Annotated in this window: 99 protein-coding genes and 5 pseudogenes (1 of these 104 cut by a window edge); 55 read left to right on the forward strand and 49 right to left on the reverse strand. The window is 67.1% G+C overall.

What is annotated here, in order from left to right:
* Positions 1 to 912 (reverse strand): annotated as a pseudogene (locus tag C492_RS14700) (ISH3 family transposase); the annotation flags it as partial.
* Positions 913 to 986: 74 nt separating this feature from the next.
* Between C492_RS14700 and C492_RS14705 the strand changes: the two are divergent.
* Positions 987 to 1,532 (forward strand): annotated as a pseudogene (locus tag C492_RS14705) (sugar transferase); the annotation flags it as partial.
* A gap of 12 nt (positions 1,533 to 1,544) precedes the next feature.
* The gene (locus C492_RS14710) at positions 1,545 to 2,390 is read left to right on the forward strand and encodes a glycosyltransferase (RefSeq protein WP_008424960.1); all 846 of its coding nucleotides are present in this window, start codon (positions 1,545 to 1,547) and stop codon (positions 2,388 to 2,390) included.
* Between the two features lie 15 nt (positions 2,391 to 2,405).
* On the opposite strand, the gene C492_RS14715 is transcribed toward C492_RS14710, so the two are convergent.
* The 3 genes from C492_RS14715 to C492_RS14725 all read right to left on the reverse strand — a co-directional run bounded on the left by C492_RS14715 (position 2,406) and on the right by C492_RS14725 (position 5,732).
* Positions 2,406 to 2,621 carry a hypothetical protein gene (locus tag C492_RS14715; RefSeq protein ID WP_008424962.1) on the reverse strand — a complete coding sequence of 72 codons (216 nt, stop codon included), beginning with the start codon at positions 2,619 to 2,621 and terminating at the stop codon, positions 2,406 to 2,408.
* Between the two features lie 306 nt (positions 2,622 to 2,927).
* Positions 2,928 to 4,349: a flippase gene (locus C492_RS14720; RefSeq protein WP_008424963.1), complete on the reverse strand. Its 1,422-nt coding sequence runs from the start codon at positions 4,347 to 4,349 to the stop codon at positions 2,928 to 2,930.
* A 114-nt stretch (positions 4,350 to 4,463) separates the two neighbouring features.
* The gene (locus C492_RS14725) at positions 4,464 to 5,732 is read right to left on the reverse strand and encodes a polysaccharide deacetylase family protein (RefSeq protein ID WP_008424965.1); all 1,269 of its coding nucleotides are present in this window, start codon (positions 5,730 to 5,732) and stop codon (positions 4,464 to 4,466) included.
* Positions 5,733 to 5,974: 242 nt separating this feature from the next.
* On the opposite strand from C492_RS14725, the gene C492_RS25400 reads away from it, so the two are divergent.
* A complete protein-coding gene (locus tag C492_RS25400) occupies positions 5,975 to 6,175 on the forward strand; it encodes a DUF7835 family putative zinc beta-ribbon protein (RefSeq protein WP_083898863.1) in 201 nt (66 codons plus the stop codon).
* Positions 6,176 to 6,235: 60 nt separating this feature from the next.
* Here C492_RS25400 and C492_RS14730 read toward each other — a convergent pair whose 3' ends face one another.
* The 3 genes from C492_RS14730 to C492_RS14740 all read right to left on the reverse strand — a co-directional run bounded on the left by C492_RS14730 (position 6,236) and on the right by C492_RS14740 (position 10,384).
* Positions 6,236 to 7,552 (reverse strand): acyl-CoA thioester hydrolase/BAAT C-terminal domain-containing protein, encoded by a 1,317-nt coding sequence (locus C492_RS14730; protein ID WP_008424967.1) that lies wholly within the window; start codon positions 7,550 to 7,552, stop codon positions 6,236 to 6,238.
* Between the two features lie 199 nt (positions 7,553 to 7,751).
* On the reverse strand, positions 7,752 to 9,188 hold the full coding sequence (locus C492_RS14735) for an O-antigen ligase family protein (protein ID WP_049893115.1): 1,437 nt from the start codon (positions 9,186 to 9,188) through the stop codon (positions 7,752 to 7,754).
* Positions 9,189 to 9,412: 224 nt separating this feature from the next.
* Positions 9,413 to 10,384 (reverse strand): outer membrane protein assembly factor BamB family protein, encoded by a 972-nt coding sequence (locus C492_RS14740; protein WP_239643448.1) that lies wholly within the window; start codon positions 10,382 to 10,384, stop codon positions 9,413 to 9,415.
* Positions 10,385 to 11,043: 659 nt separating this feature from the next.
* Here C492_RS14740 and C492_RS14745 point away from each other — a divergent pair.
* The 5 genes and pseudogenes from C492_RS14745 to aglM all read left to right on the forward strand — a co-directional run bounded on the left by C492_RS14745 (position 11,044) and on the right by aglM (position 16,512).
* Positions 11,044 to 12,021 carry a TackOD1 domain-containing metal-binding protein gene (locus C492_RS14745; RefSeq protein WP_049893100.1) on the forward strand — a complete coding sequence of 326 codons (978 nt, stop codon included), beginning with the start codon at positions 11,044 to 11,046 and terminating at the stop codon, positions 12,019 to 12,021.
* Positions 12,022 to 12,897: 876 nt separating this feature from the next.
* The gene (locus C492_RS14750) at positions 12,898 to 13,215 is read left to right on the forward strand and encodes a helix-turn-helix transcriptional regulator (protein WP_008424974.1); all 318 of its coding nucleotides are present in this window, start codon (positions 12,898 to 12,900) and stop codon (positions 13,213 to 13,215) included.
* The gene (locus tag C492_RS14755; protein ID WP_008424976.1) at positions 13,212 to 13,547 is read left to right on the forward strand and encodes a hypothetical protein; all 336 of its coding nucleotides are present in this window, start codon (positions 13,212 to 13,214) and stop codon (positions 13,545 to 13,547) included. The genes C492_RS14750 and C492_RS14755 overlap by 4 nt, the downstream gene beginning before the upstream one ends.
* 918 nt (positions 13,548 to 14,465) lie before the next feature.
* A pseudogene (locus tag C492_RS23125) lies at positions 14,466 to 14,807 on the forward strand (cell division control protein Cdc6); the annotation flags it as partial.
* 418 nt (positions 14,808 to 15,225) lie between these two features.
* Positions 15,226 to 16,512 carry a UDP-glucose 6-dehydrogenase AglM gene (gene aglM / locus C492_RS14760; RefSeq protein WP_008424980.1) on the forward strand — a complete coding sequence of 429 codons (1,287 nt, stop codon included), beginning with the start codon at positions 15,226 to 15,228 and terminating at the stop codon, positions 16,510 to 16,512.
* 526 nt (positions 16,513 to 17,038) lie between these two features.
* On the opposite strand, the gene C492_RS23840 is transcribed toward aglM, so the two are convergent.
* The 6 genes and pseudogenes from C492_RS23840 to C492_RS26085 form a co-directional block, all read right to left on the reverse strand.
* Positions 17,039 to 17,221 (reverse strand): hypothetical protein, encoded by a 183-nt coding sequence (locus tag C492_RS23840; protein WP_152424924.1) that lies wholly within the window; start codon positions 17,219 to 17,221, stop codon positions 17,039 to 17,041.
* A 691-nt stretch (positions 17,222 to 17,912) separates the two neighbouring features.
* A complete protein-coding gene (locus C492_RS14765; RefSeq protein WP_008424983.1) occupies positions 17,913 to 18,320 on the reverse strand; it encodes a ribbon-helix-helix domain-containing protein in 408 nt (135 codons plus the stop codon).
* A 152-nt stretch (positions 18,321 to 18,472) separates the two neighbouring features.
* Positions 18,473 to 18,775, reverse strand: a complete 303-nt coding sequence (locus C492_RS14770) for a HalOD1 output domain-containing protein (protein WP_008424985.1) — start codon at positions 18,773 to 18,775, stop codon at positions 18,473 to 18,475.
* A 6-nt stretch (positions 18,776 to 18,781) separates the two neighbouring features.
* Positions 18,782 to 19,075, reverse strand: a complete 294-nt coding sequence (locus C492_RS14775; RefSeq protein WP_008424987.1) for a hypothetical protein — start codon at positions 19,073 to 19,075, stop codon at positions 18,782 to 18,784.
* A 326-nt stretch (positions 19,076 to 19,401) separates the two neighbouring features.
* On the reverse strand, positions 19,402 to 19,872 hold the full coding sequence (locus C492_RS24260) for an endonuclease/exonuclease/phosphatase family protein (protein ID WP_160166999.1): 471 nt from the start codon (positions 19,870 to 19,872) through the stop codon (positions 19,402 to 19,404).
* A gap of 110 nt (positions 19,873 to 19,982) precedes the next feature.
* Positions 19,983 to 20,264: pseudogene (locus C492_RS26085) on the reverse strand (DUF7282 domain-containing protein); the annotation flags it as partial.
* 333 nt (positions 20,265 to 20,597) lie between these two features.
* Here C492_RS26085 and C492_RS14790 point away from each other — a divergent pair.
* A complete protein-coding gene (locus C492_RS14790) occupies positions 20,598 to 20,834 on the forward strand; it encodes a helix-turn-helix domain-containing protein (protein ID WP_008424993.1) in 237 nt (78 codons plus the stop codon).
* A gap of 54 nt (positions 20,835 to 20,888) precedes the next feature.
* Entirely contained in the window at positions 20,889 to 21,689 is an 801-nt protein-coding gene (locus tag C492_RS14795; protein WP_008424995.1) for a beta-ketoacyl-ACP reductase, read from the forward strand.
* A gap of 32 nt (positions 21,690 to 21,721) precedes the next feature.
* Here the strand turns inward: C492_RS14795 and C492_RS14800 are convergent, their stop codons facing one another.
* Positions 21,722 to 22,042, reverse strand: coding sequence for a DUF7344 domain-containing protein (locus tag C492_RS14800; protein WP_008424997.1), 321 nt, complete (start codon positions 22,040 to 22,042; stop codon positions 21,722 to 21,724).
* Between the two features lie 527 nt (positions 22,043 to 22,569).
* Here C492_RS14800 and C492_RS14805 point away from each other — a divergent pair.
* Positions 22,570 to 23,223 carry a bifunctional 4-hydroxy-2-oxoglutarate aldolase/2-dehydro-3-deoxy-phosphogluconate aldolase gene (locus tag C492_RS14805; RefSeq protein WP_008425000.1) on the forward strand — a complete coding sequence of 218 codons (654 nt, stop codon included), beginning with the start codon at positions 22,570 to 22,572 and terminating at the stop codon, positions 23,221 to 23,223.
* A gap of 364 nt (positions 23,224 to 23,587) precedes the next feature.
* Here C492_RS14805 and dgoD read toward each other — a convergent pair whose 3' ends face one another.
* Entirely contained in the window at positions 23,588 to 24,742 is a 1,155-nt protein-coding gene (gene dgoD / locus C492_RS14810; RefSeq protein WP_008425002.1) for a galactonate dehydratase, read from the reverse strand.
* 324 nt (positions 24,743 to 25,066) lie between these two features.
* Between dgoD and C492_RS14815 the strand changes: the two genes are divergently transcribed.
* From C492_RS14815 to C492_RS14840, 6 genes are all read left to right on the forward strand, one after another.
* Entirely contained in the window at positions 25,067 to 25,831 is a 765-nt protein-coding gene (locus C492_RS14815; RefSeq protein ID WP_008425004.1) for an IclR family transcriptional regulator, read from the forward strand.
* A 262-nt stretch (positions 25,832 to 26,093) separates the two neighbouring features.
* Positions 26,094 to 30,863: a beta-galactosidase small subunit-related protein gene (locus C492_RS14820; RefSeq protein ID WP_008425006.1), complete on the forward strand. Its 4,770-nt coding sequence runs from the start codon at positions 26,094 to 26,096 to the stop codon at positions 30,861 to 30,863.
* Positions 30,864 to 31,319: 456 nt separating this feature from the next.
* On the forward strand, positions 31,320 to 32,594 hold the full coding sequence (locus C492_RS14825) for an ABC transporter substrate-binding protein (RefSeq protein WP_049893101.1): 1,275 nt from the start codon (positions 31,320 to 31,322) through the stop codon (positions 32,592 to 32,594).
* Positions 32,595 to 32,606: 12 nt separating this feature from the next.
* The gene (locus tag C492_RS14830) at positions 32,607 to 33,578 is read left to right on the forward strand and encodes a carbohydrate ABC transporter permease (RefSeq protein WP_049893102.1); all 972 of its coding nucleotides are present in this window, start codon (positions 32,607 to 32,609) and stop codon (positions 33,576 to 33,578) included.
* Positions 33,575 to 34,486, forward strand: a complete 912-nt coding sequence (locus C492_RS14835; protein ID WP_008425011.1) for a carbohydrate ABC transporter permease — start codon at positions 33,575 to 33,577, stop codon at positions 34,484 to 34,486. The genes C492_RS14830 and C492_RS14835 overlap by 4 nt, the downstream gene beginning before the upstream one ends.
* A gap of 40 nt (positions 34,487 to 34,526) precedes the next feature.
* Positions 34,527 to 35,693, forward strand: coding sequence for an ABC transporter ATP-binding protein (locus tag C492_RS14840; protein WP_008425013.1), 1,167 nt, complete (start codon positions 34,527 to 34,529; stop codon positions 35,691 to 35,693).
* Positions 35,694 to 35,749: 56 nt separating this feature from the next.
* Here C492_RS14840 and C492_RS14845 read toward each other — a convergent pair whose 3' ends face one another.
* The gene (locus C492_RS14845) at positions 35,750 to 36,460 is read right to left on the reverse strand and encodes a DUF4013 domain-containing protein (RefSeq protein ID WP_008425015.1); all 711 of its coding nucleotides are present in this window, start codon (positions 36,458 to 36,460) and stop codon (positions 35,750 to 35,752) included.
* Between the two features lie 1,233 nt (positions 36,461 to 37,693).
* On the opposite strand from C492_RS14845, the gene C492_RS25005 reads away from it, so the two are divergent.
* Positions 37,694 to 37,939, forward strand: coding sequence for a hypothetical protein (locus C492_RS25005; protein WP_008425019.1), 246 nt, complete (start codon positions 37,694 to 37,696; stop codon positions 37,937 to 37,939).
* A gap of 41 nt (positions 37,940 to 37,980) precedes the next feature.
* On the opposite strand, the pseudogene C492_RS25955 reads toward C492_RS25005, so the two are convergent.
* Positions 37,981 to 38,139, reverse strand: a pseudogene (locus C492_RS25955) (glycosyltransferase family A protein); the annotation flags it as partial.
* A 363-nt stretch (positions 38,140 to 38,502) separates the two neighbouring features.
* On the opposite strand from C492_RS25955, the gene C492_RS14860 reads away from it, so the two are divergent.
* The 4 genes from C492_RS14860 (at position 38,503) to C492_RS14875 (ending at position 41,303) form a co-directional block, all read left to right on the forward strand.
* Entirely contained in the window at positions 38,503 to 39,177 is a 675-nt protein-coding gene (locus C492_RS14860) for a hypothetical protein (protein ID WP_008425021.1), read from the forward strand.
* A gap of 152 nt (positions 39,178 to 39,329) precedes the next feature.
* Entirely contained in the window at positions 39,330 to 40,265 is a 936-nt protein-coding gene (locus C492_RS14865; protein ID WP_049893117.1) for an NAD-dependent epimerase/dehydratase family protein, read from the forward strand.
* Positions 40,266 to 40,316: 51 nt separating this feature from the next.
* Complete coding sequence (locus C492_RS23845; protein WP_008425025.1) at positions 40,317 to 40,847, forward strand: N-acetylneuraminate synthase family protein; 531 nt, start codon at positions 40,317 to 40,319, stop codon at positions 40,845 to 40,847.
* 108 nt (positions 40,848 to 40,955) lie between these two features.
* Complete coding sequence (locus C492_RS14875) at positions 40,956 to 41,303, forward strand: DUF7853 family protein (protein WP_008425027.1); 348 nt, start codon at positions 40,956 to 40,958, stop codon at positions 41,301 to 41,303.
* Between the two features lie 60 nt (positions 41,304 to 41,363).
* On the opposite strand, the gene C492_RS14880 is transcribed toward C492_RS14875, so the two are convergent.
* Together C492_RS14880 and C492_RS14885 are read right to left on the reverse strand one after the other, a co-directional pair.
* Positions 41,364 to 42,257, reverse strand: coding sequence for a carboxypeptidase-like regulatory domain-containing protein (locus C492_RS14880; protein WP_008425029.1), 894 nt, complete (start codon positions 42,255 to 42,257; stop codon positions 41,364 to 41,366).
* Between the two features lie 96 nt (positions 42,258 to 42,353).
* Positions 42,354 to 42,536, reverse strand: coding sequence for an HVO_0649 family zinc finger protein (locus C492_RS14885; RefSeq protein WP_008425031.1), 183 nt, complete (start codon positions 42,534 to 42,536; stop codon positions 42,354 to 42,356).
* Positions 42,537 to 42,729: 193 nt separating this feature from the next.
* Here C492_RS14885 and C492_RS14890 point away from each other — a divergent pair, with 193 nt between their 5' ends.
* Positions 42,730 to 43,626 (forward strand): hypothetical protein, encoded by an 897-nt coding sequence (locus tag C492_RS14890; protein WP_008425033.1) that lies wholly within the window; start codon positions 42,730 to 42,732, stop codon positions 43,624 to 43,626.
* A gap of 67 nt (positions 43,627 to 43,693) precedes the next feature.
* On the opposite strand, the gene C492_RS14895 is transcribed toward C492_RS14890, so the two are convergent.
* Positions 43,694 to 44,212: a DUF7342 family protein gene (locus C492_RS14895; RefSeq protein WP_049893106.1), complete on the reverse strand. Its 519-nt coding sequence runs from the start codon at positions 44,210 to 44,212 to the stop codon at positions 43,694 to 43,696.
* A 298-nt stretch (positions 44,213 to 44,510) separates the two neighbouring features.
* Between C492_RS14895 and C492_RS24705 the strand changes: the two genes are divergently transcribed.
* The 5 genes from C492_RS24705 (at position 44,511) to C492_RS14915 (ending at position 47,512) form a co-directional block, all read left to right on the forward strand.
* A complete protein-coding gene (locus C492_RS24705) occupies positions 44,511 to 44,663 on the forward strand; it encodes a hypothetical protein (protein WP_008425037.1) in 153 nt (50 codons plus the stop codon).
* On the forward strand, positions 44,651 to 45,958 hold the full coding sequence (locus C492_RS14900) for an MFS transporter (protein WP_008425039.1): 1,308 nt from the start codon (positions 44,651 to 44,653) through the stop codon (positions 45,956 to 45,958). The genes C492_RS24705 and C492_RS14900 overlap by 13 nt, the downstream gene beginning before the upstream one ends.
* Before the next feature lie 87 nt (positions 45,959 to 46,045).
* Positions 46,046 to 46,237: a hypothetical protein gene (locus tag C492_RS14905; RefSeq protein ID WP_008425041.1), complete on the forward strand. Its 192-nt coding sequence runs from the start codon at positions 46,046 to 46,048 to the stop codon at positions 46,235 to 46,237.
* 252 nt (positions 46,238 to 46,489) lie between these two features.
* The gene (locus tag C492_RS14910; RefSeq protein ID WP_008425043.1) at positions 46,490 to 46,846 is read left to right on the forward strand and encodes a DUF7344 domain-containing protein; all 357 of its coding nucleotides are present in this window, start codon (positions 46,490 to 46,492) and stop codon (positions 46,844 to 46,846) included.
* A gap of 222 nt (positions 46,847 to 47,068) precedes the next feature.
* A complete protein-coding gene (locus C492_RS14915; protein ID WP_008425045.1) occupies positions 47,069 to 47,512 on the forward strand; it encodes a hypothetical protein in 444 nt (147 codons plus the stop codon).
* Between the two features lie 584 nt (positions 47,513 to 48,096).
* Here the strand turns inward: C492_RS14915 and C492_RS14920 are convergent.
* The 9 genes from C492_RS14920 to C492_RS14960 all read right to left on the reverse strand — a co-directional run bounded on the left by C492_RS14920 (position 48,097) and on the right by C492_RS14960 (position 60,320).
* Positions 48,097 to 49,686: a BCCT family transporter gene (locus tag C492_RS14920; RefSeq protein ID WP_008425047.1), complete on the reverse strand. Its 1,590-nt coding sequence runs from the start codon at positions 49,684 to 49,686 to the stop codon at positions 48,097 to 48,099.
* Positions 49,687 to 49,863: 177 nt separating this feature from the next.
* The gene (locus C492_RS14925; RefSeq protein ID WP_008425049.1) at positions 49,864 to 51,375 is read right to left on the reverse strand and encodes an aldehyde dehydrogenase family protein; all 1,512 of its coding nucleotides are present in this window, start codon (positions 51,373 to 51,375) and stop codon (positions 49,864 to 49,866) included.
* A gap of 98 nt (positions 51,376 to 51,473) precedes the next feature.
* Positions 51,474 to 52,757, reverse strand: coding sequence for an iron-containing alcohol dehydrogenase (locus C492_RS14930; protein ID WP_008425051.1), 1,284 nt, complete (start codon positions 52,755 to 52,757; stop codon positions 51,474 to 51,476).
* A gap of 112 nt (positions 52,758 to 52,869) precedes the next feature.
* Positions 52,870 to 53,670 carry an IclR family transcriptional regulator gene (locus C492_RS14935; RefSeq protein ID WP_008425053.1) on the reverse strand — a complete coding sequence of 267 codons (801 nt, stop codon included), beginning with the start codon at positions 53,668 to 53,670 and terminating at the stop codon, positions 52,870 to 52,872.
* A 344-nt stretch (positions 53,671 to 54,014) separates the two neighbouring features.
* The gene (locus C492_RS14940) at positions 54,015 to 56,006 is read right to left on the reverse strand and encodes a serine hydrolase domain-containing protein (protein WP_008425055.1); all 1,992 of its coding nucleotides are present in this window, start codon (positions 56,004 to 56,006) and stop codon (positions 54,015 to 54,017) included.
* A gap of 347 nt (positions 56,007 to 56,353) precedes the next feature.
* Positions 56,354 to 57,364 (reverse strand): aromatic ring-hydroxylating oxygenase subunit alpha, encoded by a 1,011-nt coding sequence (locus C492_RS14945; protein ID WP_008425057.1) that lies wholly within the window; start codon positions 57,362 to 57,364, stop codon positions 56,354 to 56,356.
* A gap of 222 nt (positions 57,365 to 57,586) precedes the next feature.
* Positions 57,587 to 57,964: a hypothetical protein gene (locus C492_RS14950; protein WP_008425060.1), complete on the reverse strand. Its 378-nt coding sequence runs from the start codon at positions 57,962 to 57,964 to the stop codon at positions 57,587 to 57,589.
* Between the two features lie 2 nt (positions 57,965 to 57,966).
* Positions 57,967 to 59,058: an aromatic ring-hydroxylating oxygenase subunit alpha gene (locus C492_RS14955; protein WP_008425062.1), complete on the reverse strand. Its 1,092-nt coding sequence runs from the start codon at positions 59,056 to 59,058 to the stop codon at positions 57,967 to 57,969.
* A gap of 176 nt (positions 59,059 to 59,234) precedes the next feature.
* Complete coding sequence (locus C492_RS14960; protein WP_049893108.1) at positions 59,235 to 60,320, reverse strand: hypothetical protein; 1,086 nt, start codon at positions 60,318 to 60,320, stop codon at positions 59,235 to 59,237.
* Between the two features lie 252 nt (positions 60,321 to 60,572).
* Between C492_RS14960 and C492_RS14965 the strand changes: the two genes are divergently transcribed.
* The 5 genes from C492_RS14965 (at position 60,573) to C492_RS14985 (ending at position 70,944) form a co-directional block, all read left to right on the forward strand.
* A complete protein-coding gene (locus C492_RS14965) occupies positions 60,573 to 63,140 on the forward strand; it encodes a GcvT family protein (protein ID WP_008425066.1) in 2,568 nt (855 codons plus the stop codon).
* A gap of 569 nt (positions 63,141 to 63,709) precedes the next feature.
* The gene (locus C492_RS14970) at positions 63,710 to 66,259 is read left to right on the forward strand and encodes a GcvT family protein (RefSeq protein ID WP_008425068.1); all 2,550 of its coding nucleotides are present in this window, start codon (positions 63,710 to 63,712) and stop codon (positions 66,257 to 66,259) included.
* Positions 66,260 to 66,276: 17 nt separating this feature from the next.
* Entirely contained in the window at positions 66,277 to 67,521 is a 1,245-nt protein-coding gene (ilvA, locus tag C492_RS14975) for a threonine ammonia-lyase (RefSeq protein WP_008425070.1), read from the forward strand.
* 188 nt (positions 67,522 to 67,709) lie between these two features.
* Entirely contained in the window at positions 67,710 to 69,356 is a 1,647-nt protein-coding gene (locus tag C492_RS14980) for a BCCT family transporter (protein ID WP_008425072.1), read from the forward strand.
* A 307-nt stretch (positions 69,357 to 69,663) separates the two neighbouring features.
* Positions 69,664 to 70,944, forward strand: a complete 1,281-nt coding sequence (locus C492_RS14985) for an RNA-guided endonuclease InsQ/TnpB family protein (protein ID WP_008425074.1) — start codon at positions 69,664 to 69,666, stop codon at positions 70,942 to 70,944.
* Positions 70,945 to 70,994: 50 nt separating this feature from the next.
* Here C492_RS14985 and C492_RS14990 read toward each other — a convergent pair whose 3' ends face one another.
* The 3 genes from C492_RS14990 to C492_RS15000 all read right to left on the reverse strand — a co-directional run bounded on the left by C492_RS14990 (position 70,995) and on the right by C492_RS15000 (position 74,445).
* Positions 70,995 to 72,245 carry a serine hydroxymethyltransferase gene (locus C492_RS14990; RefSeq protein ID WP_008425077.1) on the reverse strand — a complete coding sequence of 417 codons (1,251 nt, stop codon included), beginning with the start codon at positions 72,243 to 72,245 and terminating at the stop codon, positions 70,995 to 70,997.
* Between the two features lie 168 nt (positions 72,246 to 72,413).
* Complete coding sequence (locus tag C492_RS14995) at positions 72,414 to 73,391, reverse strand: formyltetrahydrofolate deformylase (protein ID WP_008425079.1); 978 nt, start codon at positions 73,389 to 73,391, stop codon at positions 72,414 to 72,416.
* Between the two features lie 457 nt (positions 73,392 to 73,848).
* Complete coding sequence (locus C492_RS15000) at positions 73,849 to 74,445, reverse strand: hypothetical protein (protein ID WP_008425081.1); 597 nt, start codon at positions 74,443 to 74,445, stop codon at positions 73,849 to 73,851.
* Between the two features lie 333 nt (positions 74,446 to 74,778).
* Here C492_RS15000 and C492_RS15005 point away from each other — a divergent pair, with 333 nt between their 5' ends.
* From C492_RS15005 to C492_RS15015, 3 genes are read left to right on the forward strand one after another with little or no spacing between them, the layout of a single operon-like run.
* Complete coding sequence (locus C492_RS15005; RefSeq protein ID WP_008425084.1) at positions 74,779 to 76,245, forward strand: sugar transferase; 1,467 nt, start codon at positions 74,779 to 74,781, stop codon at positions 76,243 to 76,245.
* Positions 76,246 to 76,256: 11 nt separating this feature from the next.
* Positions 76,257 to 77,177, forward strand: a complete 921-nt coding sequence (locus C492_RS15010) for an NAD-dependent epimerase/dehydratase family protein (protein ID WP_008425086.1) — start codon at positions 76,257 to 76,259, stop codon at positions 77,175 to 77,177.
* Between the two features lie 41 nt (positions 77,178 to 77,218).
* A complete protein-coding gene (locus C492_RS15015; RefSeq protein ID WP_049893120.1) occupies positions 77,219 to 78,301 on the forward strand; it encodes a glycosyltransferase family 4 protein in 1,083 nt (360 codons plus the stop codon).
* Positions 78,302 to 78,326: 25 nt separating this feature from the next.
* On the opposite strand, the gene C492_RS15020 is transcribed toward C492_RS15015, so the two are convergent.
* From C492_RS15020 to C492_RS15030, 3 genes are read right to left on the reverse strand one after another with little or no spacing between them, the layout of a single operon-like run.
* The gene (locus tag C492_RS15020; RefSeq protein ID WP_008425090.1) at positions 78,327 to 79,040 is read right to left on the reverse strand and encodes an AAA family ATPase; all 714 of its coding nucleotides are present in this window, start codon (positions 79,038 to 79,040) and stop codon (positions 78,327 to 78,329) included.
* A gap of 53 nt (positions 79,041 to 79,093) precedes the next feature.
* Entirely contained in the window at positions 79,094 to 80,188 is a 1,095-nt protein-coding gene (locus C492_RS15025; protein ID WP_008425093.1) for a glycosyltransferase, read from the reverse strand.
* A 28-nt stretch (positions 80,189 to 80,216) separates the two neighbouring features.
* Positions 80,217 to 81,191 (reverse strand): glycosyltransferase family 2 protein, encoded by a 975-nt coding sequence (locus C492_RS15030; RefSeq protein ID WP_008425096.1) that lies wholly within the window; start codon positions 81,189 to 81,191, stop codon positions 80,217 to 80,219.
* Between the two features lie 212 nt (positions 81,192 to 81,403).
* Here C492_RS15030 and C492_RS15035 point away from each other — a divergent pair, with 212 nt between their 5' ends.
* Positions 81,404 to 82,081: a hypothetical protein gene (locus C492_RS15035; RefSeq protein WP_008425099.1), complete on the forward strand. Its 678-nt coding sequence runs from the start codon at positions 81,404 to 81,406 to the stop codon at positions 82,079 to 82,081.
* 41 nt (positions 82,082 to 82,122) lie between these two features.
* Here the strand turns inward: C492_RS15035 and C492_RS15040 are convergent, their stop codons facing one another.
* Both C492_RS15040 and C492_RS15045 read right to left on the reverse strand, forming a co-directional pair.
* A complete protein-coding gene (locus C492_RS15040; RefSeq protein WP_008425101.1) occupies positions 82,123 to 83,586 on the reverse strand; it encodes a flippase in 1,464 nt (487 codons plus the stop codon).
* A 116-nt stretch (positions 83,587 to 83,702) separates the two neighbouring features.
* Positions 83,703 to 84,701, reverse strand: a complete 999-nt coding sequence (locus C492_RS15045) for an SDR family oxidoreductase (protein ID WP_008425103.1) — start codon at positions 84,699 to 84,701, stop codon at positions 83,703 to 83,705.
* 220 nt (positions 84,702 to 84,921) lie between these two features.
* Here C492_RS15045 and C492_RS15050 point away from each other — a divergent pair, with 220 nt between their 5' ends.
* Positions 84,922 to 86,349 carry an O-antigen ligase family protein gene (locus C492_RS15050; protein ID WP_008425105.1) on the forward strand — a complete coding sequence of 476 codons (1,428 nt, stop codon included), beginning with the start codon at positions 84,922 to 84,924 and terminating at the stop codon, positions 86,347 to 86,349.
* Positions 86,350 to 86,469: 120 nt separating this feature from the next.
* Here C492_RS15050 and aglF read toward each other — a convergent pair whose 3' ends face one another.
* On the reverse strand, positions 86,470 to 87,207 hold the full coding sequence (aglF, locus tag C492_RS15055; RefSeq protein ID WP_008425106.1) for a UTP--glucose-1-phosphate uridylyltransferase AglF: 738 nt from the start codon (positions 87,205 to 87,207) through the stop codon (positions 86,470 to 86,472).
* Between the two features lie 261 nt (positions 87,208 to 87,468).
* Between aglF and C492_RS15060 the strand changes: the two genes are divergently transcribed.
* Positions 87,469 to 88,911, forward strand: coding sequence for an O-antigen ligase family protein (locus C492_RS15060; RefSeq protein ID WP_049893110.1), 1,443 nt, complete (start codon positions 87,469 to 87,471; stop codon positions 88,909 to 88,911).
* A gap of 168 nt (positions 88,912 to 89,079) precedes the next feature.
* Here C492_RS15060 and C492_RS15065 read toward each other — a convergent pair whose 3' ends face one another.
* Genes C492_RS15065 through C492_RS15075 form a run of 4 tightly spaced genes read right to left on the reverse strand, consistent with a single transcriptional unit; the run spans position 89,080 to position 92,151 of the window.
* On the reverse strand, positions 89,080 to 89,982 hold the full coding sequence (locus C492_RS15065) for a glycosyltransferase family 2 protein (protein ID WP_008425110.1): 903 nt from the start codon (positions 89,980 to 89,982) through the stop codon (positions 89,080 to 89,082).
* A complete protein-coding gene (locus C492_RS25405) occupies positions 89,979 to 90,521 on the reverse strand; it encodes a glycosyltransferase (RefSeq protein WP_239643449.1) in 543 nt (180 codons plus the stop codon). The genes C492_RS15065 and C492_RS25405 overlap by 4 nt, the downstream gene beginning before the upstream one ends.
* Positions 90,522 to 90,526: 5 nt before the next feature.
* Positions 90,527 to 91,141 (reverse strand): glycosyltransferase, encoded by a 615-nt coding sequence (locus tag C492_RS25410; RefSeq protein WP_008425113.1) that lies wholly within the window; start codon positions 91,139 to 91,141, stop codon positions 90,527 to 90,529.
* Complete coding sequence (locus C492_RS15075) at positions 91,138 to 92,151, reverse strand: glycosyltransferase (protein WP_008425115.1); 1,014 nt, start codon at positions 92,149 to 92,151, stop codon at positions 91,138 to 91,140. The genes C492_RS25410 and C492_RS15075 overlap by 4 nt, the downstream gene beginning before the upstream one ends.
* A 763-nt stretch (positions 92,152 to 92,914) precedes the next feature.
* Here C492_RS15075 and trxA point away from each other — a divergent pair.
* The 6 genes from trxA to C492_RS15105 all read left to right on the forward strand — a co-directional run bounded on the left by trxA (position 92,915) and on the right by C492_RS15105 (position 98,595).
* Positions 92,915 to 93,274, forward strand: a complete 360-nt coding sequence (gene trxA / locus C492_RS15080; RefSeq protein WP_008425117.1) for a thioredoxin — start codon at positions 92,915 to 92,917, stop codon at positions 93,272 to 93,274.
* Complete coding sequence (locus C492_RS15085) at positions 93,271 to 94,323, forward strand: NAD(P)/FAD-dependent oxidoreductase (protein WP_008425120.1); 1,053 nt, start codon at positions 93,271 to 93,273, stop codon at positions 94,321 to 94,323. Before trxA ends, C492_RS15085 begins: the two co-directional genes overlap by 4 nt.
* Positions 94,324 to 94,513: 190 nt before the next feature.
* Positions 94,514 to 95,218, forward strand: a complete 705-nt coding sequence (locus C492_RS15090) for a sugar phosphate nucleotidyltransferase (RefSeq protein WP_008425122.1) — start codon at positions 94,514 to 94,516, stop codon at positions 95,216 to 95,218.
* Positions 95,219 to 95,536: 318 nt separating this feature from the next.
* A complete protein-coding gene (locus tag C492_RS15095) occupies positions 95,537 to 96,562 on the forward strand; it encodes a Bug family tripartite tricarboxylate transporter substrate binding protein (protein WP_008425123.1) in 1,026 nt (341 codons plus the stop codon).
* A gap of 3 nt (positions 96,563 to 96,565) precedes the next feature.
* Positions 96,566 to 97,099, forward strand: coding sequence for a tripartite tricarboxylate transporter TctB family protein (locus C492_RS15100; RefSeq protein ID WP_008425126.1), 534 nt, complete (start codon positions 96,566 to 96,568; stop codon positions 97,097 to 97,099).
* Positions 97,078 to 98,595, forward strand: a complete 1,518-nt coding sequence (locus C492_RS15105) for a tripartite tricarboxylate transporter permease (RefSeq protein WP_239643450.1) — start codon at positions 97,078 to 97,080, stop codon at positions 98,593 to 98,595. The genes C492_RS15100 and C492_RS15105 overlap by 22 nt, the downstream gene beginning before the upstream one ends.
* Before the next feature lie 14 nt (positions 98,596 to 98,609).
* Here the strand turns inward: C492_RS15105 and C492_RS15110 are convergent, their stop codons facing one another.
* Entirely contained in the window at positions 98,610 to 98,969 is a 360-nt protein-coding gene (locus tag C492_RS15110; protein WP_008425130.1) for a hypothetical protein, read from the reverse strand.
* A 25-nt stretch (positions 98,970 to 98,994) separates the two neighbouring features.
* A complete protein-coding gene (locus tag C492_RS15115; protein ID WP_008425131.1) occupies positions 98,995 to 99,711 on the reverse strand; it encodes a phosphoadenosine phosphosulfate reductase family protein in 717 nt (238 codons plus the stop codon).
* A gap of 301 nt (positions 99,712 to 100,012) precedes the next feature.
* Between C492_RS15115 and C492_RS15120 the strand changes: the two genes are divergently transcribed.
* Positions 100,013 to 101,152 carry a sugar-transfer associated ATP-grasp domain-containing protein gene (locus tag C492_RS15120; RefSeq protein ID WP_008425133.1) on the forward strand — a complete coding sequence of 380 codons (1,140 nt, stop codon included), beginning with the start codon at positions 100,013 to 100,015 and terminating at the stop codon, positions 101,150 to 101,152.
* Between the two features lie 27 nt (positions 101,153 to 101,179).
* Here C492_RS15120 and C492_RS15125 read toward each other — a convergent pair whose 3' ends face one another.
* On the reverse strand, positions 101,180 to 101,593 hold the full coding sequence (locus tag C492_RS15125) for a hypothetical protein (protein WP_008425135.1): 414 nt from the start codon (positions 101,591 to 101,593) through the stop codon (positions 101,180 to 101,182).
* 235 nt (positions 101,594 to 101,828) lie between these two features.
* Positions 101,829 to 102,599 carry a sensor domain-containing protein gene (locus C492_RS15130; RefSeq protein WP_008425137.1) on the reverse strand — a complete coding sequence of 257 codons (771 nt, stop codon included), beginning with the start codon at positions 102,597 to 102,599 and terminating at the stop codon, positions 101,829 to 101,831.
* Positions 102,600 to 102,864: 265 nt separating this feature from the next.
* Between C492_RS15130 and C492_RS15135 the strand changes: the two genes are divergently transcribed.
* From C492_RS15135 to C492_RS15150, 4 genes are all read left to right on the forward strand, one after another.
* Positions 102,865 to 103,206 carry a helix-turn-helix domain-containing protein gene (locus C492_RS15135; protein ID WP_049893114.1) on the forward strand — a complete coding sequence of 114 codons (342 nt, stop codon included), beginning with the start codon at positions 102,865 to 102,867 and terminating at the stop codon, positions 103,204 to 103,206.
* Positions 103,203 to 103,592: a hypothetical protein gene (locus C492_RS15140; RefSeq protein ID WP_008425142.1), complete on the forward strand. Its 390-nt coding sequence runs from the start codon at positions 103,203 to 103,205 to the stop codon at positions 103,590 to 103,592. Before C492_RS15135 ends, C492_RS15140 begins: the two co-directional genes overlap by 4 nt.
* On the forward strand, positions 103,579 to 103,863 hold the full coding sequence (locus C492_RS15145) for a DUF7521 family protein (protein WP_008425145.1): 285 nt from the start codon (positions 103,579 to 103,581) through the stop codon (positions 103,861 to 103,863). The genes C492_RS15140 and C492_RS15145 overlap by 14 nt, the downstream gene beginning before the upstream one ends.
* An 80-nt stretch (positions 103,864 to 103,943) precedes the next feature.
* Positions 103,944 to 104,639 carry a sensor domain-containing protein gene (locus C492_RS15150; protein WP_008425147.1) on the forward strand — a complete coding sequence of 232 codons (696 nt, stop codon included), beginning with the start codon at positions 103,944 to 103,946 and terminating at the stop codon, positions 104,637 to 104,639.
* Positions 104,640 to 104,801: 162 nt separating this feature from the next.
* Here the strand turns inward: C492_RS15150 and C492_RS15155 are convergent, their stop codons facing one another.
* Positions 104,802 to 105,644 carry a DUF4097 family beta strand repeat-containing protein gene (locus C492_RS15155; protein WP_008425149.1) on the reverse strand — a complete coding sequence of 281 codons (843 nt, stop codon included), beginning with the start codon at positions 105,642 to 105,644 and terminating at the stop codon, positions 104,802 to 104,804.
* 574 nt (positions 105,645 to 106,218) lie between these two features.
* Between C492_RS15155 and C492_RS15160 the strand changes: the two genes are divergently transcribed.
* The 3 genes from C492_RS15160 (at position 106,219) to C492_RS15170 (ending at position 110,285) form a co-directional block, all read left to right on the forward strand.
* On the forward strand, positions 106,219 to 106,473 hold the full coding sequence (locus tag C492_RS15160; RefSeq protein ID WP_008425151.1) for a PRC-barrel domain-containing protein: 255 nt from the start codon (positions 106,219 to 106,221) through the stop codon (positions 106,471 to 106,473).
* A 985-nt stretch (positions 106,474 to 107,458) separates the two neighbouring features.
* Positions 107,459 to 108,805 carry an orc1/cdc6 family replication initiation protein gene (locus tag C492_RS15165; protein WP_008425152.1) on the forward strand — a complete coding sequence of 449 codons (1,347 nt, stop codon included), beginning with the start codon at positions 107,459 to 107,461 and terminating at the stop codon, positions 108,803 to 108,805.
* 283 nt (positions 108,806 to 109,088) lie between these two features.
* On the forward strand, positions 109,089 to 110,285 hold the full coding sequence (locus C492_RS15170; protein WP_008425154.1) for an MFS transporter: 1,197 nt from the start codon (positions 109,089 to 109,091) through the stop codon (positions 110,283 to 110,285).
* A 74-nt stretch (positions 110,286 to 110,359) separates the two neighbouring features.
* On the opposite strand, the gene C492_RS15175 is transcribed toward C492_RS15170, so the two are convergent.
* Complete coding sequence (locus tag C492_RS15175; protein WP_008425156.1) at positions 110,360 to 111,646, reverse strand: polysaccharide deacetylase family protein; 1,287 nt, start codon at positions 111,644 to 111,646, stop codon at positions 110,360 to 110,362.
* Between the two features lie 366 nt (positions 111,647 to 112,012).
* Between C492_RS15175 and C492_RS15180 the strand changes: the two genes are divergently transcribed.
* Complete coding sequence (locus C492_RS15180; RefSeq protein WP_008425157.1) at positions 112,013 to 112,723, forward strand: CatB-related O-acetyltransferase; 711 nt, start codon at positions 112,013 to 112,015, stop codon at positions 112,721 to 112,723.
* Positions 112,724 to 112,749: 26 nt separating this feature from the next.
* Here C492_RS15180 and C492_RS25615 read toward each other — a convergent pair whose 3' ends face one another.
* Positions 112,750 to 112,875, reverse strand: a complete 126-nt coding sequence (locus C492_RS25615) for a hypothetical protein (protein WP_275040349.1) — start codon at positions 112,873 to 112,875, stop codon at positions 112,750 to 112,752.
* 237 nt (positions 112,876 to 113,112) lie between these two features.
* Between C492_RS25615 and C492_RS15185 the strand changes: the two genes are divergently transcribed.
* Positions 113,113 to 113,812: the 5' portion of a hypothetical protein gene (locus C492_RS15185; RefSeq protein ID WP_008425159.1), read on the forward strand. The gene runs 341 nt beyond the window's last position; the window shows 700 of its 1,041 coding nt (coding positions 1–700); the start codon lies at positions 113,113 to 113,115; its stop codon lies off the right edge, out of view.

Here is a 113,812-nt window from a genome sequence, read left to right on the forward strand (position 1 = left end):
GATCGGCCAGATCGCACGCCACATAGCCTCGAACGACCTCGCCGCTTTTCCCGCGATCTCCGGCGTGATAGGAGACAGCGACCGCGAGCGGGAATTCCAGTTCCCGCTCGCGGCCTTTGTACATCCGATAGGTGGTCATGTACGAGCAGTGCGTATCCAGCTTCTTCTTCATGCGCTTGCCCTTCTTTTGGACGGGAACGACAGTCGCAGCAACCTCCCGTGAGCGGCGCAGAATACGTTCGTTGTAGAAGCCGCGATCAGCCAACAGAAGCTCTATCTCGAAGGGATAGGCCTCGACGCGGTCGAGGACGCGCTCGACCGCGTCGGCCTCTTTCTCATCACTACGGACGTACGTCATCGCCAACGTCACTGGCTTTCCGTTCGAGACGAGATACGCCGTGCAGTACCGGTGGCACGTCGTTGTTCCGTCTTTGGCGTGCATGCGGCAGAGTTCACCTTCTTCATCGGCGTACGTTCCATGGTAGGGGTTATCGACGAAGTCAATGGAGACGATCCTCGACCGATCAGGGTCGAGGATCGTCATCGCTAACTCCCAGAGAAGGCGGTTAGCAACCCGCTCAAGCCACTCTCGGTTGAGCGTATGTAGCCAGTCCATGACAGTATCATCACAGGCAGCGTTGTCGTNTTAGCAACCCGCTCAAGCCACTCTCGGTTGAGCGTATGTAGCCAGTCCATGACAGTATCATCACAGGCAGCGTTGTCGTTGTCCTTGCACGTCTCCCAGATGGAGGTCTGATTGACTGCTGCAAGAATGACGACCGCCCAGATATCGCCGGGATCGAGGGGCGAGCCCTCGATCCCTGGCAAAGGGAGCTGGCAAATGACGTCTTCCGCTAGATCTTTTACGTCCGAGTCCGAAAGAACACCGTCTGGTTGAGGGGTTTTGAACACATTCACTTAACCAGACATCTTCTACATCAGATCAACGCTTTAGCTCCAGCTTTCATACCGGTTGGGAAGTACCGATTATTGCAGTTGCAATCAAACTCGACTCGCCCGGTCCGATTCTGTACGGACAGACCCGACGCGCACGGTTGGGCGGCACGTTCCCAGTGTGGAAGTTTCGGTCGATGCTTCCGGAAAGCGAGGATGCCAATCCGGGGTGCTCTCAGGACCGGATTACCAGCGTTGGACGAATCCTGCGAAAAACGCATCTGGATGAGATCCCGCAGCTGTTATCGATCCTCACCGGAGAGATGAGTGTTGTCGGTCCCCGTCCGGTGTGGACCGAGGAAGAGGAGCTGCTGCAGGACGAAATCGAGTCGTGGTCGAAACGATGGGCTGTCACACCCGGTCTGACGGGGCTGGCCCAGGTTCGAAACGTGGATAGTACGAACGGACAAGCAAAACTCGAGTCCGACCTCGAGTACATCCGCAGGCAATCGATCGGGTTTGACCTCTATCTCGTCGCCGTTCAGCTCTGGCAGGTGATGACGGATTGTTACGAGATGGTCGCCGAACAGGATTCCAAAAACGATTCGAGTCCGCAAGCGAACGAGCAAACCGACTAACGACGCCCATCTATGACCGAGACTACCAGCGGCGAACAATCCAGTAGCGACGTTTCGATGCTTCTCGCCGTGTACGCCGGTGACGAACCAGCGGATGTCGATACCGCGCTCGAGAGTGTGTTCTGGCAAACACACCAACCCACAGAGGTGGTTCTCGTCCAGGACGGGCCGGTTGGGGAGGAACTAACCACCGTCATCGAGGACTGGACCCAGGAGTATCCGGAGATCATCCGAACCGTCGAACTGGCTGAGAACCAAGGCCTCGGTCGTGCACTCCAGGCTGGCATCAAACACTGTTCGTGCGAGTTGGTCGCTCGAATGGATGCGGACGATATTTCTGTCCCGACGCGCCTCGAGAAACAGGTCGCATTTATGAATGCCCATCCGGATGTCGACGTGGTTGGCGGTCATATTGCCGAGTTCAGTGATGATCCGGAACAGATCGAGGCAGTCCGAACCGTCCCAACGGATCCTGAGACCGCAGCCGAGAGCGCACCGTACCGCTGCCCGCTCAACCATCCGACGGTGATGTACCGAAAGAGCACGATTCTGGCCGCTGGTGGGTACGGTGATCGCCGGTCGATGCAGGATCACGAACTCTGGATTCGGCTTCTCGATCACGGATACACACTCACGAACCTGGACGACGTGCTGGTAAAGGCGCGAGCCGGGGCTGACCTCTATGACAGACGCGGGGGGATCGACTACGCCAAAACGGAGTTTTTGCTGTACTACGAGTTCCTCCAGTCAGGGTACATCAGCCTCAGAACCTTTCTCATAAACGTTCTCTCTCGGATCCCGGTACGGCTTGCGCCACGACCGGTACGCGGTTTTATTTATAACCACCTTCTGCGGTGAGGAGTGATCTGGGCCTCACGGGCCATGATAGCCCGTTACTGGCGAGCCGTTTCCTGCGCCATACTGCTCGAGGTCGACATCAGTCACGACTTCCTGGGAGGTGACCTGCCACGTGCCGTCCTGGTCTTCCATCACGAGGCGGACCCACTCGTTCGTGTCCTTGGCTGTAAACACAAGCCGTTGCCGGGGTGCATCCGCCGGAGTCCACTCGAGGGCGATTGAGTTCGACATCTTGGTTATCCCCGATCGATCTGCCGTTCGGACGCTACGGACGGAGTTATTCCTTTCTTCCAATCCCCCGATTCGAAGCGCTCCCCGAACAGGACCCTTCCTCTCTGTACTGAGAGAACAATCGACCTGAGAGACAGTGTGTCTTGAATATCCATTTTCCCTGAATACATAATAACTGAAGCGTAGATACTAAAATATTATGGATATACTCATGGATTAGAATGAGATTCTATAGAGCTAGATATTCTAGGCGATCCCTCCTAACACTCACTCGAGCCCTGTTCGCTTGACCAGGACGTATTGCCCTCAATCAGTGCGGAGCGTCCGGAACAGGGATTGCGCATCAGCGCGGAATCGCTCGTTCAGGGAAAGGGTCGCAAAATAGACCGCCGCGCCGCCAGCGATAGCCAACAGCAGCGTCACCAGCCCGGAGATCTCGACGACCGTGAGGGCGAGCCAGAGGACGAGGAACATCACGACACTCCCGCCGACGGCCCAGACCGCGGATGTCCACTCGATAGTGACTGTGAGCTCCTGTGATAGGAACCACCATCGCACGCCGAGCCCGATAAGCAGTGAGAGAGTGGTCCCAAGCGCCGCTCCGGCGAGACCAAACGCCTGGATGAGCACGATATTCAACACGAGATTGGCAGTGATATCGACGAGCGCACCGATCGTGACACGGTCCGCCCGATCGATTCCGAGCAGACATTTCCCGACCACCGCACGGACCATCCGTGGTCCCTTTCCAGCCAGCAGAATCACAAGCGCACTGGCCGCGATCGTATATTCGGAGCCGAAGAAGATTCCGAGCATCTCCTCGCCGAGCAGCCACGCTCCGGCCGTTGCGGGGATCACTAACACCAGTCCGGGCGTAATCGCCTGTGGGATCATCGCCTCGAGCTGGCGGACGGAGTCGTCTGCGTCCCACGCGCTTATCTGCGGGAAGATGGTTTCACCGATCGCCCCGATCAGGACCTTGAAGATCTGTGAAATGCGCCAGGCGAACTCGTAGGCAGCAACAGCCGCCGGCGTCATGAACACACTGATCAGAAAGACGTCCATCCAGTTGTGGACCTCGCCGTCAATCGATGGGATCACACTGTAGATTCCGTACCCGGCGAGTGACCGGCCCAACGAGAGACGTGGCTTGCCGAACGGCGTCTGTTGTCGGTGCGTTGCCCAGAGGAAGCGAACGACGTAGCCGGCGATGAGCGCAGAAACCAGCCCCTGGAGCCCGTAGCCGGCCGTGGTAAGCACCACGCCGGTTCCGATCCACGTTACCGAGTACGACAGCTGTATGATGGCCGTCTCGCCGACTCTGAGTTCCCCACGGATGACCCCGACCATCAGCTGGCTCAACTCCCGAAAGACGAGAGCGACGATGAGATACGGCGTGAGGTCCGCACCGAGGTACTCCGTGACGCGCTCACTAAAGAGGATGATACCGCCCGAAACGATGACAAGCAGACCGAGTTTCATCAAGAGCCCGGTCGTGAGATACGCTGCTTTGTCGGCGGTTGACTCGCTGATTCGCTTTTCGATCGCCAGTCGCAACCCCATGTTCGACGGGATAACGAGAAACGACAGCAACGCCTGAAACATAAAGAAGATCCCGAGTTCGGTCGCACCGACAGTTCTCGCGAAGTACGCCAACCCAAGGAACGAGATCAGCGAGGACAACGACCGAGCCGAGAACATCTTTGCCCCAGATTTGAGAAGATCCATTATCAGAACAGGTAGTTGGTTGCCTAGATATATATTTCGGATTCTTGTGGTATTAGACTTAGCTACCCGAATTCTATATCATCAGCGCCGCCCGGCGATCCCGAGAACGGCCGTCTAGTGGCCTGCCCGTCGCATCGACCAGAGATCGTCGAAGTCGATCGTCTCGACCCCGTCGGTGTCGGCGATGTACTGCAGCAGTTCCCGGTAGTCGTCCACGCCCATCGTGTTGTCCAGCTCGAACTGATGAAAGTTCAGGATCGTACACTGGCGGTGTTCGGCCGCGATATCGACGCAGGTCTTCGCGGTGTCGAGATCGTACCCGATCGTTCGGGGCAACACCATCGGGTCGAACCCGTGAACGCCCGTCAGGTTCGGACTGCCCGACTGGTTGAACCCGCCCGCGTAGTAGTAGTTCGTGGCGATCTCGAGGACGCGAGCGTCGAAATCGTTGTGCGGGAAAACGAGATAGTTCCCGCCCTCGAGTTCGGCGTTGACGGCCCAGTTCTTGTCCGTGTTCAGCGTGTCCTCGAGCTCCGAGTCGCTGAGTTCCGTAAGCTGCGTGTGGCTCCCATGGGCGACGATCTGATCGCCGGCGTCCTGGCGCTCCTGGAGCTGGTCGATCGTCATGATCCCCTCGCGCTGTCCGCGGACCCACTGGCGGACGACGGACATCACCGCGGTGATATTGTGGTCGTCGTGGAGCGGACCGGCCGGGTCGTAGAAGTCCTGGTATCCGTCGTCCCAGTTGAGGATAACGTATCCCTGATCGGGTTTCTCGTGGGTTCGCAGGTCGTCAACCCAGACCTCGGCCTCGGCCCCGGTGTTGTGGACGATGATCCGGAGCTCCTCGATCGCGTCCTGCTCGACCGGCGTCGTGCTCTCACTGAAGAAGCCGGGACAGGTCCGAAACCAGCCGACGTTGTCCGTCCCGTACGTTATCTCCCGCAGCGAGTAGCTCGCGTGGCCACCATAGATGTCCCGCAGCTGGATCTCGAGGGCGATGTCGGTGGGCGTTGTCGTTCGTACAGCCATCGAGACGTCGAGGTCGCTCATATCCGTCGACTCGAACTCCGTTGCGACGACGGCGTTTCCTTCGTCTTGGGCGGTCAGGCGGAGACTCTGACTCCCGTCGAAGGCGACCTCCGTATCCGCCTCACCGCTTCCCTGCACCAGCTCCCACTCGTCGAGGCTCTCGAAGTCGTTGAGCTGATCGCCCGGCTGGCCGAACTCCTCGCGGCTGTTGTACTCCGTTTCGACCGCGAGCTCGGGTGCGTCGACGTCGTCGGAGTCCGTGTCCGTATCGGAGGTATTGGTAGCCCCGTCATCACCGTTGGACGCGGAATCGTTCCCGTTGCCCGAAAGCGCAGAATCGACCTGCTCCAAACAACCGGCTAGCCCCGCGAACACTGTCGTTCCAGACGCTGCGAGAACCTTCCGCCGGCCGCTTGTGCGTTTTACCATTATCGCGTGATTAGATGACGGGTTATTTTACTGTTTTGGATTCAGAATGAATAAAGTTCACGGGCAGTATCGAGTCCCCCGTCTAGTTCATAAAAGAGAGGTTCAATTTTACTCAGTGGTCTCTAAAGAAATATTCATATGACTGTTGATACAAGACATTGGTAATGGTAACACCGGAGGACCGATTCGACAGGGTACGGGAGTACTGCACCCAGTGTAACTTGGACACACAACACCGCGTCTCTATTCAGATCCGGTCAGAGAGCGAGCGCGGGACGAACAGGGCGTTCTCTCGAGAACCGTACCGCCTCAGCGAGTGTCAACAGTGTGGGACACAAGAACGCCAGCGCATGAACCAGGCGTGAGCGGACGGCCTGCGAGACGTCGCCCGATCGGCTGTTGAACGCTCGAGAGAAGGAAGCACACTACCGGAGTTCCGAGAACGTGCCAAGGACACGCGGCCAGTGTGCATGTGCCGCCTCGGCGTTCCCAGCGAGCGTTCCCCCAGACGTCGATCCAGCCGGCCTCCGTACCGGGAGGTACGGCTGGGGAATGTGGCGGCCAGCAGCGGCGTATCGCACGTGCTCGAACGAGGGATGGTTGCGTGCGTCGAGGCGCTCGCGCGCGATCTCGTGGAGGCGGGCACTGGGCCACACCCGGTCATCGTCGCCGGTCACCAGCAACACCGGGCCGTTGATCTCCTCGACGGGAATCGTCGCGGTCTCGAGCTCGAGCGCGCCAGCAGCCGCGATCGCGTCGGTGTAGCGCTCGAGACGACCCGTCCCCTGTCCGGCCTCCGCGACCGACAGAGACGACCGCGCATCGTCCGCGAGACCCCAGGCAGGCGTCCCCGACGGCGTTCCCCCTACCACACCCCCCTCCCAGATGAGCCCACTGCCGTTGATCGACACGACTGGGCCGACCGCGTCGTGCCGGCTGCCAACGAGCAATCCGAGCTCGCCGCCCCTGCCGATCCCCCACATGCCGATCCGCTCACCCGTCACCCGTTCGTGATCGCGTAGCCAGTCAACTGCGCTCGTAACGTACTCGAAGGGGACCTCCACCGGAGAGTCCGGCAGCCCGGGCCCACTAACATACTGGAGCGCAAACGCCGTGAAGCCGTGCTGGGCGAGCATCGCCGCGACGTGCCACTGGGGCTTGCCGCCCGCGCCGTGGAGGACAAGGATACCGGGTCCGGACTGCCCCGACGGCGGTTCGAAGACGTGCCCGACGAGCTCACTCCCAGCCTCACCAACGCTAGTGAACGGATGCCACCGCGAGAGGCGGATCTCACCGATCGTCCGCTCCTCGGTCTCGATACGGTACGTCAGCGTCTGGTCCGGCGGCCATTCCGAATCGGACGGCACAGCGCCGGTTTCGATGTACTCCTCCCACGAGATATCCGCGACCTGAATCAACGCGACAGCGGTCGGGACGTCGAGACCCGCAGGCAGGTCACCGTCGATGATACGGGCATCGTTCAGGGCCAACGAGTCCGTCTCCGACTCGACGGTCACGCCAGCACGGAACGTCTCGCCGCTCGCGAGTGCGCCCTCGAGGACGACCTCGAGTTCCGTGTTCGACGGCACACCGTCTACAGTAAGGTCAAACGGCTCGTCGATACGGAGCGTCTGTGGATGAGTAAACGATGCGGAAGCCTCCTTAGCAGGGAGACTACACCCTGCCAGCATCATCCCGGCAGACCCACTCAGGGATGCCAGCAGCTGCCGTCGTGAGACCACATTTCGAGACCTCATTCACCCTTGAATAGTCGTCGGTGTGCCATGGGTAGCTGAATGATACGTACTGTGCGTTAGCTGTAATTGCGAAAAAGTAGTATAAGAATTCTTTGAACAAAGATGCTGATGAAATCGAGGCGCCAGCACACACCCCCTCGAGAGGGGCAGCCAGAGGGCCCACGACCGCAGTCGTGACAGAAGCTTATCCGACTCGAGTCGACGGGGACTCCGCAGGGAAGAGGAGGTAGCCGACACACAGAGAGACCAGCACCGATCCCAGCGACCAGTGGAACATGGTGTAGGACTCGAACAGCTGGTGGACCGCCCAGCCGCTCACGAACGCAAGCATCGCGACGGTGGCCTCGTTGTACTTGATCAGCGCGACAACGATGCTCCCGCCCGCGAGCCCGAGATAGGCGAGGCCGCCGACGAGCCCCGTCTGAAGAACCACCGAGAGATAGGAGTTATGTGGGGAGGGCGCCCCCTCACCGGCGAGATAGGGGTCGAGAACGACACTCGGCGGGCCACTGCCGTGACCGAACAGCAACGGCCCGTCCCAGATCGCGTGGAGACTCGCCGCCCAGAGCTCGAACCGACTCGATGCCGAGATCTCGAGGAGGCCAACGGCCATCGCGACCAGCGCGACACCCACGCCACAAAAGGTCATCCCGAGTCCCACAGAACCGACCAGCCGGCCGCCGAGGACATAGCCCGCGTAGATCACCACAACCACCGCCGCGGCGAGCATCGAAGCCCGAGCGTTCGAGAGCACGACACCGAGCCCACAGAGGCCACTGATCGCGGCTGCCAGAGACGCCACAAACGGGCGGCGGGCGACGACGGACCGGTGGAACGTGACACCCGCGGCAACGAACCCGGCAAACGAGAGGAGCCCAAAGGAGTTCGGGTTCGGAAACACCGACCGAAGGGCCGTCTCAACACCGGGCAGCGGCGGCGCACTCGACCACTGGCGGACCTCGACGAACCAGAAGCTGTACTCCCCCGTAATGTAGGTGAGTAACCCGAGCAGGACGCTGAGTGCGGCCCCCCACGACAGAAACTGGAGAAAGACCCGCTCCGGAACGAGTCGCGGCACGACAAACAGGTTTGTCCCCATGATAAGCGCCGCCCAGACCGGCCATCGTGACTGCGAGCTCGAGGGGACGTACTCGAGAGTGTGCACGAAATACAGCGCGGTGAGTACCAGAAAACAGCCGACCGCGAGCCACTGCGTCAGCGTATACCGTCTGGCATCGGCCACAACCAGGAAAAACGACACGAAAAGCACGAAGACGACGGCGAGCGCCAGTAACCGGCTCGGTCCCAGCCCAAGCCCGGGTGAACTGCTCTGATACACGACAGCGAACACCGCAAGTGCGAACCCAGCCACCGATAGCAGCGCGGCCTGAAGGTGTTCCGTCGTCTGATAGTACCGGAGAGCAAGCGAGAGCCCCTGGACGGTGCCGAGAAGGACCGCAAACGACGCAAGATGCCATGCCAGTACCGAATCGGTGATGTACTCGACGACGACGAGAACCAGGTACAACCCGAAGAGGCCATAGGTTGCGCCGTCTGCAACCCGGGCAACGCTCCACTCGAACGTGCGAACTGCCCCTGGGTTCTGTATGATACTCTTCATACTCATACTGAATAAGTAATCGTATAACTAGTCACTGCAGCTGGGAGTCGAGCCCCGCCTGAACGAGCAGCGAGCGCAATCGATGCCATCACGGTACTCCGACGGACCACGCGTTGGCAACCGGCAGCCGGCAGAACCAGTGGAGTGGCTCCGATCCGGGGCGGCTCTCGAGTGGGTGCGTGTCGACACACTCCGGGTTCTGCTCGAGCCCATGTAGCTGCTCGCTAGGAGTGCGTGCCGTGCGGGCAGAGCGCCGTCAGTCCCTCATCCCGGCTGACGTAGACTGCGTCCTCGGTGACGATACACTCCTCGTTGAACCCGTCGCTCCACTGGGTATCATCGAACGTGAAACACCACTCCTCACAGCCATCCTCGAGGCAGTACCCAACGATCTTGTCCGGATCCGACGACCCGGGGTTGCTGTGGGCGACGACAACGGTCCCATCAACGATCGCCGGCGGGCCGTACGAGTGGGCGCCAGTCTTACACCAACTCGACTCGGGACCCGTCATCTTCAGCTCGTACCGACCACGGGTGACGGAGATAGAACCGACAGCAGCCGTCGTCAACGCGTCCGAGACGAAGCGCTGACAGTCCGGGCCGTTCTCGAGACCGGTGACCCCTTCTTCGCTGGCGTTTTCGACGAACAGGGCCTCATCAGTCGCGGCGAGACCGTTAGCGAAATCGCCGGGGTTGAGTTGATCCGCCCGCTGGGTCGTCCCCGCTTCCGGATCGAACGCGACGACCGCATCCGCATCGACCGAGCCCTCGCTCGCTCGGCCATCGAGCAACGCCCACACCGCGTTGTCGACCGCAACGACCGCACTGGCTCGTGTACTGAACACATAGCGGATCTCGTCTGCTCCACCCTGCTTCGGCGTGACACCGACGGACTCACACTTCCACTCGAGCGATCCATCGGCTTCCGCAAACGCATACAGGGCCCCGTCAACGGTGACGTAGACGGAACCGAACGCTGCAACCGGCTCGGACGCCGCGGCCTCGTCCCCGAACGGTTCACTCCACTGCACCTCCCCGCTCTCGGCGTCGATCGCCGTAAGCTGGCTCCCGACAACGTAGACGGTGCCGTTCCCGACTGCCGGTGTCCCCGTCGCGTGAACCTTCTCACACGTCCATACACAGGTTCCCGACTCTGCATCGAGTGCGTGTACCCCCTCCCCTGTCCGGAGGTACACCATCTCGTTGGTCGCGACGAGAGAGCCGGACTCCTCGTACTGCCAGTCGATACGATCCGGACTCGAAAACCCGTTCTCCGTCGGAACGTATCGACTGTTCCCTGTGTTCGCCCCATACGAGGACCACCCACTCGGTCCCTCGAACGAGTCGTCGTCGTCCTGAGATGACGCAGCTCCACTCCCAATCGAAGCGAGAATCCCACCGGCCGAAAGTGTTGCTCCCGTCGCGAGTACCGATCGTCGTTGCCAGTCTGCCATGTACGTTTTGACACCTACTGTTGACCTGTTAATCTAACAGTTATATAATAGTTGTGTCTAGAAGAGTGCTAAAACTGATTTTCGAACTCTATCATTATTTAGAACGCTATTGGGCCAGAAGAACCCCTCAAGGAGAACACGACGCGACGGGAGCACCCCTCCACACGGGCCCGGTGTGCATAACAGCGAGGCGAGAGCGGAGCACCGCTGGAAGACGAAGAGGGGGCCACAAGCCGGATTCTGTCGATCGCATGAACGCCGGTCGGTTCACAACGGACTAACCACAGATCGCCGTCTCCTCGAGCACACGAGGACGGTCGTGAACCACCGACGGCGTCAGTTGAATTCCATAATCGAAGAGGGAAAATATACGGCAATCCAGGAGAGATACAGAGAGATCAATGGTTTCACCAGGAGAACTCCGTCTCCTCGAGAGGTTAGTTAACGCTGATACGTTCGAGCCAGAGATCGCCGACAGCGGTGCGGTGAGCTATTCGACCGCAGGCCAGTATCTCGACGACACCGACGATGCCCCGGTCACGGTACTCGAGCGGTTTGCGACCCGCGGGGTGCTGGCAGACGAGTTCATCTCAAAGGTCTACAGCTGTCCGGAGTGTACGACTGAAGGGTTGCAGTATACGACGGTCTGTCCGGCCTGTCACGATCCCCACGCCGTCGAGACGGAGGTCATCGAACACGCCTGCGGCTACGTCGGTCCCGAGTCGGAGTTCGACGCCGACGACGGCTACCGCTGTCCCGACTGTGACGACGAACTCACATCCGTCGATATCGAAAAGCAGCTTCGGTACGTCTGCAAGGAGTGTTCGGAACAGTTTCAGACCCCGGCTGACCGACTGTGGTGTCGGGAGTGTGCAGCCAGGATGCCCCCCAGAGAGGCGACCGAAAACGTCCTGTACCGATACCGGCTTACTCGCGACGGCAAACAGTGGCTCGACCGGCAGAAACAGGCTCGACAACAGATCGTCGAGCTCTTCGAGGAGCGCCACCTCGAGACCACGGTCGATACGACGGTAGCGACCGAAGACGACGCCACTCGAGCGGTGCACGTCCTGGCCGAAGACAGTCTGATGGGGGAACGACGGGTCGTTGCGATCCACGACACACCGGCTCTCGAAACCGTCGATCCCTTCTGTGCGTTCGCGGAGGCAGCCGATGCCCACCCGGTTGTGATCACGACATCAGGAGCCGTTGAAGCGGCTGTCGCGACGCGAGCGACGGAGACCGAACTGACCGTACTCGCCCTTACGGAGCAGGGAACGCTCGAGGCAGAGTACGAGACCGTCGACGAGGTACGCCCGCCGACGGATGGACTCTTTCAGCGACTGAGTGCCGTCCTCGAGATTCCCGGGCGCAGGTAGTTCGTCGCTCTGACAGCGACCACAAGCTGCGTGTCTCGGGGCCGCTCGAGCGAGCGTCGAGCGTTCGGCGGGAGGGCGTCTCGAGTCAGTTGGCCCGAAGACGGGGCGCCAGGTCCGGATCGATACGGCGCTCGAAAGCGCAGTCGATCGGGAACGCCAAGCGTTGAGTTCGACACTGCAACTGAACGGACCAATCCCCCATTGTCGAACGGGCCTGCCCGTTCGCCTGATCCGTGGGACCGACGGTCCCACGCCACCTTCAAAGACCGAGGCGCGTCTGTGCCGAGGGAGTGGGGGGTAGTTTACTGGGCAGGTTATGTTGAAGCCTGTGGGAGGGTCGTGTTTTTCGCATCTCGAATGTCGTCCCCCGCAGACCGGCAAACACCACAAGCATCCTTTCCGCCGCGAAGAGCCGCTCAGTGTATCTGCTCCAGCGGAACTACGTGTGTATATATGAGAACGGATTACCAGGTCGAGGTCGTGATGAAGTAGTCAGCAAGATCGTCGAGAACTGGAGTCAGCCGAATCAACATCTACGTCCTGTCACTATCAAGTCAACCAGCGACGAGAGCTCCGCCGACGAACCCGCCGCCCCGGAGACGGCCGACGTCCACGGCAGGAACTAGACCCACCCCCGACGCACGCGCTCGAGCAAGCGCACACCTGCTCCCGATCCTCCACCACCGCGACGCACCCGCCCCGTACGCAGGGACGAGTAGCCGTGGGGCCGTCCTCGATCGGTCGTCGTCGGTCACCGCTCGAGACGTGCCCGCCTGGTCCAACCGGGGACGCCAGCTGTCACCGGACTCCCCCCAAACTGCGCTGCAACTGGGTCTCGCCCACAGTGTTATTACACTCTATTGCGTTCTATTACATATGCCGATCAGTATCGACCGATTCGACGAGGAACCGACCGGCGCCCTCGACCTCCGGGAGGGTACCCATCCCCACCGAATCTTGCAGTTCCTCGCCGAGAACGACGACCAGGCGTTCACACAGACCGAGATTCACGACGCAACGGGGATCAAACGCGGAAGTGTTGGTGCAGCGCTATCGCGGCTCGAGGATCGCGGTCTCGTGCGTCATCGTGGGCGCTACTGGGCTATCGGCGACGACGATCGACTCGCCTCGTACGCCGCTCAAACGAACGCCAGCTCGGCGTCGACGAACGACGACTACTACGGCACGGAATGACCGAGAGCTACGAGCGCGGTGCGGTTGTGAAAGGACCTGATCTCTTCGCGGATCACGACTACCGGCCGTACGTCTGCCTGAGCGATCAAACGCATCCGTTTCACGACGAGGAAGGTCTGTATGCGGCGGCCACGACGACCCGTCGCGCGGCTGCCGTTCCGCTCACAGACGAGGACTTCGTAATCGGCGGACTGCCACGGGAGACGTACGTCAACCCGTGGACCATCGTCTCGATCCGACACGCTGATATCCAGGAGAAAGAGGGACAGCTAACTGAGGCAACGACTGAGACGATCGCCCGCGAAGCCGCTGGCTACCTCGGCATCTCGTGAACAGAGTCGCACATCGGTTCGGCACAACGGCCATCGATATGCAGAACCGGTCCTCTCTCCAGTGTAGGCCACCCCGTCAGCGAATAAAACACTCGAAGACTACATCGATTCGCTACTGAACGAATAGATCCGGGCACGATGCTCCGATCGGAACGCGTCAATTCGGGCGGGCACACTCGTATCAGGAAAGCCTCGCAACCCTTCAGGTCCCCGGACGCGTGCTCGTGTGTTCGGAAATCGGACGATTCAGCTGCAGTCTGATTCACCATGTGAACCGCCTCGAGGTCAAGTGGTTCGAGACGATGCAGTCTTGCTCAATCGCGTGTTTCTCGCTCAGCATACTCTCAGCCGTGGCGTACGATGTCTACCCTCCGGTCCCCGTTCCGGAAGTCTCGATTCTACATCCGGAGAGTGAGAGTAGATTTCGTGTGCTTTCGGTTCGAGTATCGGGTGAATAGCGGCCAGCTTGGGGAATATCGTCGAAGCACGGGAGACCGTGAAAGCAGACGAAACAGACAAACGCCGGTTTGAAGGAAGTCGGATGACTGCACAGCGCTCCGATCGAGTCGTCGAAGCCACACGAAATCTACTTCCTTGGTACTCGATTTAACCGCGATAATCCCTGTACTCCGCCGACAAACGATATCGTTCGAATGAAAACTTACAACCGAATGCGCCGAAAAATACTGCGAACCGGTTACGAAGAGCTATTACGAGAACCAGAGTGACGATCGTTAGTGGTCGTACGATTATTTCGTGTGCTTCTAGTTCCCGTCCTGTAGAGCCAGGAGAAAGAGAGTGGATTTCGTGTGCTTTCTCTCTCAGATCCTGGCTGATATCGGATACTCCGGGGAATAACGGCGAATGCTCGTAGGTGGTGCAAGCACACGAAGCAAACGAAAGGTGGTTTTAAGTTAAGTCCAACGCGGACGGCTGCAGGACAAGATCCACGACCAAACCGAGCACGCCCAATATATTCTCGAAACGATCGCGAAACTAGACCAGCGTGGAGAAGTTCCCGCTCGATCGAAGACGATCCAAACCGGCTACGAACAGGTTGCGGATGCCTACGGCACCTCCCCGCTAACGACGCTAAAGAGTATTCAAGACCATCTTTCCGACCTGTACATGCTCGGCTTTCTGGTCCGGCACGAACGAAACAAGGGTCTCAGTGGTGGACAGTACTACGAGTACGAACTCGATCTCGATCCGATGATCGTTCTCGAGACTCGCGAAACGATCGAACAGATACCCGAATAGAAAGCACACGAAATCCACTCTCTTTCACCTTCGGTGATGATCGGAGCACACGAAATCCACTCTCTCCCTGCTCCTGCAACCGCCGTCCCGTACGCCGAAAAGCACACGAAATCCACTCTCTCTCTCTCTCTCTCAACGGCATAGCGACAACCGGATCGGGTGGGCCTCGAGAACCCTCGCACCCTCGAGAGGCCCCGACCACCAAACCATCGGGGGCGGGACTGAAAGGGGCTGGCAACGCCCGACGACGCCGAGCGAACGACATGAGCGAGGAGCGAAACGAGGCGCGCGAGCCGACCCCGCCAGGGGCTTTCGAAGCGTTTACCGAACGACGAGTCGTCGATCCCGCACTCGAGACGACCCCTCGAGCAGCCCGGTACCGGAATGCTCTTACAGATTCGCGCGAGCAATCAACACAATGCACATCTCCGTCATCGGCAGCGGCTACGTCGGAACCACCGTCGCAGCCTGCTTCGCCGACCTCGGCCACGAGGTCACCGCGATCGACATCGACGAGGACGTCGTCGACGCGCTCAACGAGGGACGAGCCCCGATCGACGAACCCGGCCTCGAGGAGCTCCTCGCGACCCACGCCGGCGACCGACTCGAGGCCACCACGTCCTACGACGCGGTGCCCGCATCGGACGTCACCTTCCTCGCGATCGGGACGCCCTCGAACGAGGACGGCAGCATCGACCTCACCGCGCTCGAGGCGGCCGCCGAAGCCGCGGGCGAAGCCCTCGCCGACAAGTCCGAGCGCCACCTCGTCGTCATCAAGAGTACAGTCACCCCGACGAGCATCGGGGACGTCCTCGAGCCGGCCGTCCGCCGCGGCGCGAACGGCAACGAGAACGTCGAGGTCGGTATGAACCCCGAGTTCCTCCGCGAGGGCAGCGCCGTCGACGACTTCCTCACCCCGGACAAGGTCGTCTTCGGAACCGACTCCGAGTGGGCGACCGAGAAACTCCACGCGGTCTTCGACCCGCTACTGGACGAACACGACGCCGACGTCGTCGAGACCGATCCCGCGACGGCCTCGATGATCAAGTACGCGAACAACGCCTTCCTCGCCTCGAAGATCAGCCTGGTCAACGATATCGGGAACGTCTGCAAGGAGTTCGGCCTGGACGCCTACGAGGTGATGGCGGCGGTCGGACTGGACGACCGCATCTCCGAGCAGTTCCTCCGCAGCGGCGTCGGCTGGGGCGGCTCCTGTTTCCCCAAGGACGTCGACGCGATCGTCGCCGCCGCCCGTGACGAGGACTACGATCCCGCGCTGCTCGAGGCCGCCGTCGAGATCAACGACCGCCAGCCCGAACGCCTGCTCGAGTTGCTCGAGGACCACGTCGACCTCGCCGGCGCGCGCGTCGCCGTCCTCGGACTCGCCTTCAAACCGCAGACCGACGACATCCGGAACTCGAGGGCGATCCCCACGATCGAGACGCTCCGGGATCGCGGCGCGGAGGTCGTCGCCTACGATCCCGTCGCCGCCGACAACATGCGCGAGCGGTTCCCCGAGATCGAGTACGCCGACTCCGCCGCGAGCGCGCTCGAGGGCGCCGACGGCGCCGTCGTCGTCACCGACTGGGACGAGTTCGCCGCCCTCGACGAGGAGTTCGACGCGATGGCCGACCCCGTCGTCGTCGACGGCCGGCGGATCGTCGAGCGACGCGACGGCCTCGCCTACGAGGGACTCACCTGGTAGTCGCGTCTCTCCGAGGGTCGAAGTCGATCGCCGACTCGAGACGGAGCGTCGTCGCGGCGGAGCACCGGGACGGAACGTCCCACCCGACTCGTCGATCGCGGTGCCGCCGACGACGGCGCGGAGACCGACGGATCGAGACGGTCGCCACTGGGACGGTGACGATACCGACGCGTCCGTTCGCCCCTGCGACACGCGGCGACCGCCGAACGGAGGGCAACCCAGAGGCGACGGCGAAACGACGCAGTCGGCAAAGAGATCTATGACACTTTTCGGCTGCTCCCGCTTGCCGGGACCGGGTCGCCCGCTCGGACGGTCTCGACGCGCACACTGAGACCTACCCACCTCGTCAAAGATTGTGAGAGTCTACGACGCGATACGGTTCGAGTCAGTCCGCCCTCGTCGCTGCTCTCGCGTCGGTTCGGTCTCGCCGTGCTCTCGAGCCGATTCGCTCGCGGGAATCGACGCCTGGACGATCTCGAGTACCTCGCGTTCGGACGTCCTCGAGACGGACAACGGCGTCCGCCGGCTACTCCCGCGGCGTCTCGAGACGGTCGGCGATGCGAGCGTGGACGAGACGGCACGCGTCGCGATGGTCGGCCACCGTCCCCCGCAGCCGTACGAGATCGCGTCCGAAGTACGAGATCGCGTCCGAGGACGGACGAACGCGGTCCCGCGAGCTGTACGCGTTGGACGGCGAACCCACCGACACACCGACGCCCCGTCCCGTCGCTCCTCCCGGTAGTGGGCGCTGAAGCCGTCGTTTCGGTACCGACAAATCTAGAGGCGATCGGACACCGCCGCCAGTACTCGTCGGAAGGCTCGGAGCGCACGGAGCGTACCGCGCCGGAAAACGGTCCCGCCGCGACCCGAGTGCGACGGCTGCCGGAGTCGGTTCCGTCGTCCGCCCGAACGAACATGTACCCGACCCGGAGACGGGCGCCGTCTCGCTTCGGTGCTCTCGCCGCGTTCCGTCTGGCTATGCAGACCCAACCCACACAACGCATATATGAATCCCCGGCCTGAGTCCGACCAATGACAGACCGCTGCTACAACTGCGTGACGTGTGGCTCCGAACTCGACTACAAGACGACCAAGCACAACGGCTGCCCGAACTGCGGCTCCGTACCGCTTCACAGCGCCGACTGAACCCCCTTCTCGAGCGATCGAATTCGGACGGCGAGTCCGCACTCGTCCGCGAGACGGCTCGACACTGACAACGAGACGACTCGACGCTGACAACGAGACGACTCGACGCTGACAACGAGACGACTCGACGCCGACGAGACGGTAGAAACGGCGATCGATCGGACTCGAGGGACGCTCCGATCTCCTGTTCCCGTAGCGTCGTCTCGAACCCCTGAAACGCGCGATCCCGCGCTCCCGAGGCGCCGACCGCCGGGCTACTCCTCGAGCCGGCGGGATCGCTGCGGCGTCGCTCCCTCGACGATCAGGTCCAGCAGCATCGCCTTCGGACTCGAGGGCGGGTACCGCGTGTCGATCAGCTCGCGGGCCGTCTCGAGGTCGCCCCGGACCGCGCACTGTCGGACGCGACCCGCGGTTCGCAGGAACTCCGAGGAGTCGGCCTCGGAGATGTACTCGGCCGCCTCGGGGGAGCCCCCCTCGAGCGCTTCCTGCCGGATCTCGTCGAACTCCTCGAGCAGCGGCTCGTACTCCGCTTCGAGCTCGGAGAGCAGGAACTCCACGGCGAAGCGCTGGAACTCCGATCGGTTCGCGAACGCGCCGTCGTCGATGTGCTCCTGGACGATCTCGAGCACCTCCTCGGGGAACCGGACCGTCGACTTGACCATAGTATCACGGATCGCGAACGAACGGGATACCGTTTGTGGTCGGTTCCCTCGAGCCGGCGTGATCGACGCGCTCTCGAAGGCGCGGCGGACTCCCGGTCGATCGCCGGCGACGCGACTCGGGGACGGTCGACGCGGGACCGACGAGGAGGGGGCTACTCGCGTCGCGCGACGGCCACGCGGTCGGACGCGATCGTCACGGCGTAGGTTTCGTCCGCCTCGAGCGCGACCGACACGCTCGCGGCCGTCGACCCGCTCGTAAACAGCGCGTCGAGCGCCTGCGGGTCGAGGTGGTCGTAGAGGACGAGCCCGACCTCGTCGTGGAGCGCGGTCGCGTCGGTCCCCTCGAGGGCGGCGATCGCCTCGAGGACGGCGACGGTCGGCGCGGTGTCGGGGTCGTACGCGCGTTCGATACTGGGCGCTCCGGCCTCGGTGGAATCGTCGTCAGTAAGGGCCATCGTGGGTTAGCTGGAACCGTACTCGACGTGGATCGTCGGCGACTGCTGCTCGGTTCGATCGAGGACGTGTGCGTTAGCCAGGTCGCCGGAGAACCGGAACCGGGCAACGCCGGTTTCGATCGCTCCTTCGGCGGCGTGCTCCGAGACGACGGCCGTTCCGTCGTCGTCGGCTTCGATCGTCCCGTCGACGGTGATCTCGAAGCTTGCGGGACCGCCGTGTCCGACGATCGTCACGCGGTTGGGGAGGGCGGCGTGACCGTTCGGGGCGTTTCCGTTCAGGGTTGCGGCGTCGCGTGCCATACGTCTGACAGTCGCCCAGGAGAACTTAGTACTTTCTGTCCGAGTAACGGTGTATTGGGGCGAATTACATGGATCTACGAACGAATTCGGTGTATTTTGACTCGGACGTTCAGATACATAACTCACTCTCTCGAACGGTACCGATCGAAGCTCGACCGGGGCGGGGTGGTAACCTCTCGCTACCGCGCCCGCGGGCGTGGTACACTGTCGCTACCGCGGCCGTACTCCCTCGTTACCGCGGACGGGCGAGAGAAACGGTCGACTACCGACGCGGGACTGCCCGACCCCACGAACCAGTCCGCGAAACCGCAAGCGTCGACGGGCGATCAGCGCAGCGCGACCTCGCTCCAGACCATGAAGTGGTCGGACGCGGCGGTGGCAGTCGCGTGCAGGTCGGGGTCGGCGTCCGGGTCGGGCCAGTAGACCGCGGAGTCGAGGACCTCGAACTCCTCGGACGGGAGGACGTAGTCGGCCCGTCGCTCCCACGCGGCCGTCCAGCGCTCGTCGCCCGCGGCTCGGCCGCCCGGACTGGTCGGCGTCCCCTCGGCGTTGATCCGCGGGTTGTCGACGACGTGTTCGCCGACGGCGTCGAAGTTGTTCTCCTGGCCGGGCTCGGCGTTCAAATCGCCCATGACGACGAACGCTTCGTCGGGCTCGAGGCCGCCCTCGCAGCCGTCGTCGTCGTAGACGTAGTCCGCGCCCCGGACGTAGTCGCCCAGCAGCTTGTTCTCACCGTGGTTGCGACGGCCGTTGAAGTTCTCGGGTCCGTCGAACGCCGGCGGCGTGGGGTGGGCGATGACGGCGTGGACGGTTTCGTCCCGAGGTCGAACTCCCGCCGCCCGACCGTGGCGTTGTCGAGGACGACGACGCCGTCGACCGTCGCTCGCTCGCCCGGCTCGCCGCCCTCGTCGCGGTGGAGGACGACGGTCACGGTCTGGGTGTCGGTCAGCGGGCGCTCGAGCGCGAGCGTCCCCTCGAACGTCTCGCCCGCGGCGAGGGGGTCGCTCGCGCCGATGCGGTCCATCCCGGCGTCGTACGCGACGACGACGAACCCGTCGTCGGCGTACGTCGCTTCGTCGATCTCGAGGCGGCGTGCCGCCCCCGTCGTCTCCTGTCGGGGAACGCGGACGGCCGCCCGCCCGTCGAACCCGTCGGCGGCGCGCGCCCGCGCCCGTGGTTCGGTCGGCATGGGAAAGCGTGGTCGAGAATCCCGGATAGGCGTTCCCCCGAGGCGCGCGCTTTGATTAACGCCATAGCATATAAATACGATAGTAATACGAGCTAATTCGAGCCGTACGAATCCCTGAACGGACTGCGGGGCGCGGACTGCCCGTTCCCGGGGCGCTCGGCCGACCGCCGCGGAATCGCGCTCCTCGGTGCGGACCGCGATCCGGGTCGACCCGCCGTCGGCGACCGCGCCTCGAGCGGGAACAGACGTCGACTCGCGACAACCGCTCGCACGTGACGTGCGGACACCTCTCAGCTAGCTTTATTAATCGGCCTGTGGCCGTCATCGATGGTGATGATGTCCACGAGTTCCCAGGAGATGGTAGCACCGAACCGAGAGGAGGCGCTACCCGACCTCGACTCGCCCCGAACGAAGCTCGTCTACCTCGCCCTGTCGATGCGAGGGACGGCGACCGCGACCGATCTCCAGCGGCTGCTGGGGCTGTCGAAGCTGACGCTGCTACCGATTCTCAGGTCGCTCGTCCGACGGGACCTCGTCGCTCGAACGGAGGGTGGATATGCGGTCCAGTAACGCCCCGTTCGCCGGCGCCCCGCGGTTCGACCGAACGCGACCGGAGGGGGAACGGTGACGCCGGAGCTCGCCGAACCGCCGACGGGGCTAGAACGGCCGCCTCGCCAGCCCCTCGCCGGACGGACGTGTCTGATCACCGGGGCCTCGCGGGGGATCGGCCGCGGGATCGCCCGCGAACTCGGTCGGTACGGCGCGACCGTCGTCGTCAACTACCGGTCCTCCGAGGAGCGGGCCCACGAGGTCGCCGACGCGATCACCGAGGCCGACACCGCGGGGACGGGCCACCCGGTCCGGGCCGACGTCACGGATCGAGCCGAGATCGAGGCGATGCGCGAGGCCGTCGCGGACTCGCTCGGTTCGATCGACGTCCTCGTCAACAACGCCGGGATCACGGCCGATCGCACGTTCGCGAACATGACTCCGGAGGGCTGGCACCGCGTCGTCGACGTCTCCCTGCACGGGACGTTCAACTGCACCAAGGCGTTTTACGACGACCTCGAGGCGGCCGACCACGGCCGCATCATCACGCTCTCGAGCGTGATCGGGAAGCAGGGCAACGTCGGGCAGGCCAACTACGCGGCGGCCAAAAGCGGGCTGTTCGGCTTCACGCGCTCGCTCGCGCTCGAGCTGGCGGGCACGGGGACGACGGCTAACTGCATCGCCCCCGGGTTCACCCGCACCGAGATGGTCGAGGCGATCCCGGACGAGGTCCAAGACCAGTTGCGCGGGGAGATCCCGCTCGAGCGGTTCGCCGACGTCGAGGAGATCGCGGGTCTCGTCCGCTATCTCGCCAGCGAGGAATCGGGCTACGTGACGGGCGAGGTGATCGACGTCAACGGCGGCATCGATCTCTGACCGCGGGGACGACCCGTCGGCCGTCCCGGCGACTACTCGTCGAGCGGGATCTGGCGCTTTCGAATCGGATCGGTCAGGTACGGCTCGAGGTCGCCGAGCTCGACGAGCACCACCTCGCCGCTCTCGCGGTCGTACTCGATCACGCCGTGCTCGGCCAGACGCGGGAGGTGGTTGTGGACCAGGTGTACCTCCGCGCGCTCCCGGTCCAGTTCGTCGGCGCGGTTTTTCCGACGTGCGGCGAGCTGATCGGCCAGGACGCCCACCGTGGAACGACCGTCGGTCTCGAGCAGTTCTTCGAGGACGTGCTGGCGGTCGGAGTCGGACAGGATGGCGAACGCCTCGTGGGTGTCCATGCGTCGACCTCGGAACACGAGAGGAATAAGACCCGCCCCAAAACACATGGGCGCCGTCTTGCAAATTGTCCAGTTCGCGGTGAGGTAGCCGACGCCCCAAAACGGGCGCTCCGCGTTCGATCTTGCAGTCGAGGAACGATATATCGGGTATCATAGGATAAGCGATAGATTGGTCTTGTAGTTATTATACAATATCCTTGACCCACCGTGGGTCGCCAACTCGAGAGCGATAACGGACGATATCGCGTACTTCAGAGCTTTTCGATCGATACTAGAAATAAACCAGCACCGAGACACAGACTCTCGGCCAGTAGACGGTATCTCGACTAAATCGTCGCAAACATCGCCTTTCGACCCCCTACTGTGTATTTCACCGAAATCTTGCGCCACCGTATATAGAAACTGGTATCTTAGTGTTTCCAAAACACTATATTGTATATGTAATCTAACCATATAGTTACAATACCACGAAACTGAGTCGTCGGACGGGCCCCTAGATTGAAGCACCCGATGCGCCAATCGGGGGTATGGCAAACGCGAGCGGAGTGAGAGAGCGCATCGTCGACGGCGGAGTCATCGCTATCCTCCGGGGGATCGACGAGGAACGGATCGCGTCCGTCGCGAGGGCGATACACGAGGCGGGCGTCACCGCGCTCGAGGTGACCGCCGACGGCGAACGCACGGGGGCGAAGATCGCCGCGGTGGATCGGGAACTGGCGGGTACCGACGCCGTCGTCGGCGCGGGGACGGTGCTGGACCCGGCGGCGGCGCAGTCGGTGGTCGACGCGGGCGCGGAGTTCGTCCTCGCGCCGGACTGCAATCCGGCGGTGATCCGAGCCTGCAATCGGCGGGGCGTCGTCTCGATCCCGGGTGTGATGACGCCGAGCGAGGCCGTCGCCGCCGTGGAGGCCGGCGCGGACATGCTGAAGCTGTTTCCCGCGACGACGGTCGGCCCCGGCCACGTCGGCGCGCTGCGAGGACCGCTCGGCGACGTCGACGTCGTTCCGACCGGGGGCGTCTCGCCCGAGAACGTCGGCGACTTCTTCGCCGCCGGGGCCGTCGCGGTCGGGGCCGGCAGCGCGATCGTCGACGGCGACGCCGTCGCGGCCGGGGACGCGGAGCAAATCCGCGAGACCGCGGCGGCGTTCGTCGACGCCGTCGAATCGGCCCGGACGGTATGACGCTCGAGGGGGCCCTCCAAGTCGGACGGCGACCGATCGACGGCTCGATTTTCCTGTGACGAAAAGAAGTACGCGAGACGACGAGCGGATCACTCCGAGGCCGTGATCGGTGCGACTCGCGGCGACGGAAGCGGGTGAGCGCCTATATATTTACAATAGTATGTTCGTAATATATCTGGATCCGCGGCCGATAGCGGCGCCGGCCGACGGCGGATTTCCTCATTCGAAAAGCAGTTGCGGCTCGCTCGCGGCACCGGTCGCGCTCGCCCGAGACCGCCGTCGGCCGAACGGAGCGGTCCGTCGGCGGGCCCTCACTCGAGGGAAACCCGAGCGACGGCGGTTCGGCTGTGGCCCCGGTCGGCGCTTACCACTCCGTGACGCTCCCGTCGTCGTTCCGCCAGACCGGGTTGTGCCAGTTGACGGTCTTCTCGGCCTGCCGTTCGACGTACTCCTGGTCGATGTCGATCCCGAGTCCGGGATCCGTGGGGATCTCGATGTAGCCGTCGTCGTACCGGAAGACGTTCCGGTTCTCGAGGTAGTCGAGAACGTCGCTCGTTTCGTTGTAGTGGATGTTCAGACTCTGTTCCTGGATCAGCGCGTTCGGCGAGATCGCGTCGACGTGGACGCAGGACGCGAGGGCGATCGGGCCGAGCGGACAGTGGGGCGCGAGCGCGACGTCGTACGCCTCCGCCATCGCCGCGATCTTTTTGACCTCCGTGATGCCGCCCGCGTGGGACAGGTCCGGCTGGATCACGTCGACCGCCCCGCTCTCGAAGATCTCCTTGAAGTCCCACCGGGAGTACAGCCGCTCGCCCGTCGCGATCGGGATCGTCGTGTGCCGGGCGATGTCGCCGAGCGCGTCGTTGTGCTCCGAGAGGACCGGTTCCTCGATAAACATCGGCTCGTACGGCTCGAGCGCCTCGGCGAGTCGCTTGGCCATCGGTTTCGAGACGCGGCCGTGGAAGTCGACGCCGATGTCGATCTCGGGGCCGACGCGCTCGCGGACCTCGCGGAGTCGGTCGACCGCGTTGTCGACCGCGGCGGGGTTGTCCACCCGGCGGAGCTCCGAGGTGGCGTTCATCTTCAGTCCGGTGAAGCCGTTCTCGACCTTCTCGGCGGCGGCCTCGCCGACCTCCGAGGGCCTGTCGCCCCCGATCCACTGGTAGACGCGAACGCGGTCGCGAGCGCGCCCCCCCAGGAGTTCGTGGATCGGCGCGTCGAATCGCTTGCCCTTGATGTCCCACAGCGCCTGATCGATGCCGGCGATAGCCGACATGAGGACCGGGCCGCCGCGGTAGAACCCGCCGCGGTACATCGTCTGCCAGTGGTCCTCGATCCGGGCGGGGTCCTTCCGGAGCAGGTAGTTGTCCATCAGCTCCTCGACGGCCGTCCGGACGGTTGCGGCCCGTCCCTCGACGACCGGTTCGCCCCAGCCGACCAGCCCGTCGCTGGTCTCGACTCGCAGGAACAGCCATCGGGGCGGGACTTCGTACAGGTCGTAATCGACGATTTCGGACATAGTGGGAGTCGTTGGGAAGGGGCCTCGAGACGGCTCCGCGCCCGCCGTTCGACCGACGGAGCGACGCGTTCCGACCGCGTCGCCGACTCGGTGCGCCGATCCGCCGACGGCCCCGTTCGTGCGTACCGATTCTCCCGGTCCGTTATAAATATACCCTCCCGCGGTACGGCCCGACAGAGGGGCGGACCGAACGGCGACGCTTGCGCGCCGCCGAACGGGCCGTCCCTCGAGCGCGATCCGCCGTGTCCGCCCGAGAGAGACGCCCCCGGCGTCGAGGGTTTTCGCCATAGGAAAATATATGCTGCTCGACGCTGACCGTCCCCCATGTCGGAGACATCGTATCCGGTTCGCTCCGTGGCGACGACGTTTCGGATCGTCGAGGCCCTCGACGAGGTCGGCGAGGCGGGGATCACGGAGCTCTCCGAGCGCACCGGGGTTTCGAACGGGTCCGTCCACAAACACCTGAACACGCTGCGATCGCTGGGCTACGTACGCAAGGAGGGCACGCGCTACTCGCTCAGCCTCCGGTTTCTGGGCCTCGGAAACCGGGTCCGGGAACGCCGCGAGGTCGTCCGCGCGGCGAGACCCGCGGTCGAGAGCCTCGCCAGCACCGCCGGCGCGGTGACGAACCTCCAAGTTGCCGAGCACGGCTACGGCGTCTATGCGTACAGAGCGACTCGCGGCGAAACGGACGGGAACGCCCCCCTCCCGGTCGTCGGCGAGCGAGTTCCCCTCCACACGACCGCGGGCGGCAAGGCGATCCTCTCGCGGATGGACCGGGCGGAGGTCGAGGAGATCGTCGACACTGTCGGTCTGCCGACGCGAACCGACAAGACGATCGACTCGAGGGACGAACTCGAGCGGGAGCTTCGCTCGATACGGGACCGCGGGCTCGCGTTCGAACGCGGGGAGCACCGCCCGTCCGTCCAGTGCGTCGCGGCGCCGATCGCGGCGTCCGACCGACCCGTCGGGGCGATTAGCGTCTCCGGGAGCGTCGATCGGATGAGCGGGAAGAAACTCGAGGAGGACCTCGCGGGACTGGTCGTCAGCGCGGCCAACGAGATCGAACTGAACCTCTTCAGGGAGTGACTCCCGGGAACGGGACGAGAGAGCCCTTCGACGCGCGACCGTCTCGAGAGAGCCGTCTGACCCCGATCCGGAACCCGGTTCGACCGACCGCGAACGCGCTCGCGCGCGCCATTCGCGTTTCTAACCGTCCTTTTTGCTAGAGATCCAATTACGACCACCAGTACAATTAAATAGTCACCTGTCGAGTATCGTGACGGATGGTAACAGCAATGACGATCGATACCGATCGACGCGCGACCGTCTCGAGCGGGGGATCGAACCGATGAGCGGAGCGGACGAGCCGGCCGAGACCGAACCGGTCGGGCGACGGCTCTCGACCTCGCGACGGCGGTTTCTGCAGGCGACGGGGATGGCGGCGCTGACGTCGGGCGCCGGCGTCGGCGCCGCGGCCGCGTCCGACGGCTCCTCCCCCTCGAGGATCTCCCCGGGCGCGATCGACGAGGCGACGCTCCGGTCGTACATCGACGATCCGGCGGTCTTCGAGGAGAACCACGAACCGCCCCACGTCACGACGACCGTCCCGTTCGAGTCGACCGAGCAGGCCGTCGCCGCCGACGTTCCCTACGAGCGCCTCGAGGACCGATTCGATCGCTCGCCGTACTTCCGGCTGCTCGACGGGGACTGGCGGTTCAAGCGCTACGAGAACTACGCGGCGGTTCCGGACTCTCACGACGACGTCGACTGGGACGAGATCGCCGTCCCGAGCAGCTGGCAGGCCCGTGGGTACGGCCAGCGGATCTACGCCAACACCGACCTGACCTGGAACCACTACGACCCGCCGTCCGACGAGAACCCCGTCGAGGAGGTCCCGCTGGAGAACAATCCCGTCGGCGTCTACCGTCGCTCCTTCGAGGTCCCCGCCGACTGGGACGGCCGCCGAACCCACCTGCACTTCGGCGGGGTGAGGCAGGCGTACTTCGTCTGGGTCGACGGCGAGTACGTCGGCTACCACCAGGGGTCGATGACGCCCGGCGAGTTCGACGTCACCGACCGCGTCGAAGCCGGTGGAACGCACGAGGTCACCGTCCAGGTGTACCGCTTCTCCGACGGCGAGGCCGTCGAGGCCCAGGACATGTTCCGCTACTCGGGGATCTTCCGGAGCGTCTACCTGTACGCGACGCCGCGGGTCCGGGTGCGCGATTTCTTCGTCCGGACCGACCTCGACGACGACTACGAGGACGCGACGCTGCGGGTCGACGCCGAGCTCGCGAACGACGGCGGGGAGCCTGGCGAGTACGAGCTTCGGGGCTGTCTCTACGCTCTCGATTCGGACGGACCGCGGCGCGGCCCGCCCGAGGAGACGCCCGGCCGCGGCCCGCCCGAGGACGCGCCGGGACGCGGTCCCCGCCCCGGCGACGCGGGAGACGGCCCGTCGGAGGGCCCCGGCCGCGGCCCGCCGGGGGAGGGGTCGGCGGGTCGGGAGGTCGCGACGCTGTCGGGGTCGGCCGCCGTCGGCGCCGAGGGGGCCCACGTCTCGCTCGAGACCGCGGTGCGCGACCCCGAGAAGTGGTCCGCCGAGGACCCGACGCTGTACACGCTGGTCCTGGAGCTGGTTCCGCTCGAGGGGGACGCACCCGGCGAGGTCTTGCTCGAGAAGGTCGGCTTCCGGGCCTACGAGGCCGAACGGGGAGCGCTGAGTTCGGCGTGGCGCGTCAACGGCGAGCCGATGAACGTTCGGGGGGTGAACCGCCACGAGACCGACCCCGACTACGGACGGCACGTCCCGATCGAGACCCTGCGGACCGACTTCGAGGTCATGAAGCGGTTCAACGTCAACTCCGTGCGGACCTCCCACTACCCCAACGACCCGTCGTTCTACCGGCTGGCCGACGAGTACGGGATCTACGTCCAGGACGAGATCAACGTCGAGACCCACTGGTGGGAGCAGATGGCCGCCAACGTCGACGCCTTCGACGAACAGATCCTCGCCCGGTGGCGGCGGATGGTTCAGCGCGACAAGAACCACGCCTCCGTGTTCGTCTACTCGACGGGCAACGAGGCCGGGACGGGACCGCCGCACCTCGCGATGGCCGCCGACAACCTCGGCGAGGAGAACGCCGACCGGATCCCGGCGACCTTCGAGGCACGCCACCTCTCGGGGGCCGACGATGCCGACCGCGTCGGCGAGGCCCTCGACCTCGAGCCTCGCGGCGTCGACACGACCCGCCAGCTCTACCACCAGCCCAACGGCGGCGGCTGGACGATCGACTACAGCGACATGCTCGGGCCGCGCTACCCGATGCCCGACGGGATGGTCGGCGAGGGCGACGGCTCCGGGCTCGGCGACGGCGAACGGCCCGTGATGATGGGCGAGTACAACCACGCGATGGGTAACAGCCTCGGGCTGATCCACGAGATGTGGTCCGAGTACGTCCAGCCCCCGGTCCGCCGGGCGCGCGACGGCGCGGGCGAGAACGACGGCGTCCTCGTCGGCAGTCCCGAGGTCGCAGGGGACGGTCGAGTCGCCCTCGAGGGCGGCGAGTACGTCGAGGTCCGCGGCGCCGCGGACGTCGCGTCCCTCGAGACGGGCGGGACCGTCGAGGTCGTCGTGCGCGACGTCGACGGCGCGACCCCGCTGGTCGTCGCCGACGGCTACGAACTGAGCGCCGCCGACGGCGAGTTCGAGTTCGCGGTCGGCGACGCGTCGGTCGCGGCGTCGATCCCCGACGGGGACGGCCGACACACTGTCGCGGGCGTCCGCGCGGACGGCGAACTCCGGCTGTACGTCGACGGCGAACTGGCGGGCGTCGAGGGCGACTCCGCCGACGGCCTCGAGTTCGGCGGCGACCTCCTGATCGGGGGCGACCCCGACGCCGACGGGGACGTCACGCTCGAGTCGGTAACCCTCTCCGGCGCCGCGCCCGACGGGGAGGGGTACTCCTCACCCGGGGAGCCGGCGCTGTCGTACGACTTCGCCGATCTCGCGCGCGACAAGAGCCTGCAGGGCGGCTGGATCTGGGACTGGGTCAACCAGGACCTGAACGACGAGACCGACGACGGCGAGCCGTTCCAGTTCTACCACCTCGAGGGACCTGACGGGGCGTTCTGTCTCAACGGCACCCTCTGGTCGGATCGCACCCCCCAGCCCGAGATGTGGGAGCTCAAGAAGAGCCACCAGCCCGTCGGTATCGCGGCGCGCGCCCTCGAGGACGGCGAGCTCTACGTGACGAACCACTTCGGGTTCACCGACCTCTCCGCGCTGGAGACGAGGTGGGAGCTCGCCGCCGACGACGAAACGATCGACTCCGGCGAGCTGGACCTCGAGATCGCTCCGGGCGAGACCCGACCGGTCACCGTCCCCTTCGAGGCGCCCGACCTCGTGCCGGGCGCGGAGTACTGGCTCGACGTCTCCGTCCGCCTCGCGGAGCCGACCGACTACGCCGACGCCGGCCACGAGGTCGCCTTCGAGCAGTTCGCGGTCCCGTTCGACGTCCCCGAGCCCGAGACCGAGCGCGCGGCGGCGATGCCCGGGCTCTCCGTTTCGGAGTCCGACGGGACGATCGCGATCGAGGGAGACGGCTTCGAGTACGCCTTCGACTCCGAGCTCGGCACCCTCGCCTCGATGGAGTACGACGGCACCGAGCTGCTCGAGCGGGGCCCGCTGCTGAACGCCTGGCGGGCGCCGATCATGAACGAGGCCCAGGACTGGGGCGGCGCGCAGGCGCCCGACTGGTACGAGGCCGGGCTCGACGACCTGCGCCACGTCGTCGAGTCGGTCGAGGTCGACCGACTCGAGGACTCGGTCGCCCGCGTCGCCGTCGAGGGGTTCGCGGAGGGAGCCGCCGTGGACGGCGGACTGGTCACGCCCGACGCGTCCCCGACGGGGGCCGACGGCGCGCTCCGGGGCGATCCGGAGATCGTCGACGGCGCCGCCGGCGCCGCGGTCGCGCTGGACGGCGAGGACGACTACCTCGAGGTCGGCACCCCCGACGCCCTCGATTTCACCGAAACCGGCTTCACCGTCGAGGTGACCTTCGAGGGGATCGACGACGCCGACCACGGCCCGCTGCTCGCCAAGGGTGACTACCAGTACGCGCTGAAGACGGCCGGCGGCGACGCGTTCGAGTTCTTCGTCTACGACGGCGACTGGGTCACGCTGCAGGCGCCGATCCCCGAGACGGCACGCGAGGGGTGGCACACGCTCGCGGGCGTCTGCGACGACGACGAGCTCCGACTGTACCTCGACGGCGAGCGGCTGGCCGTCGAGGACCACGCTGTCGAGAGCGTCGACTCGAGCGGTGCACCGGTTCGGATCGGGCAAAACGCCGACCAGGACCGCTACGTCGAGACGACGGTCGACGCCGCGGCCGTCTACGACGCCGCGCTCGACGACGAGACCCTCGCGGACGGGTTCGACGAACCGCCGGAGAGCGCGGTGCTGTGGTACGACCTCGACGAGTTCGAGGAGGCAGACGACGAGGGGAACGGCCCCGGCTTCGCGACGCGGTACGCGTACCGGGTCTTCGGGACCGGCGAGGTCGTCCTCGACGTCGAGTCGGACCCCAACGATCGACTCCGGAGCGCGATCGGCGACTGGCTGCCGAAGGTCGGCGTCCGGCTCGAACTCCCCGACTCGTTCGGCGAGTTCGAGTGGTACGGCCGCGGCCCTCAGGAGACGATGCCCGACCGCAAGTGGGGCGTCCGCGTCGGCCGCTACTCGGGGTCGGTAGACGAGCAGCACGTTCCCTACCTGCCGCCACAGGACAACGGGAACAAGGCCGAAACTCGCTGGGCCGCCGTCGCGAACGACGACGGGGTCGGCCTCGCGGCCGTCGCCCACCCCGAGATGCACGTCAATCTCGAGCAGTACGCGAACCTCGACGAGGCCGATCACGGGTACGAACTCGAAGAGCGCGAATCCGTCGGACTCGATCTCGACCACGCGGTCACGGGCGTCGGCGGGACGCCGACCACGCCGCTTCCGGAGTACCAGGTCCGGCCCGAGCCGATGGCGTTTACCGTCTCCCTTCGGCCCTTCGCCGACGAGGATCCGATGGCGCTGGCGAAGCGGCGGCTTCCCGACGCCGAGTAGTCGCGGGTCCGGCTCGACCGGTACGCGGTCGCCTCCGGGTACCGAATTTCGATATCGAGTGCAACCACCGATCGGTTTCGGGTCGACACCTCGAGCGATCGCCGTCGCTCGGTCGATCGACGGCTGTAGCGTCGCCCCGAGAACCCGGAATCGCCTCGACGGGGGCGATACCGACGCTCCTCCTTTCGGAGCCGATCGAGACCGCGATTCTGCCGTCGGAAAAACTCAGGTACGTTTAAATTGTTATATCGTTTCGAGTTGTTAGAAAATGTGCGGCGATGGCGAACGAAACGAACGGGAATCGACGCGCCCGTCGAACTGTACTCGAGGTCGTCGTTCGATCGTCGTCCCCGAGAGCGAGCGCACGACGCCGTACCCGTTCCTCCCGCACGGGGAGTGCCAGCCATCACCACAAACATTAAGTGAGATTAATTCTTCGAGGTAATCGAGTGGACTATGTCCAATAATAACTCGCGTTCGAGGCGACGGGTGCTGCAGGGGGTAGGGGCAGCGAGTGCGGCGGGAATGGCGTCGCTCGCGGGCTGTCTCACCGGAGAAGAGGAAAGCGAGAACACGCTGGAGGTCCTCCACGGGTGGACCGGCGGCGACGGAGCGGAAGCCGCGGACGCGCTTTTCAGCGCGTTCGAGGAGGAACACTCGGACGTCGACCTCAATAACAAGCCGATCGGCGGCGGCGGAAACGAGAACCTCGACCAGACGGTTTCGACCCGGCTCAACAGCGGGGATCCGCCGAGCGCGTTCGCCGGGTGGCCCGGCTCGAACCTGGAACAGTACGACGGCGTCCTCGGGGACATCCAGTCGGACGTCTGGGAGGAAGCCGGCCTCGAGGACGCACACGTCGAGGAGGCGGTCGAGGCCTGCCAGTTCGACGACGGATATTCGGCCGTGCCGATCGGCTCCCACCGGATGAACGACCTCTTCTACAACGTCGGCGTCCTCGAGGACGCCGGGGTCGACCCCGAGTCGCTCGACGACGTCGACGCGCTGATCGACGCCCTCGGGACGATCGAGTCCGAAACGGACGCGACGCCGCTGGCGATGTCCCTCGAGGCGTGGGCGATCCTGCAAACCTGGACGGTCGTCATGCTCAGTACGCAGGGGTACGACGCCTACATGAGCTTCATCGAGGGCGACGGCGACGAATCCGCCGTCCGCGACACGTTCGAAACGCTCGAGGAACTCCTCTCGAACTACATCAACGACGACGCCGCCTCGGTCGGCTTCACCGAGGTCAACCAGGACATCATGAGCGGCGACGCCGCGTTCATCCACGAGGGGAACTGGGTCGCCGGCGCGTACATCAACGAGGATCTCGAGTACGGCGAGGAGTGGGACGCCATCCGATACCCGGGCACCGAGGACATGTACGGCCTCCACATCGACTCCTTTATCTATCCGGGCGACAACCCGAGCCCCGAGGCGACGGCGACGTTCCTGCGGTTCGCCGGCGGGGAAACGGCCCAGGTCGCGTTCAACCAGTACAAGGGGTCGATCCCGACCAGATCTGACGTCTCGACCGAGGAGTTCAACGACTACCTCACGGAGACGATCGAAGACTTCGAGGCGGCCTCCGAGAAGCCGCCGACGCTCGCACACGGACTCGCCGTCGACCAGAGCACCCAGTCGTCGCTCGAGGACGTTCTCAACAACAACTTCGCGGACCCCTTCGACGTCGACGCGGCGACCGCCGGGTTCATGGACGCAATCTAACTGACAGTTCACATGAAACGTCTCGTAGCGTTTTTACGGACCGTGCGAACCGAGCGACGCGTCCGGACGGACGGCGGCACGGCCGACGAGCGCTCGACCGCCGGACGCTGGCGCGACAGCGACTTCCTCCAGTCGGCGCCGTTCTGGGGTCCGCCGTTGGTCCTGATGGGGCTGTTCGTCTACGGCGCGATCGGGTGGAACTTCCTCCTGTCGCTGACGGACCACTCCGGGTTCGGTCGTCCGGACTACACCGACCTCGGGCTGCAGAACTACTGGGCGATGATCCAGGATCCGTCGATCTGGGAGGCGACCCGGAACACGGTGGTCCTGCTCGTCGTCTTCACTCTCGCGTGTCTGGCCGTGGGGCTCGTGCTGGCGATCCTGCTCGATCGCGAGATCCGATTCGGTCGGACGTTTCGAACGGTGTATCTCCTCCCGTTCGCCCTGTCGTTCATCGTCACCGCCCAGTTCTGGCGGTGGATGTACAACGTCAACGACGGGATCATCAACCAGTTCTTCGGGCTGTTCGGCCTGGGTCCGTACAACTGGCTCGGCGACCCGCGACTCGTCCTCGGAGCGGTCATCTTCGCGCTGGTCTGGCAGTTCAGCGGGTACACGATGGTCATCTACCTCGCTGCGCTTCGGTCGATCCCGACCGCCCAGTACGAGGCCGCCAGAGTCGACGGCGCGGGAACGTTCCGGATGTACCGGCGCGTGATCGTCCCTCAGTTACGTCCCGCGATCGTCAGCGCGACGGTCGTGCTGGTGCTGTTCGCGTTGAAGGCGTTCGACTTCCTGTACGCGGTCTTCGACGGCTATCGGCCGCGCCAGGGGTCGGACATCCTCGCGACCAAGATGATGCGCGAGGGATTCAACAACTCCGAGTGGGCCTACAGTTCCGCGATCGGGCTGACCCTGTTCGTCCTCTCGCTGGCCGTGATCGCGCCGTACCTGTACACCCAGTACAAGCGAGGTAACCTATGACAGACGAGACAGTTTCGGCCGGACGAACCGTCGCGGACGAACGCCTGTCCGATCGGTTCGACCTCACCCGGGTCGGGCTGTACGCGGCGTTGGTCGGGTTGACGATCTTTTACCTGATACCGGTTCAGTCCGGGTTCGTCACCTCGATCAAGACCTCCGAGGCCCTGATCAACACGCAGCCGTTCGCTCCCCCGGGTCCCGACGGTGCGACGGTCGAGAAGTGGGCGTTCGCGTTCGACGCCCTCTCGCGGGGGCTGGTGAACAGCCTCGTCTTCACCGTCCCCGCGACGATCCTCTGTGCGGTGCTGGGGAGCATGGCCGCGTACGGACTGACGCTCGTCGACTGGCGCGGACAGGTCGCGGTTTTCGTCCTGTTCATCGCGGGGATCTTCATCCCCTACCAGTCGGTCGTCATCCCCCTCACCCAGTTCTGGTCGCAGTACGCGATGCTCGATCACCGGCTGGGACTCGTCCTGTCGTCCCACCAGGCGACGCTCCTCGAGTTGATCATCACCCACACCGCGTACGGGATCCCGATCTGTACGATGCTGTTCCGGTCCCAGTACAAGACGATGTCGTGGGAGATGATCGAGGCCGCGCGACTCGACGGCGCGTCCGTCTCGCGGATCTACAGGCGGATCGTGTTGCCCCTGTCGATTCCGATGTTCGCGGTCGTGTTCATCTTCCAGTTCACGCAGATCTGGAACGAGTTCCTGTTCTCGCTGACGCTCATCGGGAGCGTCAACGATCCCGCCGCCTCGACGACGCTGATCCTGTCGGGGCTCGGCGAGGCCCTCGAGGGCGTCGATTACCCGCTCCGGATGGCGGGCGCGCTGATCACGGCGTTGCCGACCCTGATCGTGTACCTCCTGTTCGCAGACAAGTTCGCGGAGGGGGTTCGCGTATGACCGCCCGACGACCGATTCGACCCGCAGCGAGGTTCTGACTATGGCACAAACGACACTCGACAACATCACGAAAGTCTTTACCGAAGACGACGGGAACGAGATCGTTGCCGTCGACGGGGTATCGATCGATATCGACGACGGCGAGTTCCTCGTCCTCGTCGGCCCGTCCGGCTGTGGCAAATCGACGACCCTGCGCATGATCGCCGGACTCGAGTCGATCAGCTCGGGCGATATCCGCCTCGGCGACCGGGTGATAAACGACGTCCCCGCGAAAAACCGGGACATCGCGATGGTGTTTCAGTCCTACGCGCTGTACCCGCACATGACCGTCCGGGAGAACATGTCGTTCGGGCTCGAGGAATCGACCGACATGGCCGACGACGAGATCGCACGACGCGTCGAGGAGACGGCGGAGATGATGGGGATCGCGGACCTGCTGGACCGAAAGCCGGGCGAGCTCTCCGGCGGCCAACAACAGCGCGTCGCGCTCGGTCGGGCCATCGTCCGCGACCCGTCGGTGTTCCTGATGGACGAGCCGCTCTCGAACCTCGACGCGAAGCTCCGGGCGGAGATGCGAACCGAACTCCAGCGCCTCCAGGAGGAACTCGACACGACGACGGTCTACGTGACCCACGACCAGACCGAGGCGATGACGATGGGCGACCGCGTCGCGATCCTCGACGACGGACGGCTCCAGCAGGTCGGGACGCCCCTCGAGTGCTACCACCGGCCGGCGAACCGGTTCGTCGCGGGGTTCGTCGGGGAGCCGTCGATGAACTTCGTCGAGACGACGCTCCGGGACGAACCCGGCGGGGCGGTCCTGGAGGCGGACTCGTTCGACTATCCGATCGCGGACGAGATCGCGGCCGAACTTCCCGAGTCGTCGAACCCGGTGCTCGGAATTCGCCCGGAGGATATCGAGATCTCCGAGGGGGCGCCCTCCGGCGAGCACGAGATCGCGGCGACGATCGACGTGATCGAACCGATGGGCGACGAGAACATCGTCTACCTGCAGTTCGGCGACGACTCGTCGGTACGCGGGAAGTCGATCATCGCGACGATCGACGGGATGCGCCGCTTCGAGAGCGGCCAGACGGTGACCGTTCACGTTCCCGAATCCGCGATCCACCTCTTCGACGGGGCGTCCGGCGAGGCGTTACACAACCGACGCCTCGACGCGGCCGACTCCCAGGTACCGCGCCTCTGAGCGCCGTCGGCACCCGTCGCCTCGCCGTTTTCTCGGTTTCCCCGTCGCGGGCCCGATCAGGCGTCGATGGGCGTCGTTGTACCCGCCGTCGTCGCGCGCCGGTATCCGGTGGCGACGACGCGACTCCCCGCGAGAACGAGGTACGCGCCGAACAGTGCCGCGAGCAGTCCGGCGACGTCCCCCGACCGGATCGCGATCGAAATCGGCACGAGTCCGACGCCGAGCAGCGCGAATCCGGTCGTCCACGCGGTGACGTAGGGGAGCCGAACGAGGGCGGGAACCACCCGCTCGCGGTCGAAGGCCGCACGCACCGACCCCGTCTTCGTCGCGGCGGCGGCCGCGGCCGGAAGCGCGTACGCGCACGCGAGGAAGAGAAACAGCGTCGCCGTCGAACTCACCAGAAACGCGGCCGGGATCTCGCCGCTTCCGCCGGCTCCCGCTTCGGCGAACGACGACGCCGTCGTGAGCAACAGCGCGACGGGTCCCGCGAGAAAGACCGCGGCGATCCCCAGCGATCTGATCCCCGACAGCGCCGACTGGCCGACCTCGAGTCGCGGCGGCGCTCGGTCCTCGTCGACGAGGACCCGGGACAGGTAGCCGACCAGGACGGCGAGTGCGAGCGCCGTCGCCGCGCCGGGAAGCACCGCGACGATCGACGGGACGAACTCGACGACGTACCGGCAGCCGACGGCGATGGCGACGACGAGTCCCGCGACGCCGACCGTCGGCGCTCCCCTGCTCGGGTACTCGAGCGCGTCAGCGAGCATCGCGTCGCCGGGACTCGAGCGCGGTTCCGTTCGGACGGGCGCGTCCTCCGCACGTCGCGGGCCTCCGGCTACGGCTCCTCCTCACGCGTTCCCACCGCGTTCCGTGCTCGTCGTATTCATATCGGTTCGGTACGAACCCTCGGAGTAAGTGCGCTGCGGTCGTCGGAAGCGTCGCCGTCCGGAGGCAGACGACCGAATGTTCCGCGTCCGGGCCGCGTCGATCCGTCCGCTGGCACCGTGACCGACGTCCGAAGGGCGCTCGAGGCGACGCCGCGCGAACCCGGTATCGATCGTCGTATCAGTTATAATAATCACACTAGTATCGGAGAAGTAGGCCGGTTCGCCGCAATCGACGGTCGATCGACGAACGGCGAACGGTCGGCCCGGTCGTCGGTCGATCGAACCGCGGTCCGCCGCCGCGAGCGGCGCTGACGACGCCGGCGCCGATACGCGACCGACCGATTCCCGCACGGCGCCCGCTTCGGCGTCGGCGGCGGCACCGACGGACCGCGGTTCGTCCGCGCATCCCTCGTGAGTGCCCCGCGGAACGGCGCTGCGGTTCCCGTCGGTCGGTCCGCGACTCGAGCCCGCGTCCGCTGCCGAGGGCGTCGACTTCGGATCGAAAGTCGCGAAGCTGAGTCCTTCGGACTAGTAGTATCCTAGAGGAGAACGGATACAACTCGTCTCAGGTACTCGTTACGGAACCGATCTAGCGACCGCGGAATCGCGACGTGGCTGTGTCCCGCCGGAACCGGCACTCGAGCGATGCGAGACCGTCGACCACTCCGTCGCCGAGGATCGGTTCGAGCAGTTCCGCGACGTTCGACGGCGCGGGAAGGCGGTGGACCACTTCGTCGCGAAAACCCGCTCGTCGGCGACGAGCGGGTAAATCTTCGCCGCGATAGAGAGTAATAATCTTATAGTGGTTCGGCTATGAAATCGGGTTCAGTAGATGGATACGCAAGATATCTCTCGCCGGGAGAAGCTTCGCGGGCTCTACAAGGTCGCGACGTTTCGCCCCGTCCTTACTGCCGCCATCGTCGCCGCCAGCGTCGTGACCGCGCTGCTCGAGGGGATCGGAATCAGCTTTATCATCCCGATCGTCGAGATCGTCCAGCAGCCCGGCGACCCGACGGCCGACGCCAGCGGCGAGGTGGCCTCTTCGTCGCGATCTACGACACGCTGGGGATCTCCTTCTCGCTCGGAACGGTCGTTCTCGGAGTCATCGCGATCATGGCTGTGCGGTTCGCGACGACGTTTCTCGTCGAGTGGCTCCGGATCGCTCTGCAGACCCGGTACGTTCGGCACCTCCAGACCGACGCGTTCGGAAGTGCCCTCCGCGCGGAGGTCTCGTACTTCGACGAGGAGGGGTCCGACGACATCCTGAACGCGATCGTCGGGAACCCCGAGAGCCGGTTGTACCGCCCGACGAGCCCCTCGTCGGGGGCCTCGAGGATCTCGACTCGACACCCCATGTAGTCACACCCCGTCGCGTCCATCGCGGCGACCGCCCGCTCGAGCCAGTCGGCCTCGACCGTCGAGTCGGCGTCGAGGAAGGCGAGGATCGCGGCGTCGTCGCCGGCGGCCCGGATGCCCGCGTTTCTCGCGGCGTAGGAGCCCTGGACCTCCGACTCGGTGACGAGGGTGAGCAGCTCCGGATTGGAGTCCCGGTACGAGCGCGCGACGAGGGGCGTCTCGTCGGTCGAGCCGTTGTCGGCGACGACGACCTCGTAGTCGTCGACGGTCTAGTCGACCAGCGACGAAAGCGTCCGGCGAAGACCCTCGGGATCGTCGTAGATGGGGACGATCACCGACACCCGCGGCTCGCTCATTCGGGACCACCCTCGAGGGCGGGAACGATCATACACGGATTCCCGACCATCCGTGCAATAAGGTTACGCTCAGCGCGCCCTGCGGGCGGGTGCGGGGCCGTCGGGCGGGCCGTCAGCGCAATCGTTTAGTTGCGGTGACGGGCTGTCGTCCGTATGGGAAGCGACGAGCACTCGAGTCAGGAGCGGGCGTCCGACGGGGGACGCTGAGGGATGGGAGCGTACTGCGAGACGCCCGTCGCGGTGTTTCTCTACAACCGGCCGGACACCACCGCGCGGATGATCGAGGCGGTCGCGGCGGTCGAGCCCGAGACGCTGTACGTCGTCGCCAACGGCCCGGTCGACGAGCGCGACGCCGAGCGCTGCGCGGCCGCCCGCGCCGCCGTCGAGGACCGGATCGACTGGGACTGCGACGTCCGTCGCACGTACCGCGAGCGAAACCACGGCGTCTCGAGCGTCCACGAGGGGATCGACTGGGTGTTCGAGCGCGAGCAGGAGGCGATCTTCGTCGAGGACGACTGCGTGCCCAACGAGTCGTTCTTCGAGTTCTGCGAGGCGATGCTCGAGCGCTACCGCGACGACGAGCGGATCATGTCGGTCAACGGGACGAACCGTCTCGAGACCTGGAAGACCGACCGCCGGGACTACCACTTCGTGACCTACCAGGGCGTCTGGGGGTGGGCGACCTGGCGCCGCGCCTGGGAGCACTACGATCCGGAGATGCGCGAGTGGGCCGACCCGGGGGTGCGCAACCGCGTCCGGGACGTCATCTGCGACGACGAACAGGTCGCCTACCAGTTCGAACGCTTCCGGAAGCGCTACGAGGGCGAGTCGGTCGCCTGGAGCAAGCCCTGGCGGTTCGCGATCACGATCAACAACGGACGGTGATCATGCGTTGCAGGTGGTTGTCCGAGTGGCGGCATAAACCCCCGCAGAACGGTCTCGCGGCGGCGAACGACCGCGGGATCGCGACCGACGAGACGGCTCGCGCGTCGGGCGAGAGCGAGAAGCTTATGCGACGACGCCCGACAAGAACGATCGTGAACGATCAACGCGTCCTCATAACCGGCGGCGCCGGGTTCATCGGGTCGAACCTCGCGAACCGTCTCGCCAGCGACAACGAGGTCGTCGTCGTCGACGACCGCTCGCTCGGGACCTCCGAGAACCTCGACGCGAGCGTCGACTTCCGCGACCGCAGCGTGCTCGAGGACGACCTCCCGACCGACGTCGACGTCGTGTTTCACCTCGCGGCGCTGTCTTCGTATGCGATGCACGAGGACGAACCCGCGCGAGGCGCCCGCGTCAACGTCGAGGGCTTCGTCAACACGGTCGAGCAGGCCCGCGAGGACGGCTGCGACACCGTCGTCTACGCGTCGACTTCCTCGATCTACGGCAGCCGGACCGAGCCCTCGCCGGAGGATATGTCGATCGCGGCCAACACCGGCTACGAGGCCTCGAAACTCGCCCGCGAGCGCTACGCCGAGTACTTCGCCAACCACTACGACATGAACACGGCCGGGATGCGACTGTTCTCGGTCTACCAGGGGTACGGCGGCGGCGAGGCCCACAAGGAGGAGTACGCCAACGTGATCGCCCAGTTCGCCGACGACCTCGCCCACGACCGCCGACCGAAACTCTACGGCGACGGCTCCCAGACGCGGGATTTCACCCACGTCGACGATATCGTTCGCGGCCTCGAGCTGGCGGCCGACCACGAGCTCACGGGCGTCTACAACCTCGGCACCGGGACCGCCCACGACTTCGAGACGGTCGTCGAGCTGCTCAACGACGAGCTCGGCACCGAGATCGACCCCGAGTACGTCGAGAACCCGATTCCCGAGAGCGTCTACGTCCACGACACCTGCGCGGACGCCTCGAAGATGACCGCCGAAACCGGGTGGGAACCCGAGATCGATCTCCGGGAGGGGATCCGGCGGGTCTGCGCGCCCTACCGCGACACCGCGGCGGAGCCGTGACCGGCGGCGGATCCAAGAGCTGTTTTGTAGGCTGAATAACTGGGTGAACACATGTCTGTCCAGGTGTCGATCGACGGCCGGGCGATCGGCGAGGGCGAGCCCGCGTACGTGATCGCCGAGGCCGGGGTCAACCACAACGGAAGTCTCGAGCGGGCCAAGCGCCTCGTCGACGCGAGCGCCGCGGCCGGTGTCGACGCCGTCAAGTTCCAGAAGCGACGGCTCGAGGACACCTACCGGGAGGCCGTCGTCGACCGCCCCTCGACGGCCGAGATGGGCGTCGAGTACACCGTCTCGAACCTCAAGCGCGTCTCGCTGTCGGACGCGGCGTTCCGAGAGCTTCGGAGCGAGCCCGTCCGAACGCGGTCGTCTTCCGGACGACCACCTTGTGGATCTCGAAGCGGGCCCGCTCCCAGAACGGGACGCCGTCGATCCGACGATCGAACAGGTCGAGGTCGGCCGCCAGCTCGAGGAACCGCTCGTGAGCCGTGTCGTACTCCATTCGTCTCGACGGGGGCGCGCCGGCGACAAAATAGCTTGGCCTCGGGATCGGAGCCGGGCGGACCCGTCGCTCGCGGTCGTTGAGTCCGTCCGCGAGACCGTCACGAACGCGAGACTTGCACGCACAACCACCGCCAAATCCATTTGGAAACACCGTTTCGAGGATCCGCGTCGACGGTCCGAGCACGCCACATGACCGCCGCAACCGAACGCGAGGAGGCCACCCTCGAGCTGTCGAGAGCGCAGCGGTGGGTGCTCCACCACGTCCTGCTCGATCGGATCGAACTGGAAGCCGCCGCGCCCGCGGCGACCGAGCCGCTTTCGCCCGCGGCGCGCCGCGCGTTCGAGAAGCTCGACGACGGCTGCACCCGCTTCACGCGGCGCGAGCGCCGCCGGCTGCGCGACGAGGTGTGCCGGTACGCGGCGGCGACGGCCACCCCCGAGCGCGACCGTCCGGTCGCGCAACGGGTCGGCGAGAAACTCCGACGGTCCCTGCCCGCGTCGGTCGCCGACCGAACGCGGGTCGCCGGACGCGATTGACGCGCTCCCTCGAGACGGGGCCGGCTCGCGTACTCGCGATGCTCGCGACGGCGCCCGCTCTCAGTCGTCTGCCCGGAGCGTCACCGTGTACTGCATGTTTCCGGTGAGTTCGACGACCTCCTCCAGCGTGGGGTACCCCTCGGCGGTCGCGGTGAGCGTGTACGCCCCCGACTGGAACTCGAACTCGGCCTGGCCGTGCTCGTCGACCGTCCGGGTCTCCCCCCAGCCGCCGAGCCCGCGCTCCTCGACGCTGACGGTTGCGTTATCGATCGGGTCGCCGAGTCCGTCCTGGACGATCACGCGCAACAGGTGTCGCTCCACGGGCTCGACTCCGTCGCCGTCGGCCTCGACGTCGCCGATCTCGAGTTCGTAGGCGGCGGCGTCCGCGCAGTTGTTCAGCTCGAAGGAGTGGACCGCGTCGTCGACGCCCGGCTCCGGCCCCTCTATCCCGGGGTCGGTCGTCGAGGAGAGCTCGTTGCCGTCGGCGTCGAAGACGCGGGCGGTCGCGGTGGCCGTGAACTCCGCGCCGCCGACGTTCGCGAGCATCGCGTGGACCTGGCAGAACTCGCTGGGCGACTCGTCGGCCCAGGTGAAGGTGTGGCGCTCGACCTCGAGGTGGCGCGCCGCGGCCTCCGAGAGCGAGACCTCGCCGGAGATCGACTCGTCCTCGTAGATTTCGGCCTCGCTCTCGTCGGCGGTTCCGTCGGACTCGTTGGCTTCCCCCGACGCCGCGCTCTCGTCGTCGTCGAGTTCGGGCTCCGACTCGTTTCCGTCGCCCCCGCTTCCGCCGCCTTCCGACTCGTTTCCGTCGTCCTCGCTTCCGGCGCCTCCCGATCCGTTCCCGTCGCTACCGCTCGAGTTTCCGTCGTCAGCGCTCGAGTCGTCGGCACAGCCCGCCAGCAGCGTCGACAGCGAGACGCCCGCGGCGGCGAACTCGCGACGATTCAGCTCCATCGGTCCCCCCGTCGGTCGTCGGCCTCGACCCGGTACATTCACGCTCTAGAGAGCGTCCTCGAGCGCATAACGCTTTATATCGCCGCGGGCGTTCGCTCACCCCAGTCGAAACGTGTGCTCGCGGCTCGCGTCGCAGCTGGGACAGACGTGGCGGTAGATCACCCGTTTCCCGTCCGTTCGGCTCTCCCAGTTGCGACCCTCGTCGACGTACCCGCAATCCGGGCACTTCTTCTCGGTCGTCTCGTACCGCCGCCGGATATTCTCGAGCGGTGTTGGCATGTGACATAGTACGTCGTCGCCGTAGAAAAGCGCTGCTCGACCGTTCCGAGCGCGTTACTATCCGACGCGACGACCGATCTCCCCGCCGCGTCGTGACCGGACCGGTCGTCGGGGGACAGCCGAACGGCAGTCGACGCCCGCCCCGACCGGTAGAATAGAAGATATTTATCTCCTGATTTTCACTACCTCGAGTATGAGACGGCGACGATACGTTGCGAGGGCGGCTGCGACGGCCGCGGCCGCGCTCGCGGGTTGTCTCGGTGACGGGAACGATCGGGACGGAGCGCGCGCCGATCCGTCCGTCGAGAACGCGACCGAGGAGGACGAGACGGACGAGGAGACGGACGGGAAACGCGACGCGAGCGACGACGCGGGCGAGAAACACCCCGCCCTCGAGGTCCTCGACGCCTACGTCGCGGCGGCGATCGAGGGCGACCTCGAGGCGGTGGCGACCCGCACCCACAGCGCCAGTCCGTTCGGTCCCGAGGCGATCGACGAGATCGGCGAGCGGGGGCTGCCGTACGAGTCGGTCGAGTTCGAGAACTACGACCGCGAGCTCGTCGACGGGGAGTTCGACGCCGACGACGTTCGCGACGTTCCCGGGATCGAGTCCTGGTTCGACGCCGCGTCGCTCGAGGCGCTCCTCGAGGGCGAGGCGGCCGCGCTCGTCGAGGCGAGCTACGAGCCGACCGCGGGCGGCGGGGGCCGGATCGTAGAGCGGTTCGTCGTCCTCACCGAGGGCGGCGACTGGAAGGTCTTTCTTCCCTACGAGGAGCCGACGGCGGCGGTGCCCGACGGCGATCCGATCGACGACGAGCGCTACCGGATCGTCGACGGCGTCGAGTACGACCCGGAGACGGAGATGGCGACGGTCCGCGTTTCGGGCGCGTCGGCCGTCGACGCCGCGGAGCTGGTCGCCTACTCGGAGCGCCTCGGCGAGGGCAGCCGGATCTGGTCGGCCGACGCCGAGACGCTGCCGCCGACGCGGTTTCTCGCCGTCCCGTTCGACGCCGACGGCGACGAGGTAGTCGTCGCCGTGGCGGTCGACGGCGAGGAGCTCGTCATCCACCGCGACGCCTACGAACCGTGACGCCGCCCGCCGCCTCGAGTCCCCTCCCCTTCCGGTGGCGGCCCGTTCGTACCGTCGTCAGGCGGTATCAGGACCGCTCCGCGGGCTCGGGCGGATTCGACACCGCGTCGTGCAGCCGGAGCCGACGCGCGCGCTCGTGGCAGCGAAGCTCCGCGCGGGCGGCCTCCCAGTCGGAGAGGTCGGCCTCGGTTACGTTCGCGCTCGAGACGTCGACGCCCAGCGGAGTCTCGGCGTCGTATCGCTGCTGGTAGCGCCACACGCGGTCGACGAGCTCGTCCATGCGGGCCTCGAGATCCGCGAGCGAGCGCTCCCGGGCGAGCACCGCCGCGGCGTCTCGGGGAAAGTGGGCGTCGTTGCGCGCGTAGGTCGGCGGCGACCCGGCCCGCTCGGTCACGATGCCGAGTGCGGCGAAGGTCTCGAGCGTCTCGGCGACCGCGTCGCGGTCGCGATCGACGCGCGCGGCGAACTCCGCGGCGGTCAGCGGCGCCCCGGTTCGGCCGAGGAGGTCGTACAGCGCTTCGGCGACGGAGCCGGCGACGAACGGGTTCTCGACCACCCGTACCTCGTCCTTCGAACGGCGTGTCATCGTGCTACCGTCACCCGCACGGAATATGGGTAATTACCGGATGCGATCGTTTTCCCCGGGCTACGTCGCGCCGTAGCGATCGGCTACCGGATCCGTCCGCGACCGTCGACGGCGTAGGGTGGGGAAACCCGGGCGTCGGGGATCGCCTACTCGGGACGCTTTCGACGCGGTCCCGACCGACCGGGCTCGACCGATCTCGAGGAGAGCGGGGCCGTCGGAGCGGGGCCCGTTCGCGACCGAACGGTTCCGTCCGGGTAATGACAATTTTTATTATTGTTTGCGTTGGACATGTTTTCGAATGAGCGAGTCGATCCCGCCGCAGTGTCCCGAGTGCGATTCCACGAACCTAAAGCTCTCCCGCGTCGCGCCGGCCGAACACGAGCGGGGCGAGGAGTGGGTCACCCACGTCTCGTGCGAGTCCTGCTCCGAGTACGCGGAGTGGTACGAATAAACTACCCCGTCCTGCTCGCGCCCTCTCCGCTCGAGGCGGCCCCGACGACCCGGCCGCGGATCAGAATCCTTTCGACCGAGCGCGGTCGACTGGACGTCGTGAACACCGAACGCGTCGAACGCCCCGACGGGCGCCGCAGCTGGCTGGTCGCGATCGCCGGCGCCGTCGCGATGGTCTTTACCTTCGGCACGCCGCTGTCGTACGGCATCTTCCGCGAACCGTTCAGCGACGCGTTCGGCGTCGCCCCGCTCGCGCTGTCGGGCGTGTTCGCCGTCATGTTGTTCACCTTTTTCATCGGCTCCGGACTCGTCGGCGTCTTCGGCACCCGACTCGGTACCCGCTCGCTGTTGCTGGCCTGCTCGCTCGCGACGGGGCTGCTGGCGCCAGCGCTGTACGTCGCCGAGTCGGTCGTCGGACTGGTCGCCGTCTTCGCCACCCTCGGACTCGCGCTCGGGACGGCGTTCGTGGTTCTCGCGTCGGTCGTCCCGCGGTGGTTCGAGGCTCGCCGGGGCGCCGCGACGGGGCTGATCTTCGTCGGAAACGGGCTCGGGCTGGCCGTCCTCCCGCCGGTCTGGCAGTTCGTCCTCGCGGAGCTCGGGGTTCGCTCCGGCTTCCTGCTCGTCATGTCCCTGACGACGGTCGCGTTCCTGCTCGCGGGGCTGGTCTGCCGGCGTCCCCGGTGGGCCGAGCGATCGACCGCGAGCGCCGACGAACTCCTGGCGTGGCTCGCCCGACTTGGCGGCACTCGCACCTTTCGGCTGCTGTTCGTCGGGATCGCGCTGTCGTTCGCGTGGTACCAGCTGCTGGCGGCGTACGCCGTCGACCTGTTCGCCGACCGCGGGCTGACCCAGGCGGGCGCGTCGGCCGCGTTCGGCCTGATCGGCGGCGTTAGCATCATCTCGCGGATCGGCGGGGGCTACCTCGCCGACGTCGTGGGCTCCCGGCGGGCCTTCCTCGCGTCGCTGGTTTCGGCCGCCGCGGGCATCGCCGTGCTGTTCGTCTCCGCGGCACCGACGCTGCCGGTCGCGATCTTCCTGATCGGGCTCGGACTCGGCGGCTCCGCGACGCTGTACATCCCGCTGGTGATGACCGTCTACTCCCCCGAGAAGGACACCGCCGTCGTCGGCGTCTTCAACGTCGCGATCGGCGTCGTCGCGCTGGTGATGCCGCCGCTCGGAACCGCGACCGTCGCCTACACCGGGAGCTTCACGATCGCGATCGTCCTCACGTTCGGAGCCGCCCTCGCCGGACTCTGGTCGACCGCCGTCGGTACGGCGAGCCCGGCGGGAGGGTGACTCGAGCCCCGAAGCGGTCGGGACGACCGAGAACGAGTCGTGAAGCTGACAGTACAATCATTACGCCGCGGATCGTACGAGCGGCCCATGGTGGACGACGAGGAGGGGAACCGGCGACGGATGGCCGTCTGCACGTCCTGCGAGTCCGCCTACGCCGCCAGGATCGCATCCGACGGGACCGTCCAGCCGATCGGCGCCAGGGACGGCTGCCGGTGCGGATCGACGTCGTTCGATATCGTCGGAGACGAGGACGACGGTCGCTCGGTGGACGGAGCCTGATCGCCGTCGCGGCGCCGGACTCGAGAGACGGAGAGCCGCCGCTCGCTCGGATTCGCTCGACTCGAGCGGATGCCGCGAACGGTCGCTCGAGGGATCGACACTCGGCGCGGTCGGGACGGTCCCCGGACGGCTCCTCGAGAACCGCGGCGTCCGGTCCCGTCGCATCGGCGGTCCGCGGGTTGCGACTGCAGCCCGACCCAACGTGATTTGACCGAGGCGTTTTGCGGGTACCGGCGCTGGGTTCGCGTAGCAATGGACCGAACAGAGGCGCTCGAGGTACTCGCCAGCGCCGACCGCCAGCTCGTCCTTCACGAACTGCTGCGGCTGGACGGGGCGATCGGAGTCGAAGAGCTCTCGCGGAGCGTCGCCGCCCGTCGCCACCAGCTCGCGCCCGCCGAGCTCGACGAGCGAGCGGTCGAGCGCGCCCGGTTCCGGCTGACCCGGATCCACCTGCCGAAGCTCGCGGAGCGACAGGTGATCGGCTCCGACTGGAGCGAGACCGTCTCCCTGGCCGACGGGACGAACGCCGACCGGGTGTTCGGCGTTGCGGAGGGGCTGGACTGCTTCCCGCCCGACGACTCCCTGGACCGTCCGTCTCGACGCCGATAGCTCGTCGGTCCCGTCCTCGAGCAAGGTCCGCTTACCGGCGGTCGAAACCGGGCGGCGGCTCCCCTGGTGAAAGGATCGATCGCGAGGGCCCCGCGTCGGTCGCCTCGAGCGCCGATCGGAAATCGATCGGTACGCGGTCTGACCGGTCGCTGTACCCGCCGATTACTGAAGCCTCGGAGCGTGGAACCTCGCTTCGACCGGCCCCCCGGTCGGTCGATTCCGATGGCTCCCGCAATCGCACACTTCCTGCTCGGCGCGTCGCTCGCGCTCCTGGTCGCGACGCCGATCGCACTCCGGTTCCGGCTCCCCGCGTGGGTGCCGCTGTGGCTCGTCGCGGTCGGCGGGATCTGGGGGTTGGTTCCCGACGTCCACCACGTCGCGCCGCTATCGGAATCGCAGCTGTACGCGTTTCACAACACCCAGTGGGCCGACCTGTTCGCCTTCCACTACACGCTCGATGCCCCGGCGGTTCGCGCCCGTCACGACGCGAGCGTCTTCTGGTCGATCGCGCTGTTTCTCGTCGCCAGCGCGCTGTTTACGATCGCCGGCGTCGCGAACGCCAGGACCGCCGTCGGCGAGACGCCCGCACCCCACCTGCTGGCGCTCGCGACCGCGTCGATTCCCGGGCTGTTGTTCGTCGCCGCAACGGTCGGGATTCCCTTCTGATACGGATTGCTGTACCGATTTCCCGGCGTAACCGCGAACCGTCTGGCGGTTGCGCCGGAACTGGCTTCCAGCAAACCGTATGACCGCTCGAGTTCGGTACCCGCCGCTCGAGAGCGCAGTTCTGACGCTCCGAACGCGAGCCCGATACGGGGGACGACCGAATCCCGCGTTCTCTTCGGCAAATATTTTTGATGTTTTCTTTGCGGTATCGGTTTTGCTCCTAATTAGAACTACTCACGGCCCCAAATCTTCCGACCTGTGACGTTTTCGCCGTGCTCGGAGACGACAGGAAGCGGCCAATAGTCTGGAATACGGGCTATTTCGGCCCGTGAACGAGAGGAGAGCAAGTGGAGGCCACGGACATTCGCTCCGGTGTTGTTCGGACTAGTATTTCGTTTGTAGAACAATATTAGCGCGGAACAACTCGAGTACACTCACACGAATTACGATTCGCCAGTTGGAATAGGTAGCTATCTCTATAGAGGCATAATAGGTGAGCGAGGTAGACATTCCGACTGGGATTCGCCCGTCGGGCCGCGGCGGACGTGGGACGAGTTCGGAGACGGACGGGGTTCGAACTCCCTTCAGTCGTCGTCCCCGTCCGACGGCCCCGGATCGTAGTTCGTGATGAACGCCTCCCCCCGTTCGCGGTCCAGTTCGCCGTGGTAGTACTCGCGCGCGGCGACGTAACTCGCGTACGCGATCGCCAGCAGGAACAGCGTAAACGGGAGCGCGAGCACCGTCGGGAACGCCTGCATCGCGTCGAAGACGGGGAGCTCGAGCGTCATCACGCCGAGAAGCGAAAGCAGTACGCCCCACCACGCCCGGTTGCGAGCGTTGGGGTTCTCGTCGCCGAGCGTGATCGACGAGAGGATGTACACCGCCGAGTCCAGCGAGGTGAGCACGTATCCCGCAATGACGAGAATAAAGAGGACGCCGAGCACCGAGCCGTACGGCGTGATCGTCACGGCGGTCGCGATCGCGGCGGGAATCCCGCCGCTGTTCAGCGCCTCCGTCGCGGGCTCGACGTAGCCGGGCGCGAGCACCCAGCCGCCGATGATCGAGTGTTGCACCCAGAGGAGCCCGGCCGGGATGAACACTAGACTGACGAACGTCTCCCGGATCGTTCGTCCCTTCGAGACGCGGGCGACGAAGCTCCCGACGAACAGCCCCCAGGCGGCCCACCACGCCCACCAGAAGCTCGTCCACCCGTGGGCCCAGTTGCCGTCGGCGGTCGGGGCGGTGTACAGCGACAGTCGGAACAGGTTGTCCAGCCAGACCCCGGCCGCGTCGAGTCCGAGATCGACGGTAAACAGCGTCGGTCCGACGACGAAGAGGAAGGCGAACGAGACGAGCATCAGGACGACCGTCGTTCGCGCCGCGTTCTGTATCCCCTTGTGGAGCCCGAGCCAGACGTCGGCGAGAAAGACGAGTCCGAGGAGCGCGAACAGGGCGTAGGTAACGGCCGTCGCCGGTAGCCCGAAGACGGAACCGAGAAGCGCGGAGAACACCTGCGCGGAGAACCCGATGGCCGCGGCGACGCCGCCGACGATCGCGATCAGCGCGGCCAGGTCGACGATCCAGTAGAGCGTGCGGTGACTGTCTTCGTCGAGCACCACCCCGAGCATCGCGCTGAACTTGTACTCCTCGACGCCCCGCGTGTAGAGGATCAGTCCGAACGCCAGCGCGAACGGCGGGTACCACATGGCGAGTCCGGGGAAGACCTCGTGGACGTACATGAACGCGAGCGCGAGCGACTCGATCGGCGCCCCCGCGACCGGCGACGGGTCCGGCGGGGGGTTCGCGACGATCGATATCGGTTCGCCGACGCCCCAGATGATGATCGAGCCGCTGTACCCGACGGTGAAGACCATCGCGAGCCAGGAGAGCAAACCGAACTCCGGCTCGGCATCCCGTCCGCCGATTCGGATCTGTCCGTACCTCGAGAAGACGACGAACGCCGAGAAGACCAGCAACACGACTCCCAGGAGCATGAACCACCAGCCGAAGTAGGTCAGCACCCACTCGAAGGCCGCGTTCATCGTCTCGTTGAGGCCGCGGGGGTTCCGAAGGCCGACGACCGCAAGCGCCGCGAGCGACGCCGCGGTGACGGCGAAGAGCCCGCGCTCTCCGCGACGGGCATCCTCCAGCCCGAAGAGGTACCACGGGTTCATGGTCGCGTCCGGGCGAGCGCCGGTGCTACCGTCGATGGATCGACCCCGATGCGTATCATGGTATCAACCACCGTGATTGTCTCAACCACACACCGGGGGTTATAGCTTTCGACGGCGTCGCGCGAAGCGACGCCCGTTCGCACACGGTCGGTTCGCGAATCGCGTTCTCCGACGGCGTCAGCAGTCGGGTTCGTCGAGGTTGACGTACACCGACTTCGTGCGCTGGTAGTGCTCGAGCACCTCCGTCCCGAGATCCGTGCCGATTCCCGACGCCTTGAACCCGCCGTAGGGCGCTTCGGGCAGGATCGGACCGTACTCGTTGACGTAGACGACCCCGGCCTCGAGGTCCGCCGCGGCGCCGTGGGCGATGTCGGTTCGCTCGGTGCCGATCCCGGCCGCCAGCCCGAACCGAGTGTCGTTCGCGAGTTCGATCGCCTCCTCGTAGCTCGAGAACGTATCGATCGTCTGAACCGGGCCGAAGATCTCCTCCCGGGCGATCGTCATCCCGTTATCGACGTCGCCGAAGACGGTCGGCTCGAAGAACCAGCCGTCCCGAAGCGCGTCCTCGTCGGGCGGGCCGCCGCCGGTCAGCAGCGTCGCCCCTTCGTCGGTCCCGCACTCGACGTAGCCGGAGACCGTCTCGTACTGTGCCCGCGAGGTCAGCGGCCCCATCGTCGTCTCCTCGGCGAGCGGGTCGCCGAGGACGTACGACTCGGCGGCCTCGACGAACCGGTCGACGAACTCCGCGTGGACGTCCTCGTGAACCAGCGCGCGGGAGAACGCGTCGCAGATCTCCCCCGTGCTGTAGAAGATCCCGTTCGCAACCGCTTCGACCGCCGACTCGAGATCGGCGTCGGGAAAGACCAGAAACGGTGACTTGCCGCCTAACTCCAGCGTTACCGGCGTCAGGGTGTCGGCGGCGGTCTTCATCACCTCGGTGCCGACGCCGACGCTCCCGGTGAACGACAGCTTCCGGACGTCCTCGTGTGCGGTGATCGCGGCGCCGACCTCCGACCCGGTGCCGGGGACGACGTTGAGCGCGCCGTCGGGAAGGATCCCCTCGGAGAGTTCGGCGATTCGGATCGTCGTGAGCGGACAGTCCGCCGCGGGTTTGATCACCGTCGCGTTCCCGGTCGCGAGCGCGGGGCCGAGCTTCCAGGCGGCGGCCCAGATCGGGAAATTCCAGGGCACGATCTGTCCGACGACGCCGTACGGTTCCGTGCGCGTGTACAGGTGGAGGTCGTCGCCGGTCGCGATCTGACGGCCGTCCTGGACTCGACACAGCGACGCGTAGTACTCGAGCGTGTCGATCGCCCCCTCGACTTCGCCGCGGGCCTGGGAGCGGGGCTTGCCGGTGTCGAGACACTCGAGGAAGGCGAGTTCCTCGACGCGATCGCGGAGCCGATCTGTCCACTCCGACAGCGCCCGAGATCGCTCCCGTGGCGTCGACCCGGACCACTCGGCGTCGAACGCGTTTTCCGCGGCCTCGACCGCAGTCTCGACGTCGGCGGCGTCACAGCGCGCCACCGTCGCGATCGGCTCGTTCACCGCGGGATCGATCGTCTCGAGGGTCGCGTCGCTCTCGACGGACCGACCGTCGATCCAGGCGTCCCAGTCGCTCAGTTCGTTCGCCCGCTCTCGTGCGGTCGCGTGCGCCTCCCGTAGCTGTCCGCTGAACGCGCTTCCCATCGCTCGTGACATTCGAGACCGTAGGTCTTAGACTTTTGGGAACACGTGTCGCTCCGTGGGCGGCGCTATCGGCCCGAGGCGGGCCTCGGGGCGATCGATCAGTAGGCGGCGGTCGCGATCTCGAGGAGGTCGTCCGCGTCCGCGGGGCGGGGGTTGTCGTGGATCTCGATCGTGTCGAGGGACTTCGTCGCGATCTCCGGCAGGTCCGACTCCGCGACGCCGAGCTCCCCGAGCCCGGACGGCAGGTCGAGTCGGTCGACGAGCCGTTCGACCGCGGCGACCGACTCGAGCGCGGCGTCCCTGGTCGAGAGGCCCGCGGTGTCGACGCCCATCGCCGCGGCGACCTCGGCGTACCGCTCGGGAACCGCCTCGAGGTTGTACCGCATCACGGCGGGGGTGCAGGCGGCGATCGCCTCCCCGTGGGGGATCGAGGGATACATCCCGCCGGTCGTCTCCGCCAGCGAGTGGATCGCGCCGAATCCGGCGAAGTTCTCGCAAAAGCCCGCGACGTGGGAACCGAACAGCATCCGTTCTCTGGCCTCGGAGTCGCCGTCGTCGTAGGCCCGCGGAAGGTGCTCCGGGACGAGTCCCAGCACGCGCTCGGCCATCGGCTCGACGATCGGGGGGCACGTCGCCGAAACGCGGTTCTCGAGGGCGTGGGAGAACGCGTCGAACCCGGTTGCGGCCGTCTGTCGCGGCGGTAGGGACTCGGTCAGGACCGGGTCGACGACCGAGAGTTCGGCGCCGAGGTACGGCCCGCCGGGGTACTGCGGCGACTGGCCGAGCGCCATCTTGAACTCCCGGTCCTCGTCCGTGATGACCGCCCAGTAGTCGACTTCGCTCCCGGTCCCGGCGGTCGTCGGAACCGTCGCGAGCGGAAGCGGCCGGTTCTCGATCGGCGCGTCGGCCACCTCCGACGGGGAGCTGACCTCGTAGTCGGCGACCTCCCCGGGGTTCGTCGCCATCAGGGATGCCCCCTTCCCGACGTCGATCGAGCTCCCGCCGCCGACGGCGACGATCGCGTCGCAGCCTTCGGCCTCGAGCGCCGCCGTCGCCTCGTCGACCATCGCCGTCGTCGGGTTCGGTTCGACGCCGTCGTAGACCGCGCGGTCGATTCCCGCGGCCGCGAGCGACGACGTGACGCCCTCGAGCAGCCCGGCGTCGACGATCCCTCGGTCGGTGACGACCAGCGGTTTCTCCCAGCCCTGCGACGCCACGAGGTCGCCGAGGGCCTCGCTCGAACCGGCGCCGAACTCGACCCAGATCGGGAACGCGAGCGCGTACTCCCGACCGCTCATCGGACCCCTCCGCTCGAGCGCGTCCTCGGAATCGATGCCGTCGCTCCCGCACGAACCGAAGTCGTGCCTGCTAATACCATACATATCGGTCTACCTCGAGTGATCACATAAAACTAGGTTCCGAAACCGGATCGGTGCCCGCGGATCCGATCGAGCGCCGCTTTCGCTCTCCGAAAACGACCGGTTCGGAGAGGGGTTATTCGGAGCGCGCGTCGACCAGTCCGCGCTGGAGGTCGGCCACCGCGTCGCGGACCGCGTCGGGGATCGTCGTCCGGAGGACCTCGCCGTGGAGACGGTAGCTCGGGCCGGAAACGCTGATCGCGCCGACGACGCCGCCGTCGGGACCGTTGACGGCGACGCCGACGCTTCGAAGCCCGTCGGCGTACTCCCGGTCGTCGACCGCGTACCCGCGCTCGGCGATTCGGCCGAGCTCCTCGAGCAGCTCGCCCCGATCGGTGATGGTCCGTTCCGTTCGCGCGGGCAGGCCCCACGCGTCGACGATCGCCTCGACGCGTTCGCGGGGGTACGACGCCAGAATCGCCTTCCCGGTCGCCGTCGAGTGCATGCGGTAGTACGATCCGATCCGCGCGCGGTACCGTTCGGCGCCGCCGTCGTCGCCGTACTTGACCCACTTGTGGTACGACTCCATGATCGTCATCACTCGCCCGTGGTCCTCGACGGTGAAATCGACCTCCTCGTCGGTTTCGGCGGTCAGCTCCCGGACCGTCTCCTCGATGAGCTGTCGCCCCTCGATCCGTCGTCGGGCGTGCTCCCCGAGGTTGAGAAACCGGAACCCGACGTGGTAGGTGCCGTCCCGCTCGTTGAGGTACCCCCTCGACCGCAGCGTCACGAGGTGTTTGTACACCGTGCTCGGGGCGAGCGAGCACTCCGTTGCCAGCTCCGTGACCGTCGCGCCCTCGAGCCGTTCGATCGTCTCCAGGATCTCGAGCGAACGCTCGGTGGTCTCGAGCGCGTGTTTCGGGGTATCACGTATCATACTCCGAACGAGAACGTCGATTCACTTAACTATTTCACGGGTGCGAAAACGGCTCGCGTCGCTTCGCGCTCGGCAGGGCCCGAACCGACCGACGGACCGGGAACGGGACGGGTGTCCGCCCCGCTGTTTTCGAGGGGCGAACGGGAACTGCGGCGGTCGTCCGATCCGGACGTGGTCGGTCGGAATTACAGACATACGAATGTTATATCGGCGGAGGCTCCGCGACGCCTCGCAACGTCGGGCGAGTGCCGCGTCGGCGGAAGTTCGAGGGGACGGCGATCTCCGATCACTCGATCGTTCCGCGCCCCGAGGCGATGGAACCGCGGGCGACCGAGACGCCCGCGTCAGAATCCGACCGCCGTCAGCAGGTTCCAGTACCACAGCTGCCAGGCGAGGACCGCCAACGCGAGCGCGAGCGCGGTCAGGTACGCCAACCCCAGCGGCGCGGTCGACCCCGCCTCGAGATCGCGGGCCGCGAGGACCCGGCGCCACTCGAGGCCGACGAGTGCGAGCGCGGCGAGTGCGGCGAACGGAACGACGAGGAAGAACCCGAGCGCGAGCCGCAGCCACGGCGAGTAGCCGTAGACGAACTGCGTCGGATCCGCGAGAGCGTTCGCGAGCAGGCCGACGACGGCCGCGAGCACCGCCGCGGCGCCGCCGAGCACTGCCAGCCGCGGGCGGGTGAGGTGGGTCCGCATTCGACCCCAGCCGCGGCTCCGGTAGGCGCCGATCGGCCAGACGACCAGCGCCGACAGCACCGCCGCGGTCGCGACGACGCCGATTCCGAGCTGGACCGCCGCGGTCTCGTACCACGAGACGCGCTCGTAGGGTGCCGTCGGGGCGTCCACGTAGAGGGCGTCGCCCTCGATGGCCAGCGTCGAGATGAGCATCCCCGCGTCCTCCTCGGGGGCTGGCTCGAAGACGCCCGGTTCGACCTCGACCCAGCGCGTCTCCCCGCCGCCGAGGGGCGAGCCGACCTCGAGGTAGCCCTCGTCGGTCACGGCAACGGTCATCGACTCCGCCAGTCCGACGAGCTTCTCGGGGGTCGTCCGGAACGCGGTGGTGCGGTACTCGCCCTCGTACGCGTCGGCGCGGTCGACGGTGGCGGGATCGGGCTCGAGGGACGGCTCCTCGCCGCCGAAACGTTGCTCGACGAAGCCGTCGAGGACATCGGCCAGCGCGGGCGTGGTCCCGGCCGTGTTGAAGCTGACGTACAGCGCGACGTCGCGCTCGGGAAACAGCGCGAACAGCGTGTTGAAGTACTCGGTGCCGCCGGTGTGCCAGGCCAGCCGCTCGCCGCCGCGCTCGCCGATCATGTAGCCGTAGCCGACGCCGGCGACGGCGGGGTGGTTCGTAGCCCGCTGCTCGAGCATCGCGTCGACCGACTCGGCCTCGAGGACGAACGGGTCCTCGAGGGCGCCGTCCTCGAGCATCGCGGCCGCGAAGTTCCCCATGTCGGCCGCGGTCGCGCTCATCGAACCCGCGGGCGGAACGCCGACGATCGTCGGGTCGTCGGTCTGGAAGCCGTCGTCGGTCGCGGCGTGACCCTGCGAAACCGGCCTCCGATCGTCGGGGACGGGCTGTTCGAACGTCGCCCCGTCCATCGCCAGCGGATCGAAGACCTCGCGCTCGACGTACTCCTCGAAGGGCTCGCCGACGGCCTCCTGGACGACCAGCGCCGCGAGCCCGGCGCCGTGGTTCGAGTACGCGACCGTCTCCCCCGGAGGCCGCACCTGCGCCGGCAGCTCGCGCTCGAGTTTCGCCTCCCAGTCGTCGGCCGCGTCGGCGTCGTCGACGAACAGCCCCTGGAGCCGATCCTCGTATCCCGGCGTGTGGGTGCCGAGGTGCGCGAGCGTGATCTCGTCTTCGCCCTCGACGGAGTAGTTCTCGAGGTAGGTCCCGATCGGCTCGTCGAGCTCGAGCTCGCCGTCCTCGACGCCTCGCATCACCGCGGTCCAGACCGTCAGCTTCGCGACGGAGCCGACCATGAACGAGGTTTCGTTCGGTTCGACGGGCGTCCCGGCCGCGGCGTCGGCGGTGCCGTACCCCTCGGCGTGGACGCCCTCGCCGCCCTCGACGACCGCGACGGAAGCGCCGGCGACGTCGCGATCGGCCATCGCGTCCTCGATCAGTCGGTCGATCTCGTCGCCCTCGAGCTGCGGGCTCGCGGGCGATCCGACGGCGTCGTGTATCGGCGCCGCGCGCTCGGCGTCGTCGAGTCGCTCGATCGTCGCGGGGTCGCCGGGTTGGGCCGCGGCCGCCGCGACGCCCGGGGCGACGGCGCCGTTTACCAGTACCAGGCAGACGATTCCGATCAGCACCACCCTCCGAACCATACCCGACGAACACCGACCCGGAAAATAAGGCTAGGGGAACCCGGATTACGCCTCGAACGCACCGATCCACCGGTCCTCGCCGTGGACCGGGCAGAACGACTCGTGGTTCTCGCTGCAGTTCGGATCCAGACGCCAGCCGCACTCGCAGACGCGACCGCAGCGTTTCCGTCCGTCGGCATTCCCGGTGCGCGCGGTCGCTCCGTCCGACCGGTCGGACGAGATCGACGGCTGCGGCTGCTATTTACACCCATACGTTCGTAATCCCGTTCGCTGAAACACGGGATGTCACACGTCCGACACGGGGGAGAACACCGGGGCGGTGCGTTAGTCCCCGACGGCGTGTCACCCTACGCGTCGTAGGCCTCCTGTGCGAGCTGGTGGAGCCTGTGGACGGTGTGTTCGTTCGGGCCGAGCTGGGCCTGCGCGAGCGCGCCGGTTTTCAGTCCCGCCCACTGGCGCTCGACGAGCTCGAAGTCCTCCTCCTGGAGCTGGCGGCTCGTGCGGACGAACTCGCGTTCCTCCTCGGAGAGGTCGCCGTCCCGGAAGTAGTAGTCCGCGATCAGCCGGAAGCGACCGGTGTCGATCGGGTCGATGATGTAGGTGCCGTAGCCGTCGGCGGTGCCGTACATGTTGATCGTGAAGTTCGGCCAGAGGTAGTGAAACTGCGCCTCGCGGGCGTCGTGGATCCGGAGCTCGTCCTCGACCTCCGCGTCGTGGGTGTAGTGGAGCACCCAGTGGTAGTCGTTGACCTCGAGCTCGGAGTCGTTGAGCTCGATCCCTTTGATCCAGTCCTGGTGGTTGGCCTGGCAGTGATCGCACTCGGAGTAGTTGCCCGCGAACACCTTCCAGTTGCACTCGACCTCCGAGGCGATCCGGCAGCCGTGCTCGTACTCCCCGAGGGGCAACGCCTCGAGTCGCTCCTTCATCACACCGGCCTGCTCGGCCAGCGCCATCGGGTCGTCGCTCAGGTTCACGAAGAGCAGGGGGCCGATGCTGTCGACGCGGACCTCCTCGGCGTCCTCGAGTTCGGTCGCGTCGACGCGTCCGGCGTCGGTCATCGGGGTTTCGTCGACGACGGGTTCGCCCGTCCGCGCCGAGAAGTTCTCGAACGCGCGGACGTCGCCGTCCTCGCCGCGTCGGACGACGAGCTCGCGGTCGCCGACGGTCCGGGTGAAGTATCGTCCCTGGTCGGCGATGGTGTTCGCGTGGCCGGCGTACACCCAGTACTGCCCGAAGATCTTCTCTTTCTCCAGCTCGAAGATCTCGGGATCGGTGAAGTACCGCGCCGGCAGGGCGTTCGTCGGTTCGGTGATGTCCGGGCTTACCGTCTCCGTTCTGGCCTGCTCCCACTGCGTCATATACTCACACGATCGGGAGAGTCCACCAAAGAAGTTCACCTGATATATATCGTACCCTTATATGGCGGGCGCCGCGAGACCGGCGGTCGGCCCCACGTCGGAACCGCTCGCCACACTGCCTCCGCGCCGTCGGAACGTCGTTCCCGCGGCTCGCGGGGCGATCGACGGTCGTCGAGAGAACGGTCCGCGAGGTGGGACGGCGGAGCCGACGCGGGGCGACGATCAGAACGCGCGCAGGTGGTCGTCTCGCGGTTCGTACAGCGCGCCGTTCATGCGGATCTCGTGGACCTCCTCGAGCGTCTCCCCGAGGGACGTCCCCCGCTCGCTCATCGCCGCCGCGACGGCGCCGATCGGCGCGCCGTCGTCGTACTCGCCCTCGAGCTGGGCGACGACGTCCGCGAGGGTGTAGACCTCGTCGAGGTCGTCCTCGTCGACCGCCTCGCCGAGCGCGGGGTCGATCCGCGTGAACGCCACGTCGTGGCCCGTCACCCGGTGGTGGCGCCGGTAGAAGTCGACGATCTCGTTGGGCGCGTCGCTCTCGAGGTCGACGTCGCAGTCCGGACAGCTCGCGGCGTAGGGTGGGTGTCGTTGCTCGCTCATGGTTACGCGTCGTCGGCCTCCTGGGCGAGCCGTCGGAGCTCGGCGCCGGTGCGATCGTTCGATCCGAGTCGGTCCGACGCGCCGCCCTCGAGACCCGTCCGCCGGCGCTCGGCGCGCTCGGCGTCCTCGGCCCGGCGCTGGCGGGTCGTCCGAACCAGTTCGCGCTCGGCTTCCGAGAGGTCGCCGTCCCGGAAGTAGTAGTCCGCGATCAGCTGAACCCGGTCGGGGCCGACCGGGTCGAGGGCGACGGTGGCGTAGCCGTCGACGTCCTCGTAGACGTCGATCGCGACGTTCGGCCAGCAGTAGTGAAACTGCGCCTCCAGCCCGTCCGGGCGCCGGTCCTCGCTCCCGTCCCCGTCGGCGGCGCGCTCGACCGTCCAGCCGTGATCGTCGACCGCGAGCGTGCCGTCAGCGTCGCGCTCCTCGCTCCCGTCGAAGTGGACGGCGGCGAACAGCTTCCAGTTGCATTCGACCTCGGAGACGATCCGCCGGCCGTGCTCGTACTCCTCGAGGGGCAGCGACTCGAGGCGATCCGCGGCGGCGCCGACCTGCTCGGCCAGCGACGGCGGATCGTCGCCGAGGTTCGCGAACACGAGCGGGCCGACCGTGTCGACGCGAACGTCGTTCAGCCCGTTGGCCTCGCAGTCGAACTCCTGAACCTCGCCGCTGTCGAGGTCGGGATTCAGGCTCGCGTCCTCGAAGCTCTTGGGCGTGCTCCGGAGGTCGCCGTCCAGGTCGTAGGTCCAGAGGTGGTACGGACACTGGATCCGTCCCCCGCCGCCGGGGTCGGTCATCGGCGTGTCCTCGACCATCTTGGACCCGCGGTGAGCGCAGACGTTGTCGAACGCCTTCACCTCGTCGTCGTGGCCGCGGACGACGATCAGCTGTCGGTCGCCGACGTTCCGGGTGAAGAACTGGCCCGGCTCCGGGATGCTGTCGGCGTGGCCGACGTACACCCAGTACCGCCCGAAGACCGCCTCCTTCTCGCGCTCGAGGGATCCGGGACCGGTGAGTCGTCGTGCCGATACCGCGTTCGACCGCTCCGTGCCGTCCTCACTCGCCGCTGGGGGTTGCGAGTCGTCCCGCTGTGACATACGGTATCACCAACACAACGACTACTAAAAGTCGTTCACCCGTGCTACTGAACATCAATAAGTATCCCCCCTCCGAAGCCGAAAGACACTGAGACCGGCGAAAAAGTTCGGAGAGTGGTCTAGACGGTTGATTTCGGGATGCGAACCATCCGGGCCGAATCCGCCCGCGGACGGCGCTACGAGAGCGCGGGCCGGGGGTCGCCGCGTCGCTCCGATCGCGTCTGTGGTCGGTCGGCGCTGCCGCGGATGCGCTCGGCGATCGTCTCCCGGGACGGCCCTGCCTCGGGTTCGCTGGACGCGTAGACCCGCCTGACGACCAGATCGAGCAGGTCGAGCTGCGCCAGCAGCTCGCGGGCGGGCTCGCGCTCGAGCTCGAGCCGACGACAGACGTCGCGCAGCGTCATCGCGGACTCGACGGCCTCGATCAGGTCCTCGAGGTCGACCCCCTCCGGGAGCCCGAGGCCGTCCGCGGCAAGTCGCTCCGTCGAAAGGCGCTCGATCGGATCGGCGGCCTCGTCGGGTTCGCGGCTCGGGTCGGACTCCGGGTCGCCCGCGGACGCCGACGGTCGGTCGGTCCCGGTCGCGGTCGCGTCCGTCCTCTCGTCCGCGGCGTCGACGTCGTAGGAAACCGGATCGTGGACCCCGGCGTCGATCATGTACCGGCGGACGGTCTCGACGGCGACGTCCATCTCGAGGACGGCGGCCATCTCGGCGAACGTGTCGAAGGACTCGTACAGCTCCTCGAGGTACGCGACGTCCTCGTAGGGCGGCAGGTCCTCGTCGCGGGCGCTCTCGAGCGCACGCGCGACCTCGGGATCGAGGTCCGTCTCGGAATCGGCCTCGGACCCGACTTCGCTCCCGGCGTCGGCCGTCGCGAGCCCCGACGACGGCACGGTCTCGCTCGCCGTCGGCGCTCCGTCCTCGAACCCGACGGCGAACGTCGCGACGACGTCGCCGTCGTCGGTTACGCGGACGCCGTCTGCGGCGACGGCGACGCCGTCGGGGGCGTACTCCTCCATCGCGGGCAGGGCCGACGCGGGAAACTCGAGTCGCAACGTTCCGTCGTCCTCGAGGCGCGCGGCTTCGGGAGCCGCGTCGGTTCGCGGTCCGGATCCGCGGGGAGGAACGACGACGTCGATCGTGGCGCTCGGCCCGTCGTGGCGCCCGGAGACCGTCGCGTCGACCTCCCGAACCGACCCGCCGTCCGACTCGTACCGGTCGGTTATTTGGGAGAGGATATCAATCAAGTCACTTACCCTCATAGCTTGGCTACGCTTGGACGCGGTTGGGGGTAAGATTGAGTGGGGAATACTCCCTCCCTTCATATAGACCGTCAGGAAGCGCCCGACTCGGTCGCCGACGAACGGACGTCTCCACCGTCGGAACGGGCGACGCCGCGGCGCGTCGGGAGACCGCACGGCGAACCTCCACGTATCAACTGACGTATCAGTCGGTGGAATACTGCGGCGGGGCGATAACTATATTTGATCCCCGACGGCATATCGATGCGAGAGATGGACACTCACGATAGTCTGCCGGCCGAGGCCGACACCGTCATCGTCGGCGCCGGCATCGTCGGCTGCAGCGCGGCGTACCACCTGACCGAGTTCGGACGCGAGGACGTCGTCGTCGTCGATCAGGGACCGCTCCCGACCACGGGCGGGTCCTCGAGTCACGCGCCGGGGATCATGTTCCAGACCGCCGAGGAGAAGGTGCTGACCAAGTTCGCGAACTACAGCCGCAAGCTGTACTCGCGGCTCGAGGACGAGGACGGCAACCAGCTCTACAGCGAGACGGGCGGGATCGAGGTCGCCAGGACCGACGAGCGGATGGACTTCCTCCAACGCCGGGTCGAAAACGGCACCGCGTGGGGGATTCCGGACCCCCAGATCCTCTCGCCGGAGGAGGTCGAGGAGAAACTGCCGCTGGTCGATAGCGACGTCATCCAGGGCGGGTACTACTCGCCGACCGACGGCCAGGTCTCGGGGGTCAAGGCCTGCGCCGCGCTAGCGAAGGCCTCGATGGACCGGGGCGCGAGGTTCGTCCCCCACACCCGGACCGAGGACGTCGCGGTCGAGGACGGCGAGGTGCGGGCCGTCGTCACCGAACACGGCGAGATCGACTGCAACGAGGTCGTGATCGCGACGAACATCTGGGCGCGCCAGCTGGGCGAGCAGCTCGGCGTTCACCTGCCCGTGACCCCGGTCGAACACCAGTACACGATCACCGAACCCCTCGAGGTGCTCTCGAACGAGCGGGACGTCACCGAGGACCCGGTGTACGAGAACTACCGCGAGGTCTCCGGCGAGCGGGCCGACCGCCTGCTCGCGAACCCGGATCGGCCGATCCTCCGGGATCAGGACAACGCGCTGTACTTCCGGACCCACGGCGACGCCTACGGGATCGGCTCGTACAACCACGAACCGCTCGTCCCCGACCCCCAGGAGCTGGGCGGCAACGACGAGGACGGCGACCAGGGGTCGGTCCACGAGTTCTCCGACTACCACCTGAACAACCCGACCCACCCCGACCGCCCGGACAAGGCGCCCCGCCAGGCCAGCGACGAGCTGTTGCCCGCCACGGCGGGAAAGGAACTCGAGCACAAGTACAACGGGATGTTCGCGGAGTCGCCGAACGGCCTCCCGGTGATGGGTCCCGTCCAGGAGTACGACGGGCTCTGGACCGCCGCGGCCATCTGGGTCACCCACGCCGGCGGCGCGGGGCGGGCGCTGGCCGAGTGGATGGAGACGGGCGCTCCGAAGCTACCCGACGGGCCGATCGACCTCTCGCACTGCAACGTCAACCGGTTCCAGCGCCACGAGGGTAGCTGGGACTTCGCCCGCGACATCGGCGGCGAGGAGTACCGGATCGTCTACAACATCGTCCACCCCAAGTGGACCTGGACGGACCACCAGCGGGACATCCGCCGCAGCTCGGTCTACCACAAGCTCCAGGAACTCGACGCCGAGCTGTGGGCCGAGGCCGGCTGGGAGGAGGCCCAGTGGTTCGACTCCAACGCCGACCTGCTGGCGCGCTACGGCGAGGACGTCCCCGAGCGGGACGGCTGGGAGGCGAAGTACTGGTCGCCGATCGAAGGTGCCGAGTCCCTGCACGTGCGCAACGAGGTCGGCATCCACGACATGACCTCGTTCAACAAGCTGGAGGTCAGCGGGCAGGGCGCCGACGAGTTCCTCCAGTACCTGTGTACCAACGACATGGATATCGACGTCGGCCAGATCCGGTACACCCTCCTGTGCAACGAGGAGGGCGGCGTCCGCGCCGACGTCACCGTCACCCGGACCGACGAGGACCGCTACCTCGTGCTCACCACGGGGCGGGAAGTCGGCCAGAACCACGTCGCCTGGGTCGAGAACCACGCCCCCGCGGACGTCACGGTCCGGGAGGTTACCTCCGAGCTCACCTCGTTCGTCCTCACGGGGCCGAACGCCCGCGACGTGCTGAGCGAGGTGACGCGAGCGGACCTCTCCGACGAGGCGTTCCCGTTCTACACCACCCAGGAGCTATTCGTGAAGAACGTCCCGGTGCGGGCACTGCGTCTCTCCTACGCGGGCGAACTCGGCTGGGAGCTGTACACGCCAAGCGAGTACGGCGACCAGCTCTGGGAGCACCTCTGGGAGGCCGGCCAGGATCACGACCTCCGGCCGTACGGCAACGGCGCGCTCGACTCCCTGCGCCTCGAGAAGGGGTTCCGGCTGTGGGGGGCGGACCTCCACACCGAGCACAACCCCTACGAGGCCGGGTTGAGCTTCGCCGTCGACCTCGAGACCGACTTCATCGGGAAGGAGGCGGTCGTCGAGGCCGCGGAGGGAGAACGGATCGACCACGAGGTGGCCTGCCTGACGCTGGACGACGAGGAGGCGGTCGTCTTCGAGGACCGACCCGTCCTCGACGGCGACGAGTCGCTGGGGTACGTCCACAGCGCCGAGTACGGCTACACCGTCGGCGCCTGCGTCGCCTACGCCTACCTCCCCCCGGAGTACGCCGAGCCGGGAACCGACGTCGAGATCCTCCACGAGGGCGAGCGCTACGCGGCGACGGTGCGGGAGGAACCGCTGCTGTAACTCGGCGGCCGACGCTTTTTCGACCTGCGCCGGCGAGTAGCGGCGCTGCCGGGTGCGTCGATACGCTCGAGTTCGATGGCAGCCGTTCCGAACGGACGCGGGACGAAAACCGTGCTATGGGTGAGAGGCGATGGGAGCGCATCCCCTCTGCGTGGCAGAGCACCTATCGCCAGGCGCCGCCCGACTGTTGGGGAACGTACGTAAAGTAGGTTCGCGGGGAATTGTTGTGGGTTTTATCCCCGGTCGCGCGATCGGCGAACTGCGCCGGTACGCGGCTCCGCCCGAAGCGGCGGGCGGCGGCCTCGAGGCCGGGAGCGCGGGAGACGCCGACTTCCGTCCGGGACGCGGTTCGACGACGAGCGCGCCGCCCTCCGACGGTGCAGCGGCGAGTTCTCGAGACGGGCCCCGCGTGGCTGTCGTACCCGCGCGTCGCCCCTTCGATCGCAATACGTATAATATCTGACCTGTTGTGGGACGTCGGTCGTTCGAACCCCGGGATCCGCCCGCTCGTCGCGTTTCCGACGGTTGACCGATGCACTTATGGGACCGACCCGCACACAGTGTGGCATATGAGCACAGACACCTTGCCGTCGAGCGCCGAGACGGTGATCGTCGGCGCCGGGGCCGTCGGGTGCAGCGTCGCCTACCACCTGACCGAACTGGGCGCCGAGGACGTCGTCGTCCTCGACAAGGGTCCCCTGCCGGTGACGGGCGGATCCTCGACCCACGCGCCCGGGATCATGTTCCAGACCTCGCCGTCGAAGCTCCAGACGAAGACGGCCCACTACACGACCCGACTGCTAAAGGAAGCCGGCGTCTACAACGAGACCGGCGGGATCGAGCTCGCCCGCTCGGAGGAACGGATGGACTTCCTCCGGCGTCGCGTCGAGTGGGCGAGGTCGTACGGCCTGCCCGAGCCGGAGCTGCTCGAGCTCGAGGCGGTAACCGAACGGCTGCCGCTGGTCGACGAGGAGGAGATCCTCGGCGGATACTACTCCCCGACCGACGGCCAGGTCGCCGGCACCGACGCGCTCCAGTGGTACCTCGAGACGACGCCGGCGGCGTTTTTCGGTCACACCGAGGTGACGGATCTCGAGGTCGAAAGCGGGGAGATACGGGCGGTCGAAACCGACCGCGGCCGCATCGAGTGCGACCGCTGCGTGCTCGCGACGAACAACTGGGCCTACCAGACCGGGCAGCTGGCGGGCGTCGACCTGCCGATCGCCCCGGTCGAACACCAGTACGTCGTCACCGAACCCCTCGAGGAGCTGCGGGGCAACGAACGGGCCGAGGACGCCGTCACCGGGCTCGAGATCCCGGGCGACCGGGAGATCACCGAGTCGATGGCCCAGCCGCCGGACCGCCCGGTCGGACGCGACCAGGACAACTCGCTGTACTTCCGGACCCACGGCGAGGGGTACGGGCTGGGCTCGTACAACCACGAGCCGCTGGTGGTCGACCCCGACGAGATGGGGTCGAACTCCGAGGAGAGCCAGGCGTCGGTTCACAGTTTCACGGAAAAGCACTGGACGCGGGCGACCCATCCGGACCGCGAGAAGTCGCCGAAGCAGGCGTTCGACGAGCTGCTGCCCGCAACGGCCGATAAGGGGTTCGATGCGACCGAGAACGGGATCTTCGTCTACACGCCGGACGGGATGCCCGTACTCGGCGAAACTGCGCAGGTCGACGGGCTCTGGACCGGGCTCGCCATCTGGTGGACCCACTCCGGGGGCTACGGGAAGATCCTCGCCGAGTGGATGGAGACGGGCGTGCCGCGGCTCCCGTCGGGCCCCGTCGGCACGAGCGCCATCCACGTTAACCGATTCGAACCGCACGCGGGCAACAAGGACTACTTCATGGATCGGGGCGGGATGCGCTACCAGCAGGTCTACAGCATCGTCGAGCCCCGCTGGCAGCCGGCCGATCGCCGCGGGCTCCGGACGAGTCCGTTCTACCACCGCCAGCAGGAACTGGACGCGGAGTTCTACCAGAGCGGCGGCTGGGAGACCCCCCAGTGGTACGAGTCCAACGCCGACCTCGTCTCGACGTACGAGGACCGCATCCCCGAGCAGGACGGCTGGCAGGGCATCAACCGCTCCCCGATCGAGGGCGCCGAACACCTCCACACCCGCGAGAAGGTGTCGATGTTCGATATGACGACGTTCAGTTCGATCGTGGTCGAGGGCAGCGACGCGGACGAGTTCCTCCAGCGGGTCTGTAGCAACGACATGGATCTCTCGATCGGCCAGGTCCGCTACACGACGATGCTCAACGAGGGCGGGACCGTCCTCGCGGACCTCACCGTCGTTCGCCTCGACGAGGAGGAGTTCGTGGTGACCACCGGCGGGGGGAACTCGCCGGGAATCCACGGCGCCTGGCTCGAGTCCCACGCCCCCGAGACGGTCTCGGTCACGGTCGAGGAGTCCGCGCGGAGCACGATCGGTCTCTGGGGGCCCAACGCGCGATTGCTCCTCCAGCGGACGACCGACGCGGACCTCTCGAACGACGACTTCTCGTACTTCAGCGGGAAGCGCATCTACGTCGGCGACGTCCCCGTCATCGCCCTGCGCCTCTCCTACGTCGGCGAACTCGGCTGGGAGCTGTGGACGCCCACGGAGTACGGGGGGAAGCTCTGGGACACCCTCTGGGAGGCCGGCCAGGATCTCGGCGTGCGTCCCATGGGCGCCGGGGCGGTCGAATCGATGCGCCTCGAGAAGGGGTTCCGGCTGTGGGGGACCGACGTCGACACGGACGTCAATCCCTACGAGGCGGGACTCCCGTTCGCGGTCGATCTCGACACCGACTTCGTCGGGAAGGAGGCGCTGCTCGAGGCCAAAGAGTCGGGGATCGACAACCGGGTCGCCTGCCTCACCCTCGACGACTCGAGCGACGTGATGCTCGGCGGGCGTCCCGTCTCCACGGACGGCGAAACCCTCGGCTACGTCCAGGCCGGCGACTACGGCTACAGCGTCGGCGAGTCGATCGCGTACACCTACCTGCCCGACGAGTACGCCGACGCCGGGACGTCGGTCCGGATCGACTGCGAGGGCAGGAGTTACGACGCGACGGTCCGGGACGAGCCGCTGTTCGACCCCGGCCGGGACAAGATTATTCGGTAGACCGTCGATACCAGACCATGACTGAATCACGGAAACGCGAACCCGAGGTAGAGTACGAGGACATCGAGCGGGCGCGCGAGCGCCTGACCGACGAGACGGTCGTCAAGCGTACGCCGATCGAGCGATCCACGTCCCTCGAGGAGCTGGTCGACGCCGAGGTGTACCTGAAGATGGAACACCTCCAGTGGACGGGCTCGTTCAAGACCCGCGGCGCGTACAACAAGATCAGTCAGGCGGTCGCCGAGGGCGCCGACGAGTTCGTCGCCGCCAGCGCGGGCAACCACGCCCAGGGCGTCGCGCTGGCAGCGACCAACTGTGGCGCCGACTCGACGATCGTCATGCCCAGACACGCCCCCCAGGCGAAGATCGACGCGACTCGGAGCTACGGCGCGACGGTCGAACTCGTCGGCCGGGACTTCCAGGAGGCCATGGAGTACGCCAAGTCCTACGCGGCGGACAACGGCGGGGAGTTCGTCCACGCCTACGACGATCCCGCGATCGTCGCCGGGCAGGGCACCCTGGGGATCGAGATGCACGAGGACCTACCCGAGGTCGACACCGTCATCGTCCCGATCGGCGGGGGCGGGCTGATAGGCGGGATCTCGACGGCGCTCGATCACCTCTCCCCCGAGACGCGGGTCGTCGGTGTCCAGGCCACGGGCGCCCAGACCGTCCACGAGAGCCTCGACAAGGGCGTCCCCGTCACGCTCGAGGAGGTGGACACGATCGCCGACGGGATCGCCACCGGGGGGATCTCCGAGCTGACGCTGGGGCTCATCGAGGCCCACGTCGACGAGGTCGTCACCGTCACCGACTCCCAGATCGCCGACGCGATCCTCCTGTTGCTCGAGCGAGCGAAACAGGTCGTCGAGGGCGCGGCCGCGGCGTCGGTCGCGGCGCTGCTTGGCGACGACCTGGACGTCGCGGGCGAGACCGTCATGCCGCTGCTGTGTGGCGGCAACCTCGACATGACGATGCTCCAGACCGTGTTGATCCACGCGCTCACCGGGCGGGGCCAGATCCTGCGCCTGCGCGTGAAGATCGACGACATGCCGGGCAAGATGACCGAGCTCTCGGGGATCATCGCCGACCACGGCGCGAACATCCAGACCGTCCGCCACGACCGGGCCGTCGAGGAGCTCAACGTCGGCGAGGCCTACCTCGTCTTCCAGATCGAAACCAGCGGGATCGAACACGCCGCGGCGATCATCGACAGCATCGAGGCCGAGGGGTACGACGTCGAGGACGTCAACCGGGAGTAGCGCCGGCCACTCTCGAGGCCCTCGAGCGCGGATCCGACGAATCGCGAACGACCGCCGAACGAAACCGAAGCGAAACCACAGCGAGCATGACAGACCAACGCACCGGACTGACGACGCCGAGCACCGGACGACGAACGACCCGATCGACCGACCACCCCGACCGATCCGGGGGGCGGAGGTGAGAGCCTGTGGCGGGAGCTGATTCGACCGGACCGCTGGGGCGGTTCGTCGACGAACTCGACGTCGCGGTGTTCGTCGTCGGATTCGCCATCGCGGCCGCGGCCGTGCTGGCGTTCGTGTTGCGGCCCGACGCCGCGTCGGAGCAAATGGCCGCGGTAAACGACGTCCTGTGGACCACCGCGGGGTGGTGGTACCTGGTCGCGATGTTCGTCCTCGTCGCGTTCGTCGGGTTCCTGATCTTCGGCCCGTGGGGAAACATCAAACTCGGCGGCGACGGCGAGCGGCCGGAGTTTTCCTTCCCCGCGTACTTCGCAATGTTGTACTCGGCGGGGATCGCCGCCGGGATCGTGTTCTGGGGACCCGCCGAGGCCGTCTTCCACTACGACGCCGTCTCGCCGTTCGTCGGCGCCGAGGCCCGGTCTTCGGAGGCCGCGGTCGGCGCGATCCAGTACACCTTCTTCCACTGGGGCGTCTCCGCCTGGACCGCCTACGTGGTCATGGCCCTGCCGATCGCGTACTACGCCTACCGGTACGACGCGCCGCTTCGCATCTCGACGGTGATCGCGCCGTGGGTCGGCCTCGAGAACCTCGACGGCCCGCTCGCGAAGGCGATCGACGTCCTGGCGGTGTTCGCCACGATCGGCGGCGTGGCGACGACGCTCGGACTGGTCGGGAGCCAGTTCCTCGTCGGCATCGAGTGGACGACGGGCGCGAGCGTCGGCGACGCCGGCACCGTGGCGGTGATCACGGGACTCACCGTCGCGTTCACGCTCTCGGTTTCGCTGGGCATCCGGAAGGGGATCCAGCGGCTCTCGTACTTCAACATGGTGCTGTTCGCGCTCGTGACCGTCGCGACGTTCCTGCTCGGGCCGACGACCCAGATCATGTCGATGGGGACCCAGGCGCTTGGCGCCTACGTCAACGACTTCATCACGATGAGCTTCTACACCGGCTCCGGAGCCGAGGGCGGCGCGGGCGTCGCCCAGTGGGTCGGCGACTGGACGATCTTCTACTGGGCCTGGTGGTTCTCCTGGACGCCGTTCGTCGGCCTCTTTATCGCGCGGATCTCGCGGGGCCGGACGGTCCGCCAGGTCGCCGTGACGGGCGTGATCGCCTCGACCGGGATCACGGTGCCGTGGTTCGCGACGATGGGCGGAACGGCGATCTTCCTCCAGGAGAGCGGACGCGCCGACATCCTTACGATCGTCAGCGAGCTCGGCGAGGCGGGGTCGGGGTACCCGCTGTTCGAGGCGCTGCCGCTCGGCGAGCTCCTGACCGTGCTGTTTCTGGTGCTCGTGACGACGTTTCTGGTCACCTCGGCCGACTCCTCGACGCTCGCGCTCGGCATGCTGACCACGGGGGGTGCCGAGGAACCCTCGACTATTAATCGCGTCATCTGGGGCGCCCTCATCGGGGCGCTGGCCTCCCTGCTGATGGTCACCGGCGGCGTCGACGCCCTCCAGCAGGCCGCGATCATCACCGGCGGCCCGTTCTCGATCATCGCCCTGCTCGCGGCCGTCTCGATGGTCGCCGCCTGCGGCGCCCGACGGCCCCTGTTCTTGCGGGAGGAAGACGAGCTCTCGATCGGCACCTCCGACCTCGAGGCGACGGCCCCCGAGAGCGAAACGGAGTCGATGGATCCGTCCGACGACTGAGCCGGAAACCGGACGAACGATCCCCGGCGAAGTCGCTTCGCGCGGGAGTCGGCGTCCGAAAACGGAATCGACGGCGTAGACGACTCGCCGGGAGTTCGGCGGCTCCCCGGAGACTACTCGCGAACCGCCTCGAGACCGTGCCTCGAGGCGATCGCCTCGGTTACGAGAGTTCAAGGAGAAAGCCCCGCCCTTCAGGGCGGGGATGAATCCGACAATAAACTACGCAACCCACTGCCCGATGGCACGGCTGGATATTCCACGCTGCGCAATCCATACTCTCAAGTAGGTTTGTCTACATAGGTTACGTATGGCGAAACAGGTCGTCACTCGCACCTACACTGCGTCCATCAGAAACCAGCAACAGGTGTCTGACGACCTTGATTCGCTCGGGTTCTCAGCTTCGAAACTCTGGAACGTCGGACGGTGGACAATCAGTCGAGTCTGGGATGAAATCGACTACATCCCTGAACACGACGAACTCACCGCGTACCTCAAGTCGCACGAACGCTACGATGACCTTCATTCTCAGTCAAGTCAGCGAGTCCTTCAAGAACTCGCTGAGGCGTTCAACGGCTGGTACGGTAAACGACGCAACGGAGACACGAGAGCGAACCCACCCGGCTACCGAAAACACGGAGACGAACACCCGCGTTCAACGGTCACATTCAAGAACAAAGGCTTCAAACTCGATACTCAGTACAACCGAGTCCGACTCTCCAAAGGTTCGAACTTGAAAGAGTACTGGTCGGATTTCGTCCTCTGCGAATACCAGACCCGACCCGACGTTGACCTCTCTACCGTGGAGAGCATACAACAGGTTCGGACAGTTTGGACGGGTGACGAGTGGGAACTACACTTCGTGTGCAAAGTTGAAATCGAGGTGGCTGAAGCACCCGGTGAGAAGACGGTGAGTGTTGACCTCGGTATCAACAACTTCGCTGCACTCGCCTACGAAGACGGTCACAGCGAGCTGTACCCGTTGAATTGCTTGAAGCAGGACGACTACTATTTCAGTAAGTGTATCGCTCGCTGTGACGACTCCGACTCCGAGCAGGCCACGCGGTTGAACCAAAAGAAGTCTCGACGGCGCACCCACTACTTCCATACCCTCTCGAAACACATCGTTCAGCGGTGTGTTGAGGAGGGTGTTGGAACGATTGTGGTTGGCGACCTCTCCGGTATCCGCGAAGACGAGGAAAACGGTGAGTCGAAGAACTGGGGCAAGCACGGCAACCTCGACCTGCACTCGTGGGCGTTCGAGCGATTCACCGACCTCCTCGAATACAAAGCAGAGATGGAAGGCATCTCGGTTGAGGAGGTATCCGAGCGAGATACCTCGAAATCGTGTTCGTGTTGTGGTTGCAAGCGCGACGCGAATCGTGTTGAACGTGGGCTGTACATCTGCGATGAGTGTGGTATGGTGGCGAACGCAGATGTGAACGGTGCGGAGAACATTCGACAGAAAGTATCTCCGAGTCCCGCCACGGATGGCGGCGATAGGAGTAACGGCTGGTTGGCACAGCCATCGACGTTCCTGTTTGACAAGGAAACTGGTGCGTTCGCACCTCAAGAACGGGTCACGTCGTAAACCACAATATCCCAACGCGGGAATCCTCGCCCTTCAGGGCGGGGAGAATGTCAACCGTAGATCGGATGCGCCTCGCAGAGTTCGTCGACCCGCGAGGCGACGCGGTCGGCGACCGCCTCGTCCTCGGGCGCGTCGAGGACGTCGACGATGCAGTCGGCGACGGTCTCCATCTCCCGCGCTTCGAATCCGCGCGTGGTCAGTCCGGGGGTGCCGACGCGGATCCCGCTCGTGACCATCGGCGACCGGGTCTCGCCGGGAACGCTGTTCTTGTTGACGACGATCCCGACGTCGCTCAGTAGCGATTCGGCCTCCTTCCCGGTGAGCTCGGGGTGGGACTCCCGGAGGTCGACGAGCAGGAGGTGTTTGTCGGTCCCGTCGCTGACGAGCGCGAGTCCGCGCTCGCGGAAACCCTCGGCGAGTCGCTGCGCGTTCGCGACGACCTGCTCGGCGTAGCGCTCGAAGGCGTCGCTTTGGGCCTCCGCGAAGCCGGCGGCCTTCCCGGCGACGTTGTGCATCAACGGCCCGCCCTGCGCGCCGGGGAAGACCGCCGAGTCGATCGCGTCGGCGTACTCCTCGTCGCACATGACGATCCCGCCCCGCCCCGCGCGGATAGTCTTGTGGGTGCTCCCGGTGACGAAGTCGGCGTGCTCGACGGGCGAGGCGTGGACGCCGGCGGCGACGAGCCCCGTCACGTGGGCGATGTCTGCGAGGTGGGAGGCGTCGACGGTCTCGGCGATCTCACCGATGCGCTCGTAGTCGAACTCGCGGGGGTACGCCGACGAGCCGCTGACGATCATCGCGGGCTCGGTCTCGCGGGCCTGCCGTTCGAGCTCGTCATAGTCGATGTACCCGGTGTCGGGGTCGACCTCGTACTGCTCGACGTCGTAGAGTTGCCCGGAGAAGTTGACGCTGTGACCGTGGCTCAGGTGGCCGCCGTGTGACAGCGACAGCGAGAGGATGGTATCGCCGGGCTCGAGGGCGGCGAAGTAGACGCTCATGTTCGCCTGGGTCCCGCTGTGGGGCTGGACGTTGACGTGGTCGGCGCCGAACAGCGCCTTCGCCGATTCGATCGCCTCCTCCTCGACGGTGTCGACGTGTTCGCAGCCGCCGTAGTACCGTTCGCCGGGGTACCCCTCCGCGTACTTGTTCGTCAGCGCGCTGCCCTGGGCCTCGAGGACGGCCGCCGAGACGTGGTTCTCCGATGCGATCATCCCGAGCGTCGACTCCTGACGATCGCGTTCGCGATCGATGGCGTCGGAAACGCTCGGCGCTGTCCGGTCGAGTGGCTGGTCGAACGCCATACGACGAGTAGCGGGAACCCAGAGTAAGTATCTTGCGAGCGTGAGTTTCAGTCCACGATATGTAATATTCCCGACTGAACGTGGTGCGGACGGTGCCGAAACCGAACGGGAGACGGCTCGCTCGAGACCGACGAACGCGGGTCGCAGAACGGAACGGCGGTACCGGCGCTAGTCGTCCGCAACGGCCGCGCTGTCCCGCTCGTCGCCGGCGAACGTCTCGCCGTCGTCGACCGGCGCGTCGGGGTTCGCCCGGTCCAGTTCCTCGGGCGCGCCGAGCTGCGCGCCCGAACGTTCCGGCCGCTCGAGTGCCGTCCGGCCGTCCGCGACGGCGAGTTCGTCCTCGAGGTGGAGCCGGACGGCCTCGAGTAAGGCGTCGGCCTCGAGGGGCTGGCCGCGCGCCTTGAGGTCGGCCTCGGTCGCCCCGGGCGGCACGTTGAAGGCGCGCTGGGCGATGATCGGTCCCTGATCGAGGTCGGTGGTCACGTAGTGAGCGGTGACGCCCGCGACGCGGACCCCCTCCTCGAGGGCCTGGCGGTAGGCCGCCGCACCGGGGAAGGCGGGCAGCAGCGAGGGGTGAACGTTGATGATGCGATCCTCGTACCGGAAGACGACCTCCGGGGAGAGGATTTGGATGTACCGGGCCAGCGCGATCAGGTCGATCCCGTACTCGTCGAGCAGTTCCAGTAGCTCGTCCTCGTCGGGGGCGCCGTCCTCGTCGCCGATATCGTGGAACGGAACGCCGTACTCGGCGGCGAGCGGACGCAGATCGTCGTGGTTGCCGATAACGACCTCGATCTCCGCGCCGAGTTCGCCCTCGGCCCGGGCCTCGAGCAGCGCCTCGAGGCAGTGGCTCTCCCTGGTGACCAGGACGGCGATCGATCGATCCTCGCAGCTCGAGGGGAAGCGGACCCGCACGTCGACGTCGAGTTCGTCGCCGAGCGCCCGCAGCTCCGACCGAAGCGTCGACCGCGAGGTCGACATCGACCCGGCGTCGGCCCGGACGGTCAGTCGGGACGTTTCCTCGCGGGCGGTCCGATCCAGCTCGAGCAGTTCGACGCCGCGCTCGAGCAGGGCGGTCGCGAGTTCCGCGAGCACCCCCGAGACGTCCTCGCCGACGACGGTGATCTCGGTGGTGTTACGGGTCACTGCCGCCACCCCCGACGGACGGTCGTCGTCGGTTCCGGGCGCTGCGGTCGTTTCTCGAGCCGTTCGGCGCAGGCGTATCGTGGCATCCGTTCGCACGGTTCAGCCCGGACGGTAATGAACGTTGATCTACCTACCGGTCCGGAGAGAGGACGCGTTTCGGCGGACTCGACCCGTCCGATCGCCGAGAGGTTACGGATCGGGCGTCGGTCGCTCTCGGAGATACCCCGCTCGAGCTCCGTTGTGCGCGTCGCGACGCTCGCGCTCGGGTTCCACCCCCGCCGGTGCCCCCGGTGGCGGCAAGAACGTCGCGACCGTCCGTCCCCCTGAAGCCCACAGCCGGGACGGCCCCGCTACTGCGGCGGGAGGGAAGGAAGCCCATCGCGCCTATCCGATCGGAAACTCCTGTCGATTCTATATCGCGTGATATGGTTTATTTCCGTTCGCTCCGCCGGAACGATCAGGCCATCGACACCGTTCCGGCGATTCGATCGGCCAGTTCCGACTCCGAGAGTTCCCCCTCCTCGTAGGCTGCGATCCACTCGGACTCGATGTAAAACTCCGCGAGCTCGCTCCCGCCGTACCGGATGTCCCACTCGACGGTCGATACCGCCTCGGTGAACGCCGCGACGTCGTCGATCGCGTCGACGAACGTCCGGCCGGCCGCCTCGAGTTCGCGCTCGAGTTCCTCGCGATCGAGGGTGTTCGCCTCCGCCCGCACGGTGACCGTCTCGCCGTCGCGGGTGATCTCCTCGATCGTGAGCGCGTCGCTGTCGACGGAAAACGCCGCTGGGTCGAAACCGGGGATCTCCGCCGCCGATTCGGTCGCGCTCTCGTTCCCGCTCTGGTTGCGATCGCCCGACGAATTATCGTCGACCGAGGTGTCGCTTTCGTTCCCGGCCGATTCCGCAGTCTCGTTCTCGGCCTCGTTCTCGAGCGACTCCTCCATCTCCTCCGACTGGTTCGGTTCGTCGGCGTCCGCGTCGTCGGCGCTCCCGCAGCCGGCGATCGTCGTGAACGCGACGCTGGCGCCGAGAAGGAACGTTCGTCGATCCATACCGTCTCGTTGGTCGGCACTGTGGTTAGTAATGGTCACATAACACGGCAACTGAAAGTTGCATTCGCCGAAACAGCGCGACTCGCGCCGCTCGCAGCGCGGCCTCGAAACGGGGGCTCGGCGCTGCTCGAACCGTGCGCGACGGCGGTGTCGTGTCCTCGCTCGTCGTCGGGCGTCGAACGGGATCGGTTCGTTCGCCCGTTAACGATGTCCTAAGACAGCTGATATGTAAGCCCCAATTTTCGATATATAGAAAGTCTTTATTGTAACGTAATAATATATTACACAGTCTCACAAGGTTTAATATGATGTCTGGGGGAGTAGTCATGTCGAATGTTACTAGGTCGGGAGTACAGAGTCGCTGCAGCGGCGGGGACGCTGCTGCTCGCGTTTGCGGCGGGGGTCGTCGCGAGCGTCCCGACCGAGACGCCGACCGGAGTCGGCGGGCGACTCCTCGAGGCGGCGCTGATCGCCGGGGTCGTCGGCGTCGCGCTGCTCCCGCTGTACGCCCCCCGACCGCGCTCGGCGGCGACGGTGCTCGCGAACACCTGGCGACAGCTCTGTCTCGCCTGCCTCGCGCTGATCGGACTCGCGGCCGTCGGCGCGAACGCTCCGCCCGTATCGACGACGGTCGCTGCGGGGTTCCTGCTCGCGGTTTCGCTCCCTGCCTGGTACGGACGCTGTCGACGTCGAAACGAGCCGGATCGGGTGCTAGTCGTCGGCGACGATCCCGCCCTGATCAAGTCCTCGATCCTCTCGCTCCCCGTGGTACCGCTTGGCTTTCTCTCGCCCGTCATGACCGAACGACCGATCGAGACGGCCTACTCCGAAGCGTCGGTCGCCAGCCGTTCGGACGACGAGCGGATCGTCACGACCGACGGGGGGCTCCCGAGTGGCGGGCGCGCGGGCCGAATCGAGATGGTCGCCGGCGCCGACCGCCTCGGAGGCCTCTCGCAACTCGAGCGAACCCTCCGGGAGCGCGACGTCGACACCGTCGTCCTCGCGTTCGAGCGCGGAGATCGCGAGGAGTGTTTCGGCGTTTTGCGGACGTGTCGACACCACGGCGTCGACGCGCTCGTCCACGACTCGCTGGCCGACCGCGTCCTCGCGTGCGGGTCCGTCGGCGACTCGCTGGTACGGGTCCGGCTCCGACCCTGGCCCTGGTACGGTCGGCTCGCGAAGCGGGCGTTCGATATCGCCTTCGCCGCGGTCGGGCTGGTCGCGCTCGCGCCGCTGATCGTACTGGTCGTACTCGCGATCCGGCTGGACTCCCCGGGACCGATCCTCTACAGCCAGATCCGCACGGGGACGCTCGGCCGAACGTTCTCCGTCTCGAAGTTTCGGAGCATGGTCGCCGACGCCGAGGACGACGGCGCTCGTCTCAGCGAGGAAGACGCCGGCGGCGTCGATCCCCGCGTCACCGGCGTCGGTCGGGTCCTCCGAAAAACCCACCTCGACGAGATTCCCCAGCTGTCCGCGATCCTCACCGGGGAGATGAGCGTCGTCGGCCCCCGACCCGAGCGGCCGGAGATCGACCGCGAGATCGACACCGAGGACATCGATTGGTCGAAGCGCTGGTTCGTCAAGCCGGGGCTGACGGGGATCGCACAGATCAACGACGTCACCGGATTCGAACCCGCGAAGAAACTCGAGTGCGACCTCGAGTACGTCCGCCGCCAGTCGCTGTGGCTGGACCTCGAGCTCGTCGTCCGGCAGATACGGTCGGTCGCGGTCGACGTCGTCGATCTCGTGTCTGAACGATTAAATAACGAGGGCGACGAAGGGGTACGTAGCAGCTAATGTCAGGTCAAATGTCGGATCCTCCGACGGGAGAGACGATTCTGGTGACGGGAGGTGCGGGGTTCATCGGAAGCCACCTCGTCGACGCCCTCGTCGACAACAACGACGTACGAGTACTCGACGACCTCTCGAGCGGGCGACGCGACCGCGTCCCCGCCGACGCGAGCCTGATCGAGGGCGACCTCCGAGACGACGACGCTCTCGCGCGGGCGACCGACGGGGTCGACCTGATCTTCCACGAGGCGGCGCTGGTCAGCGTCGAGCGATCGGTCGACGCTCCGACCGAGAGCCACGCGGTCAACGTCGACGGGACGCTGGCGCTGCTCGAGCGCGCCCGGGTCGAAGACGCCCGCGTCGTGGTCGCCTCGAGCGCGGCGATCTACGGCCGTCCCGAGTACACGCCGATCGACGAGGGCCACCCGACGGCGCCGAGTTCGCCGTACGGCCTCGAGAAGGCGACCGTCGACGAGTACGCGCGGCTCTACCACGAGCTGTACGGCCTCGAGACGGTCTCCCTGCGGTACTTCAACGTCTACGGTCCCGGACAGGTCGGCGGCGACTACAGCGCCGTCATCGGCGTCTTCCTCGAGCAGGCCCGGGCTGGCGAGCCGATCACGATCGACGGGGACGGCACCCAGACCCGCGATTTCGTCCACGTCTCGGACGTCGTGCAGGCGAACCTGCTGGCGGCGACGACCGACGCGGTCGGCGAGGCGTTCAACGTCGGCACCGGCTCGTCGGTGACGATCCGGGAACTGGCCGAGACGATCCGCGAGGTCGTCGGGTCGAACTCCGAGATCGTCCACCGCGACCCCCGCCCCGGCGACATCCAGCGCAGTCGAGCCGACGTCGAGCGGGGCCGGACCGAACTCGGGTACGAGCCGACGGTACCGCTCGAACAGGGACTCGCGACGCTCGCGGGGAGCGACTGACGGTTCGGATGGCGCTCGACCTACCCGAGACCGATCGACCGATGCGAATCTTGCGGGTCGCCCAGAAGGCCTATCCGGACGTAAGCGGGGGCGGCGCCTACCACGTGCACGCGATGAGTCGGGATCAGGCGGCGATGGGCCACGACGTGACGGTGCTGACGGTTCGGCGCGACCCCGAGGCGCCCCACCTCGAGGAGCGCGACGGCTACACCGTCGTCCGCTACGAGCCGACGGTCAGCCCCCTCGGCAACGAACTCTCGGCGGGGCTCGCGCGATACCTCCGGGAGGAGGGCCGGTTCGATGTCGTCCACGCCCACTCGCACCTGTACTTCTCGACGAATCTGGCGGCCCTGAAGCGCCGACTCGGTGAGACCCCGCTCGCGATCACGAACCACGGGCTCTACTCCCAGACCGCGCCCGAGCGACTCTTCGAGTGGTACCTCCGAACGCTCGGGCGGTGGACGTTCAACCGGGCCGACCTCGCGTTCTGTTACACCGACACCGACCGACGGCGGCTGCGCGAGATCGGCGTTCGGACCCCGGTCGAGGTCGTCCCGAACGGGGTCGACACCGAGCGGTTCGGACCCGGCGGCCCCGAAAGCGAACGCGTCGACGCCGAGGGGCCGACCGTGCTGTTCGTCGGCCGGCTGGTCGAGGGGAAGCGACCGGGGGACGCCCTCGAGGCCGTCGAGCGCGTGCGCGAGAGCCGCCCGGACGCGACGCTGTACGTCTGTGGCGACGGGCCGCTGCGGAACTCCCTCGAGGAGCGAGCCGGCGACGGCGTCTCCTTTCTCGGCCACCTCCCCTACGAGGAGATGCCCCGCGTCTACCGCAGCGCGGACGTGCTCGTGTTGCCGAGCCGTACCGAGGGCGTCCCCCGAACGGTTCTCGAGGCGATGGCCGCGGGCGTCCGGGTCGTCTGCTCGGACCTCGAGCAGCTCTCGGGAGTCGTCGGCGACGCCGGCGCCACCGTTCCCGTCGGCGACGTCGCCGGGTTCGCGGCGGCGATCCGCGACCAGCTCTCGCGGCCGGCACGCGGCGACGGCGGGGTCGTCGAACCGGCCGCCGACTGGCGGACGACCGTCGAGGCGACGACGAGCGCGCTCCGGTCGCTGCGGGAGTAACGCGGGGACCGAAGCGAGCACCCGGTCACCGCAGCGACGCCGCGCGGTCGCAGACGTCGGCGACGCCGTCCTCGAGGTCCGCCCGCGACTCGTTCTCGACGCGGAGCACGTCGACGGTCGGCGCGTCGGCGACTTCTTCGCGAAACCGTCGCTCCACGCGTCGCTCGAGTTCGAACGCCGCGCGCACCGAGTCCTCGTCGGGCTCGAGGCGGGTGTCCCCGTCCGATCGATCGGCGAGCCGTTCCCGAACCGCCTCCGGGTCGGCGTCGACGAGCACGACCAGCGCGGGGCCCGACCGCGAGAGCGCCTCGGCGGCCAGCTCGCACAGCTCCGGAGTGCGATCCCGCGCGGCGCCGAGCCCGACGGACCAGACCGCCTGGACCAGCCCCTGGTCGAGCACCCGCAGCTCCCCACGGGGCCGCGAGCCGACCGCACCGTCGACGTACAGCCAGTTGAACGCCAGCTTCCCCAGCGCTCGTCGCGAGGGCTGGTCGGTGGCGGCGATCAGTCGCGCGGCCTCGAGCGCCCGCCGCGGACGGCGGGCGAGGGCGGACGCGGCGTACCTCCCCTTCCCGCGGTACCGCGTCGCGGTCGAGACCTCGTGGGCTAGCTCGTAGGTCGGTTCGGTCACCGTCCGCGTCGCCGCCAGGCGCTCGCTCGCCCGCCGGGCGAGCGTCGACTTGCCGACGCCCGGAACGCCGAAGAACTCCACCGTCGCGCCGTCGTCGACCCCCGTCACGGTCGACTAGTTTTCGGTCCCGCTGAAAACGGTTCCGGTCGCACCGGAGTCGGCTACGACTCGAGCAGGTCCGCGTACAGCTCGGCGTACGCTCGGGCGGTCTCCTCGATCGGGAACTCGCAGCGGGCGCGTTCGGTCGCGCGCCGTCCGATCTCGGCGCGGCGGCCGTCGTCCGCGAGCAGCCCCAGCATCCGATCGGCGACGGCCTCGGCGTCGGTCGGCGGGACGAAGACGCCGGCGTCGCCGACGACCTCGTGAAGCACGGGCAGGTCGCTGACGACGGACGCAAGCCCGCAGGCCATCGCCTCGACGAGGGCGACGCAAAACCCCTCCGACAGCGAGGGCTGGGCGTAGAGGTCGCTCGCGGCCAGGATCCGGTAGACGTCCTCGCGGTCGACGAACCCCGCAAACTCGACGCGGTCCCGAACCCCCAGCGAGCCCGCGAGCGACTCGAGGTCCTCGCGCAGGGGGCCGTCGCCGACGATCGTCAGCCGCGTCCCGGGTTCGTCGTCCGCGATCGCCGCGAACGCCCGGAGGAGCGTCGCCTGGTTCTTCGTCTCGCTCAGCCGCCCGACCGTCGCGATCCGTCGCCCGTCGATCGCGTAGGGGTTCGTCGACTCCGCGAGGACGCGGTCGATGCGGTCGGTGTCGATCCCGTTGTAGATCACCGCGAACCGGTCGTCGTCCCGTCCGAGCCGCTCGATCCGGGACAGCGACTCGAGGGTTCGCTCGGAGTTGGCCACGACGCGGGTCGCCCGCGGGAGCGTCGCGGCGTTGACCAGCACCTGCGGCAGCGAGTAGTGGTGCTCGTGGTCGGCGTGCTCGGTGTCGACGATCGGCGTCCCGCGGGGCGCGAGCAGCCGGGCCAGCGAGCCGACGAAGTTGTGGTGGGTGTGAACCACGTCGTACGACCGCGTCCGCAACGCCCACCGGAGCCGTCGTATCGCGGTCGGATCGAACCGCGAGGACGCGCCGAGCGCAACGAGGTCGACGGCGGTGTCGGGCGCCATCGCCGTCTCCGCGCTCGAGGCGTCGTAGTAGGAGACGATCGTCACCTCGAGGTCGTCGATCGCCGCCAGCGCCTCGGAGAGTTCGGCGGAGAAGGTCGTCGCGCTGACGTGTGCGAGGACCGCGAGGACGCGAGGCATACGACTCGAGGGGTTTCCGATCAGAACCCTAAATCCGTCGATCGGGGGACGCGCCGGCGACGCCGTCGAGACGCTCCCCGTACTCGAAGGCGTCGGGACCGCGCTTGGATCGCAGGTACCGCGTCGCGGCGACGGCCGACCGAACCACCGCCGAGTGCGTGTACGACAGCGCCAGCAGCCCCGCCCGGCGTTTCGTCGGCTCGGCCGAGACCGACGCCTGGAGCGCGTTGCGGGCGTTTCGCAACTCGCCGTACTCGAGGTAGGCCCGCCCGGCGCGCTCGGCGATGGCCGCCTTCGCCGACGTCCAGTAGCCCCGCTCGCGGATCAGATCCTCGTGTTTCTCGAGGACGGCCCGGTAGTCCCGGGTCACGGCCGTCGGCGAGCTGGACATGCTCTCGTGGGCGGTTCGAAAGCAGAGGTGATCGCGGACCGCGCCGACCCGTCGGCGCTGGCAGAGCCTGATGTACAGGTCCCAGTCCTGCTTGGTCGGAAGGTCCTCGTCGAACCCGCCGACGTCCTCGAGGACGGACGCGCGGACGAGGACCCGCGAGGGCGAGCCGATCAGGTTCTTCCGCAGGATCGGCTCCGCGAGGTCGCCGTCGGGCGCGTCGCGCTCGACGTGGATGACCTCCCCCTCGGGGGAGACCGACACGGAGAGACAGGTCACCAGTCCGGGGCGGTCGTCGGCCTCGATCCGTTCGACCTGGCGCTCGATCTTGGTCTCGTGCCAGCGGTCGTCGTCGTCGAGGAAAGCAACGTACTCCCCGCTCGCGCGCTCGATCCCGGTGTTGCGCGCCGCGGAGAGCCCCCGGTTCTCGTCGTGTTCGACGCAGCTCACGCGGTCCGGAAACGTCGCGACGACCTCCCGGGCGTAGGCTCGCTCGGAGCCGTCGTCGACGACGACCACCTCGAGGTCGTCGCACGTCTGGGCCAGCGCGGTCCGGACGGCCCCCTCGAGGAAGCCGGGTCGCTCGTAGGTCGGGATCACGACGCTGACGCGCATACAGTGTGGGATCTCCCCGCCGTATTCAACCTGTCGCTTCCGCGAGGGGTCCGCGATCGGATTCCACGGACGACTCCGAGCGGCCCGCGGACGACCACCGGGAGCTATGGGACTGGAGGCGCTACTCGAGCCGTGAACGTCGCCGAGCGCGAGTCCCGCCCGGTCCCGGACCGACGCGGTGCGAAAGCGGGATCGCGTCGGTCCGCTCCCAGATGATCGACAGGAACCTCCTCCGGCTGAAGCTCAGGGACGCGCTCCCGTCCTCGATCACGGGACCGACGTTCCCGCCGTTTCCGATCTGTCGGACCGATCCCGGCGCGATCGAGACCTACCTCGAGTACGCGGTGTTGACCAAGTATCGGTGCGCCGGCCGGGTGAAGGACGGGCCGTGGGACTTGCGGGCGAAACCGCTGGCCGAGAGCCCGAAGTACCGGCTGCTCCGTGGCTACTACGAGGGCGAGATCGACGCGGACGAGCTCACCCGCGAGCGCCTGCGCGAGTGTGGCTACCCCGAGCGAGAGGCCGAGTTCTACGCCGACTACGGCTACGGCGCATACCTCGACGAGCTGTTCGACTCGATCCGGAAACGCGGCGTCGAGACGAGCCGCGGCGACCCGGGGACCGAACGCACCGCCGACAGGTACGACCAGGTGGCGGTCAACGTCGGCCGCGACGGGGCGCTCGTGTTCAATTCCTGTGGCTTCCACCGGCTCGTGACCGCGCGGCTGGTGGGGCTCGAGACGATCCCGGTTCGAATCAACGCGGTCCACGAGCGGTGGTGGCGGGCCCGCCGCGGGTCGTCGACCCCCTTCGACGACCACCCCGAACTCGCCCGCGTCGGTCGGCTGTCGATCCGCTGGCGGGACGTCCTCGGGGTCGGACGGGACTGATCGTCGTCGCCTCGAGCGCGCCCGAGGGCGGGCGACGGGGCTCAGAAGGGAACCGCCGACCGCAGCTGCCGCCGCTCGACCAGACCGACGGAGACGGTCGCGCCGAGCCAGACCGCCGCGCCGAGAGCGACGACCGCGAAAAGCGAGACGAATCCTCCGATCGCGGGCGCGAGCGGCGCCACGGCGACGGTCATGGCGCCCGTGACGGCGGCGACCTTGGCGCAGCGGCGACCGATCGCCCGCCAGTCAAGCGCCAGCTCGCGGTGGATCAGGTAGACGTTCGCCGCGACGTAGGCGGCGTACGTTCCGGCCGTCGAGAGCGCCGCGCCCGCGATCCCGATCGTCGGGATGAGCGCGAGGTTCAGGAGGAGGTTCGCGACCGCCGTCGCCCCCTTCGCGTACGCGCGACGCCTCGCCAGGCCGAGATAGTCGAGCCCGCCGCTGGTGACGTAGGAGACCGCCTGGACGACCAGGTAGACCGTCAGGATCTGCAACACGATCGCGCCGCCGGCGTACTCGGACCCGAACAGCAGCGTCAGCGTCGGCTCGGCGACGATCGCCAGCCCGACGGCAGCCGGCACGTAGAACGCGAGCACGCCCGTCAGCGCCTCGGCGTAGAGCCGCGACGCGGTCTCGAGGTTCCCCCGCCGGAGCTGCTCGCCGTACCGCGGGGAGATCGCGAACCCCAGCGAGTTCGCGGGCGACTTGAGGACCGTCGTGATCTGTTTGGCGACGACGTAGTAGCTGACCGCCAGCGGCGTCAGGAAGGCGCCGATGAGGACGACGTCGACGCGCTTGATGACCGCGCTGCCGTTCTCGGTCAGCGTGATCGGCATCGCGTACTCGACGATTCGACGGCGGAGGCCGCCCTCGAGCGGGGAGCGCTCGACGCTCGCGGAGCGCCGGTAGAGGACGACCGCGAAAAGCGCCGCCGCCAGGACGGAGGCGACGACGTAGCCGACGAGCGCGCCGACCGCGCCGAAGCCGGCGAGGACGAGTCCGACCGCGACGGCGGGCCGGACGAGCGCCTCGAGGAGCGCGATGTGGGCGGCCCGTTCGATCTCCTTGAACCCCTGACAGAGGTTCCGTCCGGCGTTGACCAGCCCGTGCGAGGCGACGTAGACCGCGCCGACGAGCAACAGCGGCTCGAGGCCGGGCTCGCCGAGCAGCGCCGCGATCGGCCCGCGGGCGACGGCGAGCGCGAGCGTCGCGACCCCGAGGGTGATCGCCAGTGCGATCGCCGCGGTCTCGACGACGTGGGGGATCTGTCCGGCGTCGCTTTCCTCGTACTCGGTGAGATACCGGGCCGCGGACTTGCCCAGGCCGAGTCGGCCGACCACCGCGGCGATCGAAAAGACCGAGATCGCGAGGTAGAGCAGTCCGTACTCGTCGGGCCGGAGGAGACGGGCCAGGACGACGACCAGGAGCCCACTCGAGAGGTTGGTCGCGAGACGGGAGAGGAGGTCCGCCTCGAGTCCGGCCCGAATCTTCGCGGCGAGGGACATTCACGAACGCTATCCGGGCAGCCGAGAATAAGGCTACTGGTTCGGGCTATAGTAGCCACTGAAAGTCAGTGCGTACCCGATCGCACGACTACTGTGCGATCGGTGTGCAAACAGTTTCAGTTGTTACTATAGGCGTCGAGCACCAGCGGCTCGTACCACTCCCGGTTGCTCCGGTACCAGTCGACGAACTTCCGGACCCCCTCGCGGACGTCGGTCGAGGGTTCGTAGCCGAGCAGCTCGGCGGCCTTCCCGACGTCGGCGTGGGTGTGTTCGGCGTCGGCCTCGCGGGACTCGGCGTACTCGATCTCGAGGCCGGGTGCGAGTTCGTCCCGGACGAGCTCCGCGAGGGTCCGAATGGCGATGGTGTCGGCGCTGCCGACGTTGAGAATTTCGCCGTCGGCCGAGCCGTCCCGGAGCAGCGCCCGGTTCACGTCGACGACGTCGTCGACGTACGTGAAATCGCGCGTCTGGGAGCCGTCGCCGTAGACGACCGGCGGACGCCCGTTCAGACACCGCGAGACGAAGTTCGAGATCGCCATGTTCGGCCGCATCCGCGGCCCGTAGACGGTGAAGTACCGCAGCGAGACGGTCGCCAATCCGTACACCTCGTGGTAGACGCGGGCGTACTGGTCGGCGGCCAGCTTCGAGACGCCGTAGGGGCTGACCGGCGTCGTCGGGTGGGATTCGTCGTAGGGGAGGTACTCCGGTTTTCCGTACACCGACGACGAGCTCGCCAGGACGATCCGTTCGATATCGGCGTCCCGTGCGGCGTCCAGCAGGTTCAGCGTGCCGCCGACGTTGATCTCGTTGGGCTTTTGCGGATCGTCGACGCTGGTCCGAACGCCGGCCTGTGCGGCCTGGTGGTAGACGATCTCCGCGTCGCCGACCAGGTCCTCGACGAGCGCCGCGTTCCGAACGTCGCCCTCGACGAACTCGTAGGCGCCGCCGCCGCTCTCGGCCGCGGCGGTCGCGGCTTCGACGGCTCGTTCCTTGATTCCGGTATCGTAGTACGGATCCAGGTTGTCAAGCACCGTCACGTCGTGTCCCTCCCGAGCGAGGGACTCGGCGAGGTTACCCCCGACGAATCCGGCCCCACCGGTTACGAGAACGCGCATTGCTCGAGAGCAGACGGTCGAGGTTCAAAACATATACGATCCGATACACGTTCGCCGCCCGGCGGCCTCCGTCTCGGCCGCGTCCTCGAGCCCCGAGCGGGCGCCCGCTCGAGGGAGGACGGTTCGATCGGGCGCCCGGAGTTTCGGTTCCGACGCGACCGTCGCAATCGACGACAGGTTCTGGAATAGATATTTATTGATTGGCGGTAATTATCGAATCGTGAGCGCTGTCGAACGCGAGCCGGCGACGCCGTTCGCCCGGGACTGGGACGCCGATCGGCTCGTCGACGGAATCGTCTACGCGCTGTTCGGGCTCCACCTGCTGTTGCTCCTGCTGGCGTACGCGACCGACCTGGTGGTAGCCTGGCAGGTCGCCGCCTTCGGCGTCCTGCTGGGCGCGGCGCTTGGGTGTCGGCTCGCCGCGGACGCCTACCCCGAGTTCGAGCGCCGCCAGGCGGCCGTCCTCTCGGTGTTCGGGGTCACGTTCGTCGTCCTCGGCGTGCTCTACCAGAGCAGTTCGCCGGGGCTCGGCCTCGGACCGAATCGACCCCTCGCGATCGCGGTCGCGTTCGGCGCCACGGTCGCCTTCTTTCTGGTCGTCAGCGACGCCAGACGGTACACGGTCGGTCAGTGGGCCGCCGTCGGCTGTTTCGCCGTGCTGACGGCGCTGTATCTCGTGCACACCCTCGAGTACGATCCCTCGAGCACGCAGTCGCGGTGGCCGCTGTGGGCCGCCGCCGTGCTGGGGGTGAACCTCTTCGTCGTCCCCCGGCTCGTTCCCGTGCGCGTCTACCTCTGGGTTCTCCCGCGGCTGGCGGCGGTTCTCGTACTGGTCGGGCTCGCGACCTACGCCGTCGGCGAGTACTCGCTGTGGATCTTCGAGGTTCGCCAGTGGTCGGGCACGCCGTCGGTGCCGCTGGTCGACGCCGACGTCACGACGCTGCAGTCGATCTTCCCGAACCCCAACGCCTTCGGTCTAGTGTCGTTCGCCGGGCTCGTCGGCGCGACCGTCGAGTTCCACCGGTCGGTCCTCGAACGCCGTCCGCTGGGCGCGGGACTCGCGCTCGCGCTCGCCGGGCTCTGTGCCGCCGGCGTCTTCCTCTCGAACGCCCGCGCGGCGATGCTCGCCTCGGCGATCGCGGTCGCGATCTACGCAGCCTACGCCTTCGGCGGTCGCCTCGCCGTTCCCGTCGTCTCGGTCGCGGGACTGGTCGGCGCCGCCGGACTGCTCGTCGGCATGTACGTCGGCGCCGTCGACATCACGGCGTCGGGCCGGTTCGAACTCTGGACCGCGAGCCTGCGCGCGATCGCCGACGGCCCCCTGCTCTTTGGCCACGGCAGCGGCCCGGCAAATCTCGTCATCGAACCCTACCTCGAGGGAGAGGGGGCGCCCCTGCCGCACAACGCCTACCTCACGGTGCTCGTCCAGACCGGGTTCGTCGGCGGGCTGGCCTACCTCGGGCTCGTCGCGGGCAGCGTCGTCGCGGGGCTGATCGACTACCAACGGGTCGACGTCGCGACGCTCGCGTTCGCGGTCGGCTGGGCGGTCCACCAGTTCTTCGAGTCCTACACCCTCTTCGAGTGGTCGATCGGCGGCGCCCTGGCGAGTATCACGATCGGCTACCTTCTGGTTCGACAAGAGGACTGAACGCGGGACGGGCGGGCCGTCGCCGTCGGCCGCTCAGGCGATTCGATCGTCGGTCTCGAGCGCGCCGGCGAACGGGCGGTCGCTCGAATCCCGTCGGAGCCACTCGGCGCCGAGACGAACTCAGTCCGAACTGGCTTCGGCCGGAACCTTCCCCTGCAATCGTTCTTCGGCCCGATCGCGGTCCTCGGGGTAGCCGACGTCGATCCGCCAGCCGTCCAGCCCGATCGCGTCGATCGTCCGGCCAGACTGGATGAGCAGATCGACCGCGTCGCTGATCTCGTACTCGCCGCGGTTGGAGGGCTGGACGAGGTGGCAGGCGTGGAAGATCGCAGGCGTGAACGTGTAGAAACCGGTCATCACGAGGTTCGACGGCGGATCGTCGGGCTTCTCGACGACGTCGGTGATCTCACCGTAGGCGTTGGTGTCGCAGACGCCGTACCGCGAGGCTTCGTCCCAGGGGACCTCCTCGACGAGGAAGGCCGCGTCCGCGCGATCCTCCTGCTGGCGACGGACGACGTCCTCGAGGTTCGCCTCGAAGATGTTGTCGCCCAGGATCAGCATGAAGTCGTCGTCGATGTGTTCCTCGACGCACAGTAGGGCGTGGGCGAGCCCCTTCTGCTCGCGCTGGTGGGCGTACGTGATCGGTACCCCGCGGTACTCGTCGCCGTAGTGGTCGATGATCTTCTCCTTGAGGTAGCCGACCACGACGACGAACTCGCTCGCGCCCAGCTCGACGAGGCGGTCGAGACAGTGCGTGATGATCGGCTTCCCGTCGACCTCGACGAGTCCCTTCGGCTTGTCCTCCGTCAGCGGGCGCAGTCGCGTTCCCTCTCCGGCGGCGAGTACGACGGCTTGCATTGATACTAAGTGGTAAGTCTCTTGTTACAATAACGTTCTGGTACGGATCGGTACGCGTTCGTGATTGTCTCCGCCGGCGAGTTGTCGGTTGCGCGTCGGGTCAGTACCGCCACCGGGACCTGCCTCGAGGGCGGGGCGGGGAGGGCGGATCCGCACGCTTCCCTTCCGTGCACCCGGTCACGAGTCCGCGCGCTCGAGCCGTTGCGGTGCGCGGGCGGCGATGAAGTAGATACTTATTGGATCCGTCGAATTGCTAGCCCAGTGAGTACCGCTGCAGGAGATCCGTCGACGGCGCTCTCCCGACGAGTGGCCGGGAATCGGATCGTCGACGGCGCGGTCTACGGGCTGTTCGGTCTCTTCCTGGCTCTCGTGGTGGTCGCACACACCACCGATACCGTCCTGGCGTGGCAGCTGTCGGTCGCCGCGATCGTCCTCGGAGTGATCCTCGGGGCGCGTCTCGCCGTCGCCACCTACCGCGAGAGCCAACACCGTCAGGCGGCGTTCCTCTCTGTTCTCGGAATCGCGTTCGCCCTCTTCGGACTGGTCTACCAGACCAGTTCCCCGGGGTTCGGGTTCGGTCCGAACCGGGCGTTCGCGATCGGTCTCGCGTTCGCGCTCACGGTCTCGTACGTTCTCGTCGTCGGCGACGCCAGGCGGTTCACTGCCCGCCAGTGGGCGGCCGTCGGTTGTTTCGCCGTACTAACCGGGCTCTACCTCGCACACACCCTCGCGTTCGTCCCCTCGAGTTCGCAGTCCCGGTGGCCGATCTGGGCCGCGGTGCTGATGGGGAGCGGCCTCTTCGTGATTCCCCGGCTCGTCCCCGAGCGCGCGTTTCTCTGGCTCCTCGCCCAGCTCGCGGCGCTTGTCGTTCTGGCGGGCCTTGCGACCTACGCCGTCGGCGAGTACTCGCTGTGGATCTTCGAGGTCGGCCAGTACCCCGCCTCCTCGCCGAGCGTTCCGGGGGTCGATCCCGACGTGTCGACGCTGCGGTCGATCTTCCCGAACCCGAACGGGTTGGGACTGGTGGCGTTCGGCGGGTTCGTCGCCGCAGTCGTCGAGTTCCACCGCACGGCGGCCGCCCGCCGACCGCTCGGGGCGACCGCCGCCGGGGTTCTCGCCGCCGTCTGCGGACTCGGGCTCTTCCTCTCGAACGCCCGCGCGGCGATGCTCGCCGCCGCGGTCGCCGTCGGCATCTACGGCGCCTCCGTCGCCGTCGGTCGCCGCGCCGTCCCGATCGCGGTCGTCGGCTCCGTCCTGGCCGTCGCCGGGGTGCTCGCGGGGATGGCCGTCGGCGCCGTCGACGTCACGGCGTCGGGCCGGTTCGAACTCTGGACCGCGAGCCTGCGCGCGATCGCCGACGGTCCCCTGCTCTTTGGCCACGGCAGCGGTCCGCCCAGCGTGGCCATCGAACCCTACCTCGCAGGCGACGCGGCACCGACGCCGCACAACTCCTATCTCGCCGTGTTCGTCCAGACCGGCCTCGTCGGCGGGTTCGCCTACGTCGGGCTCGTCGCCGGCAGCGTCGCCGCCGCGACGCTCGACTACCGGCGGGTCGACGTCGCGATGCTCGCGCTCGCGGTCGGCTGGGCGATCCACCAGTTCTTCGAGTCGTACACGCTGTTCGACTGGTCGATCGGCGCGGTGCTCGCGACCGCCGCGATCGGCTACCTCCTGTTCGGCCGCCGGGCCGAGCCGACCCGGTAGTCGTCGGTTCCGTGCGTCCGCGTCGCGCCCGTTCCGCCCTCGAGGACGGCTACGCGATCCGCTCCTCGAGGGTCGAACGAACGGCGTCGGATCGACGGCTCCCGGCGTCGGAGGCCATCGCGCCGACGATCGCGACTTGCTATCGCGAACGCGAAGCTGAGCGGACGTTCACCGTCCCAGCAGACGTTTCACCCGTCGCTTCGCGGCCATGCCGAGCGCGAACGTCGTCGGGGTCACGCAGGTCGCCAGGTGGACGTACGGGAACGGGCTCGTCGGGTGGAGCCGGATCGCCCTGGCGAGTTCCCGCCGCGCCGGCCCCAGTTCGTCGCGCTTCGCGTGGGCCAGCCCGAGGAGGTAGTGGTGGTGGGCGTGGCGCCGATCGGTCAGCACGTCGCCGTGGCGCTCGACGAGCTGGGCTTTCCCCGCGCGCCTCGCGTCCGGATCGAGCGAGATCGAGTCGGGCTGTCGGTAGTGTCTCGCCAGCACCGCCCCGAGCCCGTAGAGGTCGTACTCCCGGGCGACCCGCAGGTAGAACTCGTAGTCCTGTGAGGCGGCCATCGCCTCGTCGAGCTCGCCGACGGCGTCGAAGACCTCGCGTCTGAACGCCGTCGCGACGAAGCTACCGGGGACGTTCGCCTCGCCGAGGTCGGCGAGGGTCACGCGGCCCTCGGCGGTCGCCTCCGGTCCGAGGTAGGTCTCGCCGCGGTAGATGTCGTAGCCGTGGAAGACGCCGCCGTAGCGCTCGGGCAGCGACTCGAGGGCGTCGACGCAGGCCCCGTGCTTGCCGGGGTAGAACTCGTCGTCGGAGTCGAGGAAGGCGACGTACTCGCCCGAGGCCGCGCGGATCCCCGCGTTCCGGGCGGCGTTGGCCCCGGCGTTGTCCTCGAGCCGGCGGTACTCGATGCGGTCGTCGTCGTACTCGGCGACGACGGCCGGGGTGTCGTCGGTCGAGTCGTCGTCGACGATCACGTGCTCGAACGCCTCGTGGTCCTGTGCGAGGACGCTCTCGATCGCTCGCGGGAGCGTCTCCGCCCGGTTGTACGTCGGGGTGATAACTGAAACGGTGGTCATTCGTGTTCGGATCTCGTCGGTCTCGTCGCTCGATCGCCCGTGAGCCGTTCGTAGGCGGCCAGCAGTCGATCCCCCTCGATCTCCCAGCTGTACTCCGAGACGACCGCCTCGCGGCCGGCCTCGCCCATCCGCACTCTGGTCTCCGGCTCCGCGAGCAGCGCCGCGAGTTCCTCGGCGGCCCGCTCGAGGTCGGCCTCGGGGACCCGAACGCAGTAGGCGTCGGCGGCGTAGGGCTCGAGCGACGTGACCTCGGTCGACAGGACGGGGAGCTCGCAGTAGAGGGACTCGAAGAACTTCGTCGGGACGTTGCGGAGGAAACGGTCCTCGTCGACCAGCAGGAGTCCGACGTCGGCCGCCGCGAGGGACGAGAAGAGCTCGTCGTAGTCGACGTAGCCGAACAGTCGAACGTGCTCGGCGATCCCTTCCCGCTCCACGAACGCCCGGGCGGTGCGCTCGATTTCCTCGTCCTGGAACGGGCCGAGCAGCCAGAGTCCGACGTCGAGACCGCGCTCTCGCAGCCGAGCGGTAACCCGAAGCATGTTCATCAGCCCCCGCTCCCGGTCGACCCGCCGACGTAGGCCAGCACGTGCTCGTGGGTACGCTCGACGTCGACGCGGTCGGTCTCGATTTCACCGACCGTCGGCAGGTTTCGGACCGTCTCGACGGGCGCGCTCGTGCGCGCCTCGAGTCGCTCCCGGGTGGAGTCGTCCGCGGTAACGACGAGGTCGAACGCTCGGGTCAACGCCGCCTGGATCGCCGGAAACGACCGCCGTAACGCGGGTTTGACGGGGTCGGGGATCCACTCGCGAAGCCGGATCGCGTCCGCGTAGTCCTCGTGGACGTCGTAGACGACCTTCGCGTCGGTCGTCAGCGACAGCAGGACGCCGATCGGCAACAGCTCCGGATCGTGGAGGTGGTAGACGGCCGCGTCCTCGGCCCGAGCCGCCCGAAACAGCGTCGGGAGGTTCCGCCAGCGCTCGAGGCGGGTTTCGACGTCGCCGACCGAGCGCACGCGGACGCCGTTTCGCTCCGTCGACTCCTCGTGGTGGACGAGCAGCGTCGTCTGATATCCTGCGGCCGACAGCGTTCGCAGTTGCTTGTGGAAGATGCGCGGATCGAACGGGTAGTGGACCGACGAGAGGTGGACGACGCGGGTCACGGTTCCGATTCCCTCGAGGTCGTGTTCCAGGTGACGATGCTCTCCCGGCGCAGGAAGTTCCACAGGCCGGCGAGCATGCCGTAGTTCGCGACGAGGAAGAAGTGGGGGACGTGGACGACCGTGGGCGTCGAAACCGCGGCGCGATCGAGGGCCGCGCCGACGGCCGCGAGCCCGTGGAACGCGAGCTGTGCGCCGAACGCGGCGAGGTAGAGCGAGCTCGGAGCGACGAGAACGAGTCCGAGGTTCGAGAGGAACGCGCCCGCAAGGAAAAGCGGCGAGAGCCACCGGAGCACCTTGTGCGAGAGCAACTGGAACGAGAACAGCGGGTACCGAACCGGGTTCAGCAACGCGGCGTTGTTCGCGACGGTGTGCCACGATCGGGTGACGATCCGGAATCGGCGGGCGAGTTCGTCGTCGACCGTCGCCTCCGTGCGCTCCCGGGCGACCGCGTCGGCGGCGTACGCGACCCGCTGGCCGTTGCGCACGATCGCCAGCGGCTCCGCGAAGTCGCTGATCGCGTCCCGGCGGAGGGGGGCGTACGACGAGGCCCGAACCGCGTAGATCGCGCCGTTTCCGGTGACCGACGAGCCGACGGCCGACTCGAGGCGTTTGAGCAGCGACTCGTAGCGCCAGTAGACGGACTCGCCGTCGACCGCGCTCGAGTCCCGGTACGTGAGTTCGCCGACGACGCGGCCCACGTCCGGACCGAACGCCGCCACCAGCTCCCGGATCGCGTCGGGCCCGTACATGCTGTTGGCGTCGGAGAAGACGACGGCCTCCTCGTCGACGTGGTCGACGACCCGGTTCTGGCACTCGGTCTTGCCGACCCGCCTCTCGACGCGGACGAGTTCGACCCCCTCGTCGGCGTACGAGCGGACGATCTCGTCGGTTCGATCCGAGGACGCGTCGGAGAAGACGACGATCGACAGTCGGTCGGCGGGGTACTCGAGCGCCAGGCTGTTCTCGATCTTCTCCGCGATGATCTCCTCCTCGTTGTACGCCGCGATCACGAGCGCGACCGAGGGAAGGGTGTCGGATCCCGTCGAGTCGGGAGCCGAAATCAGCCGGGCCAGCAGCGCCAGCGCCGCGGGGTAGAGAAAATAAGAGTGGACCAGCAGGGGGCGGAGGTACCGAGGACGACCAGAAGCGTGAGTTCGAGCATGGTGTCGGCACGGACCCGCCCGGAACGGGTCGAAACGAACGCCTTACACCCGCCTTGCGCCAACGTCAAGTTCAAGCTTCCGACACGGACCGAACGCTACTGGGGCCACGATCCCTTCTACTGCGAGCGTCGAGACGTCGTTCGTGGACTTCCTCGAGGGATACCGAGACACTCGCCGATTCGGCCCTCGCCATCGAGCCGAGCGGGAGGGGAGGACCACGAGACCGCATCGCTCGGCTCGCGGACTTCGGCCGGTCCGACTCGCTTCCGTCGCGTACTGCGCTCGACTCCGGGTCGCCGTTGGGGCCGGGGTCCGGGGGAGCGACGGTTTCGGTTCGCTCGAGCAACCTGACGAACCGCGTCGGATCGTTCGATCGCCGTCCGCGATGCGGGCTCGCTGTCCGAAATATTTTGTACATATTGTGCAATCCTATATCGGCTTCCGATCCGAGGCCAATGCAAAGGGAGTTCCTAGAGTGTCTGTATTACGTATATTCGTCTCATTTCGATCTCCCATATTCGGATGTGAAGACGTTCGATCGAATCGGGGCATACTATATTGTACACTACCTACAAAACCTTTAAGCGGCTCCGACCCGTACGATGGCGTGATGACAACCGATGCAACCAGCCCCTCGGCGAACGAACCGACGAACGAACCGCTCTACATCGACGGCGAGGACCACCTCGAGACGGTCGTGAGCGACCGCGACGTCGTGCTCGTTGACTTCTACGCCGACTGGTGTGGCCCCTGCAAGATGCTCGAGCCCGTCGTCGAGACGATCGCGGCCGAGACCGACGCGACGGTCGCGAAGGTCGACGTCGACGCCAACCAGCAACTCGCCGCCGCCTACGGCGTCCGCGGCGTCCCCACGCTGTTGGTGTTCGCCGACGGCGAGCAGGTCGAACAGCACACCGGCGCCCTGCCGGAGGACCGACTCCGCAGCCTGATCGAGCGCTACACCGAATGAGCGGGGACTCGAACGCGGCCGTTCGCGACGTCGTAATCGTCGGCTCCGGCGTCGCCGGCCTCTCGGCCGCCGTCTACGCCGCGCGGGCCGACCTCGAGCCCCTCGTCCTCGAGGGGCCCGAGCCGGGCGGTCAGCTCACCCTGACCACCGACGTCGAGAACTACCTCGGCTTCCCCGAGGGCGTCGGCGGGATGGAGCTGATCCAGCGCGGGAAAGAACAGGCCGAACGGTTCGGCGCCGAGTTCGAACACGGCACCGTCGAGGACGCGACGCTCGAGGACCGCCCGTTCGAACTCGAGCTCGCGGACGGCGACGCCGTCCGGACGCGGTCGCTGATCGTCGCGACCGGCGCCAGCGCCCGCTGGGTCGGCGCCGACGGCGAGGACGAACTGATGGGCTACGGCGTCTCGACGTGTGCGACCTGCGACGGCGCCTTCCACCGCGGCGACGACGTCCTCGTGATCGGCGGAGGCGACTCGGCGATGGAGGAGGCGCTGTTCCTCGCGAAGTTCGCCGACTCGGTGACGGTCGTCCACCGGCGCGACGAGCTGCGCGCCTCCGAGGTCATGGCCGAACGGGCCCGGAACCACGAGAAGATCGCCTTCCGCTGGAATACCGAGCTGCTCGAGATCCACGGCTCCCGAGAGGAGGGAGTCACCGGCGCGACGCTCGTCGCCCACCCCGACGGCCACCCGACCGAGAAGCTCGAGGAGACCGCGGCGCCGCGGGCCGCGAGCGAGGTCGAGCGCGAAACGGTCGACGTCGGCGGGATCTTCTACGGCGTCGGCCACGTCCCCAACACCGACTTCCTCGAGGACACCCCGGTCGAACTCGCCGACTCGGGCCACCTGGAGACCCTCGAGGGGATGACGACCGAGACCGCGGTCGAAGGCGTCTTCGGCGCGGGCGACGTGATGGATCCCGACTACCGCCAGGCCGTAACCTCGGCGGGAACCGGGAGCATGGCCGCCCTCGACGCGGAGGCGTGGCTCGAGGCCGAAGCCGCGCGTCCGGAGCTGCAGCCGTCCGACCCCGCGCCGAGCGTCTAGACCCGGCGCTGGCCGATCGGAAACAGGAGGGTCGGAACAAGCGTCACCTGGCGCCGTGCGAACGCCCCGACCGAGTGGACGACCGGGGAGCGCGGGTATCTGTTTTGTGGTTCGCGGTGAGTCCTCGAGTGCGCACCCGCGGCACGGAACGTCCTCGAGACTTTTCTCGGCCGAGGGGCTACGTGAGCGTATGAAGGGAGTCGTTCCCGCCGCAGGCGAGGGGACGCGACTGCGTCCGCTGACCGAGGACAGACCCAAGGGACTCGTCGAGGTCGACGGCCGACCGATCCTGAGTCGCGTCTTCGAGACGCTGCTCGAGGCCGGCGTCGACGGGCTCGTGGTCGTCGTCGGCTATCGCAAGGCACAGATCGTCGACCGCTACGGCGACGCCTACCGGGACGTGCCGATCACGTACGTCCACCAGCGCGAACGGAGGGGACTCGGCCACGCGGTCTCGCTCGCGGAGTCCCGCGTCGAGGAGCCGTTCGTCGTTCTGAACGGCGACAACGTCTTCGAGGGCGGGATCGATCCTGCCGTCGAGCGCGTCCGCTCGACCGACGCGGCGGCCGCGGTGCTCGTCGAGGAGGTCGAGCGGGAGACCGCCCGCGAGACGGGCGCGGTCGCCCTCGAGGACGGTCGCGTCGCGGGGATCGTCGAGAAGGCCGACGACCCGCCCTCGCGGCTGGTGACGACGGGGTGTTACGTGCTGTCGCCGAAGATCTTCCACGCGCTCGCGCTCGCTCGCCCCGCAGACAGCGGCGAGTGCGAACTCAGCGAAGCCGTCGGCCTCCTGGCGGCGGCGGGACGGCGCGTCGACCCCGTTCGGCTGCCGGGTTCGCGAGTCAACGTCAATACGCCGGCCGACCTCGAGCGAGCCGAGCGACTGCTCGAATAGGCTCCGTTCCGTACGCGAGATCGGATCCCGTCTCGAGGCGTCCCCGTACCGGTCGGGGCGATCGGGAGGTCTATCATTATTTTTCTTTGCACACGCAGGCAGAACCCCCAACCCTAACTGAGTTGTTACTAGTAAACGTAATAGTAGTAACAATTCGGAACCCGGACGGTCGGCGGACGAATCGACGGCGCTTGCGGGTTCCCGCCGCCGGTTCCGACGCCGACGCGTGCGGTTCGGTACTGGTTCGTCGCGAATCGGCCCGGCGACCGCCCCCGGCCGGGCGAACGGGCGTGCTCGAGGGGGCGACGGACAGTAACAATGTCATCCACAGACCTCGGTAGACGGGAGTTTCTCGCGGCCGGCGTCACGGGACTCTCGGTAACGGCGGCCTACGGCGCCGACGCGCTCGGCGTCACCGAACGGTTCGACGAGCAGCGGGTTACGGCGATCGTCCCCTGGGCGCAGGGCGGGGGCACCGATCGATCGATGCGGATCACGACGCCGGCGTGGTCGGATCGCCTCGGCATCGAGTTCGTCGTCGAGAACTACCCCGGCGGTTCGACCCAGGTCGGCGGCGAGGAGCTGTACAACGCCGATCCGGACGGCACCACGGTCGCGATGTGGAACATGCCCCAGATGCAGGCTACCTGGCTGTTTCAGAACGCGCCCTACCAGATGGAGTCGTTCGACTACCTGGGCACCCACCACTGGGATCCGACGATGTGGTTCGCCCCGCCCGACCGGCCGTACGACGACCTCGAGGAATTCGTCGAGTACGCCCGCGAGAACGGCGCGACCGTGGGGATCACCTCCGCGATCGGGAACACGGCGCTGTCGGCGTTACTGGTCGCGGAGACGTACGATCTGGATCTGACGATCGTCAACATGGAGGGGGGCTCCGGGGTCCGACAGGCCGTCCTCGCGGGCGACGTCGACGCGGGCGTCAACCAGCCGTGGGCGTTCAACCCCGACTACGTCGGCGACGTGCTCGCGCTGGGCTCGCACACCGCCGAGCCCCAGGACCTGTGGCCCGACACGCCGTCGTTCGCCGACCTCGGCCTCGAGGACGTCCCCCTCGTCGAGGAGGGGCTCGGCCAGTGGAAGCTCGTGGTCGTTCCCGGCGGTCTCAGAGAGAACCATCCCGATCGGTTCGAACGGCTCGCCGAGACCTACTCGGCGGTGTTCGACGACGAGTCGTTCCTGACCGAAGCGGGAAATCAGGGCGGACTCGACGAGATCCTGGAGTACCGCGGCCCCGACGAGACCGCGGCCGAGGTCGAGGCCACCTCGCAGTTCATGGAAACGTACGCGGACGTCGTCGAGAACTTCATCTACGACGAATAACGTATGACAGGGATCACACCGCCGGTCGTCACCGTCGCGGCCGGCTCGCGGACGGTCGAGATCGACACGGGCGAACTGCTGTTTCCGGGACTCGTCCTGGCGTTCTGTCTGTTCTACTACTGGGACACGCGGGCGCTACCGGAGCTGTCGATGCTGTACGCGGGGCCGCTGTTGTACGCGACGATCGCGCTCGCGCTCGTCACCGCGGCGGTTCAGGCCGTCTCGGTCGGCGGCGGGGACGGCTCGTCCGACGAGCGAGTCGAGAGCGCGGCCGCCGCGTTCGATCCGGACACCGACGCCGGGCCGGACGACGAGGGGATCTTTACCGTGCGAAGCGCGGCGCTGCTGGTCGCGCTCACCGCGGGGTACGTCCTCGCCCTCGAGCCGATCGGCTTTCTCACCGCGACGGTCGCCTTCCTCGCGGCCACGCTGTACCTGTTCGGCGAGCGCAATCCGCTGGCGCTGGCGGGGTACTCGCTGGGCTTCGCGGTCGGCGTCTGGCTCGTGTTCGTCCAGTGGCTGATGATCCCCCTGTGACCATGTTCGGACTCCTCGCTCCCGCGGCGATCGACGGCGCGCTCGGCATCCTCGCGAGCCCGTACGTCCTGTTCGCGATCCTGCTGGGGACGGCCGTCGGGATCGTCTTCGGGGCGATCCCCGGCTTCTCCGCGACGATGACGATCATCCTCTTTACCCCCGTGACGATCCCCTTCGAGCCGACCACGGCGCTGATCTTCCTGGTTTCGGCCTACGGCGGGGCTGTCTACGGCGGCTCGATCCCGGCGATCCTCATCAACACCCCCGGCGCCCCGGGCTCGATCGTCACCTGCTGGGACGGCTACGAGCTCACCAAGCAGGGGCGGGCGATCTACGCGCTCGCGGTTTCGGCGATCGTCTCCGGGCTCGCCGGGCTGATCGCGGCGACCGTGTTGCTGATCTTCGCCCCGCCGATCTCCGAGTTCGCGTTGAACTTCGGCAACCCGGAGATGTTCCTGCTCGCGGTGTTCGCGCTGACGATCATCCCCGCTGCGAAGGGATCCTCGCTCTCGAAGGCCCTGCTCGCCGGGGCGTTCGGGCTGTTGATCGGCACCGTCGGGAACGACCCCCAGCTCGCCCAGCCCCGCGCCACGTTCGGACAGACGGCGCTGCTCGAGGGCGTCGACTTCGTCGTCGTCCTCATCGGGCTGTTCGTGCTGGCGGAGGTGTTCTGGCTGGCCTACCGGGGGACCGTCGTCACCGGAGATCACACCGTCCAGCGGGGCGTCTCGGAGGTGTACGACGCGGCTCGAGCGGTCGCGTCCCGCCCCGCGGCGTTTCTCCGCGGCGCCCTCATCGGGACGTTCATCGGAGCGCTGCCCGGCGCCGGCGCGGACGTGGCGAACTTCGTCTCGTACAACGAGGCCAAGCGCTGGGCGAACGACGAGTTGGCCGACCGCTTCGGCAGCGGGATCATCGAGGGCGTCATCGCGGCGGACTCGAGCAACAACGCCACCCAGGGCAGCGCGCTGATCCCGACGCTGACCCTCGGGATTCCCGGCAGCGGCGCGACGGCGGCGTTGCTGGGTGCGATCGCACTCCACGGGCTGAACCCGGGTCCCGCGCTGTTCGACTCCTCGGGCGACATCGTCTACGCGATGATCCTCTCGCTGTTCGTGGGCAACGCCCTGATCCTCGTCTACGGGCTGGCCGGCTCGCGGTACTTCGGGAAGTTCGCGTACATCCCTATTCGCTATATCATTCCCTCGGTAGCGGTGCTCGCGGTCGTCGGCGGGTTCGCGGTTCGGAACGCGCCGGTCGACCTCTACATCGTCCTGTTGTTCGGGCTGCTCGGCGTGGTGCTCGTCGTCTACGACTATCCGCTGGTCAGCCTCGTGCTGGGGGTGATCCTCGGAGACATCGCCGAGTCGGGGTTCGTCACCGGGTGGCTGCTGACCGGCGAGAGCGCCGCCGCCTTCCTCTTTAACAGCTACATCGCCATCGGGCTGCTCGTCCTCATCGCGCTCTCGCTGGTCGTTACCGCGATCAAAAACTGACGGGTCGCCGAGGCCTACGAGACCGCGCGCAGCTCCTCGGAGCGCTCGAGGTCGCCGAACTCGTCGTCGTCGACCCGCTCGTGGAACTCGACGCGCGATCGGGTCCAGGAGCCGGCCTCGAGTTCCTCGGCCGCGATGACGCCCTCGCTGGCGGGCAGCTCGAGCCGTTCGACCGCCTCCTCGTCGGCCAGCACCGAGTAGCGGACGCTCCCGCCCTCGACGCCTTCCTGGACCGAGCTCGGCAGGTAGAGCGGACGCCTGATCGAGACCGGGAGCTCGGTTCCGTCCTCGAGGTGGAGGACGAGCTCGTCGTCGTCGGTCCTCCCGAGCAGGCGGTCCGCGATCTCGTCCGGGGACTGTTTTTCGGCGGTCATCGTGGATCGGTGGATTCGATCGTCATCAGTCGCTCGCCTCCGGTTCCGTCCCGTCGCCGACCCGACGGATGCTGTCGTAGGCGAACAGCGGGTCGCCGTCGAGGGTGCACTGCTTGCAGCCGAGACACTCGAAGCCCTCGTCGTAGAGGTCGTTGTACGGGATCTCCCGGCGCTCGTGGTACTCCCAGACGTCCTCGGTCGTCCAGTGGACGATCGGGTTGATCCGGGTCACTTCCGCTTTCTCCTCGAAAAAGTCGAGGTGCTTGCGCCAGTCGTAGCTGCCCTCGCCCTCGCCGTCGTCGAGCCCCTCGTCGATCCGGTAGCCGGTGATCCAGCCGTCGTGGCCGTCGACCATCCGTTCCATCGGCGCCGACTTGAGCGTCTGGCAGCACAGGTCCGGCTTGCGCTGGTTCACGCGGGGGCCGTGTTCGACGACGAGCTCCTCGTAGCTCGAGTCCGGTTCGTAGGTCTCGAAGGAAACGCCGTAGCGGTCCTCGAGCGTCTCCTTCATCCCCCAGGTCGCCTCGAAGTGGTTCCCGTGGTCGAGAAAGGACAGCGCGACGTCGGCCTCGAGGTCGACGCTCGAGCGCGCGAGGAGGTCTAAGACGGCGTTGGAGTCCTTTCCGAAACTGCAGGTGAAGGTTGGGTCGTCGAACTCGGATCGGGTCTCCTCGAGCACCTCGAGGGACTTCTCGAGCTTCTCGTCGAAGCTGGCGGATTCGATGTCGATGTCAACTGCCATGGGTGAATCTGGGACGACGGTCGTGCTGAACGCGCCGGTACGGTGGATCGGAGTGCATGGTATTGAGTCTCTCTCGCGGTACAGAATCCCATCACCGTGGGTCGGAAGGGGGTTGTGCCTGCAAGTCCGGGGTGCTCGAATACGGGTTCGAGGGGCTCGAACGGCGCGTCTCGGCGCGCTCTCGAGGCCGAGACGGGCCGAACCGTCCGATGTCGCGTCGAGACGAGAACCGAGGCCGCCGGACGTTCCCCTGCGGGTGGGAAGCACAACGTTCACGATCGGCGCCCGAGAGGTACCCGCTATGAACGTTCGCGAGGCGTACTTCACGGCACAGGGGATCCGCGACTTCCTCGCCACCGAGCGGGAGCTCCCGTCGTACTCGCAGTCGCTCTCGCGCCGGCTCGCGCTCTGGCGGCGCGGCTTTCTGAGCAGGGCCGGCGTGATCTACGACTTCGAGCGGTACGATCCCGCGGCCTTCGTCAGCGACTACCAGCGGTACGTGGGGACGAAAACCATCAACGGGACGTGGTCGATCGCGCTCTCGAACAAGCTGTTTTTCGACTGGCTGATGCGCTCTTACCCCGACCATCGGATGGCCGTTCACGGGCTCATCCGAAGCGGAACCTTCCACGAGATCGACGACGCCGACGACTCGTCGCCGCCGGCGATCGGCGGCGGAGAATCGGCCGCGCTCGAGGCGACCGTCGACGCGAGGACGAGCGCCGTCGCCGACGCCGGCGAGCGGGTCGCCGACCGACTCGACGCGGACGGCAAGCTCGTCCTCAAGTGGGTCAGAGGCGGCGGCGGAAACAACGTCCTGCTGTGCTCGCGGACCGACGACGGCTACGAGATCAACGGCGAGCGCTACGATCGGGGGGCGCTGATCTCGCGGATCGACGGCCTCGAGGACTACCTCGTCTGCGAACACGTCGAACAGGGTCCGTACGCGGCCGAGCTCTACCCCGAGACGCCGAACACGATTCGCGCACTCACGATGTACGACGAGGACCGCGAGGAGGCGTTCATCGCGGCCGCGGTCCAGCGGATCGGAACGGACGCCTCGGGCTCGATGGACAACTTCTCGCAGGGCGGACTCAGCGCCCGGATCGACCTCGAAACCGGAGAGTTCGGGCGGGCCGCACAGCTCCCGCAGGGTAGCGGCCGCCTCGAGTGGCACGTCCGCCACCCCGAGACCGGAGCGCGGATCGAGGGCGAGCGGGTGCCGGCCTGGGAGGCGATCCGCGAGGACGTCCGGGGACTGGCCTCGAGCCTTCCGACGATCCCCTACGTCGGGTGGGATCTGGTGGTCACCGACGACGAGGGGTCGTTCAAGGTCATCGAAGCGAACAGCTACCCCGGACTCAAGGCGATGCAGGTCCACGAGCCGCTGCTGGCCGACGATCGCGTTCGGCGGTTCTACGAGCGCCACGGCGTCCGTTGAGACGGCGAACGAACGCCGACTGCCGGTTCACTCGACGCGGAGTTCGTCGTCGTTCTCGACGTGCTCGGCGTCCCAGCGGATCGTGAACGTGGTGCTTCGTTCGGCCCCCGCGTTCAGGAGGTCGGAATCGGTATCGATCGCGATGTCGAACGCGCACGTCCGCGGCGGGTTGATCGTCGCGCTCTCGTTGCCCGCGATCACCGTGACCTTGTCGCCGACGCTCGCGGCGCGGTCCGGATCGCGGTCTCCGGTCGCATCGGCGTCGGCGGTCCGGCGGTCCGTTCTCGAGGCCTCGGGTGCGTCGGTTCCGCTCGTTCCGGCGGCGGTGCCGCGGGTCGCGTTCTCGGTCCGCGTCTCCGGATCGAGTTCGTCGGCGAACTCCCGGAGGTACGCGGCGATTTCCGATCGGGTCCGCTCCTGTGTCGTCTCGAGCGTTGCCATACCGATTACACAACGATCCGACCAATGAGCGTGTGGCCTGCATGTTAACCATCGAAAGGCGCGCACGGACCGCTACTGCAGCATCTGCCTTGTGATAGGTACCTATCGTAGTTAAAGTACCTTACCTTGGCCACCTATCGTAGATAGTGTGCCTACTTCTCCCGCTAACCCGCGGACCAGCCGCGCAGTCGACGAGATCCGACGAGGATGTCCCGGGGCTCGCCGATCCGAGCTGTTAGGCCGAACCGACCAGCGCGGTCGGCTCGTACCCGTCCGCGAGCAGGAGACGGGCGTACCGAGCGAACAGCCCCGCGAGCGCGTTCAGCGCGTGCAGCGTGAGCAGTCCGAGGACGATCCCTCCGGCGGCGACGGCGAGTGCCCCCGGGAGCGTCGTGATCTCCCAGTAGCCGACCGTCACGACCGCCTCGAACCCGACCAGCAGCTGGTTCCAGGCCAGATAGACGGTCTGGTGGAACTCCGGCGCCCGGTCGGTGACGACGCCGACGTACAGCCCGGGCTGGTCGTAGTACAGCGGAACCAGCACCATCGCCAGCGCCGTCGACAGCGCCGTCGTCAGGAGGGTAAACGAAACGGTCCCCAGCAGGAAGACCGACGGGAGGTAGAGCAGCGGCGTCCAGGTCCGGAGGTCGGTCGCCAGATCGAGCGCTCGGTCCCGCCGTCGCTCCCCCTCGAGTTCGCGTCTGGCGCCGACCTCGACCGGGAGCAGGAGGGTCACCAGCCGGCGCTCGAACTGGGCGGCAAGCAGCGCCGACCCGACGGCGAACGCCAGGATCGGGATCCCGACGAGCAGTATCGAGAGCCCGATCCCGATCGAGATTCCGACGACGAGGAAGACGAAGTAGAGTAGTCCGAGCGGGAAGGCAAGCAGCAGGTACGCCAGGCGACGGTAGGTCTCCCGGCGAACCGGAACCGAGAGGAACCACCGGAGCCCGCGGGTGAACCGGTCGACGGTCGTCCCTGCGGTTCCGGTCCTCGTGGAACCCATTGCACGAACAATCCCCTGCGCGGAGAATAAACGTTGGCCCGCCGACCGTTCGATCTCGACCGTGCCGTCCGAGTCGATCGTCCCCTCGTTCGCAGCGGTCGTCCCGAACGACCTCGTTCGCGGAGTCGTCCCGAACGGACTATCGGGCACGGCCGTCGGTGCGGCCCCACCACGGGCGCGCCGGGGCCGACGGACGACGATCCGCGTCGAGTCGCGTCCTCGTTCCGGGAAACACCCATTGGGCCGGCCCGAGTACCGACGGCCGATGGCCGACGACGGCGAGGTCGACGTCGTCGAAATCCTCGGCGACGACTACGTCAAGACGATCCTCGTCCGCACCTCCGACGAACCCCAGTCGGTACGGGCGCTGAGCGACGCCTGCGACGCGGACCCCTCGACGATCTACCGGCGCGTCGAGCGACTCACCGAGGCCGACCTGCTCGAGGCCCACCAGCAGCTCGATCCGGACGGCCACCACCACAAGGTGTACGCGGCCCGCCTCCGCGAGGTGCGGATCCGCCTCGCCGAGGAGGGGTACGACGTCGAGATCGAACGGACGGAATCGGCTGCGGACCGATTCACCCGGCTCTACGAGGGGTTCAAATGAGTCCGGAAACGGTTCCCGCCGTCGCGTCGCCGACGGGGTCGCTCCCGAGGACGGGCGTCGACGTCGTCCTCGCGGACGGCGTTCGCGCCGCGACCGTCGGGGGCTCCCCGCCGGTGGTCGCGCTGGTGTTTCTCTCGCTCGTCCTCGCGACGGTGCTGTCGGTGTACCTGGCGGTGCGGCTCTATCGGGGCTACCGCGCCGGAGGCGGGCGAGGGATGCTCCTGCTCGGCGTCGGGCTCGTGTTGCTCACCACCGTGCCGATGCTCCTGCGGCTCGCGCTGTCGAACGTCGGCGTCGTCGAGACGGTCTGGCAGGAGACGATCGCCACCGCCTGCCAGCTGGTCGGGCTCGTTGTCATCCTAGAGGTGATCCATGATCGCCGTTGATCCCGCCGCAGTGCTGTTCGCGACGGCGCTCGCGACAGCGGTCGTCGGCCTGGTCGTCGCCGGCTACGCCTACCGGGGGTACCGCCGCAACGACAGCCTCGCGATGTTTTACCTCGCGGTCGGGATCGCGCTGATCGCCGCCGGGCCCGTCGTCGTCAGCTACGGGGTCGCGCCGCTGCTCTCGCTGTCGGACGCCGCCAGCCTGCTCGGCGTCCTCTGGGTGACCATCGCCGGGCTGGTAGCGATCCTCTACTCGCTCGAAGGTACCTAGCATTTAACTTTTTCGCGCAGTGGTCGGCTCGACAGCCCGCGATCCCGTTTTACCGGGTTCGGGGCGGTCGATTCGTTCGTATGCCACCGAACCAACCCGACGCCGCCGGCGACGGCGGCGCGTTGCCGACCGACGCGCTCCGAACCGGTAGCGATCGCCCGTTCTACGCCGCGCCGATCGACCCCTGGACGTACCGATCGCTCGCGTACGTCCTGCTGGCTTTCCCGCTCGGGATCGCGTACCTCGTCTCGATCACCGTCGGCGCGTCGATGACCCTCGGACTGAGTCTCACCCTGCTCGGTCCGGTCGCGCTGGTCGCGACGCTGCTGTCGATCGTCGCGCTCGCCCGACTCGACGGTGCACTCACCCGCGGACTGCTCGCCGTCGACGTCGCCCCGTCGATCCCGCCGACCGACCGGGGGCTCGCCGCGTTCCTGAAACGGCTCGTGTTCGGCCGCGAGACGTGGTTCGGCGCGGCGTATCTCGGCTGGAAGATCCTGCTGGGAATCTGTGGCTTCGTCGTCCTCGTCGTCGGGGTCTCGCTCGCGACGAGCCTGCTCGTCGCGCCCGCGGTCTACGGCGCGGACCTCGTCGTCTACGCCGTCATCGCCGACCCGGTCGTGATCGGGACGCTCCCGCGGGCGCTGGGTGCTGCGGTCGCGGGGCTGCTCGCGCTGGTCGCGACGCTGTACCTCGCGAACGTTCTCGGACGCCTCTCCGCGCTCGTCGCCGCGGTGCTGCTCGACTCGCGGACGAAGTCCCGGACGACGGCGTGAACCCTCGAGGAACGCGTTCCCGCCGATAGCCGGGAGAGAACGGCGCCGGAACTGACGCGAGAGAAAACGGCATTGGGACGGACCGCGTCGGTAGCGGTTCCGATCGACGTTCGCGCCTGGCGACGACTTCGAATTCGTGCAGCGTCGAGACCGAGGCCTGGCCTATTCTTCGAGCGCCGAGACGGAGACCTCGCCCGTACTCGTCTCGATCCGGAGTCGCGGCCCGCCCTCCCCGAGGGCGGCGCTGACGCGATCGTCCTCGCGGCGGTACTCCTCGAGTCCCAGCCCGTCGGCGTCGATCTCGAGGCTGCCGGTACCGGTTCGGGCCTCGAGGTCGGCGTCGATCGTCGGCGAGAGGGCTACCTCGACGCTACCGGTGCTCGCCGAGAGCACCGTATCGCCGTCGATCGCCGGCACTGCGGCCTCGATACTGCCCGTGCTCGCGGTCACGTCGCCGACGGCCGCGACGTCCTCGATCTCGATCCCGCCCGTGCTCGTCTCGGCCGTGACCGTCCCGTCGACGTCCCTGATCTCGACGCTGCCCGTGCTCGAGCGGGCCTCGAGATCCCCGGTGACGTCGGTGACGGTCACCTGCCCGGTTCCCGTGCGGAGCCGATCGACCGACAGCGCCTCCGGGAGCGCGACGTCGAGATCCATCGCGGGCTCGCTCTCGAACCAGCCCGTGTCGCCGTCGTAGGTCGCCTGCAACTCGAGGACGTCGCCGTCTCGGGTCGACTCGAGTTCGAGCGCCTCGAGGTCGGTCCGGATCGAGCTCGACTGCTTCTCGATCTCCAGCCCGATCGCCTCGCGGTCGTCGCCGGTGACCGTCAGGTCGCCGGCCGAACCGGTGATCGCGATCGCCGCGGCGTCCTCGGGATCGATCGTCCGGCTCTCGGCGAGGCGGCGACCGACGAACGGCGTCGAGCCGGTACAGCCCGCGAGCGCCGCCGTCCCCGCGGCCGACAGTCCGGCGAGCAGTCGCCGCCTCGTGTTGGTCGGTTCCATACTCGAGTCGACGGGCGCGAGCCCCCTGTAAGGTGAGGCGAGACTGGCGACTCGCCACACGGTCCCCAACAGTTATGTAGGAAAACGCCGCCCAGGTCGAGCCGGAACGGTCAGGTCGGTGCGATTGGGGAGACAGGTCCGCGAACGAAAGCCTCCCGCCGGGGCGTGAAACACCACCTCGAGGGTAACACGGCAAGTCCTCGAGGTAACACGGCGGGTCGGCGCCGTCCCGGCGTCGTCGTCCGCTCCGGAAGAAGGGAGGCCGCGGCGCGAACCGAGAGGTACTTTTGTGCTCGGAGCAACGTTCGTATGACCAGCAGCGCATCCCAGGTGTCTCCCGTTCGGGCGACATTCCGTTGCTGGTTCGCAATCGTGGTTCAGTGGTGCCCCCCGACGGTCGGTCGGGGGCTTCCTTCCGTTCGATGCTCGATAGCGGCCGCGCCGCCGGTTTCGGTGCCGTCGATTCTCGAGGCGACGGGTCGAGACGAGGTCGAGAGCCGTCGGCAGAACGGACCGCTCTCGAAAGCTGCGACGGATCCCACGATGTTTAGTGGGCGTCCGTGAAACGACGGGTATGACGACCTGTTTGGCGCGACAACTGCAGGGAAAGCCGATCGTCGGCATCGACGGCACCGACTACGGAACGCTCGACAACATCACGATGGGCGTCGAGTCGGGCCGGATCAGCGAGCTGGTCATCCGACCGCAGGATCGGCCGCCGGCGCGGATCGAGACCGACTCCGACGGTCGGTTCCGGCTGCCGCTCGATCGGATCGAGAACATCGACGACAGGATCGTTATCGGGCCGGGCGACTCGGCGTCCGACTAGCGGAACGGCCCCGGCTGGTCGGCGGCGACGCACTCCGAATCCGCGCCTCGAGTACTCGTCGGGTACGGCTCCGTAGATACGGTCCTCGGAGGGCGCTACGAACTCGACCTCGGAGGACACTACGAACTCGAGGCGTTCCACGTGCGGGACCCTCTCCCTTTCCGCGTATGGGTCCCTCCCCCCGTGTGCGAAATGAAATCGGCTGCGAACGGGGTGGGGGAACCGACGGGCCGGCTACGAACGGGAGATGAGGACCGACGGGGAGCCGACTCGAGGGCCGGAGCCGGGCGAGCCGCGAGATATGCCGGGTCGAACTCCGAACGGCACGTCGGACGCGAAAGAGATGGTCGTCGAATTCCGTGGGTTGGGATCTGTCCCGGACCGGTCTCGGAATAGTACCGTTTCCTTCGACTCGGTCTATATCCAGTGCGGTTCCTGTTTCTATAGAAAAATCATAAAACCACCGCTTCTAGAGTAGCCCGCTCGCGAGGATTGGCGGTCCGATCGCGTGACGTGTCGGATCGGCGCTCGTTCGCGGGGATTTCGATCGACAGAACGAGTCTCGAGCGTCCACCCCGCCCTCCCCCACCCCGTTCGTCGTCGATTTCATTTCGCACACGGGGGGAGGGGGTTCCGTCCGTCCGCCCCTCGAGTCCTTCCGCCGCGAGCGCGATCCCCCTTCGAAAGCGAATCGCCGTCCGAACGGCCTGCTCGTGGCCGAGCGGAGCAGTTCGAGCCGTCAGTCCGCAGCGGGGAGCACCGTCCGTTCACAGCGGGGGTGAACCCCGCGGTTCCCGCGGCGAAAATCATTTCGCACACGGGGTGTCCCCAGACTGGCGGACGCGGGTTTGTATTGACTTCGCCCACGGTTTCGAACCTCGCGGTCGGTTCCCGTATACGACGGCTCTCGACTGCGATTTCGCGGCCGTTGCTCTCGCACGCGGTACTCGTCACGTATTTACGAGGGCGGCGCGAGTGACGGGGTATGACCGACGGCGACGACCGCCACTCCCTCTCGGAGTCGATCAAGGGACGGCTGCAGGACGGCGTCCAGCAGTCGGTGTTCAGGGATCGGGGGTTACTCGATCCCGACGCCGTCATCGACGAGGATCGGATCGTCGGACGGGACCAACAGCTCGAGGACATCATCACCTACCTCCGGCCCGCACTCCAGGGCGATCGGCCGCCCAACATGCTGTTGTACGGTCCCTCGGGAACCGGGAAGTCGCTGATCATCAACGCGGTCTGCGAACAGGTCGTCGAACTCGCGGAGGCCCAGGGCGACCGCTTCGGCGTCATCCAGATCAACTGCCAGACGATCAAGTCCCACGACCGGGCGGTGTACCGCCTCGTCGAAAACGCGGCGACGACGGCCGGCGTCGAGGCGGGCGTCCCCGAGAGTGGGGTCTCGACGGACCGTAAGTTAAACCGTCTGTACGAGCTGTTGAGCGGGGAGTTCGACTCCGTCATCGTCATCCTCGACGAGGTCGATCTCCTGGTCGGCCGCCAGCGCGACCCCAACGACGAACCCGCCTACTCGAAGCTCCTCTACCAGCTCTCGCGGGCCTCCCAGCTCGGTCGGATCGACGGCCACGTCTCGGTCGCCGCGCTCACGAACGATCCCCGCTTCATGGAGGACCTCGACGGCCGCGCCGAGAGCTCGTTCAATCCGCAGGACGTCGTCTTCTCCGATTACGACGCCAACCAGCTCCAAGCGATCCTCGACCGCCGACGCGACGCCTACCAAGACGGCGTGCTCGAGGCCGGAATCATCCCGCTGAGCGCGGCCTTCGCCGCCCAGGACCACGGCGACGCGCGGAAGGCGATCGACCTCTTCCGGAAGGCCGGCGAGATCGCCAACCGGCGAGGCGAGGAACGGGTTCGGGAGGACCACGTCCGCGACGCCCAGCAGGAAGCCGAGCGCGACCGCACCCTGACCCAGATGCAGGGGCTCTCGACCCAGAAGAAGCTCTCCCTGTACGCCACCGCGATCGTCCCCGTCCACGCCGAACGGAACCTGAACGCGATCCCGAGCACCGTCGCCTACCGCGTCTACCAGTATCTGACCGAGCGACTGGACGCCGACAAGAAATCCCGGGACTCCTACCTGCGGTACATGACCGAGGCCGAGACGTACAACTTCGTCACCTCGGAGAAGCGCGGCCGGGGCTACGGCAGCGGCGTCCACAAGGAGTACACGTTCGTCGACGACCCGGCCGTCGTCGCCGAGACGCTGCAGGCCGACTTCCGACTCGAGGAGATCGAGAGCGAGGACGAACTGATCCAGTCGGTGGTCGACGCGCAGGTCGACGAGTTCTTCGACCGGGACTGAGCCCCCCGCCGAGATTCACTTCGCACACGGGGCGTCGTCGGTCCGGCCGTCGCTCGAGACGGTTTCCGCCGAGCGAGTCGACGCTCGGTCCGGATAATTCATTTCGCACACGGGGGGCGATCGGCGTGGTACCGTTTCACTTCGCACACGGGGAGTGTCGACTCGAGCGGCCGATCGACCGTTCTCGACGCTCGGCCCACCGGAGAGCGAAGCCCGGAATCAGCAACCGCCGCCTCGAACTAAAACGGTTTCAACGGGACCGGCCTTGCCACGCACACGCCGAATGAGTCGCCTGAATTCGATCCGTCGCGAGCTGGTCGGTCTGTGGGCCGACGGCGCCGGGAAGACGCTGCTGACGATCGCGCTCGGCTGGGGACTGCTGAACGGCACCCGAATGATCTACCCCGTGTTGCTGCCCTCGTTCAGCGCCGAGTACGATCTCACCCTCTCGACGGCCGGACTGCTCGTCACGCTCCTGTGGCTCGGCTACGCGGTCGGGCAGGTCCCCGGCGGGATGTTGGCGGACCGCCGCGGCGAACGGTCCGTGCTGACCGCGAGCGTCTCGACGGTCGTCGTCGGGCTGGTCGTCGTCCTGCTGGCGCCGACCGCCGCGGTCCTGTTCGGGGCGACGGCGCTTGTCGGCCTGGGGCACTCGCAGTACCCCGTCGCCCGGATCACCGCGCTGTCGGATCTCTACCCCGATCGGATCGGGCGGGCGCTGGGGGTGACGATGGCGACCGGCGACGTCGGTCAGACCGTGTTGCCGCCGATCGCGAGCGTGCTCGCCGCCGCGGTCGCCTGGCGGCTCGGCCTGGGATTCGTGCTTCCGTTGCTCTGTCTCATCGCGGCCGTCATCTGGCTGACGCTGCCGGCCGCCGACCCCGACGACGGCGACGACGCCTCGAGCGAGAGCCTGCGGTACGTGGTCGGCGAACTCCGCAGCCCCACCCTCGCGGTCGTGGGCGTGATCCTCTTTCTGTTCATCTTCGTCTGGCAGACGTTCTCTGCCTTTTACCCGACGTATCTCGTCGAGCAGAAGGGGCTGTCCTCGACGGTCGCCGGCGTGCTGTTCGGGCTCTTTTTCGCGGTCGGCGTCGTCGTCAAGCCGCTGGCCGGAGCGGCCTACGACCGCGTCGGGCTCCGGGGCTCGCTCCCGCTGGTCCTGCTGGGATCGGTCGTCGGGCTCGCGCTGTTGCCGTTCGTCGACGGACTCGCGGGGCTGGCGGGCGTGACCGTCCTCGCGAGCACGATGCTCGGCTCGGGAGCGATCACCCAGTCGTACCTCGCGGAGCTCATCCCCGCGGAGATCCAGGGGACGGGACTGGGCGTGGTCCGCTCGAGCGCCTCCGTGCTGGGCGCGTCGGGCCCGGTCGTCTTCGGCGCGATCGCCGAGCGGGGGTACTTCGACGCCGGCTACCTGCTGCTGGCGCTGATCGTCGGCGTCGGAACGCTGCTGACGCTCCGGATACCGCGGGAGTAGAACGTTCGGATCACGTCACGCCGGCGTCGGTTCCCGCCGCGTCCGCGAAAGCGACCGTCGCGCGCTCGAGCGAGTCACTCGTAGACGTACTCGCTCGCCATCTCGCCGGGGGTGATCACGTCGACCTCGCCCGAGTACTCCTCGAGGGCGGCCAGCGTCGACTCGAGGCCGCTGATGGCCTCGCTCTCCTGGAGCTGGTAGAAGCCGATCGAGGTGATCCCGCCCATCTCGGCGGTCCACTCGACGAGGCTCGCGCCCTCGTCGCCGCTGGGGCTCGAGACCACCGAGCAGAGGTGCGGGTTGCCGGCGTACCCCTGGGACTGGGTCTGGCCGGCGAACGCCAGGTCGTAGTTGTCCTGAACGAGTTCGTAGACCGGTTCGGTGTACTGCGAGCCGGGGTACGCGAAGAACCGACCGTCGTCGGCGTACCCCTGCTCGTCGAGCCACTCCGCGGGTTCGGTGACGAGCCCCTCGACCTGATCCTCGCCGATCGAGCCCGCCTGCGCCGCGTTCGCGGTCTGGGCGCCGATCGTCCACCCGTTCGACGCCAGCTCCTCGACCTGGCCCTCGGTGAGCCGGTCCCCCTGAACGGCGGCGTCGGCCCGAAGGCGGTCGGTCGGGACGAACGCCGTCGCCGGGAAGTCGTACTGGGCGACCCGGGGCATCGCCTCCTCGTAGTGGGTCTCGTAGCCGCCGTGGAACTGCAACATCACCTTCGGCGTGTCGGGCTTGGGGACGAAGTGGAAGTCGTCGACCCACATCTCCTGGCCGGAGCTGCCGTCCCCGGTCTGGCCGAACCAGCGGATGATCTGCAGGACGATGACCTCCTCGAGGTTCGGGTCGCCGCGAACGCGGGTGAGCCCGAAGTTGTGCCGCGCCAGCGGCATGTCGCTCATCACCTGCTGGCTGTACTCGACGTAGTCGCCGTCCTCGTCCTGCAGCTGGATCCGCACCATCCCGTCGTCGGACGCGGTCATGGCCAGTCCCGGCGCCACGTCTCGGACGTCGATCGGCTCGTCGGTCTCGCGGCGCACCCTGACCTGGCCGTCCTCGGATCCCGGGAGGAGCCGCGCCGACTGCGAGCCGTCGTAGGACTGGCCCGTGTCGGCCTCGATCGCGCCGATGTCCTGGAACGCCCGCCAGGGCTCGAGGTCCTCGAAGTCGTCGTAGGTTCCGACCAGCTCGCCGTTGGAGTCGCCGTTTTCGGTCTCGTCGGTTCCACCGTCGTCGCCACCGTTGGCTCCGTTCGACGCGTTGTCGTCGGTCTCGTTGTCGCTCTCGCCCGGCCCGCCCATTTCCGAACAGCCGGCCAGCGCCACGACCGTTCCCGTCGCGGTCACGAGATAGGTTCGTCGGTCCATTGGTCCACACGACACCAACCCCGACCCACGGTTTGTTATGGACCGACCTCCCGTATTTCCAACCGGTGTTACAGCGACGATAGTAACGGTAGCCGGACCGTTCACTCGACCCGCTCGTCCCGCGGGGGTGGGTTACGGGTGCGAGACGCCAAATCTGGCGAGCGGCCGAGCGCGCGAATCGAGCGGTCCGGAACCGGCTCGTCGACCCGTTCGGCCCCGCAGGCTCGAGTCGAGTTTCCGGAATGGAAACCGAGACAGGTGGCCCCTACCCTCGGTAATCGGGGGCTGCGAACGGTTCCGTGCGGTGACTCTACCGCGCGGTCGAATAAAGTATATGCGGAACTGCGTTGGCTGGTAGCCATACGCATGAACCTCGATACCCTCGTCGAACGGTCGGCCTCCCTTCTCGGCTATCCGCGGGTAACCCGCGAGCTACTCGCCCGTCACTTCGAGTCGGCCGAGTTCGATATCGCTCCGTCCGCCCGGATCTCGGTCGGCTGTCTGCTCCGCCGGCGGGTCGACATCGGCCCCCACGCGCGGTTGAGCCGGGGGTGTATCCTCGACGGCGACGTCACGATCGGACGGCGGACCAACCTCGAGCCGGACTGCGATCTCGTCGGCGACGTCGAGCTCGGCAACTACTGCGCGATCGCCCGCGAGAGCACGTTCCAGCAGACCAACCACCGGATCGATCGGCCGTCGCTACAGATCCGGCTCCACGAGGAGGTCCTCGACGGCGAACTCCCGCCGACGGCCGAGGGGCCGATCGCCGTCGGCAGCGACGTCTGGATCGGCACGGGAGTGACGGTCCTCTCGGGGGTGACGATCGGCGACGGGGCCGTCGTCGGGGCGGGCGCGGTCGTCACCGGTGACGTCGAGCCCTACGCGATCGTCGGCGGGGTGCCGGCCGAGCGGATCGGCTGGCGGTTCCCCCCGGCGGTCAGATCTCGCCTGCTCGAACTCGAGTGGTGGGAGTGGAGCGAGCAACGCATCCGCGAGCACCGGGCCTTCTTCGAGCGAACGCTCGAGGGGCCCGAGGACGTCCGCCTCGAGCGGCCGTCCGTGCCGACCGACTGAGACGGCGTCCGACGCGGGCGGCTCGATCAGCACTGGATCGACTCGAGGGGGCCACACAGCTGGCCCGCCGTGAACTCGGCGACAGCCGGCGCGCCGGCCAGAAACAGGAGCAGGAGGACGAGGATCAGTGCGGCGATGAGTCTTCCGACCATCATGTGGCGTGTCAACAATGACCAATATAAAGCTATCGGACGGTCGGCGACGACACCGGTCCCGAAGGGGTCGCCGCCGAACGCGTCCGAGCCGAGGCAACGTTCGCGTCGCGGAACGACGGACGCGCCGAGCGACGACCGGGTAACGTGTCACGAACAATGGTGTCGACGCCGTCCTCTCCGACCGTGCGGCCGCCGCTTCCCGCTCGTCGGGTCGGGGCGCCGTCGCTCCCACCGATGGCAGAACGAGATCTCCCCTCCGAGCCGGACCGAACCGCGAGCCCCGCGAGCCGATGGTGGGGACTGCTCGCGTTCGCGCTCGGCCTGGTTCGGACCCAGACGACGACGGCGCGCGGACGGACCCTCGCGACGGTGTTCGTCGTCGCGCTGACGGTCGCGAACCTCCTGCTCGTCACCGGTATCGCCCTCGCGCTGGCCGACGACGGCGGCGTCGCGGGCGACGCCGACGCGCGGATCGTCTCCGGCGACGGCGGGATCCACGGTTCGATCGCCGGCGCCGGCGAGCCCCGCCTGGGCGAGAGCCGCGAGCGAGCGATCCGGCTCGCCGACCGCGACGGAATCGACCACGCCTCGCCCGTCCTCGAGGAGCCGATCCGGGTCGCGGGAGACGGCGACGACGCCTACCTCGCGCTGATCGGCGCCGTTCCCGGCCCCGACTCGGCGACGGTCGCGTCGCTTCCGCTCGAGAAGCTCGAGGGCGCTTCGGACGGGGACGCTCGGCTGGTGCTCTCGAGAGCTGCCGCGGACGACCTCGGCGCCGAGCCGGGCGATCGGCTCGTCCTCGAGGGCGTCGAGACCCGGTCGGCGACGGTCGTCGCCGTCGAGGACGGTCCCGACGAACCGGTCGCGCTCGTCGATCTCGGCGTCCTCCAGTCGCTTTCCGGCGCCGACGAGGGCGGCCTCGCCGACGCGGTGC

Source organism: Natronococcus jeotgali DSM 18795 (genome assembly GCF_000337695.1).
GTDB lineage: Archaea > Halobacteriota > Halobacteria > Halobacteriales > Natrialbaceae > Natronococcus > Natronococcus jeotgali.

What these genes read in the sequence shown, in the direction of transcription:
- C492_RS14930 (WP_008425051.1), bottom strand. Translation starts at nt 52,757, where the DNA reads ATGTATGGTATTAGCAGGCACGACTTCGGTTCGTGCGGGAGCGACGGC.
- C492_RS14745 (WP_049893100.1), top strand. Translation starts at nt 11,044, where the DNA reads ATGGTTTCACCAGGAGAACTCCGTCTCCTCGAGAGGTTAGTTAACGCT.
- C492_RS14905 (WP_008425041.1), top strand. Translation starts at nt 46,046, where the DNA reads ATGGTGGACGACGAGGAGGGGAACCGGCGACGGATGGCCGTCTGCACG.
- C492_RS25615 (WP_275040349.1), bottom strand. Translation starts at nt 112,875, where the DNA reads ATGGTCGGAAGACTCATCGCCGCACTGATCCTCGTCCTCCTGCTCCTG.
- C492_RS14920 (WP_008425047.1), bottom strand. Translation starts at nt 49,686, where the DNA reads ATGAACCCGTGGTACCTCTTCGGGCTGGAGGATGCCCGTCGCGGAGAG.
- C492_RS15125 (WP_008425135.1), bottom strand. Translation starts at nt 101,593, where the DNA reads ATGGCAACGCTCGAGACGACACAGGAGCGGACCCGATCGGAAATCGCC.
- C492_RS14925 (WP_008425049.1), bottom strand. Translation starts at nt 51,375, where the DNA reads ATGGGAAGCGCGTTCAGCGGACAGCTACGGGAGGCGCACGCGACCGCA.
- C492_RS14805 (WP_008425000.1), top strand. Translation starts at nt 22,570, where the DNA reads ATGGCAAACGCGAGCGGAGTGAGAGAGCGCATCGTCGACGGCGGAGTC.
- C492_RS15120 (WP_008425133.1), top strand. Translation starts at nt 100,013, where the DNA reads ATGAACGTTCGCGAGGCGTACTTCACGGCACAGGGGATCCGCGACTTC.
- C492_RS15180 (WP_008425157.1), top strand. Translation starts at nt 112,013, where the DNA reads ATGAACCTCGATACCCTCGTCGAACGGTCGGCCTCCCTTCTCGGCTAT.
- C492_RS14715 (WP_008424962.1), bottom strand. Translation starts at nt 2,621, where the DNA reads ATGTCGAACTCAATCGCCCTCGAGTGGACTCCGGCGGATGCACCCCGG.
- C492_RS14985 (WP_008425074.1), top strand. Translation starts at nt 69,664, where the DNA reads ATGGCGAAACAGGTCGTCACTCGCACCTACACTGCGTCCATCAGAAAC.
- C492_RS15065 (WP_008425110.1), bottom strand. Translation starts at nt 89,982, where the DNA reads ATGACCACCGTTTCAGTTATCACCCCGACGTACAACCGGGCGGAGACG.
- C492_RS15130 (WP_008425137.1), bottom strand. Translation starts at nt 102,599, where the DNA reads ATGGGTTCCACGAGGACCGGAACCGCAGGGACGACCGTCGACCGGTTC.
- C492_RS15015 (WP_049893120.1), top strand. Translation starts at nt 77,219, where the DNA reads ATGCGAATCTTGCGGGTCGCCCAGAAGGCCTATCCGGACGTAAGCGGG.
- C492_RS14710 (WP_008424960.1), top strand. Translation starts at nt 1,545, where the DNA reads ATGACCGAGACTACCAGCGGCGAACAATCCAGTAGCGACGTTTCGATG.
- C492_RS14835 (WP_008425011.1), top strand. Translation starts at nt 33,575, where the DNA reads ATGACAGACGAGACAGTTTCGGCCGGACGAACCGTCGCGGACGAACGC.
- C492_RS14950 (WP_008425060.1), bottom strand. Translation starts at nt 57,964, where the DNA reads ATGAGCGAGCAACGACACCCACCCTACGCCGCGAGCTGTCCGGACTGC.
- C492_RS15140 (WP_008425142.1), top strand. Translation starts at nt 103,203, where the DNA reads ATGAGTCCGGAAACGGTTCCCGCCGTCGCGTCGCCGACGGGGTCGCTC.
- C492_RS25400 (WP_083898863.1), top strand. Translation starts at nt 5,975, where the DNA reads ATGGTAACACCGGAGGACCGATTCGACAGGGTACGGGAGTACTGCACC.
- C492_RS14940 (WP_008425055.1), bottom strand. Translation starts at nt 56,006, where the DNA reads ATGGTTCGGAGGGTGGTGCTGATCGGAATCGTCTGCCTGGTACTGGTA.
- C492_RS15040 (WP_008425101.1), bottom strand. Translation starts at nt 83,586, where the DNA reads ATGTCCCTCGCCGCGAAGATTCGGGCCGGACTCGAGGCGGACCTCCTC.
- C492_RS14720 (WP_008424963.1), bottom strand. Translation starts at nt 4,349, where the DNA reads ATGGATCTTCTCAAATCTGGGGCAAAGATGTTCTCGGCTCGGTCGTTG.
- C492_RS15170 (WP_008425154.1), top strand. Translation starts at nt 109,089, where the DNA reads ATGAGTCGCCTGAATTCGATCCGTCGCGAGCTGGTCGGTCTGTGGGCC.
- ilvA (WP_008425070.1), top strand. Translation starts at nt 66,277, where the DNA reads ATGACTGAATCACGGAAACGCGAACCCGAGGTAGAGTACGAGGACATC.
- C492_RS15005 (WP_008425084.1), top strand. Translation starts at nt 74,779, where the DNA reads ATGTTACTAGGTCGGGAGTACAGAGTCGCTGCAGCGGCGGGGACGCTG.
- C492_RS14960 (WP_049893108.1), bottom strand. Translation starts at nt 60,320, where the DNA reads ATGAGGGTAAGTGACTTGATTGATATCCTCTCCCAAATAACCGACCGG.
- C492_RS14840 (WP_008425013.1), top strand. Translation starts at nt 34,527, where the DNA reads ATGGCACAAACGACACTCGACAACATCACGAAAGTCTTTACCGAAGAC.
- C492_RS14910 (WP_008425043.1), top strand. Translation starts at nt 46,490, where the DNA reads ATGGACCGAACAGAGGCGCTCGAGGTACTCGCCAGCGCCGACCGCCAG.
- aglF (WP_008425106.1), bottom strand. Translation starts at nt 87,207, where the DNA reads ATGCAAGCCGTCGTACTCGCCGCCGGAGAGGGAACGCGACTGCGCCCG.
- trxA (WP_008425117.1), top strand. Translation starts at nt 92,915, where the DNA reads ATGACAACCGATGCAACCAGCCCCTCGGCGAACGAACCGACGAACGAA.
- C492_RS15160 (WP_008425151.1), top strand. Translation starts at nt 106,219, where the DNA reads ATGACGACCTGTTTGGCGCGACAACTGCAGGGAAAGCCGATCGTCGGC.
- C492_RS15085 (WP_008425120.1), top strand. Translation starts at nt 93,271, where the DNA reads ATGAGCGGGGACTCGAACGCGGCCGTTCGCGACGTCGTAATCGTCGGC.
- C492_RS15165 (WP_008425152.1), top strand. Translation starts at nt 107,459, where the DNA reads ATGACCGACGGCGACGACCGCCACTCCCTCTCGGAGTCGATCAAGGGA.
- C492_RS15150 (WP_008425147.1), top strand. Translation starts at nt 103,944, where the DNA reads ATGCCACCGAACCAACCCGACGCCGCCGGCGACGGCGGCGCGTTGCCG.
- C492_RS15135 (WP_049893114.1), top strand. Translation starts at nt 102,865, where the DNA reads ATGGCCGACGACGGCGAGGTCGACGTCGTCGAAATCCTCGGCGACGAC.
- C492_RS14990 (WP_008425077.1), bottom strand. Translation starts at nt 72,245, where the DNA reads ATGGCGTTCGACCAGCCACTCGACCGGACAGCGCCGAGCGTTTCCGAC.
- C492_RS15000 (WP_008425081.1), bottom strand. Translation starts at nt 74,445, where the DNA reads ATGGATCGACGAACGTTCCTTCTCGGCGCCAGCGTCGCGTTCACGACG.
- C492_RS14735 (WP_049893115.1), bottom strand. Translation starts at nt 9,188, where the DNA reads ATGAAGAGTATCATACAGAACCCAGGGGCAGTTCGCACGTTCGAGTGG.
- C492_RS14890 (WP_008425033.1), top strand. Translation starts at nt 42,730, where the DNA reads ATGAGACGGCGACGATACGTTGCGAGGGCGGCTGCGACGGCCGCGGCC.
- C492_RS15030 (WP_008425096.1), bottom strand. Translation starts at nt 81,191, where the DNA reads ATGCGCGTCAGCGTCGTGATCCCGACCTACGAGCGACCCGGCTTCCTC.
- C492_RS14935 (WP_008425053.1), bottom strand. Translation starts at nt 53,670, where the DNA reads ATGATACGTGATACCCCGAAACACGCGCTCGAGACCACCGAGCGTTCG.
- C492_RS23845 (WP_008425025.1), top strand. Translation starts at nt 40,317, where the DNA reads ATGTCTGTCCAGGTGTCGATCGACGGCCGGGCGATCGGCGAGGGCGAG.
- C492_RS14820 (WP_008425006.1), top strand. Translation starts at nt 26,094, where the DNA reads ATGAGCGGAGCGGACGAGCCGGCCGAGACCGAACCGGTCGGGCGACGG.
- C492_RS14895 (WP_049893106.1), bottom strand. Translation starts at nt 44,212, where the DNA reads ATGACACGCCGTTCGAAGGACGAGGTACGGGTGGTCGAGAACCCGTTC.
- C492_RS25005 (WP_008425019.1), top strand. Translation starts at nt 37,694, where the DNA reads ATGGCTGTGCGGTTCGCGACGACGTTTCTCGTCGAGTGGCTCCGGATC.
- C492_RS14955 (WP_008425062.1), bottom strand. Translation starts at nt 59,058, where the DNA reads ATGTCACAGCGGGACGACTCGCAACCCCCAGCGGCGAGTGAGGACGGC.
- C492_RS25405 (WP_239643449.1), bottom strand. Translation starts at nt 90,521, where the DNA reads ATGCTTCGGGTTACCGCTCGGCTGCGAGAGCGCGGTCTCGACGTCGGA.
- C492_RS15045 (WP_008425103.1), bottom strand. Translation starts at nt 84,701, where the DNA reads ATGCGCGTTCTCGTAACCGGTGGGGCCGGATTCGTCGGGGGTAACCTC.
- C492_RS14815 (WP_008425004.1), top strand. Translation starts at nt 25,067, where the DNA reads ATGTCGGAGACATCGTATCCGGTTCGCTCCGTGGCGACGACGTTTCGG.
- C492_RS14775 (WP_008424987.1), bottom strand. Translation starts at nt 19,075, where the DNA reads ATGGCACGCGACGCCGCAACCCTGAACGGAAACGCCCCGAACGGTCAC.
- C492_RS14755 (WP_008424976.1), top strand. Translation starts at nt 13,212, where the DNA reads ATGACCGAGAGCTACGAGCGCGGTGCGGTTGTGAAAGGACCTGATCTC.
- dgoD (WP_008425002.1), bottom strand. Translation starts at nt 24,742, where the DNA reads ATGTCCGAAATCGTCGATTACGACCTGTACGAAGTCCCGCCCCGATGG.
- C492_RS15010 (WP_008425086.1), top strand. Translation starts at nt 76,257, where the DNA reads ATGTCGGATCCTCCGACGGGAGAGACGATTCTGGTGACGGGAGGTGCG.
- C492_RS14915 (WP_008425045.1), top strand. Translation starts at nt 47,069, where the DNA reads ATGGCTCCCGCAATCGCACACTTCCTGCTCGGCGCGTCGCTCGCGCTC.
- C492_RS15145 (WP_008425145.1), top strand. Translation starts at nt 103,579, where the DNA reads ATGATCGCCGTTGATCCCGCCGCAGTGCTGTTCGCGACGGCGCTCGCG.
- C492_RS14790 (WP_008424993.1), top strand. Translation starts at nt 20,598, where the DNA reads ATGATGTCCACGAGTTCCCAGGAGATGGTAGCACCGAACCGAGAGGAG.
- C492_RS14880 (WP_008425029.1), bottom strand. Translation starts at nt 42,257, where the DNA reads ATGGAGCTGAATCGTCGCGAGTTCGCCGCCGCGGGCGTCTCGCTGTCG.
- C492_RS15025 (WP_008425093.1), bottom strand. Translation starts at nt 80,188, where the DNA reads ATGCCTCGCGTCCTCGCGGTCCTCGCACACGTCAGCGCGACGACCTTC.
- C492_RS14770 (WP_008424985.1), bottom strand. Translation starts at nt 18,775, where the DNA reads ATGGCCCTTACTGACGACGATTCCACCGAGGCCGGAGCGCCCAGTATC.
- C492_RS14965 (WP_008425066.1), top strand. Translation starts at nt 60,573, where the DNA reads ATGGACACTCACGATAGTCTGCCGGCCGAGGCCGACACCGTCATCGTC.
- C492_RS14860 (WP_008425021.1), top strand. Translation starts at nt 38,503, where the DNA reads ATGGGAGCGTACTGCGAGACGCCCGTCGCGGTGTTTCTCTACAACCGG.
- C492_RS14750 (WP_008424974.1), top strand. Translation starts at nt 12,898, where the DNA reads ATGCCGATCAGTATCGACCGATTCGACGAGGAACCGACCGGCGCCCTC.
- C492_RS14825 (WP_049893101.1), top strand. Translation starts at nt 31,320, where the DNA reads ATGTCCAATAATAACTCGCGTTCGAGGCGACGGGTGCTGCAGGGGGTA.
- C492_RS14970 (WP_008425068.1), top strand. Translation starts at nt 63,710, where the DNA reads ATGAGCACAGACACCTTGCCGTCGAGCGCCGAGACGGTGATCGTCGGC.
- C492_RS14885 (WP_008425031.1), bottom strand. Translation starts at nt 42,536, where the DNA reads ATGCCAACACCGCTCGAGAATATCCGGCGGCGGTACGAGACGACCGAG.
- C492_RS15095 (WP_008425123.1), top strand. Translation starts at nt 95,537, where the DNA reads ATGTCATCCACAGACCTCGGTAGACGGGAGTTTCTCGCGGCCGGCGTC.
- C492_RS14945 (WP_008425057.1), bottom strand. Translation starts at nt 57,364, where the DNA reads ATGACGCAGTGGGAGCAGGCCAGAACGGAGACGGTAAGCCCGGACATC.
- C492_RS15100 (WP_008425126.1), top strand. Translation starts at nt 96,566, where the DNA reads ATGACAGGGATCACACCGCCGGTCGTCACCGTCGCGGCCGGCTCGCGG.
- C492_RS24705 (WP_008425037.1), top strand. Translation starts at nt 44,511, where the DNA reads ATGAGCGAGTCGATCCCGCCGCAGTGTCCCGAGTGCGATTCCACGAAC.
- C492_RS14765 (WP_008424983.1), bottom strand. Translation starts at nt 18,320, where the DNA reads ATGGTCAAGTCGACGGTCCGGTTCCCCGAGGAGGTGCTCGAGATCGTC.
- C492_RS15090 (WP_008425122.1), top strand. Translation starts at nt 94,514, where the DNA reads ATGAAGGGAGTCGTTCCCGCCGCAGGCGAGGGGACGCGACTGCGTCCG.
- C492_RS14800 (WP_008424997.1), bottom strand. Translation starts at nt 22,042, where the DNA reads ATGGACACCCACGAGGCGTTCGCCATCCTGTCCGACTCCGACCGCCAG.
- C492_RS15175 (WP_008425156.1), bottom strand. Translation starts at nt 111,646, where the DNA reads ATGGACCGACGAACCTATCTCGTGACCGCGACGGGAACGGTCGTGGCG.
- C492_RS14845 (WP_008425015.1), bottom strand. Translation starts at nt 36,460, where the DNA reads ATGCTCGCTGACGCGCTCGAGTACCCGAGCAGGGGAGCGCCGACGGTC.
- C492_RS14830 (WP_049893102.1), top strand. Translation starts at nt 32,607, where the DNA reads ATGAAACGTCTCGTAGCGTTTTTACGGACCGTGCGAACCGAGCGACGC.
- C492_RS15035 (WP_008425099.1), top strand. Translation starts at nt 81,404, where the DNA reads ATGATCGACAGGAACCTCCTCCGGCTGAAGCTCAGGGACGCGCTCCCG.
- C492_RS15115 (WP_008425131.1), bottom strand. Translation starts at nt 99,711, where the DNA reads ATGGCAGTTGACATCGACATCGAATCCGCCAGCTTCGACGAGAAGCTC.
- C492_RS14875 (WP_008425027.1), top strand. Translation starts at nt 40,956, where the DNA reads ATGACCGCCGCAACCGAACGCGAGGAGGCCACCCTCGAGCTGTCGAGA.
- C492_RS15110 (WP_008425130.1), bottom strand. Translation starts at nt 98,969, where the DNA reads ATGACCGCCGAAAAACAGTCCCCGGACGAGATCGCGGACCGCCTGCTC.
- C492_RS15155 (WP_008425149.1), bottom strand. Translation starts at nt 105,644, where the DNA reads ATGGAACCGACCAACACGAGGCGGCGACTGCTCGCCGGACTGTCGGCC.
- aglM (WP_008424980.1), top strand. Translation starts at nt 15,226, where the DNA reads ATGCACATCTCCGTCATCGGCAGCGGCTACGTCGGAACCACCGTCGCA.